Annotated in this window: 91 protein-coding genes and 1 pseudogene (2 of these 92 running past the window's edge); 46 read left to right on the forward strand and 46 right to left on the reverse strand. The window is 72.8% G+C overall.

Annotated elements, in window-relative coordinates:
* Positions 1 to 1,363, forward strand: partial view of an LLM class flavin-dependent oxidoreductase gene (locus BMW99_RS11195; RefSeq protein ID WP_069461971.1) — the 3' portion only. The gene continues 23 nt to the left of window position 1, outside the view; 1,363 of the gene's 1,386 nt are visible here — the last part of the coding sequence; its start codon lies beyond the left edge, outside the window; its stop codon occupies positions 1,361 to 1,363.
* Positions 1,364 to 1,442: 79 nt separating this feature from the next.
* Here the strand turns inward: BMW99_RS11195 and BMW99_RS11200 are convergent, their stop codons facing one another.
* Together BMW99_RS11200 and BMW99_RS11205 are read right to left on the reverse strand one after the other, a co-directional pair.
* On the reverse strand, positions 1,443 to 2,372 hold the full coding sequence (locus BMW99_RS11200; RefSeq protein ID WP_069461972.1) for an NADP-dependent oxidoreductase: 930 nt from the start codon (positions 2,370 to 2,372) through the stop codon (positions 1,443 to 1,445).
* 66 nt (positions 2,373 to 2,438) lie between these two features.
* Positions 2,439 to 3,173, reverse strand: a complete 735-nt coding sequence (locus tag BMW99_RS11205; RefSeq protein WP_069461973.1) for a GNAT family N-acetyltransferase — start codon at positions 3,171 to 3,173, stop codon at positions 2,439 to 2,441.
* Between the two features lie 252 nt (positions 3,174 to 3,425).
* Here BMW99_RS11205 and BMW99_RS11210 point away from each other — a divergent pair, with 252 nt between their 5' ends.
* The gene (locus BMW99_RS11210; RefSeq protein ID WP_069461974.1) at positions 3,426 to 4,244 is read left to right on the forward strand and encodes an SDR family NAD(P)-dependent oxidoreductase; all 819 of its coding nucleotides are present in this window, start codon (positions 3,426 to 3,428) and stop codon (positions 4,242 to 4,244) included.
* A 75-nt stretch (positions 4,245 to 4,319) separates the two neighbouring features.
* Here the strand turns inward: BMW99_RS11210 and ku are convergent, their stop codons facing one another.
* The gene (gene ku, locus BMW99_RS11215; protein ID WP_069461975.1) at positions 4,320 to 5,342 is read right to left on the reverse strand and encodes a non-homologous end joining protein Ku; all 1,023 of its coding nucleotides are present in this window, start codon (positions 5,340 to 5,342) and stop codon (positions 4,320 to 4,322) included.
* Between the two features lie 49 nt (positions 5,343 to 5,391).
* On the opposite strand from ku, the gene ligD reads away from it, so the two are divergent.
* Positions 5,392 to 6,282 (forward strand): non-homologous end-joining DNA ligase, encoded by an 891-nt coding sequence (gene ligD, locus BMW99_RS11220; protein ID WP_069461976.1) that lies wholly within the window; start codon positions 5,392 to 5,394, stop codon positions 6,280 to 6,282.
* Between the two features lie 48 nt (positions 6,283 to 6,330).
* Here ligD and BMW99_RS11225 read toward each other — a convergent pair whose 3' ends face one another.
* The 3 genes from BMW99_RS11225 to BMW99_RS40020 all read right to left on the reverse strand — a co-directional run bounded on the left by BMW99_RS11225 (position 6,331) and on the right by BMW99_RS40020 (position 7,935).
* Positions 6,331 to 6,822, reverse strand: a complete 492-nt coding sequence (locus BMW99_RS11225; RefSeq protein ID WP_069461977.1) for a DUF1269 domain-containing protein — start codon at positions 6,820 to 6,822, stop codon at positions 6,331 to 6,333.
* Between the two features lie 90 nt (positions 6,823 to 6,912).
* Positions 6,913 to 7,341 carry a DUF779 domain-containing protein gene (locus BMW99_RS11230; RefSeq protein WP_069461978.1) on the reverse strand — a complete coding sequence of 143 codons (429 nt, stop codon included), beginning with the start codon at positions 7,339 to 7,341 and terminating at the stop codon, positions 6,913 to 6,915.
* Positions 7,342 to 7,719: 378 nt separating this feature from the next.
* On the reverse strand, positions 7,720 to 7,935 hold the full coding sequence (locus BMW99_RS40020) for an aldo/keto reductase (protein ID WP_069461979.1): 216 nt from the start codon (positions 7,933 to 7,935) through the stop codon (positions 7,720 to 7,722).
* 269 nt (positions 7,936 to 8,204) lie between these two features.
* Here BMW99_RS40020 and BMW99_RS11240 point away from each other — a divergent pair, with 269 nt between their 5' ends.
* Positions 8,205 to 11,657: a tetratricopeptide repeat protein gene (locus tag BMW99_RS11240; RefSeq protein ID WP_143080524.1), complete on the forward strand. Its 3,453-nt coding sequence runs from the start codon at positions 8,205 to 8,207 to the stop codon at positions 11,655 to 11,657.
* A 170-nt stretch (positions 11,658 to 11,827) separates the two neighbouring features.
* Here the strand turns inward: BMW99_RS11240 and BMW99_RS11245 are convergent, their stop codons facing one another.
* A complete protein-coding gene (locus tag BMW99_RS11245) occupies positions 11,828 to 15,580 on the reverse strand; it encodes a S8 family serine peptidase (protein WP_069466879.1) in 3,753 nt (1,250 codons plus the stop codon).
* A gap of 248 nt (positions 15,581 to 15,828) precedes the next feature.
* Between BMW99_RS11245 and BMW99_RS11250 the strand changes: the two genes are divergently transcribed.
* Positions 15,829 to 16,797 carry a helix-turn-helix domain-containing protein gene (locus BMW99_RS11250; RefSeq protein WP_069466880.1) on the forward strand — a complete coding sequence of 323 codons (969 nt, stop codon included), beginning with the start codon at positions 15,829 to 15,831 and terminating at the stop codon, positions 16,795 to 16,797.
* 105 nt (positions 16,798 to 16,902) lie between these two features.
* Here the strand turns inward: BMW99_RS11250 and BMW99_RS11255 are convergent, their stop codons facing one another.
* Complete coding sequence (locus BMW99_RS11255) at positions 16,903 to 17,643, reverse strand: class I SAM-dependent methyltransferase (RefSeq protein WP_075016724.1); 741 nt, start codon at positions 17,641 to 17,643, stop codon at positions 16,903 to 16,905.
* Between the two features lie 167 nt (positions 17,644 to 17,810).
* Between BMW99_RS11255 and BMW99_RS11260 the strand changes: the two genes are divergently transcribed.
* Together BMW99_RS11260 and BMW99_RS11265 are read left to right on the forward strand one after the other, a co-directional pair.
* Complete coding sequence (locus BMW99_RS11260) at positions 17,811 to 18,686, forward strand: patatin-like phospholipase family protein (protein WP_075016725.1); 876 nt, start codon at positions 17,811 to 17,813, stop codon at positions 18,684 to 18,686.
* A 284-nt stretch (positions 18,687 to 18,970) separates the two neighbouring features.
* The gene (locus BMW99_RS11265; protein ID WP_245791367.1) at positions 18,971 to 19,951 is read left to right on the forward strand and encodes a 1-acyl-sn-glycerol-3-phosphate acyltransferase; all 981 of its coding nucleotides are present in this window, start codon (positions 18,971 to 18,973) and stop codon (positions 19,949 to 19,951) included.
* Positions 19,952 to 19,989: 38 nt separating this feature from the next.
* Here the strand turns inward: BMW99_RS11265 and BMW99_RS11270 are convergent, their stop codons facing one another.
* Positions 19,990 to 20,460 carry a DUF427 domain-containing protein gene (locus BMW99_RS11270; protein WP_069464419.1) on the reverse strand — a complete coding sequence of 157 codons (471 nt, stop codon included), beginning with the start codon at positions 20,458 to 20,460 and terminating at the stop codon, positions 19,990 to 19,992.
* Positions 20,457 to 20,723 (reverse strand): hypothetical protein, encoded by a 267-nt coding sequence (locus BMW99_RS11275; RefSeq protein ID WP_069464418.1) that lies wholly within the window; start codon positions 20,721 to 20,723, stop codon positions 20,457 to 20,459. Before BMW99_RS11275 ends, BMW99_RS11270 begins: the two co-directional genes overlap by 4 nt.
* A gap of 328 nt (positions 20,724 to 21,051) precedes the next feature.
* Here BMW99_RS11275 and BMW99_RS42890 point away from each other — a divergent pair.
* Together BMW99_RS42890 and BMW99_RS11280 are read left to right on the forward strand one after the other, a co-directional pair.
* Positions 21,052 to 21,303, forward strand: a pseudogene (locus tag BMW99_RS42890) (MerR family transcriptional regulator); the annotation flags it as partial.
* Between the two features lie 96 nt (positions 21,304 to 21,399).
* On the forward strand, positions 21,400 to 22,110 hold the full coding sequence (locus tag BMW99_RS11280; protein ID WP_322899699.1) for a B12-binding domain-containing protein: 711 nt from the start codon (positions 21,400 to 21,402) through the stop codon (positions 22,108 to 22,110).
* A gap of 83 nt (positions 22,111 to 22,193) precedes the next feature.
* On the opposite strand, the gene BMW99_RS11285 is transcribed toward BMW99_RS11280, so the two are convergent.
* On the reverse strand, positions 22,194 to 23,768 hold the full coding sequence (locus BMW99_RS11285; RefSeq protein WP_069464416.1) for an MFS transporter: 1,575 nt from the start codon (positions 23,766 to 23,768) through the stop codon (positions 22,194 to 22,196).
* A 95-nt stretch (positions 23,769 to 23,863) separates the two neighbouring features.
* On the opposite strand from BMW99_RS11285, the gene BMW99_RS11290 reads away from it, so the two are divergent.
* Positions 23,864 to 24,520, forward strand: a complete 657-nt coding sequence (locus BMW99_RS11290; RefSeq protein WP_069464415.1) for a TetR/AcrR family transcriptional regulator — start codon at positions 23,864 to 23,866, stop codon at positions 24,518 to 24,520.
* A gap of 3 nt (positions 24,521 to 24,523) precedes the next feature.
* Here the strand turns inward: BMW99_RS11290 and BMW99_RS11295 are convergent, their stop codons facing one another.
* A complete protein-coding gene (locus BMW99_RS11295; RefSeq protein WP_075016727.1) occupies positions 24,524 to 25,075 on the reverse strand; it encodes a MarR family winged helix-turn-helix transcriptional regulator in 552 nt (183 codons plus the stop codon).
* Between the two features lie 38 nt (positions 25,076 to 25,113).
* On the opposite strand from BMW99_RS11295, the gene BMW99_RS11300 reads away from it, so the two are divergent.
* Positions 25,114 to 27,348 carry an MMPL family transporter gene (locus tag BMW99_RS11300; RefSeq protein ID WP_079138378.1) on the forward strand — a complete coding sequence of 745 codons (2,235 nt, stop codon included), beginning with the start codon at positions 25,114 to 25,116 and terminating at the stop codon, positions 27,346 to 27,348.
* Positions 27,349 to 27,378: 30 nt separating this feature from the next.
* Here BMW99_RS11300 and BMW99_RS11305 read toward each other — a convergent pair whose 3' ends face one another.
* On the reverse strand, positions 27,379 to 27,957 hold the full coding sequence (locus BMW99_RS11305) for a TetR/AcrR family transcriptional regulator (RefSeq protein WP_069463354.1): 579 nt from the start codon (positions 27,955 to 27,957) through the stop codon (positions 27,379 to 27,381).
* A gap of 194 nt (positions 27,958 to 28,151) precedes the next feature.
* Between BMW99_RS11305 and BMW99_RS11310 the strand changes: the two genes are divergently transcribed.
* The 6 genes from BMW99_RS11310 to BMW99_RS11330 all read left to right on the forward strand — a co-directional run bounded on the left by BMW99_RS11310 (position 28,152) and on the right by BMW99_RS11330 (position 35,213).
* On the forward strand, positions 28,152 to 29,249 hold the full coding sequence (locus tag BMW99_RS11310) for an LLM class flavin-dependent oxidoreductase (protein ID WP_069463355.1): 1,098 nt from the start codon (positions 28,152 to 28,154) through the stop codon (positions 29,247 to 29,249).
* 72 nt (positions 29,250 to 29,321) lie between these two features.
* Positions 29,322 to 30,824, forward strand: coding sequence for an MFS transporter (locus tag BMW99_RS11315; protein ID WP_079138379.1), 1,503 nt, complete (start codon positions 29,322 to 29,324; stop codon positions 30,822 to 30,824).
* Between the two features lie 117 nt (positions 30,825 to 30,941).
* Positions 30,942 to 32,000: a class I SAM-dependent methyltransferase gene (locus tag BMW99_RS11320; RefSeq protein ID WP_069463356.1), complete on the forward strand. Its 1,059-nt coding sequence runs from the start codon at positions 30,942 to 30,944 to the stop codon at positions 31,998 to 32,000.
* A 51-nt stretch (positions 32,001 to 32,051) separates the two neighbouring features.
* Positions 32,052 to 32,969 (forward strand): TIGR03619 family F420-dependent LLM class oxidoreductase, encoded by a 918-nt coding sequence (locus BMW99_RS11325; protein WP_069463357.1) that lies wholly within the window; start codon positions 32,052 to 32,054, stop codon positions 32,967 to 32,969.
* Between the two features lie 191 nt (positions 32,970 to 33,160).
* Positions 33,161 to 33,391: a hypothetical protein gene (locus BMW99_RS40680; protein ID WP_141726110.1), complete on the forward strand. Its 231-nt coding sequence runs from the start codon at positions 33,161 to 33,163 to the stop codon at positions 33,389 to 33,391.
* 145 nt (positions 33,392 to 33,536) lie between these two features.
* A complete protein-coding gene (locus tag BMW99_RS11330) occupies positions 33,537 to 35,213 on the forward strand; it encodes a ricin-type beta-trefoil lectin domain protein (RefSeq protein ID WP_245791369.1) in 1,677 nt (558 codons plus the stop codon).
* Between the two features lie 83 nt (positions 35,214 to 35,296).
* Here the strand turns inward: BMW99_RS11330 and BMW99_RS11335 are convergent, their stop codons facing one another.
* The 5 genes from BMW99_RS11335 to BMW99_RS11355 form a co-directional block, all read right to left on the reverse strand.
* Complete coding sequence (locus BMW99_RS11335) at positions 35,297 to 35,494, reverse strand: ferredoxin (RefSeq protein ID WP_069466102.1); 198 nt, start codon at positions 35,492 to 35,494, stop codon at positions 35,297 to 35,299.
* Positions 35,495 to 35,550: 56 nt separating this feature from the next.
* The gene (locus BMW99_RS11340) at positions 35,551 to 36,789 is read right to left on the reverse strand and encodes a cytochrome P450 (protein ID WP_069466021.1); all 1,239 of its coding nucleotides are present in this window, start codon (positions 36,787 to 36,789) and stop codon (positions 35,551 to 35,553) included.
* Between the two features lie 247 nt (positions 36,790 to 37,036).
* Positions 37,037 to 37,771 carry a hypothetical protein gene (locus BMW99_RS11345; RefSeq protein WP_069465459.1) on the reverse strand — a complete coding sequence of 245 codons (735 nt, stop codon included), beginning with the start codon at positions 37,769 to 37,771 and terminating at the stop codon, positions 37,037 to 37,039.
* A 64-nt stretch (positions 37,772 to 37,835) separates the two neighbouring features.
* Positions 37,836 to 39,107, reverse strand: a complete 1,272-nt coding sequence (locus tag BMW99_RS11350; RefSeq protein WP_069465458.1) for an RNA polymerase sigma factor — start codon at positions 39,105 to 39,107, stop codon at positions 37,836 to 37,838.
* A gap of 2 nt (positions 39,108 to 39,109) precedes the next feature.
* The gene (locus tag BMW99_RS11355; protein ID WP_069465457.1) at positions 39,110 to 39,445 is read right to left on the reverse strand and encodes a YciI family protein; all 336 of its coding nucleotides are present in this window, start codon (positions 39,443 to 39,445) and stop codon (positions 39,110 to 39,112) included.
* 348 nt (positions 39,446 to 39,793) lie between these two features.
* Here BMW99_RS11355 and BMW99_RS11360 point away from each other — a divergent pair, with 348 nt between their 5' ends.
* From BMW99_RS11360 to BMW99_RS11380, 5 genes are all read left to right on the forward strand, one after another.
* Positions 39,794 to 40,597 (forward strand): hypothetical protein, encoded by an 804-nt coding sequence (locus BMW99_RS11360; protein WP_069465456.1) that lies wholly within the window; start codon positions 39,794 to 39,796, stop codon positions 40,595 to 40,597.
* Between the two features lie 287 nt (positions 40,598 to 40,884).
* Positions 40,885 to 43,467, forward strand: coding sequence for an ATP-binding SpoIIE family protein phosphatase (locus tag BMW99_RS11365; protein ID WP_075016729.1), 2,583 nt, complete (start codon positions 40,885 to 40,887; stop codon positions 43,465 to 43,467).
* Complete coding sequence (locus BMW99_RS11370) at positions 43,464 to 44,564, forward strand: sugar ABC transporter substrate-binding protein (RefSeq protein WP_069463767.1); 1,101 nt, start codon at positions 43,464 to 43,466, stop codon at positions 44,562 to 44,564. The genes BMW99_RS11365 and BMW99_RS11370 overlap by 4 nt, the downstream gene beginning before the upstream one ends.
* 72 nt (positions 44,565 to 44,636) lie before the next feature.
* Positions 44,637 to 45,431 (forward strand): ATP-binding cassette domain-containing protein, encoded by a 795-nt coding sequence (locus tag BMW99_RS11375; protein WP_075016730.1) that lies wholly within the window; start codon positions 44,637 to 44,639, stop codon positions 45,429 to 45,431.
* Positions 45,428 to 46,726 carry a sugar ABC transporter permease gene (locus tag BMW99_RS11380; RefSeq protein ID WP_069463764.1) on the forward strand — a complete coding sequence of 433 codons (1,299 nt, stop codon included), beginning with the start codon at positions 45,428 to 45,430 and terminating at the stop codon, positions 46,724 to 46,726. Before BMW99_RS11375 ends, BMW99_RS11380 begins: the two co-directional genes overlap by 4 nt.
* Before the next feature lie 38 nt (positions 46,727 to 46,764).
* On the opposite strand, the gene BMW99_RS11385 is transcribed toward BMW99_RS11380, so the two are convergent.
* From BMW99_RS11385 to BMW99_RS11390, 3 genes are all read right to left on the reverse strand, one after another.
* Positions 46,765 to 49,008 carry an ATP-binding protein gene (locus BMW99_RS11385; RefSeq protein WP_069463765.1) on the reverse strand — a complete coding sequence of 748 codons (2,244 nt, stop codon included), beginning with the start codon at positions 49,006 to 49,008 and terminating at the stop codon, positions 46,765 to 46,767.
* Positions 49,009 to 49,121: 113 nt separating this feature from the next.
* A complete protein-coding gene (locus tag BMW99_RS42645; RefSeq protein WP_256090275.1) occupies positions 49,122 to 49,247 on the reverse strand; it encodes a hypothetical protein in 126 nt (41 codons plus the stop codon).
* A 163-nt stretch (positions 49,248 to 49,410) separates the two neighbouring features.
* On the reverse strand, positions 49,411 to 50,817 hold the full coding sequence (locus tag BMW99_RS11390; protein ID WP_075016731.1) for a GH1 family beta-glucosidase: 1,407 nt from the start codon (positions 50,815 to 50,817) through the stop codon (positions 49,411 to 49,413).
* Positions 50,818 to 51,038: 221 nt separating this feature from the next.
* Between BMW99_RS11390 and BMW99_RS11395 the strand changes: the two genes are divergently transcribed.
* Positions 51,039 to 51,569, forward strand: coding sequence for a hypothetical protein (locus tag BMW99_RS11395; RefSeq protein ID WP_069463047.1), 531 nt, complete (start codon positions 51,039 to 51,041; stop codon positions 51,567 to 51,569).
* Positions 51,570 to 51,702: 133 nt separating this feature from the next.
* Here the strand turns inward: BMW99_RS11395 and BMW99_RS11400 are convergent, their stop codons facing one another.
* Positions 51,703 to 52,455 carry an NADPH-dependent F420 reductase gene (locus BMW99_RS11400; protein WP_079138332.1) on the reverse strand — a complete coding sequence of 251 codons (753 nt, stop codon included), beginning with the start codon at positions 52,453 to 52,455 and terminating at the stop codon, positions 51,703 to 51,705.
* Positions 52,452 to 53,033, reverse strand: coding sequence for a TetR/AcrR family transcriptional regulator (locus tag BMW99_RS11405; RefSeq protein ID WP_069463049.1), 582 nt, complete (start codon positions 53,031 to 53,033; stop codon positions 52,452 to 52,454). The genes BMW99_RS11400 and BMW99_RS11405 overlap by 4 nt, the downstream gene beginning before the upstream one ends.
* A gap of 88 nt (positions 53,034 to 53,121) precedes the next feature.
* Here BMW99_RS11405 and BMW99_RS11410 point away from each other — a divergent pair, with 88 nt between their 5' ends.
* From BMW99_RS11410 to BMW99_RS11420, 3 genes are all read left to right on the forward strand, one after another.
* Positions 53,122 to 53,598, forward strand: a complete 477-nt coding sequence (locus BMW99_RS11410) for a VOC family protein (RefSeq protein WP_069463050.1) — start codon at positions 53,122 to 53,124, stop codon at positions 53,596 to 53,598.
* Between the two features lie 151 nt (positions 53,599 to 53,749).
* Positions 53,750 to 54,181, forward strand: a complete 432-nt coding sequence (locus BMW99_RS11415; RefSeq protein WP_069463051.1) for an Rrf2 family transcriptional regulator — start codon at positions 53,750 to 53,752, stop codon at positions 54,179 to 54,181.
* Positions 54,182 to 54,348: 167 nt separating this feature from the next.
* Positions 54,349 to 54,765: a nuclear transport factor 2 family protein gene (locus tag BMW99_RS11420; protein WP_069463052.1), complete on the forward strand. Its 417-nt coding sequence runs from the start codon at positions 54,349 to 54,351 to the stop codon at positions 54,763 to 54,765.
* 207 nt (positions 54,766 to 54,972) lie between these two features.
* On the opposite strand, the gene BMW99_RS11425 is transcribed toward BMW99_RS11420, so the two are convergent.
* The 3 genes from BMW99_RS11425 to BMW99_RS11440 form a co-directional block, all read right to left on the reverse strand.
* Positions 54,973 to 55,803 carry a heavy metal-binding domain-containing protein gene (locus tag BMW99_RS11425; protein WP_107451527.1) on the reverse strand — a complete coding sequence of 277 codons (831 nt, stop codon included), beginning with the start codon at positions 55,801 to 55,803 and terminating at the stop codon, positions 54,973 to 54,975.
* Positions 55,800 to 56,702, reverse strand: a complete 903-nt coding sequence (locus BMW99_RS11430) for a hypothetical protein (RefSeq protein WP_069463053.1) — start codon at positions 56,700 to 56,702, stop codon at positions 55,800 to 55,802. The genes BMW99_RS11425 and BMW99_RS11430 overlap by 4 nt, the downstream gene beginning before the upstream one ends.
* A gap of 294 nt (positions 56,703 to 56,996) precedes the next feature.
* Positions 56,997 to 57,623, reverse strand: a complete 627-nt coding sequence (locus BMW99_RS11440; RefSeq protein ID WP_069463054.1) for a TetR/AcrR family transcriptional regulator — start codon at positions 57,621 to 57,623, stop codon at positions 56,997 to 56,999.
* A 78-nt stretch (positions 57,624 to 57,701) separates the two neighbouring features.
* Here BMW99_RS11440 and BMW99_RS11445 point away from each other — a divergent pair, with 78 nt between their 5' ends.
* The 3 genes from BMW99_RS11445 (at position 57,702) to BMW99_RS11455 (ending at position 61,286) form a co-directional block, all read left to right on the forward strand.
* On the forward strand, positions 57,702 to 58,442 hold the full coding sequence (locus tag BMW99_RS11445) for an SDR family oxidoreductase (protein ID WP_069463055.1): 741 nt from the start codon (positions 57,702 to 57,704) through the stop codon (positions 58,440 to 58,442).
* Between the two features lie 178 nt (positions 58,443 to 58,620).
* On the forward strand, positions 58,621 to 60,465 hold the full coding sequence (locus BMW99_RS11450; RefSeq protein ID WP_069463056.1) for a glycoside hydrolase family 15 protein: 1,845 nt from the start codon (positions 58,621 to 58,623) through the stop codon (positions 60,463 to 60,465).
* Positions 60,466 to 60,707: 242 nt separating this feature from the next.
* Positions 60,708 to 61,286 (forward strand): hypothetical protein, encoded by a 579-nt coding sequence (locus BMW99_RS11455; RefSeq protein WP_069463057.1) that lies wholly within the window; start codon positions 60,708 to 60,710, stop codon positions 61,284 to 61,286.
* 35 nt (positions 61,287 to 61,321) lie between these two features.
* Here the strand turns inward: BMW99_RS11455 and BMW99_RS11460 are convergent, their stop codons facing one another.
* Both BMW99_RS11460 and BMW99_RS41265 read right to left on the reverse strand, forming a co-directional pair.
* Positions 61,322 to 61,906: a TetR/AcrR family transcriptional regulator gene (locus BMW99_RS11460; protein ID WP_069463058.1), complete on the reverse strand. Its 585-nt coding sequence runs from the start codon at positions 61,904 to 61,906 to the stop codon at positions 61,322 to 61,324.
* A gap of 123 nt (positions 61,907 to 62,029) precedes the next feature.
* Positions 62,030 to 67,480 (reverse strand): LamG-like jellyroll fold domain-containing protein, encoded by a 5,451-nt coding sequence (locus BMW99_RS41265; RefSeq protein WP_069463059.1) that lies wholly within the window; start codon positions 67,478 to 67,480, stop codon positions 62,030 to 62,032.
* Positions 67,481 to 68,290: 810 nt separating this feature from the next.
* Between BMW99_RS41265 and BMW99_RS41270 the strand changes: the two genes are divergently transcribed.
* The 3 genes from BMW99_RS41270 to BMW99_RS11480 all read left to right on the forward strand — a co-directional run bounded on the left by BMW99_RS41270 (position 68,291) and on the right by BMW99_RS11480 (position 75,970).
* Positions 68,291 to 74,620, forward strand: coding sequence for an RHS repeat domain-containing protein (locus BMW99_RS41270; protein ID WP_069463900.1), 6,330 nt, complete (start codon positions 68,291 to 68,293; stop codon positions 74,618 to 74,620).
* Positions 74,617 to 75,405: a hypothetical protein gene (locus BMW99_RS41275; RefSeq protein WP_069463899.1), complete on the forward strand. Its 789-nt coding sequence runs from the start codon at positions 74,617 to 74,619 to the stop codon at positions 75,403 to 75,405. Before BMW99_RS41270 ends, BMW99_RS41275 begins: the two co-directional genes overlap by 4 nt.
* Before the next feature lie 133 nt (positions 75,406 to 75,538).
* Positions 75,539 to 75,970, forward strand: coding sequence for a hypothetical protein (locus BMW99_RS11480; RefSeq protein ID WP_141726164.1), 432 nt, complete (start codon positions 75,539 to 75,541; stop codon positions 75,968 to 75,970).
* Here BMW99_RS11480 and BMW99_RS11485 read toward each other — a convergent pair.
* Positions 75,936 to 76,565: a GNAT family N-acetyltransferase gene (locus BMW99_RS11485; protein ID WP_245791371.1), complete on the reverse strand. Its 630-nt coding sequence runs from the start codon at positions 76,563 to 76,565 to the stop codon at positions 75,936 to 75,938. The genes BMW99_RS11480 and BMW99_RS11485 overlap by 35 nt on opposite strands.
* 204 nt (positions 76,566 to 76,769) lie before the next feature.
* Here BMW99_RS11485 and BMW99_RS11490 point away from each other — a divergent pair, with 204 nt between their 5' ends.
* On the forward strand, positions 76,770 to 78,437 hold the full coding sequence (locus BMW99_RS11490; RefSeq protein ID WP_075016735.1) for an FG-GAP repeat domain-containing protein: 1,668 nt from the start codon (positions 76,770 to 76,772) through the stop codon (positions 78,435 to 78,437).
* 135 nt (positions 78,438 to 78,572) lie between these two features.
* Here BMW99_RS11490 and BMW99_RS11495 read toward each other — a convergent pair whose 3' ends face one another.
* Positions 78,573 to 79,172, reverse strand: coding sequence for a TetR/AcrR family transcriptional regulator (locus BMW99_RS11495; protein ID WP_107451578.1), 600 nt, complete (start codon positions 79,170 to 79,172; stop codon positions 78,573 to 78,575).
* A gap of 97 nt (positions 79,173 to 79,269) precedes the next feature.
* Between BMW99_RS11495 and BMW99_RS11500 the strand changes: the two genes are divergently transcribed.
* Positions 79,270 to 80,436 carry an epoxide hydrolase family protein gene (locus BMW99_RS11500; RefSeq protein WP_069463895.1) on the forward strand — a complete coding sequence of 389 codons (1,167 nt, stop codon included), beginning with the start codon at positions 79,270 to 79,272 and terminating at the stop codon, positions 80,434 to 80,436.
* Positions 80,437 to 80,534: 98 nt separating this feature from the next.
* On the opposite strand, the gene adh is transcribed toward BMW99_RS11500, so the two are convergent.
* From adh to BMW99_RS11515, 3 genes are all read right to left on the reverse strand, one after another.
* Positions 80,535 to 82,052, reverse strand: a complete 1,518-nt coding sequence (gene adh / locus BMW99_RS11505; protein ID WP_069463894.1) for an aldehyde dehydrogenase — start codon at positions 82,050 to 82,052, stop codon at positions 80,535 to 80,537.
* A gap of 176 nt (positions 82,053 to 82,228) precedes the next feature.
* Positions 82,229 to 83,479, reverse strand: a complete 1,251-nt coding sequence (locus tag BMW99_RS11510; protein ID WP_245791372.1) for a helix-turn-helix domain-containing protein — start codon at positions 83,477 to 83,479, stop codon at positions 82,229 to 82,231.
* Positions 83,480 to 83,764: 285 nt separating this feature from the next.
* Positions 83,765 to 84,919, reverse strand: a complete 1,155-nt coding sequence (locus tag BMW99_RS11515; protein WP_069463893.1) for an ROK family transcriptional regulator — start codon at positions 84,917 to 84,919, stop codon at positions 83,765 to 83,767.
* A 401-nt stretch (positions 84,920 to 85,320) separates the two neighbouring features.
* Between BMW99_RS11515 and BMW99_RS11520 the strand changes: the two genes are divergently transcribed.
* The 7 genes from BMW99_RS11520 (at position 85,321) to BMW99_RS11550 (ending at position 96,746) form a co-directional block, all read left to right on the forward strand.
* Positions 85,321 to 87,453 carry a fibronectin type III domain-containing protein gene (locus BMW99_RS11520; protein ID WP_079138462.1) on the forward strand — a complete coding sequence of 711 codons (2,133 nt, stop codon included), beginning with the start codon at positions 85,321 to 85,323 and terminating at the stop codon, positions 87,451 to 87,453.
* A gap of 92 nt (positions 87,454 to 87,545) precedes the next feature.
* Positions 87,546 to 88,562, forward strand: a complete 1,017-nt coding sequence (locus BMW99_RS11525; protein ID WP_069463891.1) for a carbohydrate ABC transporter permease — start codon at positions 87,546 to 87,548, stop codon at positions 88,560 to 88,562.
* 11 nt (positions 88,563 to 88,573) lie between these two features.
* Complete coding sequence (locus BMW99_RS11530) at positions 88,574 to 89,521, forward strand: carbohydrate ABC transporter permease (protein ID WP_075016736.1); 948 nt, start codon at positions 88,574 to 88,576, stop codon at positions 89,519 to 89,521.
* Positions 89,522 to 89,600: 79 nt separating this feature from the next.
* Positions 89,601 to 92,105 (forward strand): glycosyl hydrolase family 95 catalytic domain-containing protein, encoded by a 2,505-nt coding sequence (locus BMW99_RS11535; RefSeq protein ID WP_075016737.1) that lies wholly within the window; start codon positions 89,601 to 89,603, stop codon positions 92,103 to 92,105.
* On the forward strand, positions 92,099 to 93,079 hold the full coding sequence (locus BMW99_RS11540; RefSeq protein WP_075016738.1) for an acetylxylan esterase: 981 nt from the start codon (positions 92,099 to 92,101) through the stop codon (positions 93,077 to 93,079). The genes BMW99_RS11535 and BMW99_RS11540 overlap by 7 nt, the downstream gene beginning before the upstream one ends.
* Positions 93,080 to 93,124: 45 nt before the next feature.
* Positions 93,125 to 94,471: an ABC transporter substrate-binding protein gene (locus BMW99_RS11545; RefSeq protein ID WP_069463224.1), complete on the forward strand. Its 1,347-nt coding sequence runs from the start codon at positions 93,125 to 93,127 to the stop codon at positions 94,469 to 94,471.
* A gap of 85 nt (positions 94,472 to 94,556) precedes the next feature.
* Positions 94,557 to 96,746, forward strand: a complete 2,190-nt coding sequence (locus BMW99_RS11550; RefSeq protein WP_069463223.1) for an alpha-galactosidase — start codon at positions 94,557 to 94,559, stop codon at positions 96,744 to 96,746.
* Positions 96,747 to 96,767: 21 nt separating this feature from the next.
* On the opposite strand, the gene BMW99_RS11555 is transcribed toward BMW99_RS11550, so the two are convergent.
* Positions 96,768 to 97,424 (reverse strand): ATP-binding protein, encoded by a 657-nt coding sequence (locus tag BMW99_RS11555; RefSeq protein WP_069463222.1) that lies wholly within the window; start codon positions 97,422 to 97,424, stop codon positions 96,768 to 96,770.
* A gap of 201 nt (positions 97,425 to 97,625) precedes the next feature.
* On the opposite strand from BMW99_RS11555, the gene BMW99_RS11560 reads away from it, so the two are divergent.
* Both BMW99_RS11560 and BMW99_RS11565 read left to right on the forward strand, forming a co-directional pair.
* Positions 97,626 to 97,862: a DUF397 domain-containing protein gene (locus tag BMW99_RS11560; RefSeq protein ID WP_069463221.1), complete on the forward strand. Its 237-nt coding sequence runs from the start codon at positions 97,626 to 97,628 to the stop codon at positions 97,860 to 97,862.
* 86 nt (positions 97,863 to 97,948) lie between these two features.
* Positions 97,949 to 98,857: a helix-turn-helix domain-containing protein gene (locus tag BMW99_RS11565; RefSeq protein WP_069463220.1), complete on the forward strand. Its 909-nt coding sequence runs from the start codon at positions 97,949 to 97,951 to the stop codon at positions 98,855 to 98,857.
* A 93-nt stretch (positions 98,858 to 98,950) separates the two neighbouring features.
* Here BMW99_RS11565 and BMW99_RS11570 read toward each other — a convergent pair whose 3' ends face one another.
* The 3 genes from BMW99_RS11570 to BMW99_RS41770 all read right to left on the reverse strand — a co-directional run bounded on the left by BMW99_RS11570 (position 98,951) and on the right by BMW99_RS41770 (position 101,480).
* Complete coding sequence (locus tag BMW99_RS11570; RefSeq protein WP_069463219.1) at positions 98,951 to 99,763, reverse strand: SAM-dependent methyltransferase; 813 nt, start codon at positions 99,761 to 99,763, stop codon at positions 98,951 to 98,953.
* Between the two features lie 101 nt (positions 99,764 to 99,864).
* The gene (locus tag BMW99_RS39190) at positions 99,865 to 100,602 is read right to left on the reverse strand and encodes an LmeA family phospholipid-binding protein (RefSeq protein WP_075016739.1); all 738 of its coding nucleotides are present in this window, start codon (positions 100,600 to 100,602) and stop codon (positions 99,865 to 99,867) included.
* Complete coding sequence (locus BMW99_RS41770; RefSeq protein ID WP_069463217.1) at positions 100,599 to 101,480, reverse strand: TetR family transcriptional regulator; 882 nt, start codon at positions 101,478 to 101,480, stop codon at positions 100,599 to 100,601. The genes BMW99_RS39190 and BMW99_RS41770 overlap by 4 nt, the downstream gene beginning before the upstream one ends.
* 98 nt (positions 101,481 to 101,578) lie before the next feature.
* Between BMW99_RS41770 and BMW99_RS11585 the strand changes: the two genes are divergently transcribed.
* Positions 101,579 to 103,756: an MMPL family transporter gene (locus tag BMW99_RS11585; protein ID WP_069463216.1), complete on the forward strand. Its 2,178-nt coding sequence runs from the start codon at positions 101,579 to 101,581 to the stop codon at positions 103,754 to 103,756.
* A gap of 75 nt (positions 103,757 to 103,831) precedes the next feature.
* Here the strand turns inward: BMW99_RS11585 and BMW99_RS11590 are convergent, their stop codons facing one another.
* Together BMW99_RS11590 and BMW99_RS11595 are read right to left on the reverse strand one after the other, a co-directional pair.
* Positions 103,832 to 105,064, reverse strand: a complete 1,233-nt coding sequence (locus BMW99_RS11590) for a hypothetical protein (protein WP_143080525.1) — start codon at positions 105,062 to 105,064, stop codon at positions 103,832 to 103,834.
* Positions 105,065 to 105,307: 243 nt separating this feature from the next.
* Entirely contained in the window at positions 105,308 to 106,027 is a 720-nt protein-coding gene (locus BMW99_RS11595; protein WP_075016741.1) for a DUF4230 domain-containing protein, read from the reverse strand.
* A 266-nt stretch (positions 106,028 to 106,293) separates the two neighbouring features.
* Here BMW99_RS11595 and BMW99_RS11600 point away from each other — a divergent pair, with 266 nt between their 5' ends.
* Both BMW99_RS11600 and BMW99_RS11605 read left to right on the forward strand, forming a co-directional pair.
* Positions 106,294 to 107,298: a YihY/virulence factor BrkB family protein gene (locus tag BMW99_RS11600; RefSeq protein ID WP_079138930.1), complete on the forward strand. Its 1,005-nt coding sequence runs from the start codon at positions 106,294 to 106,296 to the stop codon at positions 107,296 to 107,298.
* Between the two features lie 73 nt (positions 107,299 to 107,371).
* A complete protein-coding gene (locus tag BMW99_RS11605) occupies positions 107,372 to 107,839 on the forward strand; it encodes an SAM-dependent methyltransferase (protein ID WP_069466580.1) in 468 nt (155 codons plus the stop codon).
* A gap of 35 nt (positions 107,840 to 107,874) precedes the next feature.
* On the opposite strand, the gene BMW99_RS42895 is transcribed toward BMW99_RS11605, so the two are convergent.
* The 7 genes from BMW99_RS42895 to BMW99_RS11640 form a co-directional block, all read right to left on the reverse strand.
* The gene (locus BMW99_RS42895; protein WP_069466581.1) at positions 107,875 to 108,252 is read right to left on the reverse strand and encodes a hypothetical protein; all 378 of its coding nucleotides are present in this window, start codon (positions 108,250 to 108,252) and stop codon (positions 107,875 to 107,877) included.
* Positions 108,253 to 108,353: 101 nt separating this feature from the next.
* Positions 108,354 to 109,754, reverse strand: coding sequence for an extracellular solute-binding protein (locus BMW99_RS11615; RefSeq protein ID WP_069466582.1), 1,401 nt, complete (start codon positions 109,752 to 109,754; stop codon positions 108,354 to 108,356).
* Positions 109,751 to 112,378 (reverse strand): vWA domain-containing protein, encoded by a 2,628-nt coding sequence (locus BMW99_RS11620; RefSeq protein WP_075016742.1) that lies wholly within the window; start codon positions 112,376 to 112,378, stop codon positions 109,751 to 109,753. The genes BMW99_RS11615 and BMW99_RS11620 overlap by 4 nt, the downstream gene beginning before the upstream one ends.
* A 5-nt stretch (positions 112,379 to 112,383) precedes the next feature.
* Positions 112,384 to 112,806: a hypothetical protein gene (locus BMW99_RS11625; RefSeq protein WP_141726121.1), complete on the reverse strand. Its 423-nt coding sequence runs from the start codon at positions 112,804 to 112,806 to the stop codon at positions 112,384 to 112,386.
* Positions 112,807 to 112,840: 34 nt separating this feature from the next.
* Complete coding sequence (locus tag BMW99_RS11630) at positions 112,841 to 113,740, reverse strand: YhjD/YihY/BrkB family envelope integrity protein (RefSeq protein WP_069463475.1); 900 nt, start codon at positions 113,738 to 113,740, stop codon at positions 112,841 to 112,843.
* A 151-nt stretch (positions 113,741 to 113,891) separates the two neighbouring features.
* A complete protein-coding gene (locus BMW99_RS11635) occupies positions 113,892 to 114,884 on the reverse strand; it encodes a hypothetical protein (RefSeq protein WP_141726120.1) in 993 nt (330 codons plus the stop codon).
* Between the two features lie 141 nt (positions 114,885 to 115,025).
* Positions 115,026 to 115,343, reverse strand: the 3' portion of a protein-coding gene (locus tag BMW99_RS11640; RefSeq protein ID WP_069463473.1) for an L-rhamnose mutarotase. It continues 6 nt past the right edge of the window; the window shows 318 of its 324 coding nt (coding positions 7-324); its start codon lies beyond the right edge, outside the window; the stop codon is at positions 115,026 to 115,028.

A 115,343-nucleotide genomic window follows, 5' to 3' on the forward strand; every position in this document is an offset into this window, starting at 1 on the left:
GCACCTGCACCTGAACGCGTTCCTGATGTCCGTCGGGCACCACGAGGCCGCGTGGCGGCTGCCGGAGAGCCCCGCGTCCGGCGGCACCGACCTCGCCCACTACACCCGCCTCGCCCGCATCGCCGAACGCGGGCTGCTGGACTCGCTGTTCCTCGCGGACAGTCCCGTGCTGATGGGCGACCCGGGACGCCGCCCCGGCAGCAAGCTCGAACCCACCGTGCTGCTCACCGCGCTGGCCGCGGTGACCCGCCGGATCGGCCTCATCGCCACCGCGTCCACCAGCTACAACGAGCCCTACAACCTGGCGCGCAGGTTCGCCTCGGTCGACCACGTCTCCGGCGGGCGGGCCGGCTGGAACATCGTCACGACCGCGGGCGCCGACGCGGCCCGCAACTTCGGCCTGGACGACACGCCGCTGCACCACGACCGCTACCTGCGGGCCGCGGAGTTCGTGGACGTGGCGACGAAGCTGTGGGACAGCTGGGCGGACGACGCGGTGCTCGGCGACAAGGACCTCGGAGTGCACGCCCGCGCCGAACGGGTGCGCAGGATCGACCACAAGGGCGCGTACTTCCGGGTCGACGGACCGCTGAACGTCGAACGGTCCCCGCAGGGCTACCCGTTGCTGGTGCAGGCCGGGTCCAGCGAGGACGGCAGGGACTTCGCCGCCCGGTACGCGGAGGCGGTGTTCACCGCCCAGCAGACCCTCGACGACGGCATCGCCTTCTACCAGGACGTCAAGCGGCGGGCCGCGGCCGCCGGCCGCGACCCCGAGGGCATCAGGATCCTGCCGGGCATCGTGCCCGTCATCGGCGACACGGAGGCCGAGGCCCGCGCGCTCGACGAGGAACTCGACCGGCTGATCCGGCCCGAGTACGCCAAGCTCCAGCTCGCCAGGACCCTTCGGGTGCATCCCGACGCGCTCGGCCTGGACGAGGAACTGCCCGACGACCTGCCCACCGAGGACGAGATCGAGGGCGCCAAGAGCCGCTACACGCTCATCGTCGACCTCGCCCGGCGGGAGCGGCTGACGGTCCGCCGCCTCATCGGCCGGCTCGGCGGCGGCCGCGGCCACCGCACCTTCGCCGGCACCGCCGAGCAGGTCGCCGACACCATCCAGCACTGGCACGAGGCGGGCGCCGCCGACGGGTTCAACATCATGCCCGCGGTCCTGCCCTCCGGGCTCGAACTGTTCGTGGACCGGGTGGTGCCCCTGCTCCAGGAACGCGACCTGTTCAGGACCGAGTACACCGGGACGACGCTGCGGGAGCACTACGGGCTGCCACGCCCCGCCAACCGCCTCTTCGAGCCCGTCGACACCGGCGACGGCCATCTCGGCATCGCGCTGGCGGGCGCCCGGTGACGGGCTGTCCCGCTCCCGTGCGGGGGCCGGCCGCCGCGGACTCCGCGGCGGCCGGCCCGGGGGAGCGGGGGTGCTCCCGCTAGGGCCTGTCGGCGGAGACCTCGATGACCACCTTGCCGCGGGTGTGGCCGTCCTCGACGGCGCGCAGCGCCCGGTCCGCCTGGTCCAGCGGGAAGGTGCGGGTGACGAACGGGTCCAGGGCGCCCTCGGCGACCAGCGCCACGACCGCCTCCAGCGCCCGGGTGGTGCGCGCGCGGGTGACGGCGCTGCCGCCCAGCTCCGCGACGCCCGCCTTGTCCGCGACGCTGATCACCCGCCGCGGGTCGGCGGCCAACGCCGCGACCGCGCGCAGGGGTTCCCCGCCCACCAGGTCGAAGACCGCGTCGACGCCGTCCGGCGCCACCGCCCGCACGCGGTCCGCGACACCCGGCCCGGAGGCCACGTGCGCCGCGCCCAGCGACGTCACGAAGTCCGCCTTGGCCGCGCCGGCCGTCCCGATCACCCGCAGGCCGTCGTGCACGGCGATCTGCACGGCCGCCGAACCGACCCCGCCGCCCGCGCCGTTGACCAGCAGCGTGGCGCCGCGCGGCAGGTCCAGCTGCCGCAGGCCGTCCCACGCGGTGCCGCCCGCGACGGGCAGGGTCGCCGCGTCCGCGAACGAGACCGCGGCGGGCTTCACCGCGGCGGCGCCCTCCGGGAGCAGCGTGAACTGGGCGTAGGAGCCGGCCACCGGGTGCCCGAACACCTCGTCGCCCACCGCGAACCCGGTCACGCCCTCGCCCACCTCGGCCACCACGCCGGCCGCCTCGCGCCCGAAGACCCGGGGGAACCGCGGCGCGGGCTCTCCGGGCGCCGCCATGCCCTCCCGGCGCTTCCAGTCCGCCGGGTTGACGCCCGACGCGCGGACGGCGACCAGCAGTTGGCCGGGGCCGGGCACCGGCCTGGGGAGGTCGGCGAACGCCTCGGCCTCGGGTCCGCCGAACCGGTTGTACACGTAAGCACGGGGCATGGCTGCTGTCCTAGCGTCGGGAAACGGTGGTCCCGCCGCCGGCCGGCGGGACCACCGGTACGTCGATCATGCCAGGCCGTCCCGCGCGGGCACGGGAACGCGCAGGCTGTGGAAGTCGGTGGACCGCCGCGCGGTGAAGCCCAGCGACTCGTAGAGCCTGATGGCACCCGAGTTGACGGTCGCCGCGTGCAGGAACGGGACGTCACCGCGGGCCCTGATGCCCACGGCGACCTGCCGGACCAGCCGGCCGGCCAGCCCGCGGCCGCGGTGCTCCGGGTCCGTGCACACCGCGCTGATCTCGGTCCAGCCCGGCGGGCGCAGGCGCTCACCCGCCATCGCGACGAGCCGGCCGCCGTCCCGCACGCCCCAGTAGGCGCCCAGCTCGATGGTGCGCGCCAGGAAGGGGCCGGGCTGGGTGCGCGCGACCAGTTCCAGCATCTCCGGGACGTCGGCCGGGCCCAGCAGCTCCGCCGCCGCGTCGGTCTCGCCGCGCAGCGCGGGCGTGCCCACCATCTGCACGCCCGGCAGCGGCCGGCGGGCCGCCCACCCGTCGGGCAGCGCCCCGCCGCCGGTCAGCGGGAAGATGTTGCCGGGGCCCACCAGCCGGCCCATGTCCACCCAGGACCCCGGGTCACCCGGATCGGCCACCGCCACGAACGGCGCCACGTCCGTGTGGAAGCGCGCGGCACGCCCGGTGATCTCGGCGAAGTGCCGTTGCGGGCCGGCCAGCGCGGCCCACACGGGGTTGTCGAGGACGTGCGGAGCCGGGAGCCGGTCCTGGGGCGTGGCGCTGGTCGGCATGGTCGCCTGTGACTTCCGTTCGTTCGTGCCGGTGCGGGGCAGTGCGTGCTCGTGCGGGTCGTGTCGGGTCGGTGCGGGGCACCAACGGAGCGAACCCGGCGGCGGGCCCGCGCATTCCCGCGGTGCGCCGCCCGGATGTCCGCGTGCGCCCGCCGGTGCGCCGTCCGCGCCGCTGCGGGTGGAACGCGGCCTCTGCCACCATCGGTCCGGGATTCGGCCGACCCGGGCGATGGCCCGGCCGTGGGGGGACGCATGGACCGCAGATGGCTGGTGACCGGGTGCTCGTCGGGGCTGGGGCACGCCCTGGCTGCCGCGGCGGCGCGGGCGGGTGACCGCGTGGTCGCCTCGGCCCGCAGGCCGGAGGACGTCGGGGACCTGGTGCGGGCCCACCCCGGACGGGTGGTGGCGGTGCCCCTGGACGTGTGCGATCCGGCGCAGTGCGAGGGGGCGGTGGCCCGCGCCGAGGCGTGCTTCGGCGGAGTGGACGTCCTCGTGAACAACGCGGGGTCCGGCCTGTTCGGCGCGGTCGAGGAGGTCGCCGACGACGAGCTGCGGGCGCAGCTGGAGCTCCTGGTCGTCTCGGCCTGGCGGCTGACCCGGCTGGTGCTGCCCCTCATGCGGCGCCAGGGCGGCGGGCACGTCGTCAACGTGTCGTCGCTCGCCGGCCGGATGGGCTTCCCCGGGCTGTCGGCGTACACGGCGGGCAAGTACGCGCTGGAGGGGATGAGCCAGGCGCTGGCCGCCGAGGTCGCGCCGTTCGGGATCCGCGTGACGGTGGTCGAACCCGGGACGTTCGCCACCCGCTACGGGGCGTCGCTGGCGGTCGCGGCGACCAGGATCGACGCCTACGCGGAGGTGACCGCGCCCATGCGGGAGGGGTTGCGGGAGATGCGGGACAACCCCGCGCTGAACCGGCCGGAGACGTTCGCCACGCAGGTGCTGCGGCTCGTGGCCGCGGGGCGGGCACCGACCCGGCTGCCGATCGGTGAGGACGCGTACGCCTTCGTCGACGCCGTGGAGAAGGCCAACGCGCGGGAGCTGGAGGAGGCGCGGGCGTTCGTGGCCGGCTGAGCGCGCGGCCGGCCCTGCGTCCGCCGGACCGGCCGCGCGCTCAGCCGGCCCTCGCTTTCAGCGCCTCCCGCGCCGTCAGCCCGTCCTGCGGCGGGTGGCCTTCTTCGCGGCTGCCTTCTTCGTGGCCGCCTTCTTCGCGGGCGTCTTCTCCCCGGCCTTCCCGGCCGCGCCCGTACGGCCCGTGCTCGTGCGGGCGGAGGCCGCCTTCGCCGCGCTCTTCCCCGCCGGCGCCTTCCTGGCGGTCTTCTTCGCGGTGGCCTTCTTCCGCGACTGCGCGGACAGCTGGGTGACGGTGGCGCCTGGGGCCTCGCCGCCCTCCCCGTCCTCGGCGCCTCCCGTGGCCTGGTCGACCGACGCCTGGAGGGCGGCCATGAGGTCGACGACCTTGCCGCCGCGGTCACCGCTGGGCGCGGGCAGCTCGGTGCCCTCGATCTTCGCCGCCACCAGGGCCTCCACCGCCTGCGCGTACTCGTCCTGGTAGCTGTCCAGGTCGGCCTCGCCGAGGGCGTCGATGAGCGTGTCGGCGAGCCGCAGCTCGTTGTCGCTGATGCTCACCTTGCCCTTGGGGGCCGCGTCGGACGGCGAGTTGAGCTCGTCCGGCCAGCGCAGCGTCTGCAGGACGAGCACGTCGTCGCGCGGCCGGACCAGCGCCAGGTGCTCGGAGTTGCGCATCGCGAACTTGCCGACGGCCGCCTTGCCCGCCTTCGCCAGCGCCTCGCGCATCAGCACGTAGGGCTTGTCGGCCGCGGGGGAGGCCGGAGCGAGGAAGTAGGGGGTGTCGAGCTGCACCGCGTCGATCGCCGCCAGGTCCAGGAAGCCGCTGATCTCGATGGTCTTGGCGGTCGGCAGCGGCAGCGCCTTGAGATCGGCGTCGGTGACCTCCACCAGCTCGTCGTCGGGCGTCTCGAAGGCGCGGCCGATCTCCCCGGACTCCAGCACCTGATCGTCCAGCTCGCAGGTCTTCTGGTAGCGGACGCGGCCCTGGTCGGCCTCGTGGACCTGCCGGAAGCCGATCTTGTGGCTGGATACCGCGGACCCGAGCTTCACCGGGATGGAGACCAGGCCGAAGGCCAGGTTCCCCGACCAGACGCTGCGCATGGCGTGTCCTTTGCGTGTCCTTTTTCTCCGGCTATGGGATCTTTATGGTATGCCGATCACCGAGGTCGGGGGCCACCGGTTCAAGATCAGCCACCTCGACCGCGTGCTGTGGCCGCAGACCGGTACGACCAAGGCCGAGCTGCTGCACTACTACGCGACGGTCGGAGAGGTGATGCTGCCGCACCTCCGGGGCCGCCAGGTGAGTTTCGTGCGCACCCCGGACGGCGTGGAGGGGCAGCGCTTCTTCCAGAAACGCCCGCCGGCCGGTACGCCCGACTGGGTGACGGTGGCCGAGACCGTCCGCAACAGCGGCGAGACGATGGAACAGGTGCAGGTCGACGACCTGGCCACGCTCGTCTGGGCCGGCAACCTGTCGTGCGTGGAGATCCACACCCACCAGTGGCTCGCGGACGCGCCCGGCACCGCGGACCGGCTGGTGCTCGACCTGGATCCGGGCCCCGGCCGCACGGTCGTGGACTGCTGCCGCGTCGCGCTGCTGCTGCGCGACCGGCTCGCCGAGGACGGCCTCACCAGCTGGGCGAAGACCAGCGGTTCCAAGGGGCTGCATCTGCTCGCCGCGCTGCGCGGTGCGAGCCCGCAGTCGGCCAGCGACTACGCCAAGGCCGTGGCGCGGGAGCTGGAGACCCGCCACCCCGACACCGTCATCTCCCGGATGACCAGGGCCGATCGCACCGGCAAGGTCTTCATCGACTGGTCGCAGAACGCCGCCCGCAAGACCACCGCCGCCCCCTACACCGTCCGTGCCAGGGAGACGCCGACCGTCTCCACCCCGGTGTCCTGGCGCGAGGTGGCGGCCGCCGAGCGGCCCGAGCACCTCGGGTTCACCATCGCCGACGTGCCCGGGCGGATCGCCGTGGACGGCGACCTGATGGCGGGACTGCTCGATCCCGGCAGTGCCGGAGCGCTGCCGGGATCGTGAGGGCGGCGTGGGTGCCGGGCGGCGTGGGCGCCGGACGGGACGCGGCGGTCAGCTCTGCGCGCCGGCCAGGTGCTCGGCCAGCTCCTGCTCGTCCTCGTCGTTGAGCGAGGTCTTCAGCAGGGTGCCGCCGTAGGGGTGCATCGCCGCGGCGAACTTGTCCTCGGTGATCTTCGAGGCCATGATCACCACGGCCGTCGAGCCGGGCTTCAGCAGTTCCTGGACCTGGTTGCGGAACTGCTCGTCGATGCCGGACTTGCCCAGCTTGCCGAGCAGGCCGCCCATGGCGGCGCCGGCGAGCAGGCCGAGGCCCGGGACCAGGAAGAGCAGCCCGAAGACCGTCCCCCACAGCGCGCCGGACGCCGCCGAGACGCCGACGATCTTGCTCGGGGTGTCCACGTGGGTCTTGCCTTCGGCGTCGACCGACACGATGGCCAGCCCGTTGAGGTTGACCACGTAGTCCTTCTGCAGTGCCTGGACCTTGGCGTACGCGTCGTCGGCGACCTTGGGGTCGTCGTAACCGATGACGATGAGTTCGGACATGGGAGGGTGCCTCCTCGGTGAGGTCGGCTCGGAGAGCGACACCTGAACCTTATGTCCGATTTGTCGGGCCGGTCTACTCTGCCCGAGCGCTCACCCGGCCTCCGTCAGGGTCTCGCCGGTCGGGGGCGCCGGCTCCGCGTCCAGCAGCTCCATCTCCGCGTCGGTGAACAGCCGCGACCGCAGCAGGAAGCGCACCCCCTCGGGTGCCTCCAGCGAGAAGCCGCTGCCGCGCCCGGGCACCACGTCGACGGTCAGGAACGTGTGGCGCCAGTACGTGTACTGGCTCGCGCTCATCCAGAACGGCGTGTCCCCGGCGACCCGGCCGAGCAGCACGTCCGCCGCGCCGACCAGGAACTCGCCGCGCGGGTAGCACATCGGGGAGCTGCCGTCGCAGCAGCCGCCCGACTGGTGGAACATCAGCGGGCCGTGCCGGCCCGCCAGCCGGGTCAGCACGTCCTCCGCCGCGGGGGACAGCACGACGCGGCGCAGCGGCGAGGCCGCTCCGTCGGCGGCCGCCATCAGAAGCCCCCCGGCGCACAGGCGGCCTGTGGCCGTCCTGGCGGCACCGCCGCCGCGGGAACCGCCCGGATCATCGTCGTGGCCGGCTTCTGGGCCGGGGCGTTGCTCGAGGACACCGTCGCCTCCTGTGCTGCTCGCCTGGCTGATGTCGACGAGGGGTGCGCCCGGTCGGGTCTCCCGCGTGCCTGGACCGGCGGACGCCTGCGATCCCTCCTGCCGCCGGCCACGACGCACGGAGCACCCCTGCGTCGGCGGGGTGGACGTCCCCGGATCGTAGGCCGAAGTCGTCGCCCACGGAACACCCCTCGCGCCGGTCCGCGCCCGGCGCACCCACCGCCGACCCCGCCGGCCGCACCGCACCCGGGCCCGCTCAGGCGGTCACGCCGCCGGGAAGAGTTCGTCGAGCCGGGCGGAGATGTCGGACGTCCACCCGAACCGCACGGCCTCGTGGACGCCTTGCCACTGTGGCTCCTTGCTGACACCGATGATCGGGGCGGCGACCAGCGGGTGGTTGACCAGCCAGGCCCGTGCCAGGCCGGCCGGTGTGACGTCGTGGGCGGCCGCGAGCCGGTCGAACTCCTCCGCCCGCCCCATCAGTTCGGGGTCGCCCAGGAACTCGCCGACTGCGCCGCGAGTTCGCCGCCGCCGTCCGCACCGGCGTGCCCACCTCGCTCGACGCGGCCCGCGGCCTCCACCTCCACCACCTCATCGCCCCGCGGAGTCCCTGGCCGTGTGAGCCGGGGACCCGCCGCGGCACCGCCCCCGCGACAGCGCGGCGAGACGCTGCCGTACGCGCCTCAAGGGGGCCGCGGATCGACGCTGTTCACGCCTCATGGCCGGCCGGTCGCGGTGATGATGGTGCGGTGAGTGGCGACACGGGGAGCGACGGCGTCCGACGCCCGCGGAAACTGACGCGTGCGGTCGTCGGGCCGGGCCCGTTGCGGGAGCTGAAGGACCTGCTCTACGAGGTCTACACGGCCGCCGACGCGCCGAGCCTGGACCTGATCGCCGCGGCCATCCGTGCGGACGACACCTTGACCGGGGCGCCCAGCCGGGACACGATCCGCCGGTGCATCAGCGACCCGAGCCTGCCGGCCCATCAGGGCGACGCGGTGGCGGTCGCCGTCGTCCTCTGCCGCCAGGCGCGTTGGGGCGCCGGCGCCGCAGGCGACGTGGCCTCCCGAACCGCCGGCCTGTGGCTCCGGGCCCGCCTCGTCAACCCGCCTGGCAAGCCGTTGAGCACGGTGAGCGATCCGTTCGCCCTGGAGGTGCACCCGGCGGTCAGCGCCGACCGGATCCACGCGGCCCGGGCCCTGCCGGTGTTGCCGGTGTACGTCGAGCGGGACCACGACGCCCGGCTGCGCGCCGTCGCCGAGGAGGCCGTGCGCGGCGCGAGCCGGATGGTGGTGCTGACGGGCGGATCGTCCACGGGCAAGACCCGCGCCTGCTGGGAAGTGCTGCGTCATCTCCCCGACGGCTGGCGGCTGTGGCACCCGTTCGACCCCACCCGCCCCGAGGCGGCCCTCGCGGCCGTCGAACACCTCGTCCCGCGCACCGTGGTGTGGCTGAACGAAGCCCAGCACTACCTGCTGACCGCCTCCGACCTCGGTGAGCGCCTGGCGGCCAAGCTCCGCACCCTGCTGGACGATCGGGGCCGGACTCCGGTCCTGATCCTCGGCACGATGTGGCCCGAATACTGGAACACCCTCACCTCCCCGCCCCGCCCCGGAGCGCCGGGAGATCCCCACGCACAGGCGCGGGCCCTCCTCGTCGGCCACGACCTGCCCGTCCCCCCGGCCTTCTCCGAGGCCGACCTGCGCGCCCTGGCCGAACGCGCGGGCGGCGATCCGCGCCTGGCGCACGCGGCCGGCCATGCCGAACAGGGCGCCGTCACCCAGTACCTGGCCGGTGCCCCCGCACTGCTGGACCGGTACCGCACCGCGCTCCCCGGAGCGCGGGCGCTGATCGAGGCCGCCATGGACGCGCGACGCCTCGGCCATGGCCCGGCCCTGCCGCTGTCCCTTCTCGAAGCGGCCTCCGCGGGCTACCTCAGTGACACCGAGTGGGACCTGCTCGACGAGGACTGGCTGGAGCAGGCCCTGGCCTCCACCGCACAGGCGCTCCGGGGCGCCCGAGGTCCCCTCACCCGGATCCGGCCCCGTCCGGGACAGGCCGCTCTCGACCAGCCCCATTACCGCCTCGCCGACTATCTCGAGCAGTACGGCCGCGCCCGCCGGCGCACCGCTCGCACTCCGGCGGCCCTGTGGAACGCCCTCATCGACCACGCCGCCGCGTCCGACCGCCAGGCGCTCGCCGACGCCGCGGCGGAGCGCGGACTGCTGCGCCTCGCCCTCGAGCTGTACGCCAGGGCCGCCGAGGCCGGCGAGGCCGGCGCCCTCGGGCAGGCCGCCTTCCGGCTGGCGAAGGCCGGCCGGCTGGACGAGGCACTGGGCTGGTACGAACGGGCCGCCGGCGCCGGCGACACCGCCGCCCTGCGCGTCGCGGCCCGCCGTCTCGCGGAAGAGGACCGGCTGGACGAGGCGCTGGGCTGGTTCGCGCGGGCCGCCGGCGGCGGCGACCCGGAGGCGCTGGGGCAGGGGGCCGCCTGGCTGGCGAAGGCCGGCCGGTCGGACGAGGCGCTGACCTGGTACCAGCGGGCCGTGGACGCCGGCGACCTGGGCGTCCTGTGCGACGTGGCCGTACTGGTGGCGTCGGCAGGCCGGCTGGACGAGGCGCTCGACTGGTACGCGCGGGCCGCGGACGTCGGCGACACCGCCGCGTTGGAGGAAGCGGTCTACTGGCTCCGGCACGTCGGCCGGTCCGAGGAGGTGCCGCTCTGGTGGCAGCGTGCGGCGGAGGCGGGACACGTCGTCGCCCTGCCGCAGGCGGCCGCGGAGTTGGCGAAGGCCGGCCGGGTCGACGAGGCGCTGACCTGGTACCAGCGGGCGGCCGACGCGGGAAGCGCCACCGCCCTGTTGCGGGCGGCCGCTGAGTTGGCGAAGGCCGGTCGGGTCGACGATGCGCTGACCTGGTATCAGCGTGCGGCCGACACCGGTGACACCCTTCCCCTGCGCCGGGCGGCCGCGGAGCTGGCGGAGGCCGGCCGCGTCGACGAGGCGCTGACCTGGTGGCAGCGTGCGGCCGACGCCGGAGCGACGAGCGCCTCCTATCAGGCGGCCGCGGGGCTGGTGACGGCCGGCCGGTGGGAGGAGGCGCTCGACTGGTACGAACGCGCCGCCGGTACCGACAGCCCCTACATCCGGGGGAAGGTGATCGAGGCGTTGGCGGTGTCCGGGAGGTGCGCGGTGGTCACCGCCTGGTGGCGGCGCGTCGGGAATCCCGCCGACACCCCCGTCCTCCGCGGCGCCGCCCGAGAGCTCGCCGATGCAGGCCGCTGGGACGAGGCGCTGGCCTGGTGGCGGTGCGCCGCGGACGCAGGCGACACCGGTGCCCTGTGTCAGGCGGGCCACCGGCTGGCGGACGCGGGCCGGGTCGACGAGGCGCTGGACTGGTGGCGGCGCGCGGGTGACGCCGGCGACACCCACGCCCTGGAGGAGGCAGCCGACCGGCTCGCGAGGGCGGGCCGGCTGGACGAGGCGCTGACCTGGTACCGGCGCGCCGCCGACGCCGGACACGTCGGCGCGCTGGGGCCGGCGGCCTCCCGGCTGGCGAGCGCCGGCCGGTGGGAGGAGGCGCTGGCCTGGTGGGGGCGTGGCGGTGAACGGGGCGATGCGCGTGCCCTGTGGTGCGCGGGCAGCCGGCTCGCGGAGGCCGGGCGCCTGGACGAGGCGCTCGCCTGGTTCGAGCGGGCGGCCGGCGCCGGCGACACCGAGGCCCCGCGCACGGCTGCCCTCCACCTGGTGCGAGCCGAGCGCTGGGAGGAGGCGCTGGGATGGTGGCGGCGGGCCGCCGACGCCGGCGACATCCAGACCCTGCACTCGGCTCCCGTGTGCCTGGCGCGGTCCGGCCGGTGGGAGGAGGCGCTGGTCTGGTGGCAACGTGCCGCCGACGCCGGTGTCGGCTCCGCCCTGCGGTCGGCGGCCGAGCAACTCGCCTCGGCCGGCCGGCTGGAGGAGGCGCTCGGCTGGTTCGAGCGGGCGGCGGACTCCGGTGACCGCGACGCCCTCCGGTACGCGGCCGTGCGGCTGGCCGGCACCGGGCGCCTGGACGAGGCGCTGACCTGGTTCGAGCGCGCCGCCGACGCCGGCGACACCGATGCCCTGCGGGTCGCCGCCAGGCACTTGGAACGCGCCGGGCGCACGGGGGAGGCCGACCACCTCCGGCGCTACGGACGGGAACCCCGGGGAGTCGTGTGACCGGCCCCGGCAGCGCGCCACGGCACGTGCGGATCCCGGACGCCCCGCGGCACCCGGCGGCTGTTCCCGGCTCGGACGTCAGCCGCTCCAGGGCGGGCCGGCGTCCGAGGGGCCCGTCCGTGGCCACCTGACCACGGACGGACCCCCGCGGGCCGGGACGCGTCGCCGCCTCAGCGCAGGCCGAAGGCCCGGATCACGGTCTGGTCGACCGCGTTGCCCGCCGAGTCCTCGGCGGTCGCCCGCAGCGACACGTAGGACGCGGTGTGCGGGGCGTCGAGGCGGTACCTGCCGTCGCGGTCACCGACGGCCCGGTGCCAGGTGGCGCCGTCGTCGTAGGACACCTGCAGGGTGACCGCGCCGATCCTGCCCGCGCCGGCCGCGCCCGGCAGGTGCGCGGCGGTGACGGAGAGGGCGTCGTGCCGCCCGGCCCGCCCGGCGGAGTCGGTGCCGATCTCGTAGTCGAGCTGCACCAGCGGCAGCACCGCGGGGGAGCCGTCCGCCGTCGCCTGCGAGGTGAAGTCCCACTCGGTGCGCGTGCGGGAGGAGTACGGCGTGAAGTCCACGGCGCGCTGACCGGTGACGACCAGCCGGTAGGGCAGCTTCCCGGCGCCGGGCGCGGTGCCCGAGACGTTGGTGAAGTTCCCGGTGCCCAGCTGCGTCGTGCCCTGGTAGAGGGTCTGCTGCTGGCCGGCGGCACCGTCGATCTGGCTCATGCCGACGTGGTTCCGGCTGCCCCAGGCGGGGGCGTCGATGTACAGGCGGTCGCCGGTGCGCGTGGGCAGGCTGTAGTCGTCGTTGAGGTACGGCCGTTCGATCGGCTTGAACCACTCCTCGGACTGCGTGCTGCCCGGCCGGTAGGACGTCTTCGCCCCGGCCTCGAAGACCAGGCCGTCCGCGTACGCGCTCTGGCTCCAGCTGGTGTCACCGCCCGTGGAGACCCAGTCGGTGCGCTTGCCCCGCACCGGCTCCGGCATCATCTCGCCGATGGCCCAGTTGTTGTAGGCCGGCCAGTCGAAGCGGAACTCGCCGCCGGTGCTCCCCGGGGCCGGGCTGGCGAAGGTCTCGTCGACCCGGGCGAGGTTCCGGGCGGTGCCCTGGACGACCAGGCCGTTCGGGATCTCGTTGTGCCAGGTCCGGTCCAGGTCGTAGACGTACGGGCTGACGGGCTCGGAGTCGACGGTGACCGCGGCGCCGCGAACCTGGGCCTGCCCGACGAGCTTCTCGCCCTCGTCGGTGCTGAGCAGGGCCACGTCGAGCGGGACGGCCGGCGCCCCGAACGGCAGGTTGTAGCGGCGGAAGCCGCGGCCGTCGGTGTTGTTCACCACGAGCATGAGCCGGGCGCCCGCCGCGATCGCGGCGGCCGCCTGGTCGATGTCGCTGACGTCGTCGTTGCGCCGGACCACCACGGCCTTGCCGCGCACGTCGAGTTTCGCGTAGTCCGCGCTCGCGCCCTCGCCGGCGAAGACCAGCGGGAGCGTGCGCCGGCCGGTGGGCAGCGGCGTGACGCCGTCCTGGCGCAGGACGTCGGTGAAGTCGGTCGTGCGGGTGGAGACGGACAGCGCGGGCTGCTCCTTGCGCCAGCGGGCGGCCAGGTAGAAGTCGCCGTGGGTGACCTTGTGGGTGGTCGGCTGCGCCCAGAGGCTGTCGTAGTTCGTCTGGGTCTCCATGTAGTCCCGCCAGTTCTGGCCGCCCATCTGGCGGGTGTAGTCCAGCCGCTGGTAGGTCGTCTCGGTCCGCTGCGGGGCCGTCATGTCGACGCGGCTCACCTTGGACGCGTCCAAGGTGACGGTGGTGTCGCGGTCCAGGTAGACGTCGGGGTCGCCGAGCAGGGCCATACCCCAGGAGTGGGGGCCGTGCACGCCCTGCACCGTCTTGAAGGACAGCACCGAGTACGTGTCCCTGGGCAGGAACATCTGCCCCGTCCCGGAGTCGTCGACGACCACGAACTGCGGGCTGTCGTCGCCCGACCTGAGCAGTTCGACGACGCCGGACATGGGCCGGCCCTGAGCGTCCTTGAACGTCATCGTGAGCTTGTGCTCGACATACCCGAGGGAGACGGCGGTGTGCGCCGCGACCTTCCCGGCCGCGTCCTTCGCCTCCACCTGGCCGGTGTACGTGCCGTCGGCGGTGACGCCGGAGCCGTCGATCGTCACGGTGACGCCGGCGGTACCGTGCGCGGGCACGACGACCCGGGGGGCGGAGAGCCGGAACATCCCGGCGGGAGCGTGGGTCGCCTCGACCGACAGCGCGAGAGTGATCGGCGCGTCCGTGAGGTTGGTGTAGGTGACCGGGCGCTGCACGCCGCCCGCGGGAGCGTCGGGAACCTGCGCGGCGTAGGCGGTCGCCGTGGCGATGACCCCGGCGTGCGAGGCCGCGGCGACGTCCACCCGGCCGCTGCCGGCCTGGAACGCGTCGTACTCCGGGGTCTGCAGGGAACTGCCGGCCAGCAGGTCCTTCAACTGGCTTCCCGTGAGGTCCGGGTGGGCGGCGGCCATCAGCGCGGCGGCGCCCGCCACATGGGGCGTGGCCATGGAGGTGCCGCTCATGGTCTGGTAGGCGCCCAGACCGTTGCCGTCGAACTGCGAGTTGGCCGCGAGGACGTCGACGCCGGGCGCGGTGATCTCCGGCTTCAGCGCGCCGTCCACGCGGGGGCCCTGGCTGGAGAAGTCGGCCACCGAGTCGGTGGAGTCGACCGCGCCCACGGTCAGCGCGTCGGTCGCCGCCCCCGGTGAGCTGATGGTGCCGGGCGCACCCGCGTTGCCGGCGGCGACCACGAACAACGCGCCGGTCTGGGTGCTGAGCTGGTCGACGGCCTGGCTGAGGGGGTCGGTTCCGTCGGACGCCTGGCCGTCGCCGAGGCTCATGTTGATGATCCTGGCGTGCCGGTCGACCGCCGCCCACTGCATGCCGGCCAGGACCCAGGACGTCTGCCCGGAGCCGTCGTTGCCGAGCACCTTGCCGATGTCGAGGCGGGCGCCGGGGGCGACGCCCTTCTCCGCGCCGCCCGAGGCCGCGCCGGTGCCGGCGATGGTGGAGGCGACATGGGTGCCGTGGCCGGCGTAGTCGTCGGTGTTCTCGTCCGGGACGAAGCTCTGCCGGCTGGCGATGCGGTCCGCCAGGTCGGGATGGCCCGCGTCGACGCCGGTGTCGAGGACGGCCACGTCCACGCCCTGCCCGGTGTTGCCGGCCGCCCAGACCTGCGGGGCGCCGATCTGGCGGGTGCTGTCGGCCAGGTCGGCGTGGACGCGGCCGTCCAGCCAGATGTGCGCGATCCCGTCGCCGAACGACGGCTTCGCCGCCTGCTGCCGGGCCCCCGCGGTCGCGGTCGGCTTCGCGGTCACGGAGGTCCAGAAGTCCGCGGCGTGCGCGCGGTCGGCGGTCAGGGCGGCGCCGTTGACGGCGTCCAGTGTGCGGACCTCGGTCGCCCCCGCGGGGACGGCGGCCGCACGGCGCGCGGCGGACGGGTTCGTGTAGGAGACGATCAACGGCAGCCGAGCGCGGTGCGCGTCGTCGTACCCGTCCGCGATCAGGCCCGTGACGTTGAACAACTGCCGGTCCAGGATGCCCTGGGCCACGTACGCCAGAGTCGACTCTGGATACACGTAGAGGTCGTCGCCCGACGTCAGGACGTGGGCCTGCACCGGACGTCCGTCCGCGCCACGGACACTGACGGTCCCGCCGGACGTGCCGTCGGTGCCGGGGCTCTGGCGGGTCGTGACGACGTCACCCGTGATCAGCGTGACGGTGTGGTCACCGGCCGGAACGCGGTCGGACGCGGCTTCGGCCGACGCGGCGGACGGGGTGGCGGCGTCGGAACGGGTGACCGATGGTGTCAGAGCCCTCGCGCTGTACGGGCCGGCCAGCGCGAGGACCAGCGCACCCGCGGCGACCGGCACACTCCAGCGTTTGCGGCGTGCTTTCACAGGGTGTCTCCCGGCTTTGCGGTCGGGCAGAGCACGGTCGTCCTCTGCCGTCCAACTGGCGCCGCCCGGCCGGTCACTGGCACCGGGGTTGTCCGGAGTCGAACCTTTGGACGGCGTGAACGTTCAGAGTGAAAACTTGTGAACGAGGAATGTCTAGATCAGACTCATGTCGTACATCGCCAGTTGGCGAATCGCGCCACGGCCGTCCCGGCGCGCTCGCCGGGCGAGGGCCACAGGGAGGGCAGCCGGTGCTGAGCACCCTGGGGATCAGCGAGTTCGACGAGCGGGTGTACCGCGCCTGTCTGGCCAAGCCGGACCGGGCGGTCGCCGAGCTCGCCGAGAGCCTGGGCACCTCCCCGGGCCGCGTCCGGCACGCGGCGGGCAGGCTGGTGGAGTTGGGCGTCCTCCGCAGGGAACGGCCCGGCCAGTACCGTCCGGTCAGCCCGCAGACCGCGCTGAGCGCGCTGCTCGCCAAGCGCCGGAACGAAACCGAGGCCGCGTTCACCGCCGTGTGGGACACCGTCGACGACCTGGCGGGCGAATACCGCGCCAACCGGCTGCAGGAGGATCCGACCGGGCTCGTGGAGGTGATCACCGGCGAGGACGAGATCACGCTGCGGGTCGCCGAACTCATGCAGTCCGTGCGCACCCACTTCTGGGTCCTGGACCGGCCGCCCTATCTCGGCGTCTACAGCACCGAGTTGGAGGAGGAGCTGACGATGGACCTGCTGGGTCGCGGCGTCGACATCCGGTCGGTCTACACCCCGGAGGCCCTGGCGCATCCGGACCGCTTCGAGTTGATCACCCGCCTCGCCCAACTCGGCGAGCAGGCACGCCTCCTGCCGTCCCTGCCCTTCAGGCTGCGCATCATGGACCGCCGTGTCGCGCTGGTCGCCCTGGTCCCGGGACGCTACGACAGAATCGCGGTCGTCCACCGGTCGGGGCTGCTCGACGCGCTCCTCGAACTGTTCGACACCTACTGGCGGCGCGCCCAGTCCGTCGTGGCGGTCGCCCCGGAGACGCCCGACGGCCCCAGCGCGCAGGATCTGCTGCTGCTCAAACTGCTCCAGGCCGGCTACAAGGACCAGGCGATCGCCCGCCAACTGGGCACGAGCGCGCGCACCGTGACCCGCCGCATCGCGGCGATCGCGTCCGGACTCGGCCTCGACACCCGCTTCCAGGTGGGGGCGGAGGCCGCGAAGCGCGGCTGGATCTGACAGCCCGGCGCCCGGCACCCCGCCTCGCGCGGGCCGACGTCGCGCCCGCGCCCGCGGACCGGCCATGGACGGTCGTGGACGCTGCCCGGCCCGGTGACGCGCCGCCTACAGGTCGGCCACGAGAAGCCGGTAGCCGACGTCGAGCGCTTCGCGCTGGAGCAGGTCGGCATGGCGTTCGTGCCACCGGCCCGTCGACAGGTCGTCGGCCAGCCGGGCCAGGCCCGGACCGAGGACGTCCTCGCCGGTCAGGGCGAGCATCGAGATGCCGGCTCGCACGTGCGGATCGAGGTACGCCTCGGGCCGGCGCCAGAACGCGGCCCCGAATCCGTCGGTGCAGTCGTGCGGAACCGGGACCGCCTCGACGCGGGCTCCTCCCAGCAGCGCGACCAGCCGGCCGATCGGTACGGCCCGGGTGCCGTCGAAGGCGGCCACCTCCGGCAGGTATTCCGCCAGCAGCCAGAATCCGCGGAAGACGGTCTGGTCCCAGGTGAGGACGACGACGCGTCGCCGGGCGATCCGACGGAGCTCCGCGACACCGGCTTCCAGGTCGTTCCAGTGGTGCACGGTCAGCAGTGCCATCACCGCGTCGGCCGAGTCGTCGGCCAGGGGGATCGACTCCGCGGACGCCTCCAGGGCCGGCGCGGATGCCTCGGGCCGCTGGGCGATCATCACGGAACTCGGCTCAATCGCCCACACCGTGTTCGGCGGCTCGTAGGAACCCGTCCCGGCCCCCACGTTGACGACGGTGCCGGCGTCGCCGAGTGCCTCGTGGATCCTCGCAGCGATCCGGGAGTCCGGTCGCCGTGTCCGGCCGTAGGTCGCACCGATGCGGTCGTACGTCGCCACAGCGGCAAGTATCCCTCGTCCAGAGCCCGTTCGTGCCTCGGAGGCAGGTAGAGGTCACTCCCTGGGTGACCAGTCTCCCGGCTGCCGTCGGCGACCGCCTCCGTGGTCGCCGAACCTGGCTGAGGCGCGGGCAGGTTGGGGGAGGGGATGGGGGGAATCCGCCCTGCATGGAGGAGCACAAGACGCGTGAGGTGGCGGGTCCGGCGTTCGTGCTGGGGGGTGGCGGGGCGTTGGGTGCGTACGAAGTCGGCATGCTGAAGGCGCTGTTCGCCGCGGGGATCCAGCCGGCGATGGTGCTGGGGACGTCGGTCGGCGCGATCAACGGCGCCGCGGTGGCGGCGGAGCCGTCGGCGGCGTCGGTGGGCCGGCTGATCGACCTGTGGACGGGCCTGGGCCGTGCCGGGGTGTTCACCGGGTCGCTGATGCACCGGGTGAGCACCGCGGTGCGCAGCCGCACCCACCTGTACGCCCCGGCACCGCTGCTGGACCTGCTGCACACCCACCTGCCGGTGGGCCGGATCGAGGAACTGGCGGTGCCGTTCCAGTGCGTGGCGGCCAGTATCGAGCAGGCCGCCGAGCACTGGTTCACCCGCGGGCCGCTGGACGAGGCGGTGCTGGCCTCGTGCGCGGTGCCGGGGCTGCTGCCGCCGGTCGCCGTGGCGGGCGAGCACTTCGTGGACGGTGGCCTGGTCAACAGCATTCCGGTGGGGCGCGCGGTCGCGCTCGGCGCCCGGGAGATCTACGTGCTGCAGGTCGGCCGGATCGAGCAGCCCCTGACGCCGCCGCGGCTGCCGTGGCAGGTCGCCGCCGTCGCCTTCGAGATCGCCCGGCGGCACCGCTTCGCCCGCGACATGGCCGACCTGCCCGGCCACGTCACGGTGCACGTCCTGCCCAGCGGTGCGGCGCCCGGGGAAGCGGCCGCGGGTCTCGGCCAGTTGCGCCACAACGCCTTCGGCCGTACCGCCCAGCGCATCGAACGTGCCTACGCCGCGTCCTCCCGGTACCTGGAGACGCTCCCCGCCGTGACGGGAGGCCGCTCGTGACGGGCGCCACCGCCGGCGAACCGGTCCCGGCGGGAAACGTCGAACCCGAGACGGGGGACGGCAGACCCGACGCCGACCACGAGCCCGGCCCCGCCCGCGAGCCCAGCCGCGACCCTGGCCCCGGGGCGGATGCCGGCCCCGCGGACCCCGCTTCCGTAGCGGTCCCGCCCCAGCGTCCGGCAGGCGGCACCGGCGACACCGCGGGTACCGACGGCGAGCCGCCATGCCCAACACGCCTGGCTCCGACACCAAGGGAAGCCGCCGGCACCCTCGTGCGCCGGACGGTGACCCTCGCCGTGCTGCTGGCCCTGATCCCGGCGGCAGCCGTCCTGCTGGTCGCCGTGAGCGTCCTGTCCGCCCCGGTGTCCCTGGTCACGCGCGGCCCGTGGCGCCCGGTCCGCATGGCCGCCTTCATCCTCGGCTATCTGACGGCGGACCTGGCCGGCGTGCTGGCCGCCGCCGCGTACGCCCTGCGCCACCCCGGCTGGGCACCGGAGGCGCGGGCACGTCGCACGACGCACGCCTTCGCCCTCCTGGCCCGGCTCCTGACCCTGCTGCGCCGCGCCGCGGAACGGCTGTTCCACCTGGAGGTGCGGGTCACCCCCGCGCTGCCGCCGACCGCCCCCGACGTTCCACTCGTCGTCCTCATGCGCCACGCGGGGCTGGGGGATTCGTTCCTGCTGCTGCAGATCCTGCTCGCTCAGGCGCACGTGCGGCCCTTCACCGTGCTCAAAGGGGCGTTGCGTGCCGATCCGTGCCTGGACGTGCTGCTCGGCCGCGTCCCGCACTGCTTCCTGCCGCCGGCCCGGGGCACCGCCCCGCAGGCCGTGGCGACGCTGGCGGCCGGCATGCGGTCGGGCGACGCGCTGGTGATCTTCCCCGAGGGCGGCAACTTCACCCCCGGCCGTCACCATCGTGCCGTGGCCAGGCTGCGCAGGCTGGGGGAGTACCGCCGGGCGGCGCGCGCGGCCCGGCTGCACTACGTGCTGCCGCCCCGGAACAGCGGGAGCCTGGCGGCGCTGGCCGCCGCCCCCGACGCCGACGTGGTCTTCGTCGCCCACGCCGGGCTCGACGTCATCGCGTCCCCGCGCGCGGCCTGGTCGTTCCTGCCGTTGCGGCGCAGGGTGCGGGTGCACTGGTGGCGGATCGCGGCCGCCGACATCCCCCGCGGCGATGCCGCGCGCGGCGAGTGGCTGCTCTCTCAGTGGGAGCGCATGGACGCGTGGACGGCCGCCCAGGCCGTCCCCGCCACGCCCCACGTCTGACGCCCGGGCCGCGTTCGTCGCGCGGCGGACGCGCGAGGTCACCAACCGGCCGTCCCGGGCGCGCCTTTGAAGGGGCCCGTGACGCGGGAGGTGATCCAGCCGCCGTAGAAGTCGCCGGGCTGCGGGACCACCAACTCTCCGTCCACCGTGCACCGGTCCACCTTCGACGGGTAGAACGCCACGTGGTCCGTGAGGGTTTCGAACCCGGGTGACGGATCCGCGTAGCTCCAGGCCGCGTCTTCGAGCCACCAACCCGCGCCGTGGACGTGCCAGTAGGTGGCCCGGCCCTTCCACTCGCACCAACTGGTGTGCCGCGAAGGGGTCAGCTCCACGTGGATGTCCTGGCGCGGCACGTAGAACACCGGAGGGTGACTCGTCTCCAGGACGCGGACCGCCCTCGTGGTGTCGGCCACGACGTCGCCGGAGTGCTCCACGACGACGCGGTCGTGGCAGGCCAGCGCCACCGGCGGCCGCGGGTAGTCCCAGACCGATTCGGCCGCGTCGCTCAACGTGACGCTCCGAACGGTTCGGCGTCCACGGTCATCGCGTCGCGGCGGGGCTTCTCGTACGTGGAGAGCGCGAGACCGAGTCCGAAGAAGGTCGGCGCCCACTCGCCCACGAAGATGCCCCAGCGGTCCGCCCGGTCCACGCCGGCCGCCTCGCCCCGCATGGACACCGCCCAGGACAGGACCGACAGGCCGATCGACGCGAAGGCCGCGGCGTAGGCGTGCTCACTTCGAATGCCGGAGTCGTGCAGCTTCTCGACCAACATCACCGTGCTCCGTCTCTTCGGAACCATCGAGCTCTGGCCACTCCAGCCTCGGACACCGGAGGGGAGGGGGCGAGTCGCATCGTTGGTGCGTCGATTCGCCCCTGCCCGTCGGCGGCTCTTCCGTCCCGCACGCGGCACCGCGGCGCGACGGCCCGCACGGGACACGTCCTCGGTGAACGTCGCACGCCGGTACGCGGTGTGCGGCCGAGCGGGCGGCCGAGGGGCGGCGGACAGGGCGGGCAGGAGGTCCCGACCGTCCGACGCCCGGGGGCGGGGCGCTCCAGCCCCGGCCCGGGACCGCATCGGTCGTGAATCGTATAATGGGGGCATGAGTGGGCATTCCGGACGTCTCGCCCAGCGGTCCGGTGGGGATGCCGAACGAGCGGCCGTCACCACGGGCGCACTGGCACGGCACGTGGGCGTCTCGCCCACGACGCTGCGCACATGGGATCGCCGCTACGGTGTCGGCCCGGAAGAACGGACGGACGGCAGGCACCGTCGATGGGCCCCCAGGGACGTCGCCGTTCTCGAGGACATGTGCCGGCTCACGGCCGCCGGCGTTCCCCCGGCCGAGGCGGCGCGCGTGGCCAAGCGTCGCGCAGGGGATGCGGCGGCGAAGGACGCGCCTCGCACCCGCGGTACCGCACCACGCGCCAAGGACTCGCGACCGCCCGATGTGAGGCAGGAGACGCGCGGACTGATCCGTGCGGCGATGCGGCTGGACTCCCCGGTCATCGAGGAGTGCCTGACCGAACTCGTGCGCCGGAACGGTGTGGTGTTCACCTGGGAGCAGGTGATGGTGCCGGCACTCAGGGCCGTCGGCCGCAGATGGGAGCTGTCCGAGGACCGCTACGTGGAAGTCGAGCACCTCCTCGCCTGGCACGTCTCCGGCACGCTGAGGGCGGTGGCCGCGCCGGCCGCGCACGCCCACCGCGACTCGGTGCCCGCGCTGTTGAGCTGTCTGCCCGGCGAACAGCACACGCTCCCGATGGAGGCGCTGGACGCGGCACTGTCCGAACGCGGCATCCCCAGGCGCACGTTGGGCGGGTCGGTGCCCGCCGACGCCCTGCTGAGCGCGGTCCGCCGCATCGGTCCCGCGGCTGTCGTGCTCTGGTCCCAGACCCACTCCACCGCTCACCCCCGGCTGGCCCGGCGGGTCGCCTCCACGCAGTGGGGCGTCCGGGGGGCACGCCGCGGACCGATGGTGCTGCTCGCGGGCCCGGGCTGGGGGCGGGCCGACGAGTGCGCCGACCTGGTGCGCTCCCACGACCTGCGCCACGCCCTGTCGATCGTGGAGCAACTGGTCCTGACCTCCGCCGTCTCCACCGAGGCTCGACAGGCCACGCTCGCCGGTACGCGCTCACCGACAGGCGACGCTCACGGGTAGGCGCTCACGGGTAGGCGCCCACGGGGACGCACTCACCGGTACGCGTGCACCTATGCGCCGCGTTCGCCCGCACACCGCCGGGCTCAGCCCCGCTGTCCCCTGGGCATCGCGGCGGAACGTGCCGGAGACGTCGCGGCCGCGCCGGCGCGGGCGGTGAGGGGGGCCGGCGGAAGGCGGCCCGGCAGGGCGAGCGCGAGGAGTGCGCCTGCCGCGCAGATCACGGCGGCCACGACGCAGGCGGTATGGAAGCCGTGCATGAAGGAGGTCTGCACCGCGCTCAGCAGATCCGGGCTGCGGGACCCGCGTGCCGTGTCCAGCGCCGCGGCGACCGAGCCGCGTGCCGCGGACTGCTGCGCCTGGGGCAGGTGCGCGAAGCCGGTCGTGGCGAGATGACCGGTGTACAGCGACGTGAAGATGCTGCCGAGGACGGCGACCCCGAGGGTTCCGCCGGTCTCCCGGGTGGCGTCGTTGACCGCGGAGCCCAGGCCCGCCTTGGCGGGAGGCAGCACGCTGAGGATCGACTCCGTGGCGGGCGCCGTCGTCATGCCCAGCCCGAGCCCCATGAGGACCATCTGCCCGACGACGGCGGAGTAGCCGAGGAAGGCGGGGGACAGGGCGATCCATCCGTAGGCGCAGCCGAGCAGCAGCAATCCGCTCACGACGACCGCGCGCGTGCCGACGCGCTTGACCAGGGTGACCCCGGCCACCGATCCGACGGCGATGCACAGCGCCACCGGCAGGATGCGCACGCCGGTGGAGAGCGTCCCGTATCCGCGGATGAACTGGAAGTACTGGGTGACCAGGAAGATGAACCCGAAGAGCGCGAAGAAGGCGATGGTCACCGATCCGCTGGCGGCCGAGAACGCGGGCGTGCGGAACAGCGAGACGTCGATCATCGGCCGGGCACGCCGGCGCTCGACGAGGACGAAGGCCGCCGCCAGACCGGCGGTACCGGCGAAGCCCGCGGCCGTCTGCGGCGCGGTCCAGCCGCGGGTGGGTGCCTCGATGATCGTGTAGACGAGCAGGCCGACCGCCGCGGACGACGTCAGCAGGCCGGGCGGATCCAGCCGGGCGTCCTCGGGGCTGCGGGACTCCGGCACGACCCGCCAGGCCGCCACGAGCGCCACCAGGCTGACCGGGACCAGCGCGAGAAACACCGACACCCAGCCGAAGTGGGCCAGCAGCAGCCCTCCGCACACCGGGCCCACCGCCACGCCCAGTCCGGTGACCGCGCCCCACAGGCCGATGGCCTGGGCCCGCTCGCGCCGGACGGGGAAGGCGTTGGCGATCACGGACAGCGTCGTCGGGAAGATGACCGCCGCACACGCGCCCATGGCGAACCGCAGGGCGATCAGCCCGCTCGGGTCGGAGACGGCCGCGGCGGCCGCGCTGGCGAGCGCGAAGCCGCCCAGGCCGCACAGGAGGGCCGGCCGCCTGCCGAAGCGGTCGCCCAGGGAGCCGGCGACCAGGACCAGGGACGCGAAGGCCAGGTTGTAGCCGTCGACGATCCACTGGAGATTCCTGGTGCTCGCGTGCAGCTCGCGACTCACCGACGGCAGCGCGACGTTCACGATCGTGGTGTCCAGGTTGATGGTGAACGCGGCCAGGCAGGCCACCGCGAGGACGAGGGACGGGCGGACGGTGCGCGGGGAGGACACGGTCGCCTCCGCAGCATGTTGACAATGGGTACATATGCCACTGTTCCACCTAAAATGGACAGCGTCAACATCGGCCCGGGACGAGGAGCGCACCCATGGACGGCAAGCAGGACGGCAAGCAGGACGGCAAGCAGGACGGCAAGCAGGGGTACCACCACGGCAACCTGCCCCAGGCGCTGGTCGAGGCCGGACTCGCGCTGGCCAGGGCCGGCGGCCCGGACGCCATCGGGCTGCGCGAGGTCAGCCGGCAGGCCGGCGTCTCCCACAACGCCGCCTACCGGCACTACGCCGATCACCACGACCTGGTCGCGGCCGTCGCCGCACGGTGCATGGACGAACTCGGCGCCCTGATGCGGGAGCGCACGGAGGCGGTGACCGGACCGCCCGGCGCGCGACGGGCGTGGGCGCGACTGGACGCACTGGGACGGGCCTACGTGGATTTCGCCCGCACCGAGCCGGGCTGGTTCCGCACCGCCTTCAGCGGTGCGGGCGAGGGCACCGCCCCCCGGCAGGGTGAGGTGCCTCAACTGCCCGCCGATCACCCGTTCCGGCAGTTGAACGCGGCACTCGACGACCTCGTCGACACCGGTGCCCTGCCGCGCGCCCGCCGCGACGGAGCGGAGTACGCGGCGTGGTCGAGCGTCCACGGTTTCGCCGGCCTGCTCGTCGACGGACCGCTGCAGCACATGCCCGCCCCCGAAGTGCGCCGTGCCCTCGACGCGGTACTCGCGGTCGTCACCCGGGGGTTGTGAGGGTCAGTGCGCGGGCGGGGCGGCGTCCGGGCCGGCGCCGGCCGCTCCCGGTGGGTCCAGCTCGGCCAGGTGGGCTTCGAGGCTCTCGGTGACGGCGGTGATCACGCGCAGGGCGGTACGGAGCTCCGCGGCACTGCAGGACTCCAGCGCGTCGCGGGTCTGCGTGCTCAGCGGCGCGAAGAAGGCCCCGGCGACCGCACGGGCCCGGTCGGTGTGGCGCAGGCTCACCACGCGCTGATCGCCGGGGTCGTCCCGCACGCGCCGTACGTGGCCCGCGGCTTCGAGCCGGTCGATGACATAGCTGGTGCCGCCCGCCGACAGCCCGAGCCGCTGCCGGAGGGTTCGGGGTGTCAACGGCGCTCCGCCGTCGGCGGCGCCGATGATCGCCAGCAGCGCCTGGAAGTCGCTGACCTGCAATCCCTGGGCGGAGGCGAACACATGGGCCAGCCGGGTCGAACCGATCGCGTAGCGGCGCAGGGCCAGGAGGATGTCGCGGGTGCCGGTGCCGGTGCCGGTGCCGGTGCCGGTCCTCCGGTCACCGGCGTGCTCGGTCATGTGGAGTACCTCATGACGAGCAGGGTAGCCTGCGGATCATGGATCGTTCAGTGAGTGAATCAGTTGCTCACCGCGGCACCGCCAGGGTGGCCCGGTGGTCGGTGCGGCACCGCTGGCTCGTGATCGCCGTGTGGCTGGTGGCGGCGCTCGCCGGCGGCGTCGCCGCCGGCCAGTCCGGCGGCAGGCTCACGTTCAGGTTCGATCTGCCCGGCCAGCCGGCCTTCGAGACGAACGCCGCGATCGTCTCGCACTTCGGTTCCGGCGGGGACAACCCTCCACTGGTCGCCGTGGTGCGGCTGCCGAGTGGCCGGACCGTCGACTCGCCGGGGGTGGACGGCGAACTCGCCGGCGCTTTCGGGAAGGCCGCGCAGGCCCTGCCCGGCGCGCGCACCGCCTCCTACCCGCTCACCAAGGACCGCGGCTTCGTGTCCGCCGACGGCCGCACCACGTTCGCCCTCTTCTATCCGATCCCCGACTTCACCTCTTCCGACCCGTACAGCAAGGCCGTTCCGGCGATGACCCGGGCGCTCGCGGGGGTGCGGGTGGCCGGCACGCCGGTGCATGTCACCGGCGCCTCCGTGCTGGCGTCCGGTGGCTCAAGCAGCGGCAACAGCGTCCTGGTGGAGACGCTGTTCGCCGGCGTGGCGGCCCTGGTGGTGCTGGCCGTCGTGTTCGGGTCGCTGCTGGCCCTGCTGCCGATGCTGATCGCGGCCGTCGCGATCCCCAGCGCGTTCGTGGTGATCTACGCCCTGACGTACGTGACGACCATGTCGACGCTGGTGCAGAACATCGTCGCCCTGGTCGGACTCGGTGTGGCCATCGACTACGCCCTGCTGGTGGTCACCCGCTGGCGCGAGGAGCGAGCGTCCACCTCCCCGTCAGGGCCGCTCCGCGGCGGCGGGACACGGAACGCGCAGGCGCGTGCGGCCAACCGGGAAGCGGTCGTCGCCGCGGCCGCCACCGCGGGTAGTTCGGTGGTCTTCTCGGGCATCACCGTGGCCGTCAGCCTGGCCGCCCTGGCTCTGACGACGGTGCCCTTCCTGCGCAGCATCGGCCTGGCCGGCCTGCTCATCCCCCTGTTCAGCATCGGCGTCACGACCACGTTGCTGCCGGTGATCCTGGACGCCGTCGGACCCCGGCTGGAATGGCCGCGCAGAAGGCCCGCCTCCACCGTCAGCCGCATGTGGACGGCCATCGCGCGCTGGGTGGTCGCCCACCGTGTGATCGCCGCGGCCGGTTCCCTGGCCCTGCTGGGACTGCTCATCGCGCCCGTCGCGGGCCTGACCCTGGGCGAGCCGCAGGCCAGGGCCACCGCCTCGACCGCCTCCGCTGACGCCCGGTCAGGATTCGAGGCCCTGGACACGTCCGGGATCGGTGCCGGGGTGCTGCGGCCGACCGAGGTGCTGATGCCCGCCGACGGCGCGTACATCGCTCCGGAAGGGACGAGTGCGACGGCGCCGGCGGCCTGGCGACGCGGTGGCCTGAAGGTCGTCGACGCCTGGTCGCCCGCCGACGCCTCCAGCGGCGCGGGCAAGGACGCGCTCGGCCGGATCCGGCAGTCCGTGGCCGGTGTGCCCGGCTCGCGCGTCGGGGGATCCCCGGCCCAGGACGCCGACTTCATCGATGCCCTGTACGGCCGCAACCTGGTGATCATCGCCGCGGTCATCGTGGTGCTCACCGTGCTGCTGCTCGCGCGTGCCCTGCGCTCGCTGTGGCTGCCGGTCAAGGCCCTGCTGCTGAACGTGCTGTCGCTGGCGGCCGCGTTCGGCGTGCTCACCTTCGTCTGGCAGGAGGGCCACGCGACCTCGGCGCTGTTCGGCACCCCGGCGACCGGTGCCGTCACCCTGTGGGTGCCGCTGGCCGTGTTCGCCCTGCTCTTCGGACTGTCCATGGACTACGAGGTGTTCATCCTGAGCAGGATCAACGAGGAGTACGGGAAGGGCCTTTCGACCGACGACGCGGTCGTCTCCGGCATCGGCCACACCGGCCGGCTCGTCACGTCCGGCGCGCTGATCCTCTGCCTGGCCTTCGTCGCGCTCGGCGGAGTCCCGCAGACGGACGTCAAGATCCTGTCCACCGGCCTGGCCGCCGGCATCATCCTCGACGCGACGGTCATCCGGGGCGTCCTCGCCCCCGCCCTCGTCGCCCTCTTCGGCCGCGCCAACTGGTGGATGCCGCGGTGGGCGGCACGACTCCTGCGCGTCGCCCCCCTCACCAGCCCCGAGCCCCCTGAGAGCCGTCCCGCACCCTCACCCTCACCCGGCCGGGCCTGACGGGCGGCGCGGCCGGCGTGCGTCGCCCGATCAGGGGCGCAGGGCGCGGAGGGTGAGTTCGCCGTAGCGGCGCCAGAGTGCGGGATCGCGGTCGCCGTTCGTCATGAGCTGCAGGATCATGCCGCAGAGCATCACGCGCAGGTCGAGTTCGGTGGCGTCCGCGCGCACCTGCCCGGGGCCCTTGGCGGCGTCCATCAGCGCCGACAGTCCTGACAGAAGTCCCGAGGTCCGCCTGAACTGCCCGGTGGCGAGCGCCTCCGACAGCAGCCGGTCGCCGGCCAGGCCCTCGAAGAGGGAGGTCACGTAGGCGCTGAACCTCTCGTAAGGGTCGGTCCTGGCCAGCGCGGGCGCCGTGCGCCGGTCCAGCTCGCCGAGCCGCTGGGCCACGATCGCCTCGACCAGGTCCTCCTTGGCCGGGTAGCTGCGGTAGACCGTGGCCTTGCCGACGCCGGCGCGCTCGGCGACCTGCGGCACGGTGCCGTGCAGGCCGGACTCCTGGAAGACCTCCAGTGCCGCGGCGAAGACGCGCTCGTGGTTGCGTCGGGCATCGGCGCGCCGCGAGGGCGGATCGGGTTCGGCGGCCACCGCGCTCACCTCCGTGGTTCTCACGCCCCCATTGTGCCCGCGTGGCGTCCGGGCCCGTCGCGCCCCGGGACGCGGCACGCCACGTGCCCCTCGACCCGGCACCTCGCACGCCGCTGACCAGGGCCCCGTTTGACCGGACCCATGGGTCCGTTTATGCTCTCCGTTAAGCGGACTCCAGGGTCCGATTAAGTGTCCGGTGCAGCACGACGGAGCGGCGCATGAACCTCACGACATCCACGAGCGGCCTGGGCCCGGACACCGGTCGAGGCGGCATCCCGCTGTCCGTCCTCGACCTGACGGTCATGGGGGAGGGGAGCGATCCGGCAGCCGCCCTCCGGCAGACCGCCTCGCTCGCGCTGGCCGCGGAACGCTGGGGATACCGGCGCTTCTGGGTCGCGGAGCACCACAGCTTCCCCGCGTCCGCGAGCCCCGCTCCCGCGGTCCTGCTCGCCCACCTGGCCAGGCTCACCGGCACGATCAGGCTCGGCTCCGGTGGCGTGATGCTGACCAACCACGCGCCGCTGGTGGTCGCCGAGCAGTTCGGCGTCCTGAACGCCTTCCACCCGGGGCGGATCGACCTGGGCGTCGGGCGCAACCCCGGCGGTCTTCCCGCCGTCGAACAGGCCCTGCGCCGGGGCCGCCGCACCGAGGACGGGGCCGGGGACGGAGCCGGGTCGCAGGACGGCGGCGACTTCCCCCGCCAGGTGGAGGAGCTGCTCGGATTCCTCAACGACAGCTTCCCCGCGGACCACCCGTACGCCCGCGATCACGTGCACGTGGTGCCGAAGGCGCCCGGCGTCCCGGTCTGGGCCCTCGGCTCGGGGACGACGGGAGCGGAGACGGCCGCCCGCCTCGGACTGCCCTTCGCCGCCGCCTTCCACATCAACCCCGGCCAGGCACTGAAGGCGATCGACGTGTACCGGAGCACCTTCCGCCCCTCCGCGTCGCAACCCGAGCCCTACGTGATGGTGTCGGTCAACGCCACCTGCGCGCCGACCGCGGCGGAGGCGCTGAGTATGGCCCGGCCGGGAGCTCTGATGATGATGCGGGCCCGGCAGGGGAAGCAGTCCGCCCTCCCCTCCGCGCATGCCGCCGAGCGCTACCCGTACACGCCCGAGGAACGGGAGTTCGTCGGTGGATGGCTGAACGGCGTCGTCCACGGCACCCCCGACGCCGTCCGCGCGGGACTGACGGACCTTCAGCTCCGCACCGGGGCCGACGAACTGATGCTCACCACGTTGATCCCCGACGCCACCGCGCGTGCGCTGTCCTACGCGCTGGTGGCCCGTGAGTTCGCCCTGACCGCGAACGCCTGACCCGCATGCCCGACGGCACGTCGCCCGCCCGGCAGCACCCCAACCCGCCCACGACGTAAGGAACGCACGGCCATGCCGAGTGCCGCCTCCCGCGTGTCCGCCGCCCAAGGCGCCCCCGCCGGCACACCCGCCTCCACGGGACAGGACAGCCCGGCCGCTCCGGGCCCCCGGGGGCTGCTCCCCCTCGTTCTGACCGGCCAGTTCATGGCCACGCTGGACGTCTCCATCGTGAACGTCGCCGCCCGCACCATCCAGCGGGACCTGCACGCCTCGGGGCCCGCCCTCCAGGTGATCGTCGCCGGCTACACGGTCGTCTACGCGGTCCTGCTGATCAGCAGCGCCCGCCTGGGCGGCCGGCACGGGTACGGGCGGCTCTTCCTCACCGGCACCGCCCTGTTCACCGCCGCGTCCCTCGCCTGCGGCCTGGCCCCCGGCGCCGGCTGGCTGATCGGTTTCCGGCTCGTCCAGGGAACCGGCGCGGCACTGCTGGTGCCGCAGGTCATGTCGCTCATCCAGCACTCGCTCACCGGCCCGTCCCGGGTCCGGGCGCTGGGCGTCTACACCGCCGTGCTGGCAGCCGGCGCCGTCGTCGGGCAGATCCTGGGCGGCGTGCTGGTCGGCGCCGACCTGTTCGGCAGCGGCTGGCGGGCGGTCTTCCTGGTCAACGTGCCCGTCGGCGGGGTCCTGCTGGCCGCCGGCCGCCGCCTGCTTCCCGCGGTCGAGGGCACCCGCGCGCGGCGGCTCGACCTGCCCGGTCTGCTGCTGCTCGCCGCCGCCCTCGCCCTGCTGGTCACCCCGCTCGTCCTGGGCCACGAGACGGGCTGGCCCGCCTGGACCTGGGCCATGCTGGCGGCCTCGGCCGCCGCCTTCGCGGCCTTCGTCCGGTTCGAGCGCCGTCTCGCCGCCCGCGGGGGCGACCCGCTGATCGAAGGCCGGGTGCTGCGCTCCCCGGGGCTGGTGCCGGCCGCGGCGGCGATCTGCCTGGTGCTGGTGACGTTCTCCGGCTTCCTGTTCGTCTGCGCCCTCCACTTCCAGGGCGCGCTGCGCTACGGCCCGGAGCGCGCGGGGCTGCTGTTCGTGCCGCTGGTCGTCGCGTTCGGGCTGGGCGGGCTGTACTGGCGGCGTCTGCCGGCCTGGCTGCACCCCGCGCTGCCCGTGGCCGGACTGCTCGCCACCGCGCTCGGCTACGGGGGACTTGCACTGCTGCAGCGCGGCGGCGGGCAGGCCGGCGTGGCCGTGGAGACCGCACTGGCCGTGGTCGGGCTCAGCTCCGGCGTCGCCTACGGTCCGCTGTTCGGCCTGGCGCTCGGCCGGGTCGGCGCGGCCGACGCCGCGGACGCCAGCGGGCTGATGAACACCGTCATCCAACTCGGCCAGGTGCTGGGCGTCTCGGTGATCGGCACCCTGTTCCTGAGCCGGGTGGCCCTGCCCGCGGCGAGTGCCGCCTCGGGGCGGGCCCTGAGCGTCGCCACGTGGGTCGTCGCCGCGGTGTCGGTCCTCGCCGCCCTGTGCGCTCATCTCGCCCGCCGCTCGTCGGAGGCACGAGCGGTCCTTCCCCCACGCCCCGCCGCGTGACGGTGCCGGCACTCCGCCGGCCGAAGCGCGGCCCGGGCAGGGCGGTCGGCCACCCGCCGCAGCCGCCCCACTCGCCCTGACATATCCGCAGGACAACACACAGAGAAAGGTGAGCACATGCCGGACGAGAAGCGCGTCATGGAGTTCCTCGAACGGGTGGTCGCCGACCAGGCAGCCGCCTTCGCGGGGGTGTCGACCTCGTTGGGGATACGCCTCGGGATGTACCGGGCCATGTCCGGAGCGGGCACCCTCACCTGCGCCGAGCTGGCCACGAGGACGGGAGTCGCCGAACGGTACGTCCGGGAATGGCTGGCGGCCCAGGTCGCGGGCGGCTACGTGCTGTACGACCCGGAGCCGGGCACGTACGTCCTCCCGGACGAGCACGCGGCCGTCCTCGCCGACTCCTCGCAGCCGACGTACGTCGGCGGGGGCTTCACGATGCTCAGGGCCCTCTACGGCGCCGAGGAGGCGCTGGCGCGCGCCTACCTGACCGGCGGCGGCGTGGGCTGGCAGGAGTACGGGCCCGAACTGGCCGAGGGCGTGGCCGCGTTCTTCCGGCCGGGATACGAGGCGGTCCTCGTCTCCGAGTGGCTGCCGGCCATGGAGGGGGTCGAGGCCAAGCTGCGGCAGGGCGCGTCGGTCGCGGACGTGGGGTGCGGCTTCGGGCACTCCACCGTCCTGATGGCCAGGGCCTTCCCGCGGTCCCGTTTCCACGGCTTCGACTTCCACGAGACGTCCGTCGAAGCGGCCCGGCGGCTGGCGGCCGAGGCGGGTGTGGACGACCGGGTGACGTTCGAGGTCTCCGCCGCGGACGGCATCCCCCTCCCCGGAGGGGGCTACGACCTCGTCACGTTCTTCGACTGCCTCCACGATCTCGGGGATCCCGGTGCGGCTCTGCGGCGTGCCGAGAAGTCTCTGTCCACGGACGGGAGTTGCCTGGTCGTCGAGCCGAACGCGTCGGCCGAGCCGGACGGTAACATCCATCCGGCAGGCCGCTCCTTCGCGTCCACCTCCGCCGTTCTGTGCCTGCCGACGGCCCTGGCCCAGAACGGCCCGCACGCCCTGGGCAACCACTCCGGCCAGGCCCTGGAGAGGATCGCGGCCGAAGCCGGCCTGCGCCGGTGGAGGCTCGCGGTGGAGACGCCCACCAACCGCGTGTACGACGTCAGGCGGTAACCGGTGAAACCCGCGGCCGACGAGTTCCCCACCCCCTTTGGAGGACCACACATGCGACTGGGCCTTGCGCTTCCGGCCTTCGGCACCGAAGCCCACGCGGACGGGATCATCAAGGTCAGCCGTACCGCCGAGGACCTGGGATACGACTCGCTGTGGACCGGGGACCGGGTCCTGGCACCCCGCCGGCCGAGCGTGCCCTATCCGGGCAAGGACCCGGTGATGCCGCGGCACTACGAGAACTTCATGGACCCCCTGATGACCCTGACCCTCGCGGCCGCCCACACGGGCCGCGTCCGGCTCGGCACCAGCACGCTCAACGCCCTGTGGTACCCGCCGGTCGTCCTCGCCCGCGCGCTGACCACCCTCGACGTGCTCAGCGCCGGGCGCCTGGACGTGGGACTGGGCCTCGGATGGATGCCGGAGGAGTACACCGCCGTCGGTGTGCCCTGGGAGGGCAGGGGTGCCCGCCTCGACGAGACGCTCGACGTCCTGGAGAAGTACTGGACCAGCGACGAGTTCAGCCACCAGGGGCCGTTGTTCACCGTCCCGGAGACCGTCGTCGGGCTGAAGCCGCACCAGCGCCCGGGCCCGCCCGTCCTGCTGGCGGCGTTCACCCCCGCCGGCATCCGGCGGCTGGCGCGGCGGGCCGCCGGCTGGCTGCCGGTGGGCATGCCGCTCACGCACCTCGCGGGCCTGTGGTCGACCATCCGGGACGAGGCGGACAGGGCCGGCCGGGACGGCGCCGAGCTGCGGATGGCGCTGCGGGTGAACCCGACGCTGACCGAAGCGAGGACCGAGCCGGAGCAGATGCCCTCGGCCGGCACCCTCGACCAGTACATCGCCTACGCGCGGGCCGCGGCCGAAGCCGGCGTCCACGAACTCTTCATGGACCTGGGGCAGTCGCCCGCCACCGTCGAGGAACGCGTCGACATCGCGGGCCGGTTCATCGAGGGCGTCCGCGCGGGCTGACGGCGCCGGCATGACTGCCGGCCTGACGGCGCCGGCCCCCAGCGGCGGTACGGCCGCGACGGAAGCGGCGGTTGGGGACCTTGACGGCATTGGTTCAGTCCAATAGGTTCGCCCGCGCAGAATCGCACACGGAACAACACCCCCCACATCGTCACCTGTTGACGAACTCCCATCTCCAGGGGAGGGCCCCTGTGGTTCCCCGACGTTCCCTCCCGGCCGCGGCGGACGCGCACGCTGCCGCGCCGGTGCACTGCTCGCCCGCGTTCCCCGCCCCCGCCGGGGCGGGGGGAGTTCCGCCCACCGTGACGGCGGCGGGCGTCTCCGGCCACGACCGGCCCGCGAGCGCCGACCGCAGGTTCCGCGCCCACCCCGTCCCGCTCGACCCCAACGGCACCGCCCACCCGTTCCGGCAGTTCGCGTAAGGCCGAGCGCACCGCTCCCGACGGGTCGAGGCCGACGGAGGGTGCGCAGCGCACAGACACACCATCGTGCCCTTCTTCGGAGGTCAGACGTATGCACCTGAACCTTGCAGGGCGGCGCCGCCGCGTAGGGATGAGAGCGCTCTCGGTGCTTTCCGTCGTCGCGGCGACGCTGGCGGCGACCGTCGTCGCCGCGGGGAGCGCCGAGGCGACCGTGCCCGCGCCGCCCTCGGGCTTCACCCTCACCTGGAGCGACGACTTCAACGGTGCGTCGGGGACCGGCATCGACCAGAACCTGTGGAAGTACGACACCGGGCCGGGAAGCACCTTCGGCACCGGCGAGATCGAGACCATGACGAACAGCACGTCGAACGTCTTCTACGACGGCCAGGGCCATCTGGTGCTCCAGGCCAACCACTCCGGCTCCGACCCGCGCGCGGGGTGGACCTCCGGGCGGGTGGAGACCCAGGCGGCGACGTTCGGGGCCCCGGCCGGCGGAGTCGTCCGCATCGAGTCCGTGCTGCAGCAGCCCGACGTCACGACCGCCAACGGCGCCGGCTACTGGCCGGCCTTCTGGATGCTCGGCGCGCCGCTGCGCAGCGGTGTGACCTGGCCGGCCTCCGGCGAGATCGACGTCATGGAGGACATCAACGGCCGCAGCTCCGACTTCAGCACCCTGCACTGCGGCGTGAGCCCGGGCGGGCCGTGCAACGAGTCGACCGGCATCGGTTCGGGTGAACGCGCCTGTCCGGGCTGCCAGACGGGCTTCCACGACTACGCGACGGAGATCGATCGCTCGGTGTCGCCGGAGCAGATCAGGTTCTACCTCGACGGGAACAACTTCTTCACCGTCAGCGCCAACCAGGTGGACGCGACCACCTGGGCCAACGCGGTGGACCACCCGTTCTTCATCATCTACGACCTGGCCATGGGCGGCGGCTTCCCCGACGCCTTCGGCGGCGGCCCGAACGCGGCCACGGTCTCCGGCGGCAGACTCGTCGTCGACTCGGTCGCCGTCTACAACAAGGGCCCCGGCTCCGGAGGCGGCGGTGGTGGTGCGGTCACCGGCCAGACGATCACCGGTCCCGGTGGCAAGTGCGTGGACGTGGCGGGTGACGACACCGGTGGCGACGGCACCGCGGTCCAGCTGTGGGACTGCCAGGCGGGCGCCAAGGACCAGCACTGGACATGGAACGGCCAGACACTGCAGACGCTCGGCAAGTGCCTGGACGTCGCCGGCGGCAACAGTGCCGCAGGGACGCCGCTCCAGCTCGCCACGTGCAACAGCGGTGGCTACCAGAACTGGGTGCGGCAGCCCGACGGTTCGCTGCGCAACCCGACCTCGGGCCGGTGCATCGACTCGCCGTCGGGCGGCACCGCCAACGGCACGCGGCTGCAGATCTGGGACTGCAACAGCTCCGGGGCCCAGCAGTTCGCCATCGGCACCCCGATCTACGGTCCGGGCGGCAAGTGCGTGGACGTGGCGGGTGACGACACCGGCGGCGACGGCACCGCGGTCCAGCTGTGGGACTGCCAGCAGGCGACGTCGCTCGACCAGAAGTGGACCTGGAACGGCCAGACCCTGCGCACGCTGGGCAGGTGCCTGGACATCGCCGGCGGCAACAGTGCCGCGGGCACGCCGCTCCAGCTCGCCACGTGCAACGGCGGTGGCTACCAGAACTGGGTCGCCAACGCCGACGGATCGATGACCAACCCGACCTCGGGCCGGTGCATCGACTCGCCGTCGGGCGGCACCGCCAACGGCACGCGGCTGCAGATCTGGGACTGCAACGGCTCCGCCGCCCAGAAGTTCGCCCTGGCCTGAGCGCGCTCAGCCCAGGCACCGCACCAGGCGGTCCTCGGCCGCCGGTGACCGCGGGCACCCCCGCCCGCGGTCACCGCCGGCCGCTACTCCTCGGTCACCTCGATCGCCTGGGACGGGCAGCCGGACTCGGCGTCGCGGACCTCACGCCGACGCCCTTCGGGAGGCCGCGCGTCGAGCAGCACCACGATGCCGTCCTCGTCGCGCTGGTCGAAGACCCCGGGAGCGTTGAGCACGCACATCCCCGAGCCGCAGCACCGGTCCTGGTCGACGCCCACCCGCAGGGCGGGGTCCGGGCGGGTCGCTGCGGCGGACCCGGGGGCGGCGGGTCGGCCGGCCGTCACCAGGCCACCGGCAGCTCGTGGACGCCGTAGACGGCCATCTCGTGCCGGAACCGCAGGTCCTCGAAGGGGACGGCCAGCCGCAGGTCCGGCAGCCGGTCCAGCACCGCCGGAAGCGCGACCCGCAGCTCCAGCCGGGCCAGCGGTTGGCCCAGGCACTGGTGGACGCCGAAGCCGAAGGCCAAGTGCCGCCGGGCATCCGGCCGTTCGAGGTCCAGGAGGCCGCTCTCGGGGAAGGCGTGCTCGTCCCGGTTGCCCGCCCCGAGCATGCACAGCACCCCCTCGCCGGCCCGTACCAGCGTGCCGCCGACCTCCACGTCCTCCAGGGCGACGCGGGCCAGCCCGCTGTGGACGACGGTCAGGTAGCGCAGCAGCTCCTCGACGGCCGTGTCCAGCGCCGCCGGGTCGCCCGCCTCGTCCTGACGGGCCGCCCGCCGCAGCTGCCCGGCCTGCCGCGGATCACGCAGCAGCGCCAGCACCGACAGCGACGTCATGTTGGCCGTGGTCTCGTGCCCGGCCACCAGCAGCAGCCGGCCCATCGACGCGATCTCGTCGTCGTCGAGCTCGTCCCGGGCCACCAGCCGGCTGATGATCCCGTCGTCCGGCGCGGACCGCTTGGCGGCCGCCAGCCCGGCCAGGAACTCCAGCAGCTCGCTCTGGGCGGTGCTCACCTCCTCCGGTGTCGCGTCGGTCCGCAGCATGGTGCTGCTGCACCGCTGGAAGAACGCGTGCTCGGAGTAGGGGACGCCCAGCAGCAGGCAGATGACGACCGACGGCAGGGGCAGCGCGAAGTCCGCGACCAGGTCGGCGGTGCGCTCCGGGCGGGCCGTCATCCGGTCGAGCAGGTCGTCGGCCAGCGCGCGCACCGCCGGGCGCAGCGCGGCCACCTTGCGGATCATGAAGTCGGCGGTGAGCATCCTCCGCAGCCGGGCGTGGCCGGGGTCGTCCATGCGGATGAACGTGGGGCGGTCCAGGGTCAGGGCCTGCCGGCCCGCGGAGAGGAACGGGAAGCCCGGCCGGGTCGCGTCGGCGCTGAAACCCCGGTCGCGCAGGACCGTGCGGATGTCGGCGTGGCGGGTGGCCATCCAGCAGGGCGAGCCGTCCCACAGCCGGACGCGGACCAGCGCCCGTTCCCCGCGGGCCTGTTCGTAGGCCGGCGGTGGATCGAAGGGGCAGGCCCCGCGGGCCGCGGGAACGGTGAGGGGGGCGGACGTGGACGGCTGTAAGGCGCTGGCCATGGGTGAAACTCTCCTCCGAGGCGGTACGGAAGGTGCCGAAGCGGTACCCGAGGCGTACGAGGTAGGTGCCCTCAGCACTAGATGCCATAGGCAACTAACCCCAGGCTTACGCTAGTTCACCCTCCGTACCGACCGAAAGAGCGGTTTCGCGCCGTTCGGGCCGCCCCCCGTGACCGCCCTCCGTGACCGCCCCCCGTGACGCGTTGCCCTGCCCCACCCCCCGTCGCGGCCCGGAACGGAAGGGCCGTCAGCCGGCCGCCCGAGGTCGCCGGACGGTGATGTCGCCCATGTCGATGGCGACCAGCAGCGGCTCCGGGACGCGCTCGTAGTCGCCCTGCCAGGCGTAGCCGCGTCGCGTGGTGGGGATGACGATGCCGTCGACGTCGCGGTAGCCGGTGGCGTAGAGCAGCCCCGTCGCCCCGCCGAGGACGTCGACCGTGAAGTCGTGGCGGCGCAGCAGTCCGTCCGGGCCGAAGCAGGAGATCTGCCGGCGGGTGTGGCTCCTGATGTGGTCGGGGAACGTCACGAGGAGCCGCCGCCACGTTTCACCGTCGGCCTCCACGGGGGCGATCTCCTCGGTGGTGAAGCCCGGAAGGGTGTAGAGGAACGGCGTGTTCAGGTACGTCCACAGTGCTTCCCCGGCGAAGTAGGCGAGATGGATGTCGTCCCACGGGGTCTGGAGCTGATGGCCCCCGAACGACGTCTCCGGGTCGTCGCGCGTGTCGATGAGCGTGCCGTCACGGCGTTGCAGGACGACTCGGCGGGGCTCGAAGACCGCCTGCCTGTCCTGGCCGGGGAAGTCGATCGTCAGCCGCTCCCGGGTGGTGTCCACGTCGAGGCGCACGTCCTTGAGCGCGTCGTCCTGGCCCTTCAGCGACCACAGGGCCCCCGTGACGGAGGCGTCGACGGTGATCGACGTGACCTGGTTCCAGCGGTTCAGGCCGCCGTGCGCGGCGACGGCGGCGTCGAGTAGAGCGTTCATGTTCTCCTCCTGGCTGGTGCCTTCACCAGGACGACGAACGGCGGGCGCCGGAACCGGACACGCCCTAGGAGATTTCCAGGCTCGCGATCCGCCGCTCGAAGGACACGCGCTCGGCCGGGCTCCGGGACAGCGCGACGGCGCGCGCGTAGTTCTCCCGGGCGGCGGCGTGGCAGCCGGCCCGCCGTTCCAGGTCGGCGCGGGCCGCCCAGTAGAAGGGGTAACGGGACAGCTTCGGCTCCCCGGCCAGGGCGATGAGCTCGCGGCGGCCGGCGTCGACGCCGTCCCGCTCGGCCAGGGCCAGCCCGCGGTTCAGCGCCACGACCGGGCTCCAGGCCTGCTCGGCGAGGAGCTGGTAGAAGCCGGCGATCCGGTCCCAGTCGGTCGCGCGGACCGACGGCGCGATCGCGTGCTCGCAGGCGATGCCGGCCTCCAGGTGCCAGGGGGACAGGTGGTCCCCGGCGGCCGAGCGGGCCAGGTGCACCAGACCGCGCTCGATGCGGGCCGGGTCCCACCGGCCGCGGTCCTGGTCCTCCAGGGGCACGAACACACCGTCCTCGTCCAGGCGCGTCGGCAGCCGCGCGGCGCCGAAGCAGAACAAGGCGGCCAGGGCGTGCACCTCCGGCCGCGCCGTCGCTTCGGCGCCCAGCAGCAGCTCGGTCAGACGCAGCGCGTCCTCGCACAGGAACGGACGCACCGGGTCGTCCGGGTCGCTGCCGTGGTAGCCCTCGTTGAACAGCAGGTACAGCGCGTGCAAGACGGAGTCCCGCCGGGTGTCGATGTCGGGCAGGTCCGCCACGTCGGGCAACCGGCCCAGCTGACGCAGCCGGCCGCGGCCCCGGTGCAGCCGCCGGTCGATGGTCGGGGTGTCGACCAGGAACGCCCGGCCGATCTCCTTGGGCGACAGACCGCACAGCCACCGCAGGATCATGGTCACGTGCGTCTCGCGGTTCAGGCGGGGGTCGCACACCGCGAACATCATCGCCAGCTGGTGGGCGCTCTCCGCGGCAGGGGCCAGTGCCGCCTCGATCGAGGCGGTCAGCGCCGTCATCGTCGCCAGCTCGGGCAGGAACGAGCGGTGGCGCCGTTCGCGGCGGATGATGTCGACCGCCCGGTTGTGGGCCACGCGCACGAGCCACGCCTTCGGGTCCTCGGGCACCCCGAAACGCCAGGCGTGCATGGCGCTGACCAGCGCATCGTGGACGACGTCCTCGGCGAGCGGGATGTGGGACGGACCCAGGAACCTGGTCAGCGCGCTGACGAGGTGCGCGTACTCCTTCCGGAACAGGTCCTCGACCAGCTCCGCGGACGACGCCGCGGCCGGGGCTCCGTCCACCATCCTCAGGTCCGCGGATCCTGGACCGGCCGCACCTCGACCGATCCGCCGAACTCGTACGTCGGGCACGTCCGCGCCACATCGACGGCGTCTTCCAGGGAGTCGGCCTCGAAGAGCATGCTGCCGGTCACCAGGTCCTTCGACTCCGCGTAGGGGCCGTCGGTCACCACGCGGTCGCGGCCCCGGACCGCGGCGCCCGGGGCGCCGAGCGCGGTCCCGGTGGTGCGCCGGCCCTGCCGGGCCAGCGCGTCGGACCAGCGGTGCCACTTCTCGACGTGGGCCTGAAGATCCGACGGTGACAGATCGTGCTGCGAGACGGCGCCCCCGCGAAAGATCAGCATGAACGTGCTCCGCGGGGCGCGCTCCCCGTCCGGGGATTCCGGCATCCTGGCTCCCAACCGTGTGCCCGCCGACCTCGCCGGACCCCGCGCCGTGGCATCAGGGCCTGCTCGGAGCAGCCCGCCCAGGCTACCTCCGGACGACGACCGTCCGGCCGGAACGACGCAGGTTCACCGCGCGCCGACCGGACCGGACCCGGACCACCCCGCGGCGACGGCGGCACGGTGCCGGAGCCTTCCGGCAGGCGCCGTGCCGCTCTCCATGGTCATGATGGAAGCGTTCTGATCCCGCGCCAGGGCCTTCCCCGAAGCGCCCTGGCCGCCCCTGATCGCGACCACGAGGAGCATGCGATGCCGGATCAGCTGACCGCCGCACTGTCCGGACAGGCGCCGACGGCGCTCGCCGAGGACGTCTCGCTCGCGACTCCGCTGGCCGCACCGCGCATCACCGGTCGCGACGCGGTGTCGGCCGCTCTCGGTACCTATCATCGGGCGCTCGCCGGGCCGGAGGCCACGGCCCGGCTGAAGGGGGACGAGGTGGAGGGGGTCGTCCACAGCGCCGGCCCCGACGGGCGATCGGCGGAGATCGTCGCGCTGGCCCGGTACAACGCCGCGGGTCTGATCGCCACGATCGACGTCTACGGCCGGCCGTGGCCGTTCATGGCCGCGCTGCGCGAGGACATCGCGAAGCTGGACCCCGCTCTCGCGGACCCGGACCTCGGGGCCGGACCGTACGTGCCCGAGGGGCCGGTACCGGTATGGGTCGACCATCCGGCCGTCCCGCCGCTGGCGCAGGACGTCATCCTGTACTCCCCGATCCTGAGCGAGGAGCCGACGGGGAAGGCCGTCGTCGGGCCCGTCCTCGAAGCGGCGGCGCGGAGTTTCACCGACCTCAAGGTTCGTGCCGTTCTCGGCATCGAGGGCCGAGCGGGGTTCGCGGTGGTGATCGACGAGTACGTGGACCGCCATGTGCAGCAACTCGTCGAGGTGTTCACGCTCGACGACGAGGGCGAAGTCGCGGAGCTCCGCATCTTCACCCGCCCGTGGCTGGTGACCGCCCACTTCAGAAAGAGGATGTACGCCCTGCTGAAGGACACCCTCGGCCCCGAGTACTGGGAGGGACCCGACCCGCGAGGCCCCCTGCCCACGCGGTGACACGAGGCCCCCGGCCCGGGAGGCACGCCGGCCGGACCCGCCGGCTCACCGGCGCCGGCCGGCTGCGACCCGCTCGCCTCAGCGACATGATCACCTCCGTGGCCCTCAGCGCGGAGTGGGAGACATTTGCGGACAATAGGGTATCTAATGTGTTTGTCGGTGTCGGAACTGTCAGCCGATCCAGTGCTACGAGAGCCAGTGGCCCCGGCGCTCAGGAGGACCGCGGGACCTGGCGCACCATCGTCCGACGGCTGCAGGGGACACCGGGAAGTACGGCGGAGGAGGGCATGGTCTTCAGAGGGGCGGCCGCAGCCGCCGTCTATGTGCCGGACGGCCAGTCCGGGCAGCTGCGCCTGAGCGAGGCGGTGGAGGAGGAGCCGGGGGACGGCGCCGGTTTTCCGGCCAGCTACCCGACGTCCGGCCGCTCGGCAGTGGCCGAGGCCTTTCGCACCGGTCGGCTCGTGTGGCCCGCCACCGCCCAGGCCGGCGGTCCTGCGGTCCTGGACTCGAGGACCGCCGGGGCGTCCGGCTCCGCGGACACCCCGGGGGCCGTGGGCGAGTGGCTGGGAGCCGTGCCGCTGGCCGCCGGTGACACGCTCCTGGGATGCCTGGTCGTCAGAGCGGCAGGCCGGGACTCAGCCGACGGAGCCGACGGAGCACAGGGAGCACGGGGAGCAGACGCGGCCGGCGGAGCCGACGGGGCCGACATCGAGCGGCGCACCTTTCTCGAGCTGTACGCCGACCAGGTCGCCGCGAGGATGGAGACCGAGCGTGCGTTCGGCGACACCGAAACCTTCGCCGCCGCCGCCGCCGCCGTTCCCGGCACCGGCACCGGCACCGACACGGAAACCGCCGCCGTCCCCGAGCCGGGCGCGCGGCCGGACGGCCCCTTGCTGGACCTCGGGCGCATGGGCTCGTTCACCCTGTCGCCGGTCACGGGGCGGATCGAGGCGGACCGGCAGGCGCTGGACCTCCTGGGCCTGCGGGAGGAGCGCTTCGACGGGCGCGTGGAGACCGTGCTGGCCCAGACCGTCCTGGAGGATCTTCCCGCCCTGATGTCGGTTCTCGAGCCGAGCGCGAGCCGGCACGGGAGCCAGGACCTGGACTTCCGGGTGCGCCGGCCCGGCGGCGGGCTCCGCCTGCTGCGTCTGCGGTGCCGGGTGCTGACCGACGACGCGGGAAGGACCTGCCGGCTGCTGGGGGTGATCGCGGAGGCGTCGCATCTGCGGCCGGCCGGGGCCGAGGCGTCCGGGGTCCCCAAGCTCTCCGTCGCCCTCGCGGCGTCGGCGACGGTCCGCGACGTCAGCCATGCCGTGGTGACCGCACTGCGGGACCCTCTGGGAGCCGACACCCTGGTCCTCGCCGAGTTGCACGCCGGGCGGCTGGTGGTCACCGAAATGGAGCCCCAAGGGCCCGCGGTGTGGGGGACCTGGCGCTCGCAGTGGCACTCGGAGTGGCCCGACACGTCGCCGGGCGACCTGCCCACCCTGCACGGCGTGCTGACCCAGGGCCGCACCCGCCTGTGGGCGTCCAGCACCGGCCTGGAGCCCGGACTTGCCGAGGCCGGGCGGGGAGGGCTGGCGGTCCTGCCGCTCCCCGCCGACGGGCGGATGGCCGGAGTCTGCCTGCTGGGCTGGGACGAGCCGCACGAGTTCAGCGGCGGGGAACGCGCGCTCCTGACCTCCGCCGCGGGACTGGTCGGGCACGCGCTGGCCCGTGCCCGTTCCCACGACGCCGAGAACGAGTTCACCTCGATACTGCAGCGGAGCCTGCTGCCCCGCACCCTTCCGGTCCTGCCCGGCGGCACGGCGGTCGCCCGGTACCTGCCGGCGACGACGGGGCTCGCCGTGGGCGGCGACTGGTACGACGTGATCCCGGTGTCCGACAGGTCCGTCGCCCTGGTCATCGGCGACGTGCAGGGCCACAGTGCGGAGGCCGCCACGATCATGGGCCAGATCCGTACCGGGATCCGTGCCTACGCCGTGGAGGGACACCCGCCGGACGTGGTGATGTCCCACGCGAACCGCCTGCTCATCGGTCTCGACACCGAGGCCTTCGCCACCTGCTGCTACGTCGCCCTCGACGTCGAGGACGGCGACGCCTGGGTGGTCCGGGCCGGCCACCCGCAGCCGGTGCTGCGGGCGCCGGACGGCGGCACGCGCGAGGTCGAGGCCGAGGGCGGGCCGCCCCTCGGCGTCATCGCGGACGCCGACTTCCCGATGACCAATCTCGGTATGACCCCGGGGAGCGTCCTGGCCCTGTTCACCGACGGTCTGGTCGAATCCTCGAAGCTCCACCTGGAGGAAGGCGTGCAGCGGGTGCGCCGGGTGCTGGCGGCCGCCGATCCGGCCGCGGCCGACCGGACCGCCGACGAACTGCTCGGCACCACCGAGCGGCGCGAGGACGACGTGGCCCTTCTGCTGCTGCGCTACGACGGGCTGCCCGTCCGGCCGCGGCGGGCGAGCTGGTCGGTGTGGCGGCTGCCGGACGCCGTGATGCACGCCCGCCGTTTCACCGCGCGCACCCTGCGGTCCTGGCACGAGACGCGGGAGACGGACGCGATCCTCCTGGTCGTCTCCGAACTGGTCACCAACGCCATGACGCACACCAGCGGCGAGGTCCACCTGAACCTCATGCTCGCCGGGGAACGGATGCGGGTCGCGGTCAGCGACTCCTCGCCCCGTGCCCCCGTCAAGCCCACGGGGATCGACTGGGAGGCCACCGGGGGCCGCGGCATCCTCCTGGTGGAGGCCGTCTGCGCCGCCTGGGGCTCGGTGCCGGTCAGCGGCGGCAAACAGGTGTGGGGCGAGATCGAACTCCCGCCCCAGCGCGACGGCACCGGGACGGGCAGGGAAGCGTCGTGGCGATGACGAGGAGCGGACGGAGCCGCGGACTGGTCGCCGCCCTGGTGGCGAGCCTGGTCGTCGTGTTCGCCCCGCACGGCACGGCCGCGGTGGCCCACCGCGGGACCCCTGCCGGCGGAGGCCTCACCATCGGCGTGCTGCTGCCCGACACGCACACGCCGCGCTGGACGAGGTCCGACAAGCCGCTGATCGAACAGCGCATCAGGCAACTGTGCCGCACCTGCACGGTGCGGTACGCCAACGCCTCGGGCGACGTCGCCATTCAGCAGTCGCAGGTGAACTCCATGATCGCCAACGGTGTGCGGGCGCTCATCCTGGCCCCGGTCGAGAGCAGGGCCCTGGCCCCCTCGGTCAGGCAGGCCCGGCAGAGCGGCGTACCGGTGGTCTCCTACGACCGCCTCGCCGACGGTCCGCTGTCGGCCTACTCCGGCTACGACTCCGTGGCGATCGGGCGGCTGCAGGCCCAGGGACTGCTGGCGTCTCTCGGACACGGCGCGCGCCAGCCCCGGATCGTCATGATGAACGGCGAACCCACCGACCCGAACGCCAAAGCCCTGCGGAAGGGCGCGCTGTCGGTGTTCCAGGGCAAAGCGCGGATCGTCGCCTCGTACAACACCACCGGGTGGATCCCGCAGAACGCGTTCACCAACACGCTCGCCGCGGTCGCCAAGCTGGGCCCGCACGGGTTCGACGGCGTCTACTCGGCCAACGACGGCCTCGCGACCGGCATCGTCACCGCGCTGAAGGCCGAGGACGTCAGGCCGCAGCCCCCCGTCACCGGCCAGGACGCCGACCTGGCCGCGGTGCGGCGCGTCGTCGGCGGTGAGCAGGCCGTCACGGTCCACAAGTCCTTCTCGGCCGAGGCCGACGCGGCCGCCGGGATGGCCGTGGCCCTGGCCCGCGGCACGTCGATCGACGCCATCGCCAAGCAGCGGATCAGCAACGGCACCGACAAGGACATACCGGCCTATCTGGGCACTCCGGTCGCGGTGAACCGGAGCAACGTCAAGCAGACCATCGTGGACGCGGGTGTCTACACGGTCCAGCAGATATGCACACCGACGTACCTGTCCGCCTGCCGGGACGCCGGACTCACCGGCTGAACCGCGCGGGTGCGCCGCGTGCCGACGGGGGCACGGCCAGGCGACGTAAGGCGAGTCGGTGACCGGCGGGAGGTGATTCACGTGTCAGGCGCACCCGTGCTGGCCCTGCACGGAATCTGCAAGCGTTTCGGGGCCGTCCAGGCGCTCACCGACATCGAGCTGGAGATCCACGCCGGCCAGGTCGTCGCGCTCGTCGGCGACAACGGCGCGGGCAAGTCCACGCTGCTCAAAGCGATCACCGGAGTGGGGCCCGCCGACGCGGGCGTCATCGAGTGGCGAGGGCGGCCGGTACGGATCCAGCGCCCCCGCGACGCCCAGGAGCTGGGCATCGCCGGCGTGTACCAGGACCTCGCGCTGTGCGAGAACCTCGACGTGGTGGGCAACCTCTTCCTCGGCCACGAGATCACCCGGGCGGGCGTCCTGGACGAGATCGCGATGGAACGCCGGGCCCTCGAACTGGAACCGCTGGCGATCCTGGCCAAGCACCCGCCCAGCGTGCGGGTCCCCGTCGCCACGCTCTCCGCGGGACAGCGCCAGTCGGTGGCCATCGGCCGCGCCATCCTCAGCCGTCCTGAACTGCTCGTCCTCGACGAGCCCACCGCCGCCCTGGGGATCGAGCAGACCGCGCAGTTCCTCGACCTGATCGACCGTCTCCGGGACCGCGGCACCGCGATCATGCTGATCAGCCACAACCTCGGTGACGTCAAGGCCGTCGCCGACCAGGCCGCGGTGCTGCGGCACGGCCGCAACAACGGCTTCTTCGACGTGCCCTCCACGACGCACGAGCAGATCGTCTCCTCCATCACCGGCGCCACCGACAACGCCGTGACGCAGCGCACGACCAAGCCTTGGGAGGACATGCTGTGAAAGGCGCGGACGCCCCCGGGGACGCCGGGGGCGCCAAGGCGGCCGGTCGCCCGGCCGAGGCCACCCGGGCCGCCGTCCGACGGGGCGGCGGCCCGGGCGATCCCGGCCGGCCGGGGCTGCGCCGCGGCCTCCGCTCGCTGCGCGACCGGCTGCGCAGCGGCAGACTCGGCGCGCTCCCCGTCGTCGTCTCCCTGCTCGTGACGTGGATCGTCTTCCAGAGCCTGAACCACAACTTCCTGTCCCCGCGCAACCTCTCGGACATCTGCGTGGACATCGTCGGCCCCGGCCTGGTCGCCGTCGGCATCGTGTTCGTCCTGCTCCTGGGCGAGGTGGACCTGTCGGTCGGTTCCGTCAGCGGACTCACGGCGGCGATCTTCGCGGTGATGTACGTCAACCACGGCGTGCCCGAATGGCTCGCCATCGTCTCGGCCCTGCTCACCGGGGCCGCCATCGGCAGCCTTCAGGGGTTCCTCTTCGCGCGCGTCGGCGTCCCGGCGTTCGTCGTCACCCTGGCGGGGCTGCTGGCGTGGAACGGCCTGATGCTCTACGTGCTGGGAGCCAGCGGGACCATCGACCTCGGCAACCACGGTCTGGTCGCCGAGCTCAGCGGCCGCTACCTCCACAGCGCGGTGCTCGCCTACGGCCTGGCGGCGCTGGGCACGGGCATCTACTTCGTCATGACCTACCGGGACAACCGCGCGCGCACTCGTGCCGGCATGGCCGCCCTGCCGATGTGGGAGATCGCCGAGCGCACCGCCGGCATCGCGGTCCCCTCGTTCGCGGCCGCATGGGTCCTGGAGGACTTCAGGGGCGTGCCCCTCGCCCTCCTGGTCTTCCTCGCGTTCGTCGTCGGCCTGGACTTCGTCCTGCGGCGCACCACCTACGGCAGGCGGATCCTCGCCATCGGCGGAGACGCCGAAGCCGCCCGCCGCTCGGGTATCAACGTGGTCTGGACCCGTGTCTCCGCCTTCGCGATGTCCGGGACCCTGGCCGCGATCGGCGGCCTGTTCCTGACGTCGCGCGTCGCCTCGGTGGGACAGACGTCGGGCTCCACCACCCTGCTGATCAACGCGATCGCCGCCGCCATCATCGGCGGCGTCAGCCTCTTCGGCGGGCGCGGCACCACCTGGTCGGCGCTACTGGGCATCCTCGTCATCCAGTCGATCGCGTCCGGCATGGTCCTGATCGGCCTGCAGACCGCCGTGCAGTACATGGTCACCGGCGGGGTCCTGCTCGGCGCCGTCATCCTCGACTCGCTCTCACGCCGCTCCCAGAAGGTCCACGGCCGCGCCTGACCCGTGCCGGCGAACTCGCCCTGCGGCCACGCCCGATGTCACGGGGCGTCATCGCGCGGCAGCGCCTCCGCCTTGGCGCGCATCTCGGCGGCGCGCGCGACACGGAGGGTGTCGAACAGGTCGGCGGCCCGTGTCCAGCTCGCCCTGGCGTGTCCGGTCTCCCCGAGTTCCAGGTGGGCGGACGCCAGGTTGTCCAGCACCTCGGCCCGCATGTAGTCGTCCTGGAGCTCCTCGAAGATGCCCAGCGCCTTCCGGTAGCCGACGACAGCACCGTCCAGCTCGCCCATGCGCTGCCGCACGTAGCCGATGGTGTCCCAGACCGCCGCCTCGTTGCGCTGGTCCCCGACCTCGCGGAGGACGGACAGCGTCTCCTCGGACCGGGCCATGGCCTCGTCGTAGTGGCCGAGCAGGGCAAGGCACCAGCTCTGGTGCGTGAGAACACGCCCGATCTCCTCGCGGTTCCCGAGCGCTTCGGCGAGGGCCAGGGCCCGGCGCGTGTGCAGAAGGGACTCGCCGTGGCGGCCCTGGCGAGTCCGGAACCAGGCCAGGTTCCGCTCAGCACGCGCCTGTTGCTCCGGAACCAGCCGGTGCAGGTGCCGCGTCATCAGATCGAGCGGCTCGTCGGCCTCGTCAGGACGTCCCGTCTCGACCAGCGCGCGGGCCAGGTTGTGGCAACTCCTGACGATGGCGACGGGGTCGTCGAGCACGAGAGAGGAGTCGAGCGCCATGCGCGTGACGGTGATCTCCTCCGACCATCGGCCCGCGACCATGGTGTAGCTCACCCATTCGAGCGTGACGTCGATGCGGTGGCGAATCAGCTCCGGGCTGTCCATCGAGCGCAGGGCCGCCACAGCCGTCGCTTCCTCCTGGCGGTACCAGGCGAGCCCCTCCTCGCGGCTGTCCATCGCCACGTGCACCACTCCCGGCAACGGATCGCGGGGAAGCTGGTACGGGTCCTGCGCGATGAACCGGTTGACGGTGCAGGCGTTGTGCCGGAGGTAGTCCAGCAGGCGGGCCTCGGCGGCGAGGCGGTCGTCGGCCTCCTGGCCGACGAGTTCGGTGCCGTACGCGCGGACCAGATCGTGCAGCACGTAGCGGCCGTGCGCGTCCCGGGACAGGAGACTGGCCGAGGTGAGTTCACGCAAGTGCCGTCGGGCCTGCGGCAGGCCGACGTCCGCGAGGGACGCCGCGGCCTCGGCGGACACGGCCGGCCCCGGGTGGAGGGCCAGGTGCCGGAAGAACCGCGCGGTCCCCGGCGTGAGCGCCCGGTACGAGCGTGAGAAGACCGCGCGGACGTCGACCCGCTGGTCCTGGGACGCGAGCGCGTCCAGCCGAGGCTGGGCCTGCCGCAGTTCACGGACGGCGGCGCGCAGCGGCATCCGGGCTTCCGCGGCGAGCTGGACGCCGACGACGGCGATCGCCAGCGGCAGGTATCCGCACAGCGCGACCAGGTCGGCGGCGCTCTCGGGCTCGCTGCCGCAGCGCTCGTCACCGATCCTCGCGGCCAGCGCGGCGAGAGCCTCGGCCTCGGTCCGCACGTCCAGGCTGACGAGTGAGGCGCCTTCGGTCGCGGCCAGGCCGGAGAGCTGGTTGCGCGAGGTGACGATGGTCAGGCACCCCTTGGAAGCCGGCAGCAGGGGCCTCACCTGCTCCGCGGTCTGCGCGTTGTCCAGGACGACGATCAGCCGGGAGGAGGCGGTCCGCTCGCGGAACAGAGCGCTGCGGTCGTCGGTGCCGGCCGGGATGTCGCTGCTGGGAACCCCCAGGGCCCGCAGGAACCCTCCGAGGGCCTCACCCGGATCGAGCGGCTGGCCCGGATGCTCGAATCCCCGCAGGTTCACATACAGCTGGCCGTGGGGGAACCGGTCGGCGACCCGGTGCGCCCAGTGGACGGCGAGTGCCGTCTTGCCGACACCGGCCATGCCGCCGATGGCGGAGATCACGACGTGGCCACCGTTCGCGGCGCCCTGGTCGGTGTACGCGTGGACGGACTTCAGCACGTCCTCGCGGCCGCGGAAAGCCGCCAGGTCGGGCGGCAGCTGCTGCGGGACCTGCGAGGTGCGCCGAGCCGACGCCTGCACGAGCCGCCGCCGCTCGTCCTCGTCGAGTTCCAGCGCGTCCATCAGGTCGCCGAGAGTCGCCTGGCGCGGCAGGCTCTTTCCCCGTTCCATGTCGCTGATGGCGCGCACGCTCACACCGGATGCCTCGGCGAGGCTTTCCAGTGTGTGCAGGGTGCGCTGCCGCGCCGCCCGCAGCAACTGCCCGAACGCGCTCCCGTCCATTCCCTACCTCTGCTGCTCCGACAGCTTGTGCGGCCAGATGTTTCCATACGTGCCATTCCAGAATCCAGGATCGGAGCGACGTCCGAGTGCCGGTCCTGCGTCGTCCGGGCTCGTCAGAGGGCGTCGGCGGGGGCCTTGGGATGCACGGGTCGGCCCAGTTCAGCGAACGTCGTGGTGGTGGTCGGGGCGCCGTCCGCCTTCTGCACGGCCTCGACCACGACGGCGGGTCCGGTCGTCACGACGTCGAGCGTGAGGGAGCCGGCCGAACCGGTCTGTGTCAGTTCGACGGCCGGCCGGCCGGCGACGGTCGGCGGCCGTCCTTCCTTCTCGGCGGCTGGGCCGGCTACCGATCCGCCCGCGGGCCTGCACGTGCCAAGCCCGCGGGCCCGTTCACGGCACGGCTCAGATGGGGTGGCGGTCGGTGTGAGCGGCCCGTTCCGCCGCGATGAAGTCCCGGTACCAGCGGTAGCTGTCCTTGGGAGTGCGCTGGAGCGTGTCGTAGTCGACGCGGACGATGCCGAAGCGGCGGTCGTAGCCGAAGGCCCACTCGAAGTTGTCGAGCAGGGACCAGACGTAGTAGGCGCGGACGTCGACGCCTTCGGCGACCGCTTGGGCGAGGGCGTCGAGGTGGTCGCGGAGGTAGTCGACGCGGTCGGCGTCGTGGACGGTGCCGTCGGCTTCCGCGACGTCGGCTTCGGCGGAGCCGTTCTCGGTGATCACGAGGGGCGGCAGGCCGGGGTAGCGGCGGGTGAGGTCGACGAGCAGGTCGCGGAAGGAGGAGGGGACCACGGGCCAGCCCATGGTGGTGCGGCGGGCGGAGTCGTCGCCCCATGCCTCCTGGGCCCGGATGTCGACGGCGGTCCGCCGTGCCGGATCGGCGTCGCGCCAGGGGGCGTCGGCCACGGTGATGGGCCGGTAGTAGTTGACGCCGCAGAAGTCCAGCGGGCGGGAGGCGAGTTGCAGGTCGCCGTCACGGCGGAAGGAGAAGTCGCTGATGTCGCCCCAGACCTCCTTCTCGCCTTCGGGATAGCGGCCGAGGAAGAGGGGGTCGAACCAGCAGCGGTTGTGGAGGATCTCGGCGCGCGCCACCGCTTCGGCGTCCGCCGGGGAGTCGGTGGCGGGCAGGAGCCGGTCGGGGTTGAGGGCGATGCCGACCTCGCGGGCGCCGGCGGCGCGGAGGGCGTCGACGGCCAGGCCGTGTCCGACGAGCAGGTGGTGCACGACGGCGAGAGCGCCGTGTCCTTCGCGGGTACCGGGGGCGTGGCGGCCGATGGCGTGGCCGACGAACGCGGTGCAGAACGGCTCGTTGAGGGTCATCCAGCGTCCGGCGCGGTCGGCGAGGCGTTCGGCGACGACGGCCGCGTACTCGGCGAAGGCCTCGGCGGTGCCGCGGACTCGCCAGCCGCCGAGATCCTCCAGGGGCTGGGGCAGGTCCCAGTGGTAGAGCGTGGGGGCCGGTTCGATGCCGGCGGCGAGGAGTTCGTCGACGAGGCGGTCGTAGAAGTCGAGGCCGGCGGGGTTGATCCGGCCGGTGCCCTCGGGGACGATCCGCGGCCAGGCGATGGAGAAGCGGTAGGTGTCGGCGCCGAGTTCGCGCAGGAGGGCCACGTCCTCCCGGTAGCGGTGGTAGTGGTCGCAGGCGACGTCGCCGGTGGCGCCCTCCGCGGTGGCGCCGGGGGTGTGGGAGTAGGTGTCCCAGATGCTGACACCGCGGCCGTCCTCGCGGGCGGCGCCCTCGATCTGGTACGCGGCGGTGGCGGCGCCGAACCGGAAGCCGCGCGGGAAGCGCGGAGCGGGGGCGGACGTCATGGGGCGGCTCCTCGGGTGAACGGTCCTCGCGGCGGCCCAGGTTACGTCACCGCTGATCAGGGGCGGACGTCGAGTGCGCCGCGAGCCCCGCGCGCACGGCGCCGGCCCTCAGCAGGAATCGTCCGCGCCGTCCAGCCCGACACCGCTGTTCCCCGCCCCTCCCGTTGATCCCCGTTGAGTAGCATCGCGCGAGCGTTCACCGTCCCGTCAGAGGGGTTTCCGTGTCGTCGAAGGCAGAACTGCTGCGGCTCCTCCAGCCGCCGGCGGAGAAGTGGCCTCTCCCGAGCCGGGAGGAGATCGAGCAGGGCTACGGCAGCGCACTTCCCGCCGACTACCTGTGGCTGGCCGGGACCTACGGTCTGGGCGAGATCTCGCGGTACCTCAGCATCTTCCCCCCGCTCGCCGCCTCCGAGATCGGAACGCGCACGGGTGTCTTTCCGACCTCTGCCGAGTCGTCCGAGTTCGACGACGGGAACGAGGGCCTCGATCCCGCTTACCTGAAGCCCGGCGGCCTGCTCATGTGGGGCTTCAACCACAACGACGACTTCGCCTTCTGGAGCCCGGTCGGCGATCCGGCCACCTGGCCGATCGTCATCCGCCGGCACCTGCCGCAGTCGGGCCCGAACTGGATCCGGTACGACCTCGGAATCGTCGAATTCCTCGTGCGCACCTTTCACGGGCAGCTGGCCGGCAACCCTTTCAGCGGCGACGACCTCTGGCACAACACGTCGCCGACCTTCGAGCGGGGCTGAGGCCCGACAACGAGCCTCCCCGGCAACGGGCCCCCGCTCGGCTCTTGCGGATGTGCCAGGCCGGCGACGGCCGCTGCGCATCAGCCGGCGCTGCGCGTGGGTGCGGCGTGGGTGCATGAGCGGGTCGTGACCGCTACTGCCGCTTCGCGGTGCTGCGTATGCGCTCCCGCCAGGCTGCGGTGTCGCCCCGCATGGCCTCGTCGATGGCCTTGCGCGCCTGACCCAGCGGAAGATCCGCTGTGTAGACCGGGGTTCCGGGTTCCTGCCGCCAGGAGTTGTCGAGGTCGCCCGCGTCGAATCCGTCGAAGCCGATCTCGTCGAGCAGCGCGATGACGGTCCGCTTGGCGGCCGCGTCCGAGCCGGACACCGGAGCGGCTATCCGCCGGGAGTCCCCCCGAGGTCGGCCGCCGGAGGCGAGGCTGGCGGCGCCTACGGTGTTCAAGGCTTTGATGATCGGCCGGTTGAGCTGCCGCGCGACCCACAGTCCCTCCGGGAGCCCGTCGTCGATCGCGGCGATGGGCTGGTCCCGAAGCTCGGGCACGTAGTTGCTGGTGTCGATGACGACGGCCCCGGCCGGCAGGTGCTTTTCGACCGTGCGGCCGAGTCCCGGCAGTGCGCCCGACGGCACGCTGACGATCAGTACCTGGGCGCGGCCGACGGCCTCGGCCGTCTCGGCCGCGGTGGCGCCGGTCCGGTTCGCGAGTTCCGCGAGGGACGCGGGCCCCCGAGAGTTGGCGATCGTCACCGTGTGGCCGCGTCCGGCCAGTTGCTCTGCCAGCGTGCCACCGATGCTGCCACTTCCGATGATGGAGATGTCCATGGCTCTCCTCTTCCTGATCGCTCCGGGTTCCGCAGCTCGCCCCGGATGTGGTTGCGGTTCCGTCATGCGGTCGGTACGGCCGTCTTCGCGGTTGACCGGAGGCCGTCGAGGACCACGGTGAGATGGGTGGTTCTCGCCCGGCCCGTGTCCGGATCGCGCGGCAACGCAGAGACGATCGCGAGCACGTCGGCGGAGGAGACGTCGCGGCGCACTCCCGCAAGCTCCTGGGCTCGCCGGAACAGTACGTCGAACGCGGTCTTCATCGGCGTGCAGAGCTCTCCGATGGGTGAACTGTCCTCCAGCACCGCCGCGCTGATGCGGGCGTTCATCCCGCGGTACTGGGCGCCGACCTCCTCGTACGCGCTGAGCCACTCCAGCAGTGCCTGCCAAGGATCCGGTGCGGCCATCCGGGTTTCGGCGGCCTCGACGAGGGTGTCCACCTGCGAGCGGAGGATGGCGACGAACAGGTGCTCGCGCGTGGGGAAGCGGCGGTACATCGTCGCCCGGCCCACCCCTGCCCGCCTGGGGATCTCGTCAAGGGGAGCATCCGCCCCCAGCTCCTTGAAGACATCCGTCGCGGCGGCGAGGAGGGCGCTGACATTACGTGCCGCGTCGGCGCGGATCGCCCGGCTGGAGGTGGTCATGCTGCGACCGTAACAGCTAAGCGGACACAGTGACCACTTATGGCGTAGCGTTGAGGGCGCACTGTCCGCCGAGGAAGGGGAGCGAGAAATGGATCAGAGGATCTGGCACATCGGAGTGGCCGTCGACGACCTGGAGAAGGGGAAGAAGGAGTTCGCCGAGGTGTTCGGGGTGTCCTGGCGCCCCACTCGGGTCCGCGTGCTGACGCTGACCGACGCGCAGGGCACCGACCACGAGGTCGAGTGCCACGTGACCTTCTCCGAGGGTGGCCCGTTCGCCGTCGAACTGTGGGAGGCGATCCCCGGCACGCCGCTGGCGGCCGCACCGGGGGGAGGCGTGCACCACATCGGCTACTGGGTCGACGACATCGCCCGGGAGAACGAGCGACTGACGACCTTGGGTTTCGGCCCTCATGCGACCGTCGGCCGGCGACCGCTGCTCAATGCCGGGCCGTCGGGAACGGTCGTGGAACTGTGCGACCTGCACAGCGACCGCCCCCAGTTGCGCGACCTGTTCCCGGCCGGCTCGCAGTACGCCGGGCCACCCGTGCTCGACTCCGCCCTGTGAACCGGCACGGGCGCCCCTGGTGCATCCCCGCACCCCAGGCGCGCTTCCCTGCCTCCCGTCGCCCTGACGGGGACTTGCGGGACGTTGTTGTAACGTTTATGGTTACGACAAGTCGATGGCAGGCCAGGGAGTCAAGGAGGCGAGGCCCGAGGTGAGCGCCAACAGCAGGATGACCGTTGCGGCGCATGCCCTGACGTGGATTGGGCTGTATCAGCGCCGCGGTCACGAGGTCGCCACCTCCGAGCAGATCGCGACGAGCGTCAACACCAACCCCGTGGTCATACGACGCCTGCTGGCCGACCTGCGGAAGGCCGGCCTGGCTGAATCGCGGCGAGGTGCGGGAGCGGGCTGGATGCTCTCCCGGGACCTCGCGGCGATCACCTTGCTCGACGTCCATGACGCGATCGCTGCGGGGCCGATCTTCGCTCTGCACCGCTCGCCCCCCGACCCCGAGTGCGTCGTGGGGCACGGCATAGGGCCGGCCATGACCGCCGTCTACGACCAGATCGAGAGAACGCTGCGCGGGGAGTTGGCGAGGACCACGCTGGAGGACATCCTGCGGGACGTGCTGAAGGCCGTCTGAGTGTGCTCCGGTCGGGACGCACTTTTTCTCGCTCTTCAATGTAACTGCATTGGTTACCTCCAGGATTGGGAGAGCCCGATGGGACAGCTCGACGACGTCGACCGGCGCTGAAGGACTTCACACATCTCAACGAGCTCCACCGGTACGCAAAGACAAGGACAAGCACCATGGCAACAGACACGCAGACCTCAAGGGCCGTGGCCGAGCAGTTCGTGGAGCGCCTCGGCAGGCAGGACCAGGACGGCGTCCAGGAACTGTTCGCGGAAGACATCGACTGGCACGTGCCGGGCAATGACCAACTGCCCTGGACGGGCCGCCGTACCCACCGAGAGGATGTCGCGCCTTACTTCACCACGATGTGGCCGCACTTCGTAGACGGCAAGAGCAAGGTCGTGCTGGAGCGGATCATCGTCGACGGCGGTGACGTGATGCTGCTGGGAATCTTCACGCACACCGTCGCATCCAGCGGCAAGGAGTTCACCACCCCATCGGCGATGCACCTGGTGGTGGAAGACGGCGAGATCGTCCGCATGCACCTGTACGAAGACACGCTGACAGTCGATCAGGCGTTCAGCATCGACTGAGAGCGAAACGGGTTCGTGAGCGTCTCCCGCCACCCGCAGCTGGGGTGTCGTCGCATTTGCTCAGCTGCGGGACGTCGTCGGTGAGGATCCAGACCCTGGCGTCACCACCGGCGTTGAAGTGGGTGTCCTGGTACAGACGGTCAGGCATACTGCGACGTCGTTCGGACCAGCCGTGTTGCCGGGCTCGCTGCCGGTGCGTTCTCGGGCTCATCCGTCCAGGCTCAGCACCATGGTGGGTCGTTGGATGTGATGGTCGGCTCGCAGCGGGCGGATCGCGGTGCCGATGGAGAAGAACTCGGTGGTATGGCCGCCCCAGCGGTGGTTGTGGGCGTTGAGTTGCACGCCGACGATCCCTTCCGCGTGGAGTTCCGCGGCTTCGGCCTGCATCCTCGCCATGGCCAGTTCGCGCGCGTCGTACAGCGCCTGGGTGAACTGCGCGATCTCGATGTTCTTGCCGAGGCTGGGCAGGACCGCGCTCATCTTCTGGTGTGCGATGTGGTAGACGCAGGTGCCCATCACCATGCCGAGAGGGGCGTAGCCGGCCTGGATCAGCGTCCAGAAGTCCTGTCCCGACAGGTCGGAGGTGAACGGTCTGCCTTTGCTGTTGCGCCACTGGCCGCCGCCGGGGGGCGGCGTGCCGGCCTTGACCGCTGTCCCGATCGCGAGGAACTCCGCCACGTCCTCGCCGAACGCCCGTGGCTCCACCGTCAGCCGGACCCCGACGATGCCGTCGGCGCGCAGTGCCGCCGCCTCCGCCTCCATCCGGGTCATCGCCAAGTCGCGTGCGTGGTACATCGCCTGGCTGAGTGTGGTCAGCTCCTGGTTCCTGCTCCACCGGCCCACCTGAAGGCCGACGTGGTAGATCGAGCTCCCCAGGACCATGCCGATCGGCCTGAAGCCCGCTTCCCGCACGAGCAGGAACTCGTTCACCGACAGGTCGCTGGTGAAGATGGCCCGGGGGTTGCCCGGCTTGAGCCCCGTCAACCGCCGTATCGCGGCGGCGGCCAGATCGTTCCCGTCCGGCTCTGCCTTGGTCATGTCGCCCCCCGGTCACCCTGCACGCCGCGCCGTCGGCGCTGACCGTCCGAGCCGGCCGCCGCCGCGGGCCGGCTGTGTGGTTCCCCGCCGCGGGCGCCCAGCGGCAGGACCTGCAAGGTCCTCTTCTTCGGCGGCGGGGCGTCGAACTGGGCGATGGTGCTGCCCGTCAACGTCGTCTCCGCGAGGTGGTCGTGGAACGACAGCTCGTCGTCGCCGCCGGTCGACCGCGTGCAGATCTCCTTCCACACCCGCACCGCGCCGCCGTCGGCCAGGATCAGCCCGTTCCCGCCCCGCTCGGCGCCGTGCAGTTGCAGCTGACGTCGCGCGTCGGCGCGAACCGCCCGGACCAGGTCGCTCAGGCCGCTGATCTCGCTGTTGCGCGAGGACAGTTTCCGCGACCGGCTGAAGGAGTCGTCGTGCCGCACGCCGATGGACATGCCCACCAGCAGTTCGACCGGAACCCATCCGGCGGCGAGGAGCTTGGCGAAGCCGTGGCCGTCGAGGTGCGAGGTGAACGGCGTGGTGAGGCGCACCCGCGATCCCCGCGCCCGCACGGCGGTCCCGATGACCTTGAACTCCAGGCAGTCGGGCTGGGCGGCCAGGGGAGCCGTGGTCACCGCGGCGGCCACCACGCCGTGACCGCCGACCGCCAGGCACTCCGCCGACACCCGCTCCAGGACGATCCGCCGGGCCCGGTCGAACACCTCGACCACCGTGGCCGAAGCCGCGCCCGCCCCCGAGACGACGACCGGGACCGTCGGGACGGCGGTTCCGGGGGAGGCGGGAGTCCGCTGAGTCCGCCGGGGAAACCGGCAGTCGTGGTAGCCCCAGTACCTGCCCGCGCGCCCCAGCCGCAGGACCGCCGTCCCCATCACCTGGCCCACCGGCTCGAACCCCACCGAGCCGATCGCCGTCAGCTCGCCCGCGGAGAGCGCCGATGTCCAGGGCCCGCCCTGCCCGGCAGCACCGACGGCACCGGTAGCACGGGCAGCACCAGAACCACTGGCGGCACCGGCGGCACCGGCGGCACGGGCAGTACCGGCATCCTCCACGGTCACTTCCCCGGGGGCACCACGCGCCCGTCTCCGGCGTCCCGACGGCACCGACATCTGTCCCCGATCTCCCGTCAAGCGAACGAGATCAGCCCCATCCACCCACGATAGCCCGGGAGTTGACACGCCGACCCCGCCCGGTCAGGACGGCGCCGTGCCACGACCGGTTCCTGGACGGGCCGGTGGCCCCGGCTGCCGGCCGAAGGAGCGGACCGGGGCATCGCGCGTGAGGAGGCCGTGCAGCACCACGTCCAAGAGGGGGCGTGCCCGGGTCTCCCAGTCCTCCTCGTCGAGCCGGGACAGGTAGCCGATCAGGGTGATGACACCGGGGGCGTCCACGTCGGCGCGGATGGTGCCGTCTGCCTGACCCGCATGGAGGAGGGCGGCCAGTGCCTGTCCTATGGGTCCGTGGCTGTCGTCCGCCAGCCGCGTGCGGGCGCCTGCCTCCACCGCCGCGAAGACCCCGCGTTTCACCCGTGCGTAGTCGGCCACGCGGTCCAGCCACCGGGCCAGCGCCTCGGCCGGCGGATGCTGCCCGAGGAGCTCGTCCGCGTGGGCGGTCAGCGCCAGGACGTCCTGCCGGTAGACCTCGGCCAGCAGGTCGTCGCGCGTCGGGAAGTGCCGGTAGAGCGTTCCCTGCCCCACGCCCGCCCGCTTCGCGACCGCGTTCAGCCGGAACTCCTCCGTTCCCGATGCGACCTCTCTGGCCGCGGCGACGATCCGTTCGCGGTTGGCCGCGGCGTCCGCACGTTGCTGTGTACCGCTCACATCCCCATTCTGCCGCAAGTGGACACGTGTCCGTATAGTGGTAAGCGGACACGTGTCCACTTAGGGAAGGGGCCCCGGATGTCTGGCATCCACGGCAAGGTCGTCGTGATCACCGGAGCGGCGAGTGGCATCGGCGCCGCCACCGCCGAGCTTCTGGCCGAACGCGGCGCGGTCGTCGTCCTCGCCGCCCGCCGCAAGGAGCGGCTCGACGCGCTGGCCGGCCGTATGCGCGAGCGCGGTGGCCGAGCGTCCGTGTGCGTCACCGACGTCACCCGCCGCGAGGACCTCCACCGGCTGGTGGAGCAGGCGGTCACCGAGCACGGCCGGCTCGACGTACTGGTGAGCAACGCCGGCATCAGCAAGATCGGACCCATGGCGGACACCGACCTGGACGGCTGGTCGGCCATGATCGACGTGAACCTCCGCGGCGTCCTGCACGGCGTCGCCGCGGCCCTGCCCGTCTTCCGCAGTCAGGGCCGCGGGCACTTCGTGACCACCGTGTCCACGGCGGGGCTGAAGATCGTGCCGGGGCAGGCGGTGTACGCGGCCACGAAGAACGCGGTGCGCACCCTGCTGGAAGGGCTCCGCCAGGAGTCGACGGACGGTGTCATCCGCACCACGTCCGTCTCGCCCGGTTACGTGCGCACCGAACTGGCCGGCTCGATCGACGATCCGGAGGCCCGCGCCGCCGTCGAGAAGGGGATGCGGGAGTTCGCCCTCGATCCCGGCGCGGTGGCACGGGCCATCGCCTTCGCGATCGAGCAACCCGACGACGTCGAGATCGGGGACATCACCGTCAGGCCGACGGTGCAGGGCTGAGGGACGCCGCTCGCCCGGGGGCGGGCCTCGGGTGCGGTGACCCGGTGGCGCGCGCACGTCCGCCGCCCGGGGGTCGTGACCTGCCGGCCGCCCGTGGGCAGGCCACGGCGGTCAGCCCGACGACGGCCGGATCTCCCTGCGGAGGAATCCCTCCGTCTCCCTGCCTACAGTGGTGGACATGGGGTCCGCAGGCGCGCCCGGCAGCGCGCGCGACGGCTGCCGCTACCTGCCGATCGCCGAGCACGGGCTGATCGGCGACCTGCGCACGGTCGCGCTGGTCGGCACGGACGGGACGATCGACTGGTACTGCTGCCCGTCGTTCGACTCCCCGAGCGTGTTCGGGGCGGTCCTGGACGCCGACCGGGGCGGCCGGTTCGAGCTGGCCGCGACGGGCCCGGCGACGACCAAGCAGTTCTACTTCCCCGACACCAACGTCCTGATCACCCGGATGCTCACCGAGGAGGGCGTCAGCGAGATCCAGGACTTCATGCCGGTGGCCACGGACGCCGGCCCGGCGGCGGAGGCCGTGGGACACCGGCTGATCCGGCGGGTCCTGTGCGTGCGCGGGACCATGACGTTCAGGGCCGCGATCGCGCCCCGCTTCGGCTACGGGGCTGTCCCGCACGCCCTCCGGCCGATCGCCAACGGAGTGCTCTTCGATTCCGGCGAGCTGTCACTGGCCCTGTCCTCCTCCGTCGCCCTGGAGGACGACGGGCAGGACGCGAGCGCGCGCTTCACCCTCGACCAGGGACAGACCGCGGTGTTCGTGCTGGACTGCCTCGACGGGCGGATCCCGCGGCCGATGTGCTCGCTGGGCCAGGCCGAGGACCTGTTCACCGAGACCGTGGCGTTCTGGCGGCGCTGGGTCGGCCAGTCGCGCTATCGCGGCCGCTGGCGCGAGATGGTCCACCGCTCGGCGCTCACCCTCAAGCTCCTCACGTACGCGCCGACCGGCGCGATGGTGGCCGCACCGACCACCAGCCTGCCCGAGCGGATCGGCGGCAACCGCAACTGGGACTACCGCTACCTGTGGGTGCGCGACGCCGCGTTCTGCGTCTACGCGCTGCTGCGCCTGGGATTCACCAGTGAGGCCGAAGCGTTCATGGGCTTCCTGACCGAACGCGTCCGGCAGGGCACGATCGGCCCGTCCGGCCCGCTGCAGATCATGTACGGCATCGACGGCCGCACCGACCTGCCGGAGCGCGAACTCGCCCATCTGGAGGGGTACCGCGGATCGGCTCCGGTCCGGGTCGGCAACGGCGCGGCCGAACAGCTGCAACTGGACATCTACGGGGCGCTGATCGACTCGATCTACCTGTACGACAAGTGGGGCCGGCCGATTTCCAGCGACCACTGGGAGGCCGTCTGCGCCCTGGTCGACTGGGTGTGCGAGCACTGGGACCGCCCGGACGAGGGCGTGTGGGAGACGCGGGGCGGCCGCCGCAACTTCCTGTACTCGCGGCTGATGTGCTGGGTGGCGATCGAGCGGGCGATGCGGATCGCGCGGCGCCGCGGCCTGCCCGCCGACGTCAACCGGTGGGGCCGGCAGAGGGACGCGATCTACCACCGCATCATGGACAAGGGCTGGTCCGTCCACCGGCAGGCGTTCGTGCAGCACGAGGACGACGACGTGCTCGACGCCGCGGTGCTGATGATGCCGATGACGAAGTTCATCGCCCCCACCGATCCCAAGTGGCTGTCCACGCTGGATGCGCTGACCGAGCAACTGGTCTCGGACTCGCTCGTCCACCGCTACGACCCGCTGGCCAGCCGTGACGGTGTCGGCGGCGAGGAGGGCACGTTCTCGATCTGCTCGTTCTGGTACGTCGAGGCGCTGACCCGGGCCGGGCGGCTCGACGACGCCCGGCTGGCATTCGAGAAGATGCTCACCTACGCCAACCACCTGGGCCTGTACGCCGAGGAGATCAGCCACGCCGGCGAGCAACTGGGCAACTTCCCGCAGGCGTTCACCCATCTCGCACTGATCAGCGCGGCCTTCAACCTCGACCGCGAACTGGGCTGAGGCTCGTTCGGGCTCGTTCGTCCCGCCCACCACCTCCGCGGCTGTGCGTGAGATCGCGGCGCCGTCGCTAGAGAGAACGTTCTGTCTTGACAGTCGGGGTGGGACTGGTCATCCTGAGTGAGCTAGAACGTTCGGTCTTGAGGAGGGCCCGCGGCTCGCCGCACCCGCCTCAGTGGGGGAGGACGCCGGCCGCGGCACCAGCCGAACCGCGCTCACCCCGCCGCCGCCTCGAAGGGATCCTTGTGACCACCGTTGACTCGCCTCCCGCTGAATCGGCCGCCGCCGGCCGGTTCGCGCCGTCCCTGCGCCGGCTGTACTTCGTGCGGTTCGGATTCGCCGTCGTCTGGGCGGCCGTGCTGTTCGCCGACACGTCCCACCTCGGAGGCCTCGGCATCACCCTGCTGGTCGTCTACCCGCTGTTCGACGTCGCCTCGGCCATCGTCGACGTGCGCTCGGCCGGTGGCACCGGACCGATCCGCGGCCTTCAGGCGAACATCCTGATCAGCGCGATCGCCACCGTCGCCCTGGGTGCCGCCGGGGTCTCCGGCATACCGGCGGTCCTCCGTGTGTGGGGTGCCTGGGCGATCGTCTCCGGGGCCGTCCAGCTGATCGTGGGGCTCAGCCGTCGCAACGGCGCCATGGGGGGTCAGTGGCCGATGATGCTCAGCGGCGGCATTTCCGTGCTGGCCGGAGTGTCGTTCGCGGCGGGCGCCTCCGCGTCGGACCCGAAGCTGGGCAACCTGGGCGGCTACGCCGTCCTCGGCGGAATCTTCTTCCTCGTCTCGGCCCTGCGTCTCGGCCGCGGCCACAGGGCGGACTGACCGGGACCGTCCTGGGACCGCGGCTGCCCGGGAACTCAGGCGCCGCGGGCCTGGAGGATGCCCTCCACGCCGTCCAGGAAGGTCTCGGAGATCAGTTTCGGATCGAAGAGGCAACCAGCCGCCATGGCCCCGTCGCGGAGCATGACGAGGTGGCGGCCGGCCGCGTCGGCGGGTGCGTCGCCGGTCTGCGCCAGCAGGTCCGTGACCGTGGTCAGGAACCAGTCCCGGTGGGCCATGACGGCCTGGTGGACCGGGTGGGAGGCATCGGAGTACTCGGCGACCGCGTTGAGGAAGGCGCATCCGCGGAATCCGGGGGACCGGATGCCCTCGGTGATGGATCTGGCGACGGCCCGGACCTGCTCGGCCGCCGAATCGCTACTGGCCACGGCGGCCGCGACCTGCCCACGGATGCCCTGGTCGGCCAGTCCGAGGTAGGCGAGGACGAGCTCCTCCTTGCCCGAGAAGTGCCGGTACAGCGTGGCCCGGGTCACCTGCGCCTCACCGACGATCCGGTCGATGCCGACGGAGTGGATCCCCTCGGAGTAGAAGATCCGGGTTGCCGTCCCGAGCAGCCGCGTGCGCGCCTCGGAGACGGTGCCACCTTCTGTTCTCGGACTCATGGTATCGATGTTAACAAATGGCAGAACGTTCGGTCTCCATGCTGAGGTCACCGCACCGCGGCCTGTCCCGTTCGGTGGCCGCTGCCCAGGCCGAGGTGACGGTCGGGGCAGCGGCCGGCGGGTTCAGTCCATCGCCGCGATCTGGTCGGCGGCCATGGCGAAGCCGTAGGTGTGCACGTCCGTGACCTGCCCCGGGAAGGCCGTGTAGGGCGTCTCACCGTAGACGGCCGTGTTGCGGCAGGCGCCCACGGTCATCGGCAGGTTGGGGTCGTACTGCGGAGTCAGGTTGACATCGGTCCCCATCAGCGACCCGTTGACGTACAGGGTCATCACGCCTGTGCTGTCGTCGCCCGCCACGGGTGCCGTGTACGTGGCGACCAGGTGGGTCCACGTGTTGAGCTCGGCCGAACCGAAGTCGCCCTCGGCGGTGGGCCATTGCGCGTTGTCGTCGTTGGTCGTCGTGGTCTGGAAGGCCCAGCCCTGGTTGCCGCTGTCGTAGCCGATGTACAGGGCCTGGTGGGCGGTGGTTCCCTGGCAGAGGGCGTTGACGGTGTTGCTGCCGTCGTTGAGCTTGACCCACAGGGAGATCGTGTAGTCGTTCAGCGTGTTCACGGCGGCGGTGGTGGTGCGCAGATAGCCGGTGCTGCCGTCGAAAGCGGCCGAACCGCCGTCGGCGGTCGGGCTGGCGGGTGCGTCGGCGGAGAACGTCACCGCTCCGTAGGCCGTCGCCGGGTTCTGGCCCGTGGTGTCCGACCCGTCGGTGGTCAGCTTCCACTCGTCCTCGCCGGTGCTCCCGCCCGGGTCGCCGGAGTTGGGTTGCGGGATGTACGGATCGGCGCTGTCCGACAGGTACTGCGCCGCCAGGTCGGCGGTGTAGGCCGCGTCGGGGGCGCCGCCGCTCAGGTCCGCGGTCTTGACGGTGTCGGAGACGTCGTCGCCCGCGGTGGAGACGGCCGCGGCGAAGTCGATCACCCCGTCGGCGGCGCCGTTGAGGTAGGCGCCGCTGCCGTCACCAGTGACGAAGAGGTTGACGGCTTCCCGCGCCGCCTCCTGGGTGGCCGTATGGGTGGCGGTGAACGGCGGGATCGTCGCGACGTAGACCGTGATCTGGCCGGTGGTGCTGCCGGTCTGGACGTTCAGGTTCAGACTGTCGTCGTTGTAGAAGGACTTGATCGCGCTGGTCTCGGCGACCAGGCCGCTCTCCACCGCGACCGCGCACTGGTTGACGTCCGTGCCGGTGCACTTCAGCAGGTCGTCGGTGCCCTTCGAGATCAGGACGGTGCGCACGCCGCTCTGCGCGAGGGCGGCGCTGTCGAGCGGGTTCATGGCGCTGAGCGGCTCGGCGGAGCCGAGCGGCGGCGGCAGCAGCCCGGGTCCCACGTCCGTGGCGCTGCTGCCCGCGTTGAGCACGCCGTACTCGACGCTGCCCTCGCTGTCGGGGTCGGCCGCAAGGGCTGTGGAGATGGCGTCGCTGAGGTGCCCGCGGCCGTCGGAGCCCGAGGTGTCGGCGTTGATCGTGCGGTCGCCGTAGAGCACCACGGCTCCGGTCGGGTTGCCGACCGGGGTGCTCACGTCGACGGCGGACAGGAACGGGATGCCGGTCATGGTGGTCAGGGTGTAGGAGGTGGCGGCGGTCTCCTTGGTGTGGTCCACGCCGTCGGTGCCGCTGGCGTAGACCGGGGTTCCGGCCAGCGCATGCCCTGCCAGGCTGGCGGGCGCGCCGTCCACCTGAAGGCTGACGAGCAGGGTGGCCTGCTGCGGCACGTGCAGGGTGACCGGGTTGCTGGTGACGTCGCCGCCCGCCGGCACCGTGGTCGATGTGCTCTGGCCGGCACCGAAGGTGAGGGGGAGTGGTGCGGCGGCCGCGGTGGCGCCCCCCGAGGTGCCGTCCTGGAGGGCGACCGAGGCCGCGTCGAACTTGACGGGCAGCGTGCCGCGCAGGTCGGACAGGTGGATGCGGACCTGGCCGTCGTTGTCGCCCCCGACGCTCACATGGACGGGGATCCGCACCGTCTGCTTGTTGAGGCTGGCGTCGACGGCGGAGCCGGTGGCCGGCTGGGACTGGATGTGCCCGCTGTCCTGTGCGTCGGACCAGGTGCCGACCCAGTGCCGGGTGGCGGTGGCTGACGAGGCGCGGATGCCCAGGCCGAGGAAGTGGATGGAGTTCTGACCGCCCTGCACGCCGTTGGACCACAGGGGCAGCGTGATGTCCCTGACGGTCGAGCCGGGGCAGTCCAGCGGCACGCTGAAGGCGTAGAGGCCGCCGCTGACGGTGCTCTGGGTGTTGGTGCTCTTGTTCTCGTGGCCCACGGTCAGGGCGGCGGTCCCGGCCACCGGGCTGATCCAGTCGGGGACGGCGTCCAGGGTGTACCGCTGGCTCGGCAGCGGGCAGCCGGGATCGCTGTAGGTGATGGTGCCGGTGGCGCCCTTGGCGGTTCCGGCGGTGGCGAACCCGAGGAAGACGACCGCGTTGCCCTGGTTGACGACGCCGGTGGACGGCACGGTGACGACCTGGCCGGAGGCGAGCATGTTGTCGCTGGTGCCGTTGCCGAAGGCGGGCAGCTTCACGGTGGCGCCGTCGACGGTGACGCTCTGGCCGCCGGCCCACCCGGCGGCCGTCAGGTCGGCGGCGTTGAGGCTGTCGCCGCGGCCGTCCGCGTCGGCCTTGCTGACGGTGGGAGTGGTGCCACCGGTGTAGGTGCTGACGGCGGTGTTGTTCAGGCAGCCGGTGGTGCTGTTGATCGGGCAGGTCGCGGCGGGGCCGAGCCGCAGCGTGTCGATGCCCGCCTGGTAGCCGGTCGAGGCGCTGTTCTTGCCGGTCAGGGTGAGGGTCAGGGTGTGCAGGCCCTGGCTGAGGGTCTGCAGGGCGCCCGTGCTGTCCTTGGGGATGCCCAGATCGATGTACTGCGTGCTGACCACGGCGTTGTAGGCGTCGAAGCCGCTGGTCAGCACGGTGGCGTTGGGGGTACCGGCGTCAAGGGTCAGCTTGTAGACGCCGTAGTCGGTGGCCTTGGTCAGGCTCGCCCCGATGTCCCAGGGGCCGGTCTGGGGGATGTCGAAGGAGAAGACCGCGCTGTCGCCGACCGCGACCTTGGTGTTGTTGGCGGTGTTGTTCGACAGCATGCCCTGGGCGCCGTCACCGAAGTTGACGCCGGAGAGGTTGGCCTGGGTGCGCAGATAGCCGCCCGCGCTGCTGATGGTTGCCGCCGGCACGGTGGTGGTGGTGCCGTCGGTGTTGGTGGCGCTCCAGCCGGTGGCCATCTTGTCGCCGTAGGCGTAGGCCGGGGTGCTGGCGCCGGCGTAGAAGAGGTACGAGGTCTGCGGCGAGGTGGAGCCGGCCTGGTCCACGGCCTTGGCGTACAAGGTGTGCGGGCCGACGGTGCCCGGCGGGAAGGCCAGGGCGGCGTCGCCGTTGACGACGGCCGTGCCGGTGCCGGTCTTGTTGTCCGCGGTGGCGTAGTAGACCGTGCCGGGTTTGAGGACCGTGCTGGTGGTCCAGGCGGTACCGCGGTTGGCGGCGTACGTGATGTTGCTCAGGTTGCCGTCGAGGGAGAACAAGTACCCCATGACGTTGTTGGTGCGGTCGTTTCCGACGACGAAGGTGCCGGTGTCCGTGAAGGCGCTGCCGATCTGGTTCCCGGGGAACTGGGTGGAGGCGACGGTGGGCGCGTGCGGCGCGGTGGTGTCGACGGTGAAGGTCTGGGTCGCCGTCCACGTCCCGGTCGAACTGACCCAGTACCCGGAGGAGTTCTGGGCGGTGGCCTTCCAGGTGTAGGTGCCGTCGGCCAGGGTGCCGGTGGTCCAGTCGCTGCCGTTGGCGTTGTACCCGCTGCTCGGGCCGTAGCCCGAGGAGACCAGCGTCCCGCCGGAGTTGAAGACGTCGTACAGGATGTGCAGCGTCTCGCTGCCGCCGGCGAGGTCGGGGTCGATGGCGCGGGCGGACAGGGTCGGGGTGTGCGTGGTGGTCAGCGTCTTGCCCATGTCGACCACCGACGGGTGGACGGCCGGGTCGCCGGTGCCGTCCTTGAGCTTGGGACGGTAGGTGTAGGTCACCGACAGAGTGGCGCCGCCCCCGAAGCCCAACTGCTTCCACTGGGTGGCGTCGTTCATGTTGGCGGCCTCGACGAGCAACGTCGCGTAGGGCCACTTGCCGGCGGCGGCCGACTGGATCCTGCTGGTGACGTTGAAGTCGAGGGTCGGCGGCGACACGTACGACTTCGACCCGGCCTTGGTCGGGCAGGTGCCGGCCTCGTGACTGGAGGCGGTGGCGATCACCCCGGTCTGCCGGGTGGGTTCGTGGCCCCAGGACAGGCCCGAGGAGTTCCATCCGCCGACTGCCGCCGTCCCGTACACCGCCGCCGGCGTGCTCGCGCACGACGCCGCCGAGAGCTGGTTGACGTACAGGTCGGCCTTGGTGACGACGGCACTCTTGATGCCCGCGGTGTTCATCGCGTAGTACGTGCGGGCCCGCTCGCCGTTGCCCGGGTTGTTGTTGTCCCAGCCGGCGCGCGCGTTGTTGGCGCCCGTGGTGGCGGTGGAGTTGTAGACGTTCCAGCCGTTGTCGGAGATCCGCGCCCAGTCCAGCTGGGACTTGCCCGGCGAGCCGGACCACTCGGGGTCCACGTAGACCGGGTACTTGGTGGTGCCGGCGGCGAGCAGGGCCCGGTCCAGGGTCAGGGTCTGCCGGCCCTTGGCGAACGCGACCGCGATCCTGGCGCGGTGGGCGCCGAGGACGGCGGAGGCGCTGCGCTCGGCCCGGGCGCGCAGGGCGCTCGTGGAGCCGGCGGCCGCGGCCGCGCCGGCGAGTCGGCTCGCGTCGGCAGCGGTGGTGGGGGTGCTGTCCCACATCAGGGGGGTGTCGCTGTGGAAGACCGTCCGGCCGGTGACGGTGTCGGTGGCCTGCGCGCCGCCCTGAGCCGTCCCGCTGAGGGCCAGACGCGGGCTGCTGGTGGTCCCCAGAGTCAGTCGCTGCAGCGCGGGGTCGGCGGCGGCCCGCGCGGACTTGACGACCAGCACCGAGGAGTAGCCCGCGGCGTCGGCGGTCAACTGGAGGTCGACCTGCGGCAGCACGTCGGGGTACGTGGCGGTGTCCCCGGACACGGTCGGGGCGGGCAGCGTGCCGGGCCAGGAGAAGCCCACCGCGTCGGAGCCGTCGGCCAGGGTGACCAGCGCGCCGCTTCCGCCGCCGGAGAACGTGACCTGCGTCGTGGCGGCCCTGGGAGCGTAGGTGCCGTCCGGCCGCCGGACCAGGGTGGTGTCGATCGGCACCCACCGGCCGTTCTGGCGCACGCGCTGCGGGCTGGAGGACTCGCTGCGCGTGAAGGTGCCGTCGGGGTTGGCGACCACCGTGGTCGCGGTGTCGGTGAGGGCGTCGATCGGCACGGGCCGGCCGGAGGTCCTGGCGGAGTCCAGTGCGGCCTGGAGCGGGTCCGTGCCGCCATGCCGCGTCGCGGACGGGGACGTACCCGACGGGCCGGCCGGGCCCGAGGCATGCGCCGGTGCCGTGGTGACGCAGAGCGCGCCGGCCGCCAGCAGGGCTGCGAGTGCGGACGCGAGCGGCCGCCGCCCGCGCACGGCTCGGTCGGCTCTTCGTGGATCGTGTGACGGCAGGTCGACATTCACGGTGCTGCGCCCCCCTTGAACTGAGTCCAGATGCGGACCGTGTGGAATCCCACGACCGGGATTCGCGCAGCCGTCATTCTGTGTGGCCGACGACGGGCGGGTCCACCTCTCCGAACGCCAACTGCGTTCATTTTCGGGGCATTTGACATCCTTGGATTCACCTTGCGTGGAGCCCGCTGCCTTTTCTTTGCCTTTTCCTTGTCGTGGAAGATCAAATTCCGCCCCGGGGAAAGCCCTAGGGTGATGCACCGTCAGCCCCTTGGTTACGCACAGGGCCTACACAACCCCCGGGCGACTCTCGGTTTCTCCTGGGCGGAAACGGGAGGGACGTTCACGATGGCGCGCACAACGAGGTCGTGGAGACGAAGGAGCCGGGCCGGCGGCCGCCTTCGCGGCGCCGGTCTGTCGATAGCGGGCGTCCTGGTGGTGGGCATGCTCATACCCGCGCCCGCCGCCATGGCCTCACCGGCGCCGGCACCGCCTCCCCACGCCCCGGCGGCGGCCAAGGACGTGGTGATCCCGTTCACGCACGCGAAGCCGCACAAGGCCGCGGCGCCCAAGGGGTTCACGCGGTTCGATCCGACCGGGCACGCGGCACTTCCGGGCGCGGCCAGCGCGACCGTGACCCTGGCGGGCGGGGCCGCCGCCTCCGCCTCCGCGGCTACGGCCGGCGCTCCTTCGGCGGACACATCGGCCCCGGGCCCTGCGGGCGCGACGCGAACGGAGTCTCCCCGCAGGCCTGTTCGCGCGGGGGCGACGCCGGTGCTGCTGTCCGCGGCGCACTCCACCGCGACAGCGGCCCAGGTGCGGGTCGCCACGGCCGACCAGCGCACCGCGCAGGCGGCCGGCGTGCACGGCATGCTGTTCTCGCTGCGGAGCGCCGGCGCCGCGGGCAGTGTCGGCGTCTCCGTGGACGCCTCGGTCTTCCGGTTCGCCTACGGCGGTGACTTCGCCGCACGGCTGCACCTGGTGTCGCTGCCGGCGTGCGCCCTGACCACACCTCGACTACCGCGTTGCCAGGGGCAGACGCCGTTGCGGACCACGCCGGGGGCCGGGCCGCTGTCCGCGCAGGTGGCCCTGCCCGCAGCGAGCACCCCGGCGGTCGGCGCGACCCGCTCAGCCGGCGGTGCACTCGTGGTGCTGGCGGCGACCTCGGGCACGAGCGGTTCGTCGGGCGACTACTCGGCGACCAGCCTCTCGTCCGGAGGCACCTGGTCCATGGGCGCCAACACCGGTTCCTTCACGTACAGTTACCCGATCTCGCTGCCCCCGGCGATCGGCGGCGCGGCACCCGACGTCGCGCTGTCCTACGACTCCTCCACCCAGGACGCGCGCACCGAGGGTACGAACAACCAGTCGTCCTGGCTGGGGGACGGCTGGTCCACCTCGGAGAACTTCATCGAGCGGACCTACAAGCCGTGCAAGGACGACTCGTCGTCCGGAGCGCCGAAGGACGACGGCGACGAGTGCTGGGCGGGACAGATCCTGACCCTGTCGCTGAACGGGAAGTCCTCGCCGATCGTCTACGACGACGCGACCAAGAGCTTCCACCCGGCACAGGACGACTCGACCACGAAGATCGAGAACCTCACCGACGCCACGAACGGCACCGACAACGGCGAGTACTTCAAGGTCACCGAGAACGGCGTGCAGTACTTCTTCGGCCTGAACCACCTGCCCGGCTGGTCCAGCGGCAAGGAGGACACGCAGTCGGTGTGGACGATGCCGGTCTACAAGGCGCACGACGGGGTGTCCGCCTGCCCGGCGGGCACCGACTTCGCCTCCAGCGCGTGCACGCTGGGCTACCGGTTCAACCTGGACTACGTGGTGGACCCGCATGCCAACGCCATGGCGTACTACTACGCACCGGAGACCGGCTACTACGGCGTGAACATGAAGAACACCGCGGTGGCGTACACCCGCGGCGGCACGCTCAAGCGCATCGACTACGGCATGACGGCGTCGACGGTCTACGCGGCCACGGCACCGGAGCAGGTGCTCTTCGACGCCACCGCCGAACGGTGCGTGTCCGGGGTGCCCGCCGGCAACACCTGCTCCGACACGCAGTTCACGACGTCCAACCCGGACTACTGGCCGGACGTGCCGATCGACCTGAACTGCTCGAAGGGATCCACCGACTGCACCAACCACGGGGCGAGTTTCTGGTCGCGCAAGCGGCTGACGTCGATCACCACCCAGGTGCAGGTCGGCGGTACCACCGACCAGGTCGACCGCTACGACTTCACGCAGTCCTTCCCCGACGGCGGCGACCACGCGCCGACCCTGTGGCTGGACTCCATCACGCACACGGGACTCGACCTGCTGGGCGGCGCCACAGCCACCAAGCCCACCCCGTCGGTGAGCTTCGATCCGCCGCTCCAACTGTCCAACCGGGTGGGGACGATCCCGCAGATGCCGCCGATGTACCACGACCGGATCCAGACCGTCACCACCGAGACCGGCGCACAGACGACCGTGGCCTACGGCACCCCGAACTGCTCCTCGGCCCCCGCCAGCGATCCCGCGGATCCGACCGACGCCGCCGCCAAGGGCTTCGCCTCGACCAACAAGCTCTGGTGCTTCCCGGTGTACTGGACGCCCCACGGGCAACCGTCGCCGATGCTGGACTGGTTCTTCCTGCACCCGGTCGCCTCCGTCACCACGATCGATCCGCACAACCACTACCAGGACGGCACGGAACCGGAGTTGCTGACCTCCTACGCCTACAAGGGGGATCCGGGCTGGCACTACGACGACAACGAGACCGTCAAGGCCAAGAACCGTACGTGGGGGCAGTTCCGGGGCTTCCCGGAGGTGGACACCACCACCGGTGACCCGAACGTCTTCCACTACACCGACGGCCGGAAGGTCTACGACCAGAAGACGCTCACCAAGGCGTACTACTTCCTGGGCATGGACGGCGACACGCTCCCGTCCGGAACCCGGAGCGTCCCCGATCTGACCAGCCAGGACGGCAGCGTCACGGTCCCCGACGACAACGCCCTGGCGGGCCAGGTCCTCGAGACCGACACCTACACGGGCGTCGACGGCAGCATCGACAAGGCCGTCGTCACCGTGCCCACGATCATCGGCCCCACCGCGTCCCGGAGCCGCACCGGCCTGCCCGCGCTGACCGCGCAGATGGTGCGCACGGCCAAAACGCTCACCCGCCAGGCCGTCTCCTACGGCTGGCGGAAGACCGAGACGGACACCTTCTACACCACCACGCTGGGCCGGACCACGACCGGCATGGCCGTGCAGAGCGACGACCGCGGCGAGGTGGGCGCGGCCCGCAACACCGCGAGCTGCACCTTCACCCGCTACCTCGACGGCAAGCCCGCGACGCTGGTGGTGACCGCGGAGACCATCGTGACCGACCAGGACTGCGCCACCACCGGTGCGACCCCCGGCGGCACCCTGATCTCGGACAGCCGCAGCTCCTTCGACCACAACCCCTTCGCCTACAACGGCGACGGGCAGTCGAACCCCGCGCTGCCCACCCTGGGCGACATCACGATGACCCAGAAGGCCGCGGCGGCCACCGGCACCACGGTCACCCGGTTCGTGAACGAGGCCGCCACCACCTACGACTCCTACGGCCGGGTGACGGTCACCACCCGCACACCCAACTCCACAGCCCCCGACGGCAGCAGCCTCGCGCAGAGCACGACCACGGCGTACACGCCGGCCGGCGGTGCGCTGCCCACCGGCACGGCCACCGCCGTGCAGATCACCCCCGGAGCGGCCTGCACGCCGACGACGGCGACATCGAAGACCTGCCACGTCTCCGCGGTGTCCCTCGACGCGGCACGACAGGCCGCGGTGACCAAGACCGATGTGGCGGGCCTGGTCACCTCGTTGACGTACGACGCCCTCGGCCGGCTGACCGGCGTGTGGCTGCCCAGCCAGGACAAGTCCGCCGGCGCGCCGGCCAGCATGACCTACACCTACACCCTGTCGGCGACCGCGCCGTCCGTCGTGTCGACGAACACCCTGCTGGAGAACGGGAGTTACAGCGCCAGCGAGACGCTGTACGACGCCATGCTGCGCTCCTTGCAGACCCAGACGACCGCGGAGAACGGCGACACCACGGTCTCGGACACCGAGTACGACTCGCACGGCTGGACGGTCGTCACCGACAACGCCTACGCGGTCGGCGGCAGTCCCGGCCCCAGCCTGGTGTCGGTGTCGCAGGTGAGTATCCCCGACACGACCGCCACCGACCACGACGGCCTGGGCCGTGCCACCTCGGTCACCGAGGAGCACGACGGGGTGCAGACCTGGACCACGCTCAGCGCGTTCACCGGCGACACCACCACGGTCATCCCGCCCAAGGGCGCGGCCGCCACCCGGACCAGCGTCGACGCGCGCGGCCACACCACGCAGTTGACGCAGTTCACCGTCGCGCCGACCCTGACCGGCAGCGCCACCACCGGCTGGACCGCCACCGGCGGGACCGGCAGCGCGACCACGTACTTCTACGACGCCGCCGGCCGGCAGAGCCAGGTGACCGGACCCGACAACGCCGTCTGGACCTTCGGCTACGACCTGCTGGGTCACCAGAACGCCCAGACGGACCCGGACGCAGGGGGCAGCAGCTCCGTCTTCGACGACGCCGGCAACCAGGTCTCCACCACCGACGCGCGTACCGACGAGCTCGACTACACGTACGACCTGTCGGGCCGCAAGCTCACCGAGACCGACAAGAAGACCGGCTTCCAGGCCGCGTCGTGGCTGTACGACACCCTGCGCGTGGGCCTGCCGACCTCGTCGACCCGCTACGTGCAGGGCGTGACCGGCGGCTACACGGTGGCGACCACCGGCTACACCACGCTCGGCAAGCCGGTCGGCACGAAGATCACCCTGCCCGCGTCCGAGGCCCCGCTGCCGACCAGCTACCAGACGAGCTACGCCTACAGCGTCACCACGCAGATGCTGACCTCGCAGACCGATCCGCGCACCCAGGGCCTGATCGGCGAGACCATCACCTACGGGCACGACGTCCTCGGCAACCCGACCACGACCAGCAGCGCCGGGCTCTCCGTCATCGGCACCGTCTACACCGACTACGGCCAGCCCTCCCAGGTCACCCTGGGCGCCTCCAGCAGCCCGGTCACGCTCACCTACTCCTACGACGACCAGACCCGCCGGCTGACCGACCGCCTGATCAGCAGGAGCCAGGCGCCAGGACCGCAGGTGGACGACACCTCCTACACCTACGACGCGGCCGGGGACGCGCTGTCGGTCACCGACAAGCAGTCGGAGACCGGGAACACCGCCACCGACACCCAGTGCTTCCAGTACGACGCCCTGGCCCGCCTCACGCAGGCCTGGACCGCCAAGGCCGCCTGCCCGGCCCAGGGCACCGACCCGACGGCCGCCACCGTGGCGGCAACGGCGGGCTCGTACTGGCAGTCGTACCAGTACGACGCGGTCGGCGACCGCCAGCAGGTGACCGACCACTCCACCGCCGGCGGCGCCGACACCACCACCGTGTACAAGGACGGCTGCACCGCCAACTGCACCCCGACGGGCGCCCAGCCGCACACCCTGACGACGACCACCGGCGGCACCGGCGCCTCGTCCTTCGTCTACGACGCCTCCGGCAACCTGCTCAGCCGCACCCCCACCGCCGGAGGCCCCGGCCAGACCCTCGTCTGGGACCACGAGGGCCACCTGGCGGAGACCGACACCACCGGGAGCTCCCCGTCCGCGACCACCTACCTGTACGACGCGAACGGCAATCAGCTGATCCGCCGCGACCCGGGCCGCACGACGCTCTTCGCGGGTGACACCGAGATCACCGTCAACACCTCCGTCACCCCCAACGTCCTGCTCGGCGCGGTCCGCACGTACACCCACGGCGGCGTCGGACCCGCGATGGCGGTGCACTCCAGCCTCCCGGGCGGTGGTGTCGACTACCTCTTCGACGACCCGCACGGCACCGCCCAACTCGCGATGGACACCACCACCCAGCAGGTCACGCGCCAGCAGTACACACCGTTCGGACAGCAGCGGGCGAGCGCCAACCCGGGCAGCTGGCCCGACGCCACGCACACGTTCCTCGGCAAGTCCCAGGAGACCGCTACCGGCTACACCGACGTGGGCGCCCGCAAGTACGACCCGACCCTGGGCCGTTTCATCAGCGACGACCCGGTCTTCGAGGCCACCAGCCCACAGGAGCTCAACGGCTACGGCTACGCCGGGGAGAACCCCGTCCGCAACGCGGACCCGACGGGCAAGTCCCTGTACGACCCGGACACCGGCTGCAACGGCACGGTGAAGGCGGTCGAGGCGTGCATCAGCAAGAACAGCCCCAGCTCGGGTTCGGCTTCGGCTTCGGCTTCGGCTTCGGGTTCGGGTTCGGGCTCCGGTTCGGGTTCGGGGTCAGGTTCGGGGTCCGGGAACTCGGGCGGGTCCTCGTCCGGCTCCGGCAGCAGCGGATGCGTCTTCGTCCTCGTCGACCCGTGCGGCACGCACGCGCCCACGCACCAGGTGGTCGCCCCCTTCTTCGTGCCCTACTTCTCCGGGTGGTGGAGCTCGCAGTGCGCGACGAACCTGCTCGGGAAGGTGTGCACCACGACCGGAGTGGTCTCCACGGGACTGGGTGGGGCGCAGTCCTATCTCGGCAAATACACCCCCGGCGCCGTGGTGAAGGGAATCAACAGCGGCACCGCGGAAGAAGGCATGGCGAATGCCAACCGCATTCTGCAGATGCAGAACACCGGAACAGGACTGTCGCGGACTTCCCTACTGAATCCGGGACTCACCTCGGTCCCCGCGGCACGGATACTCACCGGCGTGGGAGGCGTGGCAGCCTACGGCTACAACTACATGACGGACAGGTCGGAAGGGCAGTCCCGCACCCGGGCGGCGCTGACCAGCGTCCCGCAGGCCGGGGCCGACATGTACATATCGGCGACGATGACCGAGTCCGGCCTGGAGACCGGAGCGATCATCGGTTCCTTCGTGGGCCCCGAAGGCACCGTCATCGGGGGAGCGGTGGGGGCGGTTGTAGGCTTGGGCGCCGGCTTTGTGACCAGCAACGTCACGAACAACGTCATTTCGGATATCGGAAGTTGGTTCAAGTGATCTCCTGGGCCGCGCTCGCGGGGGGTGCCGCGTTGGGTGCCCTGTCCGCTCGCTCCTGGCGGCGGGTGGCCCGGTACTGGAGCAACCCCGCGGCGCGCCCGTCACCGGTCGCCCTGTCGCGGTACTTCGGGCCCGACGCCAGAAAGCGGCTCGAGCAGGGCTCCGCTCTCAACGCGGCCTGCCTGACCGGTCTGGCGCTCCTGCTGCTGGGAGGAGCCTGGCTCCCCCCGAGCAGGGGGTCCGGTTCGCAGAACCCGTTCGCCTTCGGGGTGGCCGTGTTCGGGCTGGCGGTCTTCCTCGCCGGAGCCCTCGGCCAGCTCTCGCTGGGATTCCTCGGCCGCCCGCTGTTCGTCCTCCCTCAGCACGCCCGAGGGGGGACAGGCGACACCTCCGAAGCCGCGGGCGGCCGGACGACCCGCTCCTCCCCTGACCAAGGACACCACATGGCATCTGCACCGATCTCGCGGGAACCCGACGGCGGCGCCGAGATCCTGGTGTTCCGTGACGAGGCCGACTCGTACGCGCAACTGCGCCGCTACAAGGTCTATGTGGACGGCAAGCGGGTGGGCGACATCCGGCGGGGGGAGAGCTGCTCGCGGTCCGTCGCCCCCGGGCCGCACAGCGTCCAGGTCAGGATCTCCTGGTGCTCGAGTCAGGTGTCCTCCGTCGAGGTGTCCCCCGGGGACCGGCTGCGCTTCATCTGCCGGGCGGCGCCCGGAGTGGAGTCCGACCCCACCGCGGTCTACCGGCGCAGGAACGATTTCCTGCTGCTGCGCGCGGTGTGAGTCCTGCCTGGGCCTCGGCCTCGGCTGAAGGGCGCCTGGCCTGACGTCCGGTCAGGGCCGGCGCCCTTTCCGCCATCGGGTGACCCTGCACCCGTGGTCGCGGGGCAGCCGCAAAGGCGAAAGGGTGGTGACGGTGAGCAGGATCAGCGAACTCTGGCGCGAGTACCTGGCGCCCGGGTGGGACGGGATGTATCGCGCCGACGGGTCGGCTCGCCAGGCGGAGGTGGACGGCGACGACCTGTCGTGGTTCGAACTCGGCCCGTCCTTCGACGTCGACGCCCTGCTGGAGGAGGACCCGGAAAACCTCAACGATGTCGGCCCCGATCCGCGGACCGTCGTCGAACTTCCGGACGGGTCGGGTTACGTCTGCGGCGGCGAGAGCAGCATGGGGGGAGACGGGTTCTTCGCCCGCCTCGACCCCGAACAGAACGTGGTCTGGCTGGTGTTCCTCAGCAATTCGAACCCGTTCGTGCGAGTGGCGGTCGAGGGCTCGATGGTCACCTTCGTCAACAACCGCGACCGTTCCCTGGTCATCGACCTGAACGACCCGGACTTCGCCCTTTGACCTGCGGACCGCTGCCGGGGATCCGGGCGGGCCCGAGCGGCGTGGGCGTGGGGCGCCACTCGCGGCGGAGGAGGCCGAAGACCCAGGAGTCGGAGACGTCGCCGTTGACGACGCAGTCCTCGCGGAGGGTGCCTTCGAGGGCGAAGCCGAGCTTCTCCAGGACCCGGGCGGACGCCGCGTTGCGAGTGTCCGTCTCGGCTTGGACGCGGTTCAGGTCCAGGGTGTCGAACGCCCATCGCAGGACGGCATGCGCGGTCTCCGTGGCGTAGCCGTGGCCCCACGCGGCGGCGTCGAAGACGTAGCCCAGGGACGCGCTGCGGAAGTCGGGGTTCCAGCCGGTCAGGCCGCACCAGCCGATGAACGCGCCGTCGGAGGCTCGGTCGACGGCCAGCCGTGCTCCCGTGCCTTCCTTCTCGATGGTCCGGCAGGCCGCGACGAAGCGCTGGGCGCGCGCGGGTTCGGTCCATGGCGGGGAGTCCCAGTAGCGCAGCACGTGGGCGCTGCTGTGCAGCGCGTACAGGGGCGCCGCGTCGGCGCCGGTGAAGGGCCGCAGTCGCAGGCGGGCGGTGTGCAGTGCGGGGGTGGGCAAGGTCATGCGGGGCATCCTGGCGCGTCCGGCTCGCCGCCCGCCATCCGTTTGTCCGGACGGTCGGGGGCGCGCACGTCCCCGCCGGCACCCGACGCGCCCCAGGGCGTACATCCGCTGCCCGTCCTCGCGGACGAGCCCCTGCCTCGAAGTGCGCGGCACGCCGGGTCCTATGATGCACGGATCCACACGCATCCCTGGGGGGGGGGACCCATGACTGCCCGACGTACCTTGCGCCTGTTCAGAACAGCCGTCGCCACCGCCCTGACAGCCGGGTCCGTGCTCGGCAGCGTGGCTGTGTCACCGGTGTCCGCGGCCGCGCCCGCCGCCACCACCACGACGGCCGCCAAGGCACCGAACGACTTCGACGGGGACGGCCGGAGTGACCTCGTCGGCCTCGACTCCTTCGACCGGCTTGCGGTGCTGTGGCGCACCGACGCGGAGACCACGATCGGCGGCGGCGACGCTCAGGTGCGGGGCATGCCGGTCAACTACCAGAAGATCGCGGCGCCGGGCGATCTCGACGGTGACGGCCTGCCCGACGTGCTGGCGGTGCGGCCGTCCGGCCAGCTGCGGATCTTCTCCAGCCGCCTGCACGAGACGACCGACGGCGGCCCGGGCTCGACCGGCCCGAAGTCGCCCACCGTCATCGGAAGCGGCTGGCAGGCCTACAGCATGCTGCTCACCCCCGGCGACCTGAACGCCGACGGCCGCCCGGACCTGCTGGCCCGCGGCTACGACGGCAGCCTGTGGTTCTACGCCGGCACCGGCAGCGCCACCGCACCGTTCAGGGCCCGGGCGAAGGTCGGCACCGGCTGGAACATGTACGACCAGACGCTCGGCGCCGGTGACTTCGACGGCAACGGGTACGGCGACGTCATCGCCCGCGACCTCCAGGGCCGGCTGTGGCTCTACCCGGGCGTCGGCGGCGGCAAGCTCGGCGCCCGCCGCCAGATCGGCACCGGCTGGCAGGCCTACAACCAGCTCATCGGCGACGTCGACTGGAACGGCGACGGCCACCTCGACCTGCTCGCCCGGGCGCTCGACGGCACGCTGTACCTCTACGCCGGCGACGGCCACGGCGCCTACAAGGCCCGCACGACGGCGGGTATGCGGGAGAAGACGGACGCCTTCGCCGACCAGGGAGGCATCTACTCCTGGGGGAAGAACAACCTCGTCGGCCACCTGACCGACGGCCATTTCGCCTGGTACTACGCGAACAACGACGGCCCCGTCACCAGGTACGGCGCCGACCCGTGGAACCACGACACGGAACTGGAGGGCGCCAAGCGGGTCACCAACCCCGCGTCGCTCTCCGACAACGGTCAGCTCGGATACCTCTACGACGACGGCTACGGCAACCTCATCCCCCCCTCCGGGAACGGCGTGACCGGTGCCCGCTCGTACTCCCTCTTCCTTGCCCCCGGCGACCTGACCGGCGACGGCACCACGGACCTGGTCGTGCGGACCACCTCGGGCGGCCTGTACGTGCTTCCCGGCAACGGCGGCGACGACGAGAGGTTCGGCGCCAAGCGCTACGTCGGAGCCGGCTGGAACATCTACAACCGGATCGTCGGAGCCGGCGACTTCACCGGCGACGGCCGCACCGACATCGCGGCCACCACACCCGGCGGAGCGCTGTACATCTACCCCGGTCGCGGGGACGGGACGTTCGCCGCGCGCCACTACGTCGGCAGCGGCTGGCAGGGATACAGCAAGCTCGCGGCACCCGGCGACCTCACCGGAGACGGCAAGGCCGACCTGGCGGGCGTGGACTCGGCCGGCCGGCTGTGGCTCTACCCCGGCAACGGGGCATCCGCCTTCGGCGCGCGCAAGGAGATCGGCACGGCGGGATGGAACGGATTCAGCGAACTCAGCTGAGACGGGTCCCCGGGTGCTGTGGGGTCGGGAAGGGACGACCCGCCGTGCCCCCACCACCCGCCCTGCTTGGACGCCTGACGTCGAGGGCCGAGGACCGGCCGTGGGCGCGGCCCTGACCTGCTACAAGAAGGTCGGTCAGGGCTGGTCGTCCACGAGGGTGACTGCGCGCGTTTCGGGAACGCCCAGCATCAGCAGGGTCGTGATCGTCGCTGCGCGGGCGCCGAGGGTCCCGTTCTGCTGGTCGTCGTCCGCGAGGGCGAACACGACGCCGTAGGCGACCTGGCTCAGAGTGCCCGCCGGCAGGTGCTGTGCGAACACGTCGCCGTCCTGGCCCCGTTCCACGAGGTCGGCGAGGAGCTCGTCGACCGGCCCGAGCAGGCCGTGGATCGCCTCGCCGTACTCGCCGCGGCGCAGCGCCAACAGCACGCGGTACCGGTGCGTGACCGGCCAGACGCGGGCGATGAACTCGACCCACGCCGCGTCCGCCGCCGCGCCGGAGGCGTTGATGTCGGTGAGCACGGCGGTCATCTCGGCGACGGCCCGTTCCGTGAGGGTCCGGACGAGGTCGAGGCGCGAGGGGAAATGGCCGTAGACCGTGCGACGGACGACGCCGGCAGCGGAGGCGATGTCGCCCATTCCGGCGTCGGGGTTCTCTCCCAGCACATCGAGGGCGACGTCGAGGATGCGATCGCGTGTCTCGTTCATCGAGCGCGCGCGGGAGGACTCAGTGGGCACGCGACCATTGTTGCACAGTGGTGTGCAGCGAAGTACGCTGCACACTAGTGTGCAGTGGAGAGCTGCGCTGTGCTTCGAATCCCAGGAGGAGAAGGCAATGACCGCACCGCCGCCGCCGCCGACCTCGACCCTCGTCCGCCCGTTCACCGTCTCGATCTCGGATGCGGAGATCGACGACCTGAAGCAGCGACTGGCCAGAACCCGATGGCCGGATCCGGAGACGGTGGGCGACTGGTCGCAAGGGGTTCGCCTGCAGAACGCCAGGTCTCTGGTCGACTACTGGGAGCGCGGCTACGACTGGCGGCGCCTGGAGTCCGAGCTCAATCGCTTCCCCCAGTTCCTGACCGAGATCGACGGGCTGGATATCCACTTCGTCCACGTCAGGTCCAAGAACCCCCGCGCGATGCCGCTGATCCTCACGCACGGATGGCCGGGGTCAATCGTCGAGTTCCTGAAGCTGATCGGCCCGCTGACCGATCCGGTCCCGTTCGGAGGAGACGCCGCCGATTCCTTCGACGTGGTGGTGCCGTCGCTCCCCGGGTTCGGCTTCTCCCAGAAGCCCACGGAGACCGGGTGGACCGTGTCGCGCATCGCAAGCGCGTGGGCGGAACTGATGAGGCGTCTCGGCTACACGAGATGGGCCGCGCAAGGCGGTGACTGGGGTGCCGTCGTCACCACCGCCCTCGGGGCCATGCAACCTGAGGGGCTTCTCGGAATTCATCTGAACACCCAGTTCGCCTTTCCCGCACAGATACCCGACGCCCTTTCGCCCGAACAGCGCCATGCCGTGGAGACTCTCGCCGTCTACACCGGCGATCTCGGTGGGTCCAACCACCTTCAGGGCACGAAGCCGGAGACCGTCGGATTCGCCCTGGCGGACTCTCCCGCCGGTCAGGCGGCCTGGATCTACGAGAAGTTCCAGTCCAAGACCGACAACCGCGGGCTCGCCGAGGACGCCCTCAGCAGGGACGACATGCTCGACGCGATATCCCTCTACTGGTTCACCAACAGCGCGGCGTCGTCCGCCCGCATCTATTGGGAGAACAGATCGGGCACTTTCGCCGGCCCGAAGCTCACACTTCCGGTCGCGGTGACCGTCTTCCCGAAGGACATCCCACGCCTGCCGCGAAGCTGGATCGAAGACACCTACAGCAATCTCATCCACTACGGCGAGGCCGCCAAGGGCGGCCACTTCGCAGCCCTGGAACAGCCCGAGATCCTGGTCAGCGAAATCCGCACCGGCCTGCGCAGCCTCCGCTCCTGACGCCACGGTGTGAGCTCGGAAGCACCTGCGTATCACTGGGGCTTCACAGCGGCGCCCGACCTGGCACGAGGTCAGGTCGGGCGCCGCTTGGACGTGTTCTAGAAGAAGCCGAGCTTCTTCGGGGAGTACGAGACGAGCAAGTTCTTGGTCTGCTGGTAGTGCTCCAGCATCATCTTGTGGTTCTCGCGGCCGATGCCGGAGCTCTTGTAGCCGCCGAACGCCGCGTGGGCGGGGTAGGCGTGGTAGCAGTTCGTCCACACGCGGCCGGCCTTGATCTCGCGGCCCATGCGGTACGCGGTGCCGCCGTCTCGGGTCCAGACGCCGGCGCCCAGGCCGTACAGCGTGTCGTTGGCGAGCTTGAGCGCCTCGTCGACCGAGTCGTAGGTGGTGACCGAGACGACCGGGCCGAAGATCTCCTCCTGGAAGATCCGCATGTCGTTGGTGCCGCGGAAGATGGTCGGCTCGATGTAGTAGCCGTCCTCCAGGCCCTCCACGGTGCGGGTGCCACCGCCGGTGAGGACCTCGGCGCCCTCCTGCTTGCCGATGTCGATGTACGACAGGATCTTCTCGTACTGGTCGTTGCTGGCCTGCGCGCCGAGCATCGTCGCCGGGTCCAGAGGGTTCCCGCCGGTGATGGCCCGGGTGCGTGCGACGCAGCGCTCCATGAACGCGTCGTAGATGCCGGAGTGGATCAGGGCGCGCGACGGGCAGGTGCAGACCTCGCCCTGGTTGAGGGCGAACATCACGAAGCCCTCGACCGCCTTGTCCAGGAAGTCGTCGTCGGCGGCCATCACGTCGGGCAGGAAGATGTTGGGGCTCTTGCCGCCCAGTTCCAGCGTCACCGGGATGATGTTCTGGCTGGCGTACTGCATGATCAGCCGGCCGGTGGTGGTCTCGCCGGTGAACGCCACCTTGGCCACCCGCGAACTGGACGCCAGCGGCTTGCCGGCCTCGACGCCGAAGCCGTTGACGACGTTCACCACGCCTGGCGGGAGCAGGTCCGCGATCAGCTCCATCACCATCAGGATGCTCGCCGGGGTCTGCTCGGCGGGCTTGATGACCACGCAGTTGCCCGCCGCCAGCGCGGGCGCCAGCTTCCAGGTCGCCATCAGGATCGGGAAGTTCCAGGGGATGATCTGGCCGACCACGCCCAGCGGTTCGTGGAAGTGGTACGCCACCGTGTCCGAGTCGATCTCCGCGATGCTGCCCTCCTGGGCCCGGATCGCGCCGGCGAAGTACCGGAAGTGGTCGACGGCCAGGGGCAGGTCGGCGGCCAGCGTCTCGCGGACCGGCTTGCCGTTCTCCCAGGTCTCGGCGACTGCGAGCTTCTCGAGGTTCTCCTCGATGCGGTCGGCGATGCGGTTGAGGACCAGCGCGCGCTCGGTGGGGGAGGTGCGGCCCCAGGCGCCGGCCGCGGCGTGCGCGGCGTCCAGCGCCCGCTCGATGTCCGGCGCGGTCGACCGGGCGACCTCGCAGAACGTCCGGCCGGTCACCGGCGAGGGGTTCTCGAAGTACTGTCCCTCGGCGGGCGGGACCCAGTCACCGCCGATGAAGTTGTCGTAGCGGGCGGAGTAGCTGACGATGCTGCCTTCGGTGCCTGGCTGCGCGTAGACCATGGCGGGCGCTCCTGGGAAACGCGGGAACGAGCGGGACGCCGCTCACTGTGGTCGGCCGAGGTTGGTGAAAGGTTGGCGCCGCCGGCGGTCAGGCACAGGCGCGCTCGCCGCCGGCCCCCGGGTCGCACGTCCGCCGGCACCCGGCCCGCCCGTCCGCCGGCACGCGGCCCGCCCTCTCACATGCGCAGCGCGGCGCCCAGCCGGCTCGCGGCGATGCCGCGGCGCGCGTCCCGCGGGCCCATCAGCCGCAGCGCGTGCTCGTGCACCGCGGTGTCGTACGGGGCCAACTCGCCGTACCGCAGCGCGTGTTCGGGTGCGGTCGCGGCCAGGACCGCCTCCCGGACCACCACCTCCAGATGGGACCGCCAGGCGGCCACGCCCGGCGCCTCCGACGTCGGCAGCAGGGGACCCCGGTACTCCGCGAGGGCGGTCGCGATGTCCCCGCGATCCAGGGCCCGCAGGACGCGGACCGCGTCGCACTCCACGGGAGCGGTGAGCGCGTAGCGGCGGGTGGCGACCGCGCCGTCCAGCGCCCGGCGCAGGTGCGACATCTCCGCCTTGAACGTGGACGCCGAGACCGGGCGGTCGCCGTACAGCAGGTCCCGCAGCCGCTCCGGCGTGTGGCCGCCGGGTTCGAGCGCCAGCAGCGTGAGGATCTCGAGCTGGCGCGGCGGGAGGTGCAGGGCGACGCCGCCGCGCGTGACCCGGGAGGGTCCGAGGCAGTGGAGCGCGAGTGCCTCCGGCGGTGCGGCGGGCGGGTGTTCGGGCGTCGCGTCGCGCAGGCCGGCCTCGATCGCCGAGGTCAGGCCCCGCACGGTGGGCAGGGCCAGCGGGTGCGAGCGGTCCCAGGTGGTGGACAGGTCCAGGACGCCGAGCACCCGGCCGTCCGGGGCGTGGATCGGCGCGCAGTAGCAGACCCAGCCGTGCAGGGCCGCGACCAGGTGTTCGGCGGAGAACACGGTGCTGGGGCGGCCGGTGCGCAGGGCCAGCGACAGCGCGTTGGTGCCCATCGCACCCTCGTCCCAGCGGCCGCCCGGCGCGAAGTTCACGCGCTCGGCGCGGCGCCGCATCACCCGGCCCCCGCAGGTCCACAGGATCGTGCCGGTCTCGTCGGTCACCGCGGCGACGAACCCGGCGTCCTCGGCGATGCCGCCTATCTCCTCGGCGAGTTCGGTCACCGGGCCGCGCAGCGGCGATCCGGCCCATCGTGCGCTCGCGGCGCCGGGCGGGGCGCACTGCACCTGAGGGTCCACCGTGGCCAGGGACCGTGCCCACGAGTCGCTGACCTCGGTACGGACCGCGGGGCCGCGGGTGCCGGGCCCGGCGCCGCGCCGCCCTGCCGCGAGCAGTTGGGGCACCCGGCGTGCCCACTCGTCCTCCAGCACGGTCCTGCGCTGCCTGAGCGCACCCTTCTCCGCCATCGTCATCCCGACTTCATCGTCGTTCGACGCACTTCTCGTGCGACTGCCGCGTGTCCGTACGACGTCCCATTGAAGGCGGAACGCGGCGCAACGTCGAGACCTCCGGCGCGCCCGGCCCGCGCGGGCCGGCGGTTCGCCACCGCCCCGCGGGGGTCGCCCGGTCGGTCCCGGACCACCGGCCGGTGGTGGGTTGCTCGCGTGTGCCCTCCGGGCGGCTGACCTTCGGCCGTACACGGCGAGCCCGGGAGCGGGGACTCCGGCCCGCGCTGGGCGCACCCAGCGGAGTGGGGGCTACCTCGCGGGAGCGAAGAGGCGCTGGGCGGCTACGGCGGCACCGCCGCGGGCCCACTCCTCGAAGGGGAGCGGCCGCACCACGATGTCGCAGTCCGCGGCCGCGCCGAACGCCTGCGCGGCGAACGTCTGGCGGATCTGGTCGGCGAACAGGTCGTAGGAGGCGACGCCCTCGCCGGAGATGATGATCCGCTGGGGTCCGATCAGGTTCGCCACGGACGCCAGGGCCAGCCCGAGCGCGTGGCCGGCCCGGGAGAAGACCGCGCGGACCGCGGTGTGGCCGGCGTGCGCGAGCCGCACCGCGTCGTCGATCGTCAGCGTCGGGTCGCCGGTCGCCTGCCGGGCCTGCTCGGTGATGGCGTGGGTCGAGGCGACCGCCTCCACGCAGCCGGTGTTGCCGCAGGTGCACACCCGGTCGCTGCCTCCCACCGGCAGGTGCCCGACCTCGCCGGACACGCCGTGCGCGCCGGACACCACCCGGCCGCCGATGGACAGCCCCGCGCCTATGCCCGCGCCCACGGTGACCAGGGCGAACGACGACAGACCGGCGCCGGCGCCGAACCACTGCTCGGCGACGGCGAGCGCACGCACGTCGTTCTCGATCACCGTCGGCGTGCCGGTCGCGGCCTGGACGAGCTGGGCCAGGGGGACGCGCCGCCAGTTGAGGAACGGGGTGTACTGCACGGTCCCCGTCTGCCCGTCGACGTCGCCGGAGATGGTCACCCCGATGCTGTGCACCGGGCCGTGCGCGGTGGTGCCCGCCTCCGCGCACAACTCGGCGACCAGCCGGGCGATGGCGTGCACGACGGTGCCGACGTCCCGGGTGCGCAGGTCGGCCCTGCGGGTGGCGAGCGGCTGCGCGGTCAGGTCGCCGAGAAAGCCGATCAGCTCGTCGCCGGTGACCTTGACACCCGCGAAGCAGGCCCGTTCCGCGCGTACCGCAACCAGCGTGGCCGGCCGCCCGTTGGCGCGCTCGCCCTCCAGGCGGCCCAGTTCGGTGATCCAGCCGTCGGCCAGCAGGGGAGTGGCCACCTTGGTGACGGCGCCGGCCGAGAGGCCGGTGCGCCGGCCGACCTCGGCGCGGGTCAGCGGACCCTGGGCGAGCAGGGTCTGGAAGACCAGTGCGGCGGCGGGGGGCTGGTCGGCGAGCGTCATGCCGGAACCCTACATTTCCACGAGAAAGTAAGGAAGGCGTGCAGGCCACGTCGACGTACGGGAGGATCCCATGTATCTGTCCTGATTCGTCGGGATTGCCGCGCGATCCTTCGTCAAGCGCCGGTCAGACATCGGATTTTTCCCGCTGACTATGTTGACGGTGGAAGGAAACCCTGGCTACATTCGCCGCACTCCGCGTCGGGTGGAAGGGATGGTTCCCCCGCCGGGAGCGCGGCCGGATCCTCCCGCCGGCCGCGCTGAACCGCCCTCGGTGGTGCTCCGGGACGACCGCCACCGAGGGAACCCTCTTCATTCCTCAGGTGGCTGACCGCGCGCGGTTCCGTGCGCCCGGGTCCGGACGGACCGGGGCGCGCTGCCGCGCGCCGAGACGGAGAACACCCATGCCTCGTCCAGCACGACCCGCAGGATCCGTACGACGCAGAACCCTGCTGCCCGGCGGCCGTGGCGCCCGCGCGGTGCCGGTCCTGGCCGTCACCGCGGTCGCGGCGGCCCTGGCCGTGCCCGCGGCGGCGTCCGCGGCCCCGGCCCCGGCGTCCAAGGCCTCAGCCGCCCCGGCCGCGTCGGCCCCGGCCGCCTCCGCGGCCGACCAGCTCGCCGCCAAGCCGTACATGGGCTGGAGCAGCTGGAGCCTGGAGTCCACCAACTTCCCCGGCTACGGCGGCGAGAACTGGCTCACCGAGGACCATGTGCTGCAGCAGGCCGGCATCGTGGCCTCGAAGCTGAAGTCCCACGGCTACGAGTACGTGAACGTGGACGCCGGCTGGAACGTCGACAACGGCCACAACGTGTCCGACGCGTACGCCCGGCCGACCGCGGACCTGAAGAAGTTCCCGCACGGCATGAAGTACCTGGGCGACCAACTCCACGCCAAGGGGCTGAAGTTCGGCGTCTACCTGGCCGTCGGGCTCTACCAGGACTACTACAACGACGGGAACACGCCGATCTACGGCGCCCCGGGGTGCACCACCAAGGACATCGTCTACCCCGACCTGCGCAAGACCAGCGGCTGGGACAACGTGTCCTACCAGCTGAACTTCGGCAGCCCCTGCACGGTCAAGTACATCCAGTCCGAGGCCGACGAACTCGCCTCCTGGGGTGTGGACTTCCTCAAGATCGACGGTGTCGGCCCCGGCTCCAGCCAGGGTGACGCGGCGCACGACAACACCGACGACATCAAGGCGTGGCACACCGCGCTGCAGAACACCGGCCGCCCGATCCAGTTCGTGCTGTCGTGGTCGCTCAGCCACAAGAAGGCCGACGTGTGGAAGGCCAACTCCAACGGCTGGCGCGTCGACACGGACGTCGAGTGCTACTGCAACACGCTCGCGACGTGGAACAACTCCGTCAAGCAGCGCTGGAACGACGTCGTGCAGTGGATCGACGACGCCGGACCCGGCCACTGGAACAACCTCGACTCGCTCGACGTCGGCGTCGGCGCGATGGACGGGCTCACGGACGCCGAACGGCAGAGCTACGCCACCCTGTGGGCGATCGAGTCCGCGCCGCTGTACGCCGGTGACGACCTGACCAAGCTCGACCCGTACGGCCTGTCGCTGATCACCAACGACGAGGTCATCGGCGTCGACCAGGCCGGCAACCCGGCGCGTCCGGTCAGCCAGGCCAGTGACCAGCAGGTCTGGTACGCCCGCAACGCCGACGGCAGCTACACCGTCGCGCTGTTCAACCTCGGCGCCGGCTACAGCGACGTCACCGCGGACTTCTCCGACCTGGGCATCACCGGCAAGGCGTCGGTGCGCGACCTGTGGCACCGCAAGAACCTCGGTTCGGTGAGCGGCAGTTTCGGCGCCAGCCTGCCGCCGCACGGTTCGGAGCTGCTGCGGATCACGCCAGACAAGGCCGCCACGCCCGGCGTCCCGCTGAACGTGCACGCCACCGCGGACACCGCGGGCAGCGTCTCGCTGTCCTGGCTGCCGGTGAACTCCGGTACCACGACCACCGGTTACGACGTCTACGCCAACGGGACCAAGGTCGCCGCCACCACCGGCGGCTCGGTCACCGTGGGCGGGCTCTCCGCAGGCACCGGCTACTCCTTCACCGTCGTCGCGCACGACGCCAGGGGACGCGCCTCCGCGCCGAGCAAGGCCGTCCCGGTCACCACGCCGGTGGCCGGCGGGCCGGTCTCCTACGAGGCCGAGGCCCCGGGCAACACGCTGACCGGCAGCGCGAGCGTCAACGACTGCTCGGCCTGCTCCGGCGGCAAGAAGGTCGGCAACCTCGGCGGCAGCGCCGGGGTGACCGTCAACGGCGTCAACGCGCCGAAGGACGGCACCTACCTGATGAAGCTGGACTACGTGGACGGCTCCTCCGGCCGCACCGTGGTCGTCACCGTCAACGGCCGGACGATCCAGGTGCCGCTGCCCGGCAGCAACGACAACGACTGGGGCACGCCGCAGTCGCTGATCGTGCCGGTGCCCCTCAAGGCCGGAGCCAACAGCGTGGCCTTCGGCAACCCGTCCGACTACGTGTCCGACATCGACCGCATCACGGTCTGACCCCGCGAGCCGGGCCGCCCCCAGCGGCCCGGCACGCCCCGGGGCCCGCGCACGCCAGGATCCCGGACCGCCTCAACGCCAAGGAGAGTGCCGTGGTGGTCACCTCGCAGGACAACCACACGACGGCGGTGACACCGCCGTCCGGCGCCGTGGCCGCCACGGCCGCCCCTTCCCGCCGCACCACCGGCAGCCGCCGGTCCCGCTTCGCCCAGCGCACCGCGCCCACCCGGTCGCGGGCCGCACGCCGCATGGACCTGCCGTTCGCCCTGCTGCTGATCCTGCCCGCGGTCGCCGGGTTCGCGATCTTCTACGCGTACCCCACCTTCCGCGGCGTGTACCTGAGCTTCACCGACTTCCACGTGCTCACGCCGCCCACCTGGACCGGCCTGGCGAACTTCCGCGAACTCGTCCACGACGGCGTCTTCTGGCACTCGCTGGGCGTGACCGCCTACTTCGTGGTGCTGTCCGTCGTGTTCGGGACGCTGATCTCGCTCGTCACCGCGGTGGTCCTGCACCGCGTGACACGCTCCACCACGCTGCGCGGCGTGATCCTGCTGCCGTTCCTGATCTCCAACGTGATCGCCGCCCTGGTCTGGCAGTGGATGCTCGACCCCGAACTCGGCATCGTCGACATCGCGTTGAAGCACCTGACCGGCCACTCGATCATGTTCCTCGGCAGCGGCGGATGGGCCATCCCCTCGCTCGCCGCGATCAGCGTGTGGAAGTGGATGGGCTATTACGCCCTGCTGATCTTCGCCGGCCTGCAGACCATCCCGCCCACCATCTACGAGGCGGGCCGCGTCGACGGCGCCAGCGAGGTGCAGATGTTCCGCCGCCTGACGGTGCCGCTGCTGCGGCCGATCCTGGCGATGGTCGTGGTGCTGACGGTCATCAACGCCTTCCAGGTCTTCGACATCGTCGCCGTCACCACCGAGGGCGGACCGGCCAACGCCTCGAACGTGCTGCAGGAGTACATCTACCGCAAGGCGTTCCGGCAGTTCGACTTCGGCTACGCGGCCACCATGTCGCTGGCCCTCTTCGCCCTCCTCGTCGCGGTCACCTTCACCCAGCTCCGGCTGTCCCGCGCCAACGAATCCGACCTGAGCTGAAGGAGGCCCCCGTGGCTGTCACCCTCGCACCCGGCACCGCCGCCGCCCCGGGCCGCCCCCGCCCCGTCACACGCCGCGGCCCGCGGCGCGCGACCCCCGGCCGCATCGTCGCCTGGACGTACCTGGGCATCGTCGTCCTCGTCACGCTCTTCCCGTTCTACTGGATCCTGCGCACAGCGCTGTCCAACAACTACAAGCTGGCCACGCACCCGTCCTCGCCGCTGCCCGTGGGCTTCACCTGGGGCGCCTTCGAGCGGGCCCTCGGCATCGCGTCCACCGCGCAGGCCCAGGCGCAGGGCGGCTCCGGCGCCTCCCTGGACATCCCGCTGTACCTGCGCAACTCGCTGATCTACGCGTCGGTGCAGACCGTGCTCATCGTGCTGTTCTCGGCCGCGGCCGCCTACGCGTTCTCCCGGCTGCACTGGCGCGGCCGCAACCTCGTGTTCGGCGTGCTCATCAGCGCCCTGATGGTGCCAGGCGTCTTCACGCTGCTGCCGAACTTCGTCTTCGTCAAGGACGTGGGCCTGAACAACACCTTCGCCGGACTGATCCTGCCCGGCGGGCTGTTCCAGGCGTTCACCCTGTTCTTCCTGCGGCAGTTCATGCTCGGGCTCAGCAACGAGATCGAGGAGGCCGCGATCATCGACGGGGCCGGGCCGCTGCGGATCTTCCTGCGCGTCGTCCTGCCGATGTCGTCCGCGCCGATCGCCACCGTCTCGCTGCTGATGTTCGTCAACGCCTGGAACGACTACATGTGGCCGCTGCTGGTCACCAACTCCCCGGCCACCGAGCCGCTGACGCTCGCCCTCGGCGTCTTCAAGCAGTCCTCGCCGCAGGCCGCGCCCGACTGGGCCGGGCTGATGGCCGCCGCCCTCATCGCGGCCCTGCCGATGCTGCTGCTGTTCATCGCCTTCGGCAGGCGCATCGTGAACTCCATCGGCTTCTCCGGCATCAAGTAGCCGGATCCGCTCCCCGACCCGCCCACGGCAGTGCGCTCGGCCGCGGGCCGGCCGCCCCTCGAACGACGGGAACGCCTCCGTGCACACCACCCCCGACACCGCCGACGACCTGCTGCTGTCGTGGCCCGCACCGGCCGCCGCCTGGCACGAGGCCGCCCCCGTCGGCAACGGCCGCCTCGGCGCCATGGTCTTCGGCGGCACCCACCGCAGCCGCGTCCAGATCAACGACTCGACCGTCTGGTCCGGGACCCCCGGCGGCCCCGCCGCCGCCCTGGCCGCCGTCACGGCCGGCGGCGCGGGCCCCGAGCGGCTCGCCGAGGTGCGGGCGGCGCTGCGGGCCGGCGACCGCCGCACGGCCGAGGCGCTGCTCATGACGTTCGAGGGGCCCTACAGCCAGGAGTACCTGCCCTACGCCGACCTGTGGCTGACCCTGGCGGGCGGCGAGCGCGCGGTCCACCGCGGGCGGACGCTCAACCTGGACGACGGTGTCGCCGCGGACTCCCTGGACCTCGGCGGCATCGCCGTGCACCGCAGGACCTGGGCCGACGCGGTCTCCGGCACCCTGTGCACCGAACTCACCGCCGCCGGCGGCCCCGTGGACCTCGGCCTGGAGCTGACCAGCCCGCTGCGGGAGGTGCACCGCGGCGCCGACCCGCACGGCATCACCCTCGGAGTGGAGATCCCGGTGGACGGCGCCCCGGCCCACGAACCCTCCGTCGCCGAACCGCTGCGCTACGCCGGCGGGCCGGTCGGTGGCTACGACCCGTTCGGCGCCCTCGCCGTCCGCGTGGCCACCGACGGCGAGGTCACCGTCGCCGCCCAGGACGGCAGCCTGCGGATCACCGGCGCGACCCGCCTGCTGGTGACCGTCGCCTCCTCCACCAGCGCCCACGCGCACTGGAGCGGCCTCCCCGGTCCGGACAGCCGCGCCGCCCACCTCCAGGCCGCGGCGGACACCGCCGGCGCCGCCGCCGCGCTCGGAGCCCGCCACCTGCTGGACCAGCACCGGTCGGACCTGCGGGCGCTGCTGGGCGGCACCGCCCTGCGCGTCGGCCCGCGCCGGGCCGGCACGTACGACGTGGCCGCCGACATCCTCAGCGGGCGCGACGAACTGCTCACCGCCACCGTGCTGTTCCAGTTCGGCCGCTACCTGCTCGCCGCCGCGTCCCGCCCGCGCACCGGACCGCCCGCCAACCTCCAGGGCATCTGGAACGCCGACCTGCGGCCCGCCTGGTCCTCCAACTACACCGTCAACATCAACACGCAGATGAACTACTGGGGTGCCGAGGCCGCCGGCCTCCCCGCCTGCCACGAGCCGCTGTTCGACCTGCTGGACCGGGTGGCCGCCCAAGGCACGGGCGTGGCGGGCCAGTTGTACGGCGCCCGCGGCTGGGTCGCCCACCACAACACCGACATGTGGGGCTGGGCGCTGCCGGTCGGCATGGGACACGGCAACCCGTCGTGGGCGATCTGGATGATGGGCGGCGCATGGCTGTCCCAGCACCTGTGGGACCACTACGACTTCACCCGCGACACCGCGTTCCTGCGTGACCGCGCCTGGCCGCTGCTCCACGGCTGCGCGGCCTTCCTCCTCGACTGGCTCACCGACGACGCGGCAGCCGCGGGCGACGGTGCGGACCGTGCGGCCGGGGGCGACGGCGCTCCGGCCGGAGGGTGGCTGGGAACGCTCCCGTCGACCTCGCCGGAGAACCTGTTCCTGTCCGAGCAGGGCACCCCCGAGTCGCTGACCCACTCCTCCGCCATGGACATCGCGCTGATCCGCGCGGTCTTCGAGCGCACCCTGCGCGCGGCCGGACTCCTCGGCGTCCAGGACCCGTTGTGCGACGAGATCCGGGCCGCGCTGCCCAGGCTGCCGCCCCCGCCGGTCTCCCCGGCGGGACTCCTCCAGGAGTGGGCCGAGGACCTGCCGGAACAGGACCCGGCGCACCGCCACCTGTCCCCGCTGATCGCCCTCCACCCGCTCGGCCAGATCGACCCGGACACCACGCCCGCGACCGCGCTCGCCGCCCGCCGGCTGCTCGACCGCCGGGGGCCGGGCGCCATGGGCTGGTCCTGGGCCTGGAAGATCGCGATGCGCGCCTGGCTGCGGGACGCCGCCTCCGCCCGCGGCCTGCTGCTGGAGGCCGCCCGCCCGCTGGAGGGCGACGCCGGCGCCGACGCCCCGGTCGACGGCTCGCAGTGGGGCGGGCTGCTGCCCAACCTGTTCTCCACCCACCCGCCGTTCCAGATCGACGGCACCTACGGGTTCATGGCCGCGATCACCGAGATGGTCCTGCAGAGCCACGCCGGCGCCGTCCACCTGCTGCCGGCGCTGCCCGCCGAATGGGCCGAGGGCGCCGCGACCGGGCTGCGCTGCCGCGGCGGCCTCGCGGCCGACCTCACCTGGCGGGGCGGGGCGCTCACCGCGGTGACGCTGCGCCGGATCGCCGGCGACCCCGCCGAGCCCGTGCGCGTGCGCCACGGCGACCGGGTCACCGAGGTCACCGTCGTGCCCGGGGCGCCGCTGACCCTCGACGGGCGGCTGCGGTCCGCCGCCGACCGGACGGAGGCCGCCGCGTGCTGACCGAGCAGGACGTCCCCGACCTGTGGGCCTACCGCAGCGCGTACCGCGAGCCCGCCGGCTTCGACGCCTTCTGGAAGGCGACCCTGGAGGAGGCCCGTACCCACACCGCCCGCCTGCGCCTCGACCCCGTCGAGACCGGCCTGGAGACCGTCGAGGTCCACGACGCCGAGTTCCCCGGCTTCGGCGGTCACCCCGTCCGCGCCTGGCTGCGGCTGCCCCGGGAACGCAGCGGACCGCTCCCCGCGGTCGTGCAGTTCCACGGCTACGGCAGCGGGCGCGGCGCGCCCCTGGACGACCTGCTGTGGGCGTCGGCCGGATACCTGCACCTGCTGGTGGACACCCGCGGCCAGGGCGGCGCGTGGGCCGGCGGCGGCGCCACCCCCGACCCCGTCGGCAGCGGGCCCTCCCACCCGGGCTTCCTCACCCGCGGCATCGAGGACCCGCACACCTACGTCTACCGGCGGGTGTTCACCGACGCGGTCCGCGCCGTCGACGCCGTCCGGAACTGCCCGCTCGCCGACCCGGACCGTGTCGCCGTCGCCGGTGCCAGCCAGGGCGGCGGCATCGCGCTCGCCGTGGCCGGGCTCGTCCCCGACGTGCGGGCGCTGCACGTCCAGTCGCCGTTCCTGTGCGACATCCGGCACGCCACCCGGCTCACCGGCGAACCGCCGTACGCCGAGCTGATCGGCTACCTCGCGGCCCGCCGCGACCTGGTGGAGCAGACCTTCGCGACCCTCGGCCATTTCGACGGACTCGCGTTCGCCCGGCGCGCCACCGCGCCCGCCTGGTTCTCCGCCGGGCTCCGCGACGAGGTCTGCCCCCCGTCCACCGCGCTCGCGGCCTACCACGCCTACGCCGGGCCCCGGCACATGCGGCTGTGGGAGTTCAACGGCCACGACGCGGGCGGCCCGGAGGACCTCGCGATCGCCCTGAGCGCCTTCGGCGCCCTCCTCAAGACGTCGTCCCACGCATGACCGACGCATGACCCACGCATCAGGCGCAACCCGAAAGAAGGAATCATGAGAGTTCGCAAGGTCGTCGCGCTGGGCGCCACCCTTACCCTGGCCGCGGTGGTCTCCGCCTGCTCATCCGGCTCCGGCGGCGGCTCCGGCTCCAAGACCCTCAACTGGTGGACCTGGGACGACAAGCAGGCCGCCGCGTACCAGGTGTGCGCAACGGACTTCGAGAAGGCCAACCCCGGCGTGACCGTGAAGATCTCGCAGTACAACGTGACCGACTACTTCACCAAGCTGACGGCGGGCTTCGTCGGGGGCAACGCTCCCGACGCGTTCCAGAACAGCGTCCAGTTCTTCCAGGCGTACGCCTCCCAGCACCAGCTGATGCCGCTCGACAGCTACATCAGCAAGGACGCGTTCGACCTGTCCCGCTTCTCGGTGGGCGTCGACGCCTGGAAGTTCACCGACAGCAAGCAGTACGCGCTGCCCCTGGACTGGGCCGCCACCGGCATCTACTACAACGCCGACATGCTCACCAAGGCCGGCTACAGCGCGGACGACGTCGACAACCTGACGTGGAACCCCGACGACGGCGGCACGTTCGGGAAGGTCGTCGCCCACCTGACCCTGGACGACAAGGGGCGTCGCGGCGACCAGCCGGGCTTCGACAAGGGCCACGTCAAGACCTACGGGCTCGGCGAGATGGCGGCGAAGGACTTCATCGGGCAGACCACCTGGAGCTCGTTCGTCTCCACCACCGGGTGGCGGCTCGGCGACAAGCCCAACTGGCCCACGGTCTTCAACTACGCCGACCCGCGGTTCGTGAAGACCATGGACTGGGTGAAGTCGCTGGAGGACAAGGGCTACGCCCCGAAGATCGGGCAGTTCACCAGCAGCGTGAGCGATGTGGACCTGCTCTCCTCGGGCAAGGTCGCGCTGGAGACCGGCGGCTCCTGGGAGGCGTCGACGTTCGCCAAGATCCCGAACCTCAAGGTGGGCATCGCCCCGACCGTCAAGGGCCCGAACGGCACCCGCTCGGTGCTGAGCAACTCCAACGGCAACAACATCTGGGCCGGCACCAAGAACCCGGACCTCGCCTGGAAGTGGGTCTCCTACATGGGCTCCGAGGCGTGCCAGTCCAAGGCGTCCACCACCGGCACCTTCTTCCCGTCCATACCCGCCTCCATGGACGCGTCCGCGCAGGCGCTCAAGGCGCAGGGCGTCGACCTGTCGGTCTTCACCGACATGCTGAAGGACAAGGTCCTCTACCCGTCTCCGGTGTACGGCAACGGCGCCGCCATCCAGGACGCCATCGAGCCCCAGTTCGAGGCGTACTTCGCCGGACAGAAGAATGACAGTGTCTTCACCGGCATGCAGAGCACGACGAAGTCTCTGCTCGCGAAGAACTGAACCCACGCAAGCAACTGGTGCCAGGACGGCGGGCGGCCCCCAGGGCGGGGTGCGTCCGCCGTCCCGGCGAAGGAAAGGACTCTGTATGCCCACCACTCCCGCGCGGATCGTCTCCCTGCGCGCGGCAGGCACCTGCCTCGTCGTGGAACTCACCGAGCCGGTGCCCAGAGTCCTGCACTGGGGCGCGGACCTCGGCGAGCTCACCGGCGCCGACCGCGAGGCGCTCGCGCTGACCGCCGACGGCCCGATCCTCAACAACGCCCTGGACGAGCCGCGCCGCTTCACGGTGTGGCCCACCGAGGCCGAGGGCTGGCAGGGCACGCCCGCCCACCACGGCCACCTCGCCGGCTCGGCCGGCGCCCCCCGGCCCGCCCTCGCCGCCGTCGAGCACCGCGAGAACCCGGACGGCGGCGGCGACCTCGTGCTCACCCTCACCGAGCCGGGCGCCGGCCTCGACATCACCCTCGGCTACACCATGGACCCCTCGGGCGTGCTGTCCGTGGCCACCGGGGTGACCCGCCGCGCGACCCCCGAGGCCGCGCCCGAGCCGTACGACCTCACGCAGGTCACCACGCTGCTGCCGCTGCCCCGCCGCGCCACCGAGATCCTGGACTTCACCGGCAAGTGGAGCCGGGAGCGCTCGCCGCAGCGCCGTCCGCTGGGCCACGGCACGTACGTCCGCGAGATGCGCCGCGGCAAGCCCGGCCTGGACAGCCCCTACCTCGTCACCGTCGGCGAGCCCGGCTTCGGTTTCCGCGGCGGCGAGGTGTGGGCGGTGCACGTCGCGTGGAGCGGCGACCAGCGCTACCTGGTGGAGCAGCTGCCCGAGGGCGCCGGCGTCCACGCGTCGGTGCTCGGCGGCGGCGAACTGCTGCGCTCCGGCGAGATCCGGCTGGCACCGGGCGACAGCTACCAGGCCCCTGTGTGCCACTACGCCTGGTCGCCCGAGGGCCTGGACGGGCTCGCCGCCCGCTTCCACACGCTGCTGCGGTCGCGTCCCAGCCACCCGCGCACGCCCCGCCCGGTCATCCTCAACAGCTGGGAGGCGGTGTACTTCGACCACGACCTGGACCGGCTGCTGCAGCTGGCCGAGCGGGCCGCGCAGGTCGGCGTGGAGCGCTTCGTGCTGGACGACGGCTGGTTCTCCGGCCGCCGCTCCGACCACGCCGGGCTCGGCGACTGGACGGTCGACCCCGTGGTGTGGCCGCACGGGCTCACCCCGCTCGCGGACCGGGTGCGCGCCCTCGGCATGGAGTTCGGGCTGTGGGTCGAGCCGGAGATGGTCAACCCCGACTCGGAGCTGGCCAGGGAGCACCCCGACTGGGTGCTCGGCCCCGCCGCCGGCGGCGGCCCCACCGCGCGCCACCAGTACGTGCTGGACCTGGCCAACCCGGACGCCTGGAAGTACCTGCTGCAGAGCCTCGACTCCCTCGTCGACACCTACGGCATCGCGTATCTGAAGTGGGACCACAACCGGGAGCTGGACGAGGCCGTCCACGGCCCCGACGACCGCCCCACCTCGCACGGCCAGGTCGTCGCGGCCTACCGGCTGATCGACGCGCTGAAGGACCGTCACCCGGGCCTGGAGATCGAGAGCTGCGCGAGCGGCGGCGGCCGGATCGACCTGGGCATCCTGGCCAGGACCGACCGGGTGTGGGCCTCGGACTGCAACGACCCGGTGGAGCGCCAGTCGATCCAGCGCTGGACCGGGCAGCTGCTGCCGCCCGAGCTGGTCGGCACGCACTTCGGCCCCTCGCCGAGCCACACCACCGCCCGGCAGAGCTACGACGGTTTCCGGCTGACCACGGCGCTGTTCGGCCACGCCGGCATCGAGCAGGACATCACCGCCTGCGGTGACGAGGAGCTGGCGCGGATCACCGCGTGGACCGCGCTGCACCGCGAGTTGCGGCCGCTGCTGCACGGCGGCGTGACGGTCCGGGCCGACCTCGGTGACGACGCGGTGATGCTGCACGGCGTGGTCGCGCCGGACGGCGCCTCGGCGCTGTACTCCTGGGTGCGGCTCACCACGTCCCGCGAGGCCCAGTCGGGCCGGGTCCGGCTGCCCGGCCTGGCCGCCGACGGCCGCTACGAGGTGCGCGTGCGCGCCGAGTTGGGGCTGCCCTCGTTCCACCAGACCAGCGGGCCGCAGTGGCTGACCCGCGCGCTGGAGGGATGGGTGCCGCTGCCCGGCGCGGTGCTGGCGGTGGCGGGTCTGCCGATGCCGACCCTCAACCCCGAGCAGGCGCTGCTGATCGAGGTGCGGCGGCTGCCCTGAGCGGCGGGTGCGCCGCGCGGCTCAACGGCCGCTGGCGAGGCGGGCCCAGACCGTCTTGCCGGCGGCCTCGGGGGGCGAGTGCCCCCAGGTCTCGCTGAGTTCGGCCACGATGCGCAGGCCGCGGCCGGACTCGGCGAACGGCTCGGGCTCGGCCATCGCCGGCAGCGCGGGACTGGGGTCGGCCACCGCGCAGACCACGGCGTGGTCCGTTCGCACCAGGGCGATCCACGCCGAGGGCTTCGGCGGCAGCAGGGGCGCGGCGGCGGGCTGGAGGGCGTGGGTGACCGCGTTCGCGACCAGTTCGGCGGCGATGGCGGTGGCGTCGTCCACCAGGTCCGGCAGCTGCCAGCCCGTCAGGGTGCTGCGCAGGAAGCTCCTGGTGCGGGTGACGCTGCCCGGGGTGGCGTCGAAGCGGAGGGCCGCGAAGCCGCTCTCGGCGCTGCCCGTGGGGCCGCCCCACGCCTGCGGCACGCCGTGCAGGAAAGCGTCGAGCGCGGTGTCCACGGCCGTGCCCTCGGGGGTGCCCGCCGTCGCGTTCCGCGCGGTGTTCCGCACGGTGCCCCGGGACGGACGGGCAGCGGTGTCCGGTGTGATGTTCCGCTCCGCCAGAACGAGTTGGGGCCGTCCGCGAGGATCGCACTCGGCGTCGGACCCGGAGCCGGACGACTGCGCGGTCATGCGCTTCACCCCTCGGAGCGACGTGTTCGGGCACGCAAAGAGATCACTGTCCCACTCACAGTATCGCCGCGAGGGGACTTCCGGTGCAATTGCATCGGGAATTGCATCCGCAAGTGCGCGGCGGGTACGTGTGTACCTATCGTGGTTCCTGATGCGGAAGCAGACCCGCGGGGTGGCTAACCCACGAAGGAGTGATGCCAAGTGCAGCAGTTCGACAACGGAATCCAGGCCGGCTCGCTGACCGGAGTGCGCTGGGTGAAGAGCGGGCGCAGCAACCAGAGCGGAAACTGCGTCGAGGTGGCGGCGCTTCCCGACGGCAGCGTCGCGGTGCGCAACTCCCGTCATCCGGACGGCCCGGCGCTGATCTACACGCGTGCGGAGATCACCGCGTTCGTGGAAGGGGCCAAGGACGGCGACTTCGACGCCTTCACGGCGTGAACTCGACTGATCGACAACGCCGTTAGGCGGCGAAAGCGGGCTCCCGGGTGCAATACTGGCCTGTCAAGTATTCGTTGGGAGCCCGCATGCCCGCAGTGCCAGTGTCGCAGCCTGTCTCGCCGATACAGCTCCTCGAACGCCGCCCCGACATGGGCTCCAAGGCCATGGCACGCGTCCTGGGGAACTACCTCCGGGCGCTGCGCGAGAGCAGGGCCATGTCCCCGGCCGCCGCAGGCCACCACATCAGGGCGCACGCCTCCAAGATCAGCCGCATGGAGACCGCCCACGTGTCGCTGAAGGCCCGCGACGTGGAGGACCTGCTGGCCCTCTACGGGGTCACGGCCGACGAGCGCGCCGAGATCGCGCGGATCGTGCAGCGCTCCTCCCAGCCCGACTGGTGGCAGTCGTACGGCGAGGTCGTCCCCGACTGGCTGCAGCAGCTCATCGGCCTGGAGCGCGACGCCCACGTCATCCGCACCTACGAGACGCAGTTCGTGCCCGGCCTCCTGCAGATCCCCGCCTACGCCGAGGCCGTCGTGCTCAGCGGCCACCGGCTCGCCCCGCCGGACGAGGTCGAGAAGCGGGTGAACCTGCGGCTGGAGCGCCAGCGCCGGATGTCCGAGCCCGGCGCGCCCGTCCTGTGGGCGCTCATCGACGAGGGCGTGCTCTACCGCCCGGTCGGCGGCCGCGACGTGATGCGCGCCCAGCTGGAGTACCTGGTCGAGGCGCTGCGCCAGCCCGGCATCCGCCTGCAGATCGCCTCCTACGCGGCCAGCGCCGCCGCCACGCCCGGCGCGGCGGTCACCTATCTGCGGTTCGCCCAGGGCTTCCTGCCCGACGTGGTGTACCTGGAGCACATGACCAGCGCGGTGTACCTGGACCGCCTGGAGGACCTGGACCGGTACCGTGCCGCGCTCGACGAGCTGAGCGCCCTGGCCGCGACGCCGGCGGCCAGCCGGGCGATGCTGGAAGCGGCCCTGGAGCACTACCGCTGACCCCGGACGACACGAGGAGGCCCCGCACCCACCGGGTGCGGGGCCTCCTCGCGTGCGGAGCGCCGCCGGGGCGGCCGGGAACCGGCCGCGGGCTCAGAGACGGGCCACGCCGCCGAACTCGATCCACTCGGCGCTGGGCTGCTTGGGCGCCAGGTCGTTGTCGGCCCGCCAGGTGGAGACCTCCACCAGGCCCGGCTCCAGCAGTTCCAGGCCGTCCAGGTAGTGGGCGACGTCGGACTCCTCGCGGACCCGGCCCCAGTTGCCGTTGGTCGACAGGTCCATGAACTCGGTCACCCCGCGACGGGTCTCCTCGTCCTCGCTGACCAGCTGGCAGACCACCAGGAAGCTGCCCTTCGGCAGCCTCTCGCGGACCCGGGCCACCACGCCGGCCGGGTCGTCCGAGTCCGGGATGCAGTGCAGCACCGAGACGAACAGCGCGGCGACCGGCTGGTCCATGTCGATGAGGCGCTTGACCTCGTCGCTGCTCCAGACGCTCTCGGTGTCGCGGAAGTCGGCGGTGATGACGGCCGTGTTGTCGTTCTGCTCCAGCAGCGCCCGGCCGTGCGCCAGCACGATCGGGTCGTTGTCGGTGTACACCACGCGGGCGTCGGGGTGGATGCGCTGCACGATCTCGTGCACGTTGTCCGCGGTGGGCAGGCCGGATCCGTGGTCGACGAACTGCTTGATGCCGTAGTCCTCGGCGAGCACCCGGACCACGCGGCGCAGGAACTGACGGTTGTTCAGGGCGAGCACCTTCATGCTCGGCACCTGCTGCAGCAGCTGCTCGGTGGCCGCGCGGTCGGCCGGGTAGTTGTCCTTCCCGTCCAGGAGGTAGTCGTACATGCGGGCCACACTCGGCACCGTCACGTCGATCTTGTCGGTCTGCGGTGTGTCCGCGTGTTCCATGGGGTCCCTCTTGACTCTCGACTCTGAGTAGTCCGGCGGTTGCGCAAGTTCCCTCATCCTAGGGAGCGTTGATCGCCCGGTCGAGACTGTTCCCCAGGTCGTTACCGGGTGCACCCGTGCCTGGTGCCGGACGTGGCGCCCGGCGTCAGCGCCAGGTCGAGGCGCAGCCCCTCGGAGTCGGTCACCGCGCGCACCAGCCGTACACCGCCCGGAAGTTGAGGGAGCGTCACGGACTGCGGACCGAGCCGTCCGGCGAGTGCCGAGGTCCGCGGGTCGGCCGCCAGGCCGCCGACCGTGAACTGCCGCCCCAGCAGCGAGACATCGGTGGGCGTGACGGTCAGCCGGCCCCCGGCCGTGGCGAGCCGGGCGTGCACGGCCAGTGGCAGCGGGATGCCGGCGAGCGTCCCGGTCAGCACCAGGCCGCCGTGCCCGTCCCCGCTCGGCCGCAGCCCCGCGGCGCGGCTGCCCATCCGTGCGGCGAGCTGCCCGTAGGCGAGGGTCGCGGTCGCGGTGCCGCCGGCGATCGCCCCGCCGGTGGTCACCCCGTGCAGCTCCGCGGCGACAGACAGGCTCGTGCCGTCGCGGCGGACGTCCCGCGCGGCGATCCGGACCGTGCCCACGTCGCCGGTCAGCAGCCGCAGCCCGGGCAGGGTGCCGGTCAGGCCGGCGGAGACCGGCCCGCTCGGTCGCAGCCGGCACGCGGCGGCGCCGGCGATCCGGCCGCGGGCGACGTGCTCCAGCACCAGGTCGCCGACGCCGGCCAGCACGACGGCGGCCGCCACCGCGCCGGCGGTCACGAGCAGGGGAGTGCGGCGCGGCCGCGCGAAGGGGTTCCTCACCGGGCGCCGGTCCCGTTCCCGATCCGCGACAGGATGCCGAGGGCGGCGGGCAGCAGCGCGGCCGGCTCGGGAGCGGTCCCGTCCGCGACGCCGCGGGCGGACCGGGTGCGCAGTATGGCGCGCACCGTCGACAGGCACGCGCAGGCCAGCATCGCCGCGTGCAGGTCGCGGTCCGGCGTCCACCGCGGCAGGCGCGCGGCCACCAGCTCCGTCAGCTGCTCCTCGAACCCGTCGAACGCCTGCACCAGCAGGTCGACGGCGACCGGGCCGTCGAACACGACCGGGCCGTCGGCCAGGTCCGGACCGCCGAGCGCGACCTGACCGTCCGCCGGGTTCGGGCCCTCGGCCGGGTTCGGACCCTCGGCCGGGCCCCGACCGCCGGCCGGGACCGCTCCGTCCGAGGCAGACGCCCGCGCCTGCCCGCCGTCCGCCGTGGGGGCGAGGGATCCGGCGGCGGCCAGCAGCGCCGCGCACACCGCCTCCAGCGGCTCCTCCCGCGCCGGGCGTGCCGCGAGCTCCGCCTCTATCCGGGCGAGCAGCTCCGCGGCGTCCGGCAGCAGCAGCGCCTCCTTGCTGACGAAGTACCGGAAGAAGGTGCGCTCCGAGACGTTCGCGGAGGCGGCGATGTCGGCCACGGTCGTCGCGCCGAACCCCTGGTCCGCGAACAGGCGGGCCGCGCCCGCCCGCAGCTCCCTGCGGGTCTGGGCCTTCTTGCGCTCCCGCAGGCCCGCCCCGGCCCGCCGGCCACCGGCGCCGCGTGCGGCGTCCCGGCGCTCCCGGTCCTGATGCTCCGCGTCCCTGCGCCCCGACCCCTGGTGGGGGACGCCCCCGCGCCCGGTGTCCGGGCGGACGTCCCGGTCTCTGGCCTCGGCTTTCACACGGGCAGCCTAATCGCCCTGTCGGCCCTGTCAATTGGCAGCCATGACACTTTCTGCCATGGTCGAGCCAGCACCGCACGCCAGGAGGCGGCCCGTCCATGACCTCTTCGACCCCTTCGTCCTACCTTCCAGACCCCGCACCTGAGGTGCCCTCAGGCCGACTGGCCCGGCTCGGGGCGTTCTGCGGACGGCACGCGGTATGGGTCATCGCCTGCTGGCTGGTGCTGCTGGTCGCCGCGCTCGCCGGCCGGGCGATCGTGGGACCGACGTTCAGCGACCAGGTGACCCTGTCGGGCAGTCAGTCCGCCACCGGGACCGACCTGCTGACCGCGTCGGACCCGGCCGCGGCGGCCCCCAGCGGCCTGGTGGTCTTCCACACCGGCTCCGGTACCGTCGCCGACCACCAGTCCGCGGTGAACACCACGCTGGGCAACCTGCGGAAGATGCCGCACGCCACGGGCGCCTCGGCCCTCGTCACCAGCAGCGACGGCCGCACGGCCTACTCCACGGTCACCTTCGACGAGCAGCTCAAGTCGCTCGGCAACGACTACACCGACCAGCTGGACACCGCGACCGCCCCGGCCCGCGCCGACGGCCTGGGCGTGGCGTACGGCGGCGGCTTCGACCAGATCACCAACGCCCCCGCCAACGACCTGAAGAGCGAACTCGTCGGCATCGGCGTGGCCCTGGTCATCCTGCTGCTGGTGTTCGGCAGCGTCTTCGCCGCGGTGCTGCCGCTGGTCTGCGCGCTGGTCGCGGTCGGCGTGGGCATCGGCGTGGTGGGCATCGTCGCGGGCACGGTCAGCTTCGCCACCGCCGCGCCCACCCTGTCGACGATGATCGGCCTGGGCGTGGGCATCGACTACGCGCTGTTCCTCACCACCCGCTTCCGCCAGGACCTGATGGACGGCCGGACTCCCGCCCAGGCCGTCGCCAGGACCAGCGCGGTGACCGGGCACGCGGTCCTCGTCGCCGCCACCACGGTGTCCGTGGCCATGCTCGGCCTGTACGCGTGCGGGCTGACCTTCATCGGCAAGCTCGGACTCGCCGCGACCATCGCGGTCGTCATCACCGCCACCGCGTCGCTGACCCTCGTCCCGGCCGCGCTCACCCTCGTCGGCCGGCACATCGACCGGGTCCACGTCCGGCGCCCGGTCGCCGAGTCCGCGGGAGAGAGCGACGACTGGCACCGGTACGCGGTGTTCGTCTCCCGCCACCCGGCCGAGTTCCTGACCGCCGGCTGCGTCCTGCTGGTGGTCCTCGCGATCCCGCTGTTCTCGATGCGGCTCGGTCACGTCGACAGCGGCGCGAACCAGTCGGGCACCACCAGCAGGACCGCGTTCGACTGGATCTCCGACGCGCCGGGTCCCGGCTTCGGGCCGGGCGCCAACGACCCGCTGACGGTCGTCGTCGACGTCCAGCACGCCACGGTCCCGGCCGGCCAGATCGCCGACGACGTCACCAAGGCCCTGCAGGGCGCCGGCGACATCGCCCGCTTCACCCCCGTGCAGCCCACCCCCGACGGCAAGCTGCTGGTCTCCACGGTCACACCCGTCGACGTGCCGCAGTCGGCGAGCACCGGCGGGCTGCTCAACCGGCTGACCGGCGCCACCCTGCACGACGCGCTGCGCGGCACCGGAGCCACGAGCTACGTCACCGGCACCACGGCCAGCCAGTACGACTTCCGCAACACCGTCAAGGACCGCCTGCCGATCATCATCGGGATCGTCCTGATCGCCGCGTTCCTGCTGCTGATGACCGTCTTCCGCAGCCTCGTCATCCCCGTCAAGGCCGTGCTGCTCAACCTGCTGACCACGGGCGCCTCGTACGGCGTGCTGGTGGCCGCGTTCCAGTGGGGCTGGGCGACCGGGCTGCTCGGCCTGCCCCAGGCGGTGCCGATCGAGTCCTATGTGCCGATGATGATGTTCGCCATCGTCTTCGGCCTGTCCATGGACTACGAGATCTTCCTCCTCTCCCGTATCGCCGAGGCGTGGTACGCCACCGCCGACAACACCCGCTCGGTGGGCGCCGGGCTCTCCGCGACCGGCCGGGTGATCTCCAGTGCCGCGCTCATCATGACCGCGGTGTTCCTGTCGTTCACGGCCTCGCCGACCGTGGTGATCAAGATGCTCGCGGTCGGCCTGGCCGTCAGCGTCATCCTGGACGCGACCGTCGTCCGGCTGGTCCTGGTGCCCGCGACGATGTTCCTCATGGGGCGCGCCAACTGGTGGTTCCCGCGCCGCTTGGACCGCATCCTGCCCCGCGTCCACATGTAGCCCGGGGCGTCACCGCCGCTCGTGAGGGGGACCGCCGCGCGGAGCGGCGGCCCCCCTCACCCCCATGCCACGCGATCAGCCGGCCACCGTGGCGGCGCCCTGAGCCGCACCGCCGGTGCCGTCGATCGCGTGGGCCTGAGTGCCGGCGCCGTCGCGGGCGACGGCCGGCAGGTCGTGGAAGCGCACCCCGGGACGGCCGGGCGGGTCGGCCGGGCACCCGCCGCGCCCGGGCCCGCCGGCGGCCCAGCCCGCGCCCGTGCCCTGGCCGGCCCGCCACGCCCACACGCGGTCGAGCTGCACGTGGTCGCTGTTGACGACCAGGGCGGTGGCCGCCCGGCCGCCGGCCGGCTCGCTCCCGCTCCGGGACGCCTGCGCGCCCTCCGGGGGGCGGCCGGCGTCGGTGGAGCGGTGGGTGTCCGCGCCGCCGATCCGGAAGAACACGTCCTGCACCGACGCCGGTGCGCGCGGGTCGGACCGACCGCCGCCGCTGCGGCCCAGCTCCAGCAGCACCGGTGAGGTGACCGGTCCCGCGTCGAACAGCAGGCCCGCGATGCGCACGCCCCGCGCGTCGCTGACGGTCATCGGCACCGTGGCGCCGACCGGGGCCAGCACGGCGAGGCCGAGCCCGAGCACCACCGTGCCCGCCCACTTGACCCGCACCGTGTCCGCCAGCCGGTAGACGCCCGGGGTGAGCAGGAGGTGCCGGCCCTGCGCCAGCGCCCTGTTGAGGGTGCGCACCGAGTCGCCGGGCCGGGCCACGAAGAAGCGGTCGAGCGGCACCGACCAGCCGTGCGCCGGGCCGCCGCCACCCGGGACCGCGCCGCCGCGCAGCGCCGGCAGGAACACCCGGTACGCGCCCGCGCCGTCGACGTACAGGAACGGCTTGCCCCGCGATGCCACCACCCCGCCCGCGGGGACGCCGGCGGACGGAACGAGGGTGAGGTTCTCCACGGGCGGCCGCAGCTCCGCGGCCACGGCGTCGCCGTCCTCGGGCCCCCGTCCGCCGGACGCCCGCAGCGCGCCTTCGACGGTCACCTCGTGCGGCGACAGGCCCAGGCCCGCCACCCAGGTGCGGGCGCCGAGCCGCGCGTCGACGCGGTACCTGCCGGGCCTGAACAGGAACGCCTGGTGCTCCCCGGCCGGTCCGGTCGCGGCGGCGTCCAGTGCCGCCCGGACCTCGGCGGCCGGAGTGCCGGGGGCGAAGACCCGCACGCGGGGGCCGAAGTCGGGCTCCGGTGGGGCCTGCGCACCGGCAACCGCCGTACGGGGGAAGGCCGTTGCCGGGGCCGTGGCGCTGAAAGACGACATGGGGGACGACCCACCTTCACAGGGATGGCCAGCGACCGGACGACTCACGGGAGTTGGGCGGACAGCGCACTGAGAGCGCTCTCTTGGAGAGGTACCCTGCGGGGTCCTCCGGCCGGCTGTCAAGCCGGGAAGAGAGCGCTCTCCGATCGCCGTGGTCCTGCGAGGTCTCCGGTGCGGGTGGGGCGTGACAGGTGCGTGCCGGCGGGCAGCCGCGGCCGTGCGGCCGCGGTCAGCCGGCCGGGGTCACTGCTTGGCGGAGGCCGAGGGAGAGGAGGATGCCGAGGGGGAGTGGGGCGCGGTGGACGGGGGCGGGCCGAAGGTGACGTTCACGCTGCTGAAGCCGAGCGAGGTCAGCATGTGCTCCAGCATCGTGCGGGTGTTGGTCTCGGCGCGGGCGGTCAACTCGGTCTTGCGGGCCGCGTCCTGGATCTTCTGCGAGGCGAGGATGCTCAGCTTCTGGGCGTTGCCGGTGTCGCTGCCGAAGAAGTCGCCGACCCGGTCGAACAGGCCCCGCTGCTGCGAGACGATGTAGGAGTGCTCCGGGTCGAGTGACGTGCGCTCCAGCGCGGCGTGCGGCAGGCGGATCGTCGCCGTCTTGCGGTCGTCGGAGACCGTGACGGCGCCCGGCCCGATCGAGCCGAGGTCGACGTAGGCGTTGACGCTGCCGGCGCCCACGTACAGCGTCCGTTCGCCGTGCACGACGTCCGGCAGGTACTTGGCGTCCTTCTGCAGGTCGACGACGACCTCGAAGTTGCCGCTGGCGCCCTCGAACCGGCTCATGTCCTGGATCGACTTGAGCAGGACCGGCCCGCTGCGGTCCTCGGTCTTCTCGGCGAACGGGTCAGGGAGCCCGGGCAGCAGGTGGAATCTGCCGAACAGCAGTAACACCACGAGCAACGCGGCCAGTACGACGACTATGCGCCCCCACCACGGGGTGCGGTTCACGACGGTCTGTGCGGTCATGACGTACCTCCTCGCCGTCCGTCTGCCCCGGGATCGGCGCGAAATCGTTGCGAACACAACAGTCGTGCAACGAATCGGCCAACTCCGGTCTCGGCGCGGGTCCCCGCGCAGGTCCGCGCCATGAAGGCCGGGTTCGCGGGCAGGAGAAACGCGGCGGCCGAAGCGCGGTCGTGCGGGTGTTCAGGTGGGAGGGGTGAGCGGTGGCGAGTGGCGAGGGCGTGCCGTCCGCCGGGCGGAGGTCCGTCCGGGGCAGGCGCCGGGGCAGGGTGCCTGACCGGGACCTGTCCGGCACGACGGCGGTTGAGCCGTCCGGCGGGACGGCCGCGGGCACGATCGGCGGGAGGACCGCGGACGGCATCGGGGTGGACGCCGGCGGCACTTCGGACCCGAAGGCCGGGGACCGGCGGCGCAGGCGGCCGGTCGCCGCGACGTTCGCGATGCTCGGGACGCTGTTCCGGGCGCTGGTGTCGGCCTGGGACAAGGACGCGACGGAACGGGCCGCCGCGCTCACCTACTACGCCGTGCTGGCGCTGTTTCCCGCGCTGCTGATGACGCTGTCCCTGGTGGGGCTGACCGGCAACCCGGACGCGAGCGGTGTGCCGGGCGGACTCGAGGTGCTGATGCCGGGTCAGTCCCGCCCGCTGGTGGCCGACACGCTGCGGCACATGGCGACGAACGCCTCGGCGACCACCTCGCTGGCCGCCTTCAGCGGCGCGGGCGCGGCCTGGGCGGCGTGCAGCTACGCCGCGGTCTTCCGCCGCGCCCTGCACCACATTCACGGTGTGGCGGACCACCGGCCGGCCTGGCGGGCCGCGCCGCGGGTGCTGATCACGGCGCTCCTGCTGCTGGTCCTGCTGGTGTGCAGCACGGTCTGCGTGGTCGTCAGCGGTGAAGTCGCCCACCGGGCAGGCGCGTTGCTGCACCTGAGCGGACCGGTGGTGTCCGCGTGGCGGGCGCTGCGCTGGCCGGTGCTGGTGGCGGTGGCCGCCGTGACGGTGCAGATCCTCTTCCACTCGGGACCGCGCGGGTTCCGCGGCGTGCGGGCGAACGCGCCGGGCGGGGGAGTGGCCGTCGGGCTCTGGCTGCTGATCTCCGCCGGGTTCGCGATCTACACCGCGCGGATGGGCACGTACAACTGGCTCTACGGCCCCCTGGCCGGTGCCGTCGCGTTCCTGGTGTGGCTGTGGTTCACCAACCTGGCGCTCCTGGTCGGCGCGCACTACAACGCCGAGCGGGCCCGGCAGCGCGCGGCCCGCGCGGGCGCCGGGTGACGTACCGTCAGCCGGAGCCCGGGCCGCGGCCGAACCGCCGTCACCGGCCGGGCGGGGTGGATAGCCTCGGGCCATGCGGAGCTTCGAGATCACTCGGATAGGCACGGTCCACAACGACCGGACGGATGTCCAGCACACCGACAACTGGGGCGCCGTCCGGAGCACGATCACCGTCGACGAGCGTTTCGGCGAGGCCTGCCTGCAGGGGCTGGAGGACTTCTCCCACGTCGAGGTCCTCTTCGTCTTCGACCGGTTCCCGGAGAGCGACGACCACCGCGAACCCCGCCCCTCCCGGGGCCGCGCCGACCTGCCGCCGGTCGGCGTCTTCGCCGGCCGCGGTCCCCGCCGGCCGAACCGCATCGGCGTGACGTCCTGCGCCATCGTCTCCGTGCACGGGCGCGAGCTCACGGTGGTGGGCCTCGACGCGGTCTCGGGCACCCCGGTCATCGACCTCAAGCCCGTGATGCGGGAGTTCCGGCCCGCGCACGTCGAGCAACCGGAATGGGTCGGCCGCCTGATGGCGGACTACTTCCGGCCGTAGCGCGCTCACCGCCCGCCGCGCCCGCGCGCCAGGCCCTAGGCGAGCGGGCCGGGGCGCGGCTTCCGGCGGGCGGCGGGTTCCGCGCCGGGTTCGGCGCGCGGCTCGGGCACGGGTTCCGCGTGCGGGGCGGACCCGGGGCCCTGCCCAGGCCCATGTCCAGGCCCCTGTCCGGGTCCCGATCCGGGGGCGTCGGCCCAGGTCATCTCCTTGAGCTCCATCCGGGCGGCGGGCGCCGAGCCGGGGAGCGTCGCCCAGAACGGATGGGCGGTGATCCGCACCGACAGCCGGACGAGCCGCCGGCGCAGCACCGTGGTGTGCGTGCCGCTGCCGCCGCTCGCGGCCAGTTCGCGATACGTGGCGTACCAGTCGCGCTGCGCCTGGACGAGATCGTCGGGGAAGGAGTGGTGGGGCATGGGCAGGATTCTGGCACAGGTTCGAACGGGTGTGCGATACGGGGGCCGGGGTGTCGCGGGGCGATTCCGGAACCGCCCGGCGATACCGCCCGCCGGGCGCGCTACTTGCCGGACAGGGCCCTGCGCAGCGCCGTGTCGAGCTGCGCGGCGACCTTGTCGGTGTCCTGCGGTCCCGTCCCGGTGAGCCAGCGGTGCACGACCGACTGGAGCGCCTGCGTGAACGCCCCGTAGTACGGCGTGCGGGGGCGCTGGACGGCGGACGTGAGGGCCGGCAGCAGCGTTCCGGCCGCGTACTGCGGCCGGTGCTGGTCGTCCGTGGGCATGCTGCTGCCCTCGCCCGTCGTCGCGCCGGGCGACGGGCTCGCGGACGGCGGGGCGGAAGCGTGCGGCAGCGGGCACGTCACCCGGGAGTCGTCGTAAGCGGAATTCCGGGTCGCGGCGAATCCGGCGTCGAGCAGGCAGCGCTCGCTGCCCTGGTCGGTGAGGAACTCCGCCAGCTTCAGCGCCCACGCGGCGCGCGGCGAGGCCGCGGACACCGCCAGGTCCTGGCCGCCGAGCACCGCCTTGCCCGGCAGGGGCGCCACCGCCAGGTCGGCGGCGGGCAGCGACTGCGGCAGCAGCCGGTAGGCGTACGGCCAGTGGCGGAGGAAGGCGGTGCGGCCCGCGGCGAAGTCGTTCAGCGACTGCGGCTCCTTCGAGGACAGCGCGGCCGGCAGGGCGTACGCCGTGCGGCTGTGCAGCTCGTCAAGGCCCCGGCTCAGGCTCACCGGATCGGCGACGTAGTGGCCGTCGGCGTCGGTGAGCGGCACCCCCGCGGTGGCGAACGCCTCCACGGCGTTGACGGTCAGCCCTTCGTAGGAGGCCAGCTGGGTGGTCCAGCCCTGCTCGTACCCCTTCGGCGCCGTCGTGGCGAGCTCCTGGATGATGTTCCGCAGCTGCTGCCAGTCGGTGCCGGCCGACGGGTAGTTGCCGAGGTCGATACCCGCTGCCTTCAGATAGTCGGGGCGGTAGTAGAGCAGGCCCACGTCGCTGTTGAAGGGCAGCGCGTAGACGTGCTTCTTCCACATCGCGGTGCCCGCCACCGACGGGATGAAGTCCGAGCCGGCGCCCAGGTCCACCGAGCCGTCCAGCGGGGTGATCAGGCCCGCCTGGGCGAACTCCGGCACCCAGGTGACGTCCAGGTTCACCAGGTCGTAGTCGGCGCTGCCGGACTGCAGCGAGCCGAGCAGCTGGCTGCGCTGCTCGTCCGCGTCGCCCGGGAGTTCGAGCAGCCGCGCGGGGTGCTCGCGGCCCTCGGCGGTGAGGTTCCACGCGTCGATGAGCTGCTGCCGCACGCCGTCGCTGCCCGTCACGTCCAGCCCGCTGGCCACCACGATCTCGCCGCCGCCGCTGCTGGTGGGCCGCGGAGCCGTGCCGGAGCCGCCGCCCGTGCAGGCGGTGAGCAGCAGGCCGAGGGCGGCCGCGGCGCCGAGCGCCGCCCTGAGCCGGGCCGGTGTCCTCACTGCGCGCCCCCCGTTCCCACGCCGGTGACCGCCTCGCGCAGCCCGGCGATCTGGTTGCCGCCCGGGTCCAGGCAGCGGCCGCCGGTGGCGCCGGCCACCTCCGGACCCAGATGCCGGCTGCTGCTCGTGCAGCCGGCGCTGGTCAGGGACACCCAGTACACCGGGACGTGCTGCGCCGTGGCGGCGCTGCCGATCCGCTTCAGCTGGTCCGGGGTGATCCAGGTGTCGTCCTCGTCGTCGGTCAGCATCACGATCAGCTGCGGCCGGCCCGTTCGCTGATCGCGTTTCAGCTCGCCCAGCGCGTCCAGGACGGCGTCGCCGGGGTGGGCCTCGCCGCCGGTCCGTGCCGCCGCCAGCCGCTGCCGTGGTCCGGTGGGCGACGCGTAGGACCCGAACGGGACGAGCGCGTGGTCGGGCGGGCTCGTGCCGGACACCGTCCACACGCCGTACTGGTCGTCGGGCCCGAAGGCGTCGAGGGTCTGGGCGACCAGGTCCTTGGCCCGGCCGGGGCCCGACCACACCTTGTTCACCGTGTCGCCCATCGACGTCGAGGAGTCCAGCAGATAGAGCACCTGGCCGGGGCCCCGCGCGCTGTGGAACTCCGTGAGCGCGCGTTCCACCGAGGCCGCCGGAGCTGCGTCCGCGGGGTGCGGCAGCTGGCCGAGAGCACGGCCCGGGCCGGTGAGCCAGGACCCGGCCGGCGGCGCCGCCGCGTCGCCCGCGTGGTCCGACAGGGCGCGGTAGCCCGCGTCGGTGAACACCTTCTGCCCGTCGGCGCCCGTGAGCCAGCCGTGCAGCGCCTCCACGGCGGCGTTCCGGGCGGCCGCGTCGCGGTCGCCGCCGCGCCACGTGACGTGGACGAAGGGCAGGTCCAGCATCCCCACGTCCGACGGGTACTCGGGTGCGCGCTGCCCCAGCCGGCCGGTGAGGCACTCCGGTTCGTGCAGCGGGGCCTTCGCGTCGTTGAACTGCGCCATAACCTGCTCCGGCACCACCACGGCCGCCCGGTCCTCCAGGCCGGCCGGCCCGGACGCCAGGGCGCACATCAGCTCGGACGAACTGCGCGGCGCCGGGCTCAGCAGCGCGGTCTGCTGCTCCAGCGCGCGGACCCCGGCGTCCGTGACGTCCGCGGCGCCGCCGATGCCGTAGAGGCCGACGGTCGCCAGCTGCGCCGCGTCCGTGTACTCCGGATCGGCCCGCAGCACCACCGCCTGCTTGTTGCTCGCCTGCAACTGCGTGACCAGCGACGCCAGCGGGACCCCGGTCGCGTTCGCGGCCGGCACGGCGAACGTGCGCAGCACGGCGAGCACCAGCGGCGAGTAGGCCAGCGGCCCGAGCGAGTCCAGCGTGGCCGCGCCCCCGCCCCCGCCCCCGCCTCCGCCCCGGGCCCGCTCGTAGCTGACGGACGAGCCCGGTATCCACACGTCCGGCTGGGGGCCGATGTCGCGCTGCGGCTGGAACGTTCCGGTGGCCGGCGGGCTCTGCCACTGGGCGGCGCGCCGCAGGCCGGTGACCGCGTCGGTCGCCTGCGGCGACTCGATGCTGATGCCGGCGCGGCGGCAGCCGTGGCCGTCGTGGTTGTCGCCCGAGTCGAGGAACGCGTCGACCGCGCGGCCGACGGTGGGCTCGACGTCGGGGTCGGCGAGCAACCGCAGCTGCACCGGCGGGGCGCAGGCCGGGCTGCCCTCCGTCCACCGGTGGACGCCGTAGCCGCCGGCCGCCAGCAGGACCGCGAGGACCGCGGCCAGCGCGGTCAGCGGCCGCGAGCGCGCCGCGTCCCTGATCGCGGTGACGACCCGGCGCCCGGCCGACCTCACCGCGGTCGCCGCCCGGGCCACGAGGCGGCGCCGGGCCTCCTCGCGGCCGCCGGCCACGCCGAGGATCACGTCGCGGCCGCCCTCGGCCAGGTGGTGGCGCGGCTCCCACGGGTCGCCGTCGTCGGTCCACGAGCCGTGCATCGCCTCCTGCAGCGCGGTGGCCAGCGGCGCCAGCCGGACCAGGCCGTCCTCGGCGCCCACGCCGTGGCGCAGCAGCCGCACCAGATGGGCGGTGTACGGGGTCGCCGTGGTCCCGCGGCCCGCCGGGATGCGGCGGTTGACCTGCACGGCGGTGAGCACCGAGATGCGGTCGCGGCCGGCCTCAAGGGCGCCCGGCTTGAAGCTCTCCAGTGCGTTGCCCGCGAAGCAGCAGTCGAGGACCACCACGATGCGGTCGACGGTCCCGTTCACCGCGTAGCCGCGCAGCTTGCTGCGCAGCACCTCGTTCCACGACACCGACTCGCTGTAGTGCGGCTCGTCGCCCGGCAGGCGGCGGGAGGAGCCGAAGGTGAGGAACAGCTCGGAGCCGTCGTGCGACAGCCGTCCGTGCCCGGCGAAGTACACCAGCAGCAGTCCGCGCGCCTTCTTCGCCGCCCGGTCGAGCGCGGTCAGGAAGTCGCTGCTCCCGACGGGCGCGGCCCTGGTGACGTCCTCGGGCCCGAAGAGACCGCCGGCGCGCAGGGCCTCGGACAGGTCGTCCAGGTTGTGCCGTACGCCGGGCAGGTCGTCCGCGTACGTGTAACCGTCCACCCCGACGAGCAGGGCGTGGTTGACCCTGCCCCTCGGGTCGAAGTCGGGGCCTGGCACGACGTCTACCGGATCCCTTCGCCCTCGCCGTCGTCCGTTCGCGAGCCCGGGTCGGGGCCGTCGTCACCGCCTCGCGTGCCGGTGTCGACGTGCGGGGGCCGGGCCCCGCTGTTGTCCGCCCAGGCGCGCACGGCCGCCTTGACGCGCGTGTACAGGTCCTCGAACGCAGGGCTCATGGCCGCACCCGCCACGACCAGCACCAGTTCGGTGATCACGCCGCCCATCGGCGGGCCCTCGGGACCGGTCTCCCGCGCGGTGCCGTCCTCCTCGGGGAAGGCCACCCGCAGGCCGGAGTCCCGCTCCGCCCGGGCGAACCAGTCCTCCCGGCCCAGCCAGCGGTGCAGCGCGCCGAGATCGCGCTGACTGCCCCCCTGCAGCCGTATGCGGATCTGGCGGCCTCCCCCGTCCCCCTGCACACCTTGCGTCATAACACACCACTCTGGCACGTCAGTTGAGACGCCGTCACGCCTTGTGGCGGTTCCTGATCCGGTTCAGTGGCAGGGCCAGCGGCGGCTGGGTGGCGAGCACCGCGCCGGCCGTGAGCGTGACGGTGATGACCACGCAGATGGCGATCAGCCAGGACAGCAGGGTGAACACCGAGCCGAGCGAACCGTAGGTGGCCAGGCTGTGGTTGAGGGCGGTCGGCATGTAGATCCTCGCCGTGACCGACAGCGCCGTCATCGCCCCGGCGGTGAGCACCGCGCCCGGAAGCAGCAGCAGCCACGGCACCCTGCCGCCGAGCAGGAACCGCTGGGTCCACCACCACAGGCCGACGTCCATCACGAAGATCAGCGGGACGCCGAGCCACAGCCCGGCGCCGAAGCCGTCGCGCATCGGCCCCTGGAGCACGAGCACGGCCACCCAGGTGATGATCCAGGTGAACCAGCGCCACACGGCCATGCGCGCGGACGTCTTGGGCAGCTGCCAGGCGCGCTGGCAGACCCGGCCCATGGCCCGGCTGCTCGCCGTCGCCGACAGCAGCGCCACCAGGGCGCCGATCACGCCGGTCGCCTGCCGGGTGCCGTCCTGGCCGCTGTGCTGCGCCCCGTACAGCTGCCGCAGCTGGTCCTCGGACGCGCCGGTCAGGCCGAACACGTCACGGGCCGACGTCAGCAGCTGGTCGCGCACGCTCTGCGGGGTGAACGCCGCGGCGACGAGGATGAACGGCACCGCGGTCAGGAACAGCTGCGCCGCCAGCCTGGTCGCGGCGTCCAGCACGTTGACCGACAGCAGGCGCGCGGTCAGCTCGGTGATGACCGGGAAGCGCCGTTCGGCCTCCTGACGCGCGGACTCGGCCCGCGACCGCCACCGCCGCGTCCGGCCGGGCCCGCGGCCACCGGGAGGCGGCGCCGGTGTGGCCATGCGGAGGACCTCCACGACGGGTGCGGCGGCGAGGGGCGGCGGGCGGACGCGGACGCGGCAAGGGCAGTGAAGGCATTATGCGCGGAATGCCCCCCTGTGCGGTGCAGGGGCTCGGGTGGTGTCCCGACGGCGGCGCGGGCCGGCGGGCCGGTCAGCCGTGACCGCGGACGGAGCCCGCGGGCGAGGAGGCCGACAGCACGAATGTGGCCAGATAGCGGTGGTGGGCGTACCCCGCGGCGGCCAGTGCCTCGGTGGACAGCGGGTGCCAGACCCGGTACACGGCCCTGCTCCTGCCGTCCCGGCCGTACGGGCGGTCCGAGGGTGCGTAGTCCTGGGCCCACACCCCGTCCCAGGTGCCGCCTTCCGGGAGCGCCGGGCTGGACGTCACCGACACCAGCAGGCTCCTCAGCCGTGGGGCGGCCGGGTCGGGCGCGGCGCCGGGCGCGGTGCCGGGCGTGGTTTCGGGCCCGGGCCCGGTTCCGGGCGTGGCGGACTCCGGCGGCCGCGGAGAGAACGGGACGGTGAGCGCGACCGGTTCGGGCGGGACCGGTGTGGCGGGCGTCCCCGTCCCCTGGCCGGACTGCGCGCTGAGGGTGAAGTACAGCCCCCGCAGGGGACTTGAGGAGCCGGCCGGCGATCCGGTCGGCTGCCAGGGGAGTCCGCCGACCGCCGTGTCCAGTTGCCGCAGGCGTGCGGGCAGGTCGCCGTCGAAGGCCACGTACAGGGCCGTCTCGCGGACGCAGCCGGCCGGGGTCCAGTGGCGGCTGACGCTCATGAAGGCCGACTCGAGCGTCGCGGAGCAGAAGTCCGTCACCGAGGTGCCGAGCGGCTGGGCCCACGGGGTCGCGGCACGCAGCCGGTCGAGCTGTCCGTCCATCGTCCGCGTCACCGCGAGGTCCGCCGCGCGCACCCCCGGTTCCCCGGCCACCGCCTCGATGTCCGGGCCCGGCGGATTCATCGCCCGGTGCCAGCTCCAGAGGATCCCGCCGGCCACCAGGGCGAACAGCACCAGGAGGGCCGCCACCACGTGGAGACAGCAGTCGCCCGGTCCGTAGCGGCCCGGCACAGGGGTGCCCGGCCGCCCGCGTTCCGTCAGGGCCCTGCGTTCGGCCGCGTACCCATGGATCCCGCCCCCGTGTTCCATGGCCCGATCCTCACGGGCGCACGACGCGCCGCCGCAACGCCCGGGTCTCCGTTGGGCATCGGCTTCCCGCGCGTGCGTGAACGCGCCGGGGCGGGCCGGGGGGAACCCGAGGGGCGGACCGGACGGCGTCCCCAAGTCGCCCTAGTCCAGGTGGAAGACCTCTTCCATCGGCGCCCACCACTCGCCCTCGGCCGCGCCGTCGACCGGCTGCTGGCACGGGTCCGTACGGGCCCACCACTCCCGGGTGACCGGGTCCTCGCCGATCGCCGCGGTGTCGGCCGCGTAGTCCTCGCCGCCGTACTCCAGGTAGCTGAAGAGCAGTCCGTCGCGCAGGTAGATCGAGTAGTTGCCGATGTTCGCGCGCTTGAGCGCGGCCAGCACGCCCGGCCACGCGGCGGCGTGCAGCTCGCGGTACTCGGCCTCCTTCTCCGGGCGCAGGCGGATGATCGAGGCGAATCG

It is taken from the genome of Actinacidiphila rubida (assembly GCF_900110255.1).
Classification (GTDB): Bacteria; Actinomycetota; Actinomycetes; order Streptomycetales; family Streptomycetaceae; genus Actinacidiphila; species Actinacidiphila rubida.

Excerpts from the sequence above, each read along its gene's own strand:
- BMW99_RS11200 (WP_069461972.1), bottom strand. The coding sequence starts at position 2,372 with ATGCCCCGTGCTTACGTGTACAACCGGTTCGGCGGACCCGAGGCCGAG.
- BMW99_RS11205 (WP_069461973.1), bottom strand. The coding sequence starts at position 3,173 with ATGCCGACCAGCGCCACGCCCCAGGACCGGCTCCCGGCTCCGCACGTC.
- BMW99_RS11210 (WP_069461974.1), top strand. The coding sequence starts at position 3,426 with ATGGACCGCAGATGGCTGGTGACCGGGTGCTCGTCGGGGCTGGGGCAC.
- ku (WP_069461975.1), bottom strand. The coding sequence starts at position 5,342 with ATGCGCAGCGTCTGGTCGGGGAACCTGGCCTTCGGCCTGGTCTCCATC.
- ligD (WP_069461976.1), top strand. The coding sequence starts at position 5,392 with ATGCCGATCACCGAGGTCGGGGGCCACCGGTTCAAGATCAGCCACCTC.
- BMW99_RS11225 (WP_069461977.1), bottom strand. The coding sequence starts at position 6,822 with ATGTCCGAACTCATCGTCATCGGTTACGACGACCCCAAGGTCGCCGAC.
- BMW99_RS11230 (WP_069461978.1), bottom strand. The coding sequence starts at position 7,341 with ATGGCGGCCGCCGACGGAGCGGCCTCGCCGCTGCGCCGCGTCGTGCTG.
- BMW99_RS40020 (WP_069461979.1), bottom strand. The coding sequence starts at position 7,935 with ATGGGGCGGGCGGAGGAGTTCGACCGGCTCGCGGCCGCCCACGACGTC.
- BMW99_RS11260 (WP_075016725.1), top strand. The coding sequence starts at position 17,811 with ATGGAGGAGCACAAGACGCGTGAGGTGGCGGGTCCGGCGTTCGTGCTG.
- BMW99_RS11275 (WP_069464418.1), bottom strand. The coding sequence starts at position 20,723 with ATGTTGGTCGAGAAGCTGCACGACTCCGGCATTCGAAGTGAGCACGCC.
- BMW99_RS11290 (WP_069464415.1), top strand. The coding sequence starts at position 23,864 with ATGGACGGCAAGCAGGACGGCAAGCAGGACGGCAAGCAGGACGGCAAG.
- BMW99_RS11295 (WP_075016727.1), bottom strand. The coding sequence starts at position 25,075 with ATGACCGAGCACGCCGGTGACCGGAGGACCGGCACCGGCACCGGCACC.
- BMW99_RS11300 (WP_079138378.1), top strand. The coding sequence starts at position 25,114 with ATGGATCGTTCAGTGAGTGAATCAGTTGCTCACCGCGGCACCGCCAGG.
- BMW99_RS11310 (WP_069463355.1), top strand. The coding sequence starts at position 28,152 with ATGAACCTCACGACATCCACGAGCGGCCTGGGCCCGGACACCGGTCGA.
- BMW99_RS11315 (WP_079138379.1), top strand. The coding sequence starts at position 29,322 with ATGCCGAGTGCCGCCTCCCGCGTGTCCGCCGCCCAAGGCGCCCCCGCC.
- BMW99_RS11320 (WP_069463356.1), top strand. The coding sequence starts at position 30,942 with ATGCCGGACGAGAAGCGCGTCATGGAGTTCCTCGAACGGGTGGTCGCC.
- BMW99_RS11325 (WP_069463357.1), top strand. The coding sequence starts at position 32,052 with ATGCGACTGGGCCTTGCGCTTCCGGCCTTCGGCACCGAAGCCCACGCG.
- BMW99_RS11340 (WP_069466021.1), bottom strand. The coding sequence starts at position 36,789 with ATGGCCAGCGCCTTACAGCCGTCCACGTCCGCCCCCCTCACCGTTCCC.
- BMW99_RS11345 (WP_069465459.1), bottom strand. The coding sequence starts at position 37,771 with ATGAACGCTCTACTCGACGCCGCCGTCGCCGCGCACGGCGGCCTGAAC.
- BMW99_RS11350 (WP_069465458.1), bottom strand. The coding sequence starts at position 39,107 with ATGGTGGACGGAGCCCCGGCCGCGGCGTCGTCCGCGGAGCTGGTCGAG.
- BMW99_RS11355 (WP_069465457.1), bottom strand. The coding sequence starts at position 39,445 with ATGCTGATCTTTCGCGGGGGCGCCGTCTCGCAGCACGATCTGTCACCG.
- BMW99_RS11360 (WP_069465456.1), top strand. The coding sequence starts at position 39,794 with ATGCCGGATCAGCTGACCGCCGCACTGTCCGGACAGGCGCCGACGGCG.
- BMW99_RS11365 (WP_075016729.1), top strand. The coding sequence starts at position 40,885 with ATGGTCTTCAGAGGGGCGGCCGCAGCCGCCGTCTATGTGCCGGACGGC.
- BMW99_RS11370 (WP_069463767.1), top strand. The coding sequence starts at position 43,464 with ATGACGAGGAGCGGACGGAGCCGCGGACTGGTCGCCGCCCTGGTGGCG.
- BMW99_RS11385 (WP_069463765.1), bottom strand. The coding sequence starts at position 49,008 with ATGGACGGGAGCGCGTTCGGGCAGTTGCTGCGGGCGGCGCGGCAGCGC.
- BMW99_RS11390 (WP_075016731.1), bottom strand. The coding sequence starts at position 50,817 with ATGACGTCCGCCCCCGCTCCGCGCTTCCCGCGCGGCTTCCGGTTCGGC.
- BMW99_RS11400 (WP_079138332.1), bottom strand. The coding sequence starts at position 52,455 with ATGACGGAACCGCAACCACATCCGGGGCGAGCTGCGGAACCCGGAGCG.
- BMW99_RS11405 (WP_069463049.1), bottom strand. The coding sequence starts at position 53,033 with ATGACCACCTCCAGCCGGGCGATCCGCGCCGACGCGGCACGTAATGTC.
- BMW99_RS11410 (WP_069463050.1), top strand. The coding sequence starts at position 53,122 with ATGGATCAGAGGATCTGGCACATCGGAGTGGCCGTCGACGACCTGGAG.
- BMW99_RS11420 (WP_069463052.1), top strand. The coding sequence starts at position 54,349 with ATGGCAACAGACACGCAGACCTCAAGGGCCGTGGCCGAGCAGTTCGTG.
- BMW99_RS11425 (WP_107451527.1), bottom strand. The coding sequence starts at position 55,803 with ATGACCAAGGCAGAGCCGGACGGGAACGATCTGGCCGCCGCCGCGATA.
- BMW99_RS11445 (WP_069463055.1), top strand. The coding sequence starts at position 57,702 with ATGTCTGGCATCCACGGCAAGGTCGTCGTGATCACCGGAGCGGCGAGT.
- BMW99_RS11450 (WP_069463056.1), top strand. The coding sequence starts at position 58,621 with ATGGGGTCCGCAGGCGCGCCCGGCAGCGCGCGCGACGGCTGCCGCTAC.
- BMW99_RS11460 (WP_069463058.1), bottom strand. The coding sequence starts at position 61,906 with ATGAGTCCGAGAACAGAAGGTGGCACCGTCTCCGAGGCGCGCACGCGG.
- BMW99_RS11485 (WP_245791371.1), bottom strand. The coding sequence starts at position 76,565 with ATGACCTTGCCCACCCCCGCACTGCACACCGCCCGCCTGCGACTGCGG.
- BMW99_RS11490 (WP_075016735.1), top strand. The coding sequence starts at position 76,770 with ATGACTGCCCGACGTACCTTGCGCCTGTTCAGAACAGCCGTCGCCACC.
- BMW99_RS11500 (WP_069463895.1), top strand. The coding sequence starts at position 79,270 with ATGACCGCACCGCCGCCGCCGCCGACCTCGACCCTCGTCCGCCCGTTC.
- adh (WP_069463894.1), bottom strand. The coding sequence starts at position 82,052 with ATGGTCTACGCGCAGCCAGGCACCGAAGGCAGCATCGTCAGCTACTCC.
- BMW99_RS11510 (WP_245791372.1), bottom strand. The coding sequence starts at position 83,479 with ATGACGATGGCGGAGAAGGGTGCGCTCAGGCAGCGCAGGACCGTGCTG.
- BMW99_RS11515 (WP_069463893.1), bottom strand. The coding sequence starts at position 84,919 with ATGACGCTCGCCGACCAGCCCCCCGCCGCCGCACTGGTCTTCCAGACC.
- BMW99_RS11520 (WP_079138462.1), top strand. The coding sequence starts at position 85,321 with ATGCCTCGTCCAGCACGACCCGCAGGATCCGTACGACGCAGAACCCTG.
- BMW99_RS11545 (WP_069463224.1), top strand. The coding sequence starts at position 93,125 with ATGAGAGTTCGCAAGGTCGTCGCGCTGGGCGCCACCCTTACCCTGGCC.
- BMW99_RS11550 (WP_069463223.1), top strand. The coding sequence starts at position 94,557 with ATGCCCACCACTCCCGCGCGGATCGTCTCCCTGCGCGCGGCAGGCACC.
- BMW99_RS11555 (WP_069463222.1), bottom strand. The coding sequence starts at position 97,424 with ATGACCGCGCAGTCGTCCGGCTCCGGGTCCGACGCCGAGTGCGATCCT.
- BMW99_RS11565 (WP_069463220.1), top strand. The coding sequence starts at position 97,949 with ATGCCCGCAGTGCCAGTGTCGCAGCCTGTCTCGCCGATACAGCTCCTC.
- BMW99_RS11570 (WP_069463219.1), bottom strand. The coding sequence starts at position 99,763 with ATGGAACACGCGGACACACCGCAGACCGACAAGATCGACGTGACGGTG.
- BMW99_RS11585 (WP_069463216.1), top strand. The coding sequence starts at position 101,579 with ATGACCTCTTCGACCCCTTCGTCCTACCTTCCAGACCCCGCACCTGAG.
- BMW99_RS11590 (WP_143080525.1), bottom strand. The coding sequence starts at position 105,064 with ATGTCGTCTTTCAGCGCCACGGCCCCGGCAACGGCCTTCCCCCGTACG.
- BMW99_RS11595 (WP_075016741.1), bottom strand. The coding sequence starts at position 106,027 with ATGACCGCACAGACCGTCGTGAACCGCACCCCGTGGTGGGGGCGCATA.
- BMW99_RS11605 (WP_069466580.1), top strand. The coding sequence starts at position 107,372 with ATGCGGAGCTTCGAGATCACTCGGATAGGCACGGTCCACAACGACCGG.
- BMW99_RS42895 (WP_069466581.1), bottom strand. The coding sequence starts at position 108,252 with ATGCCCCACCACTCCTTCCCCGACGATCTCGTCCAGGCGCAGCGCGAC.
- BMW99_RS11625 (WP_141726121.1), bottom strand. The coding sequence starts at position 112,806 with ATGACGCAAGGTGTGCAGGGGGACGGGGGAGGCCGCCAGATCCGCATA.
- BMW99_RS11630 (WP_069463475.1), bottom strand. The coding sequence starts at position 113,740 with ATGGCCACACCGGCGCCGCCTCCCGGTGGCCGCGGGCCCGGCCGGACG.
- BMW99_RS11635 (WP_141726120.1), bottom strand. The coding sequence starts at position 114,884 with ATGGAACACGGGGGCGGGATCCATGGGTACGCGGCCGAACGCAGGGCC.